Origin of the sequence: Brevibacillus ruminantium (assembly GCF_023746555.1) — a bacterium.
Classification (GTDB): domain Bacteria; phylum Bacillota; class Bacilli; order Brevibacillales; family Brevibacillaceae; genus Brevibacillus; species Brevibacillus ruminantium.
The window spans coordinates 2717819-2833161 of sequence record NZ_CP098755.1 but is presented as its reverse complement, the minus strand read 5'-3'; the positions used below and the strand labels follow the sequence as shown (position 1 = coordinate 2833161).

At 47.1% G+C, this 115343-nt stretch carries 100 protein-coding genes, 6 pseudogenes and 1 riboswitch (2 of these 107 running past the window's edge); of the genes and pseudogenes, 69 read left to right on the top strand and 37 right to left on the bottom strand.

Features of this window, described 5'->3' with window-relative positions; genetic code table 11:
* The 7 genes from NDK47_RS13945 to NDK47_RS13915 form a co-directional block, all read left to right on the top strand.
* Positions 1 to 115: the 3' end of a hypothetical protein gene (locus tag NDK47_RS13945; RefSeq protein ID WP_251870374.1), read on the top strand. The gene continues 416 nt to the left of window position 1, outside the view; only the last 115 of its 531 coding nucleotides appear in the window; its start codon lies off the left edge, out of view; the stop codon is at positions 113 to 115.
* A gap of 15 nt (positions 116 to 130) precedes the next feature.
* A complete protein-coding gene (locus NDK47_RS13940; RefSeq protein ID WP_251870373.1) occupies positions 131 to 2293 on the top strand; it encodes an ATP-binding cassette domain-containing protein in 2163 nt (720 codons plus the stop codon).
* Between the two features lie 13 nt (positions 2294 to 2306).
* Positions 2307 to 2870, top strand: a complete 564-nt coding sequence (locus tag NDK47_RS13935) for a GNAT family N-acetyltransferase (RefSeq protein WP_251870372.1) — start codon at positions 2307 to 2309, stop codon at positions 2868 to 2870.
* Between the two features lie 266 nt (positions 2871 to 3136).
* Positions 3137 to 3499: a DUF3307 domain-containing protein gene (locus NDK47_RS13930; protein ID WP_251870371.1), complete on the top strand. Its 363-nt coding sequence runs from the start codon at positions 3137 to 3139 to the stop codon at positions 3497 to 3499.
* A gap of 43 nt (positions 3500 to 3542) precedes the next feature.
* Positions 3543 to 5354 (top strand): CHASE2 domain-containing protein, encoded by a 1812-nt coding sequence (locus NDK47_RS13925; protein ID WP_251870370.1) that lies wholly within the window; start codon positions 3543 to 3545, stop codon positions 5352 to 5354.
* A gap of 24 nt (positions 5355 to 5378) precedes the next feature.
* Positions 5379 to 8420, top strand: a complete 3042-nt coding sequence (locus NDK47_RS13920) for an Ig-like domain-containing protein (protein WP_251870369.1) — start codon at positions 5379 to 5381, stop codon at positions 8418 to 8420.
* A gap of 35 nt (positions 8421 to 8455) precedes the next feature.
* Complete coding sequence (locus NDK47_RS13915; RefSeq protein ID WP_251870368.1) at positions 8456 to 9667, top strand: NHL domain-containing protein; 1212 nt, start codon at positions 8456 to 8458, stop codon at positions 9665 to 9667.
* A 115-nt stretch (positions 9668 to 9782) separates the two neighbouring features.
* On the opposite strand, the gene NDK47_RS13910 is transcribed toward NDK47_RS13915, so the two are convergent.
* Both NDK47_RS13910 and NDK47_RS13905 read right to left on the bottom strand, forming a co-directional pair.
* A complete protein-coding gene (locus NDK47_RS13910) occupies positions 9783 to 10337 on the bottom strand; it encodes a cysteine hydrolase family protein (RefSeq protein WP_251870367.1) in 555 nt (184 codons plus the stop codon).
* A 73-nt stretch (positions 10338 to 10410) separates the two neighbouring features.
* Entirely contained in the window at positions 10411 to 10728 is a 318-nt protein-coding gene (locus tag NDK47_RS13905; RefSeq protein WP_251870366.1) for a hypothetical protein, read from the bottom strand.
* 227 nt (positions 10729 to 10955) lie between these two features.
* Here NDK47_RS13905 and NDK47_RS13900 point away from each other — a divergent pair, with 227 nt between their 5' ends.
* The 7 genes from NDK47_RS13900 to NDK47_RS13870 all read left to right on the top strand — a co-directional run bounded on the left by NDK47_RS13900 (position 10956) and on the right by NDK47_RS13870 (position 20779).
* The gene (locus tag NDK47_RS13900; protein WP_251870365.1) at positions 10956 to 11759 is read left to right on the top strand and encodes a helix-turn-helix domain-containing protein; all 804 of its coding nucleotides are present in this window, start codon (positions 10956 to 10958) and stop codon (positions 11757 to 11759) included.
* 78 nt (positions 11760 to 11837) lie between these two features.
* Complete coding sequence (locus NDK47_RS13895; protein ID WP_251870364.1) at positions 11838 to 13328, top strand: MDR family MFS transporter; 1491 nt, start codon at positions 11838 to 11840, stop codon at positions 13326 to 13328.
* Between the two features lie 276 nt (positions 13329 to 13604).
* Positions 13605 to 13835 carry a heterocycloanthracin/sonorensin family bacteriocin gene (locus tag NDK47_RS27835; protein ID WP_407653295.1) on the top strand — a complete coding sequence of 77 codons (231 nt, stop codon included), beginning with the start codon at positions 13605 to 13607 and terminating at the stop codon, positions 13833 to 13835.
* A gap of 178 nt (positions 13836 to 14013) precedes the next feature.
* Positions 14014 to 15984 carry a putative thiazole-containing bacteriocin maturation protein gene (locus NDK47_RS13885; protein ID WP_251870362.1) on the top strand — a complete coding sequence of 657 codons (1971 nt, stop codon included), beginning with the start codon at positions 14014 to 14016 and terminating at the stop codon, positions 15982 to 15984.
* Positions 15981 to 17924 carry a TOMM precursor leader peptide-binding protein gene (locus NDK47_RS13880; RefSeq protein WP_251870361.1) on the top strand — a complete coding sequence of 648 codons (1944 nt, stop codon included), beginning with the start codon at positions 15981 to 15983 and terminating at the stop codon, positions 17922 to 17924. Before NDK47_RS13885 ends, NDK47_RS13880 begins: the two co-directional genes overlap by 4 nt.
* 22 nt (positions 17925 to 17946) lie before the next feature.
* Positions 17947 to 19608, top strand: a complete 1662-nt coding sequence (locus tag NDK47_RS13875; protein ID WP_251875892.1) for a SagB family peptide dehydrogenase — start codon at positions 17947 to 17949, stop codon at positions 19606 to 19608.
* A 517-nt stretch (positions 19609 to 20125) separates the two neighbouring features.
* On the top strand, positions 20126 to 20779 hold the full coding sequence (locus tag NDK47_RS13870; RefSeq protein WP_251875890.1) for a YczE/YyaS/YitT family protein: 654 nt from the start codon (positions 20126 to 20128) through the stop codon (positions 20777 to 20779).
* A 53-nt stretch (positions 20780 to 20832) separates the two neighbouring features.
* Here NDK47_RS13870 and NDK47_RS13865 read toward each other — a convergent pair whose 3' ends face one another.
* On the bottom strand, positions 20833 to 21183 hold the full coding sequence (locus NDK47_RS13865; protein WP_251875888.1) for a DUF1904 family protein: 351 nt from the start codon (positions 21181 to 21183) through the stop codon (positions 20833 to 20835).
* 161 nt (positions 21184 to 21344) lie between these two features.
* Positions 21345 to 21956 (bottom strand): TetR/AcrR family transcriptional regulator, encoded by a 612-nt coding sequence (locus NDK47_RS13860; RefSeq protein WP_251875886.1) that lies wholly within the window; start codon positions 21954 to 21956, stop codon positions 21345 to 21347.
* A 301-nt stretch (positions 21957 to 22257) separates the two neighbouring features.
* Between NDK47_RS13860 and NDK47_RS13855 the strand changes: the two genes are divergently transcribed.
* From NDK47_RS13855 to NDK47_RS13840, 4 genes and pseudogenes are all read left to right on the top strand, one after another.
* Entirely contained in the window at positions 22258 to 23007 is a 750-nt protein-coding gene (locus NDK47_RS13855) for a glucose 1-dehydrogenase (protein ID WP_251875884.1), read from the top strand.
* Positions 23008 to 23409: 402 nt separating this feature from the next.
* A complete protein-coding gene (locus NDK47_RS13850; RefSeq protein WP_251875882.1) occupies positions 23410 to 24870 on the top strand; it encodes a pyridoxal phosphate-dependent decarboxylase family protein in 1461 nt (486 codons plus the stop codon).
* A gap of 307 nt (positions 24871 to 25177) precedes the next feature.
* Positions 25178 to 25575, top strand: a pseudogene (tnpA, locus tag NDK47_RS13845) (IS200/IS605 family transposase).
* 4 nt (positions 25576 to 25579) lie between these two features.
* Positions 25580 to 26635, top strand: coding sequence for an RNA-guided endonuclease InsQ/TnpB family protein (locus tag NDK47_RS13840; RefSeq protein WP_251875880.1), 1056 nt, complete (start codon positions 25580 to 25582; stop codon positions 26633 to 26635).
* 146 nt (positions 26636 to 26781) lie between these two features.
* Here NDK47_RS13840 and NDK47_RS13835 read toward each other — a convergent pair whose 3' ends face one another.
* Complete coding sequence (locus tag NDK47_RS13835; RefSeq protein ID WP_251875878.1) at positions 26782 to 27168, bottom strand: hypothetical protein; 387 nt, start codon at positions 27166 to 27168, stop codon at positions 26782 to 26784.
* A 675-nt stretch (positions 27169 to 27843) separates the two neighbouring features.
* Between NDK47_RS13835 and NDK47_RS13830 the strand changes: the two genes are divergently transcribed.
* The 27 genes and pseudogenes from NDK47_RS13830 (at position 27844) to NDK47_RS13705 (ending at position 55611) form a co-directional block, all read left to right on the top strand.
* Positions 27844 to 28701, top strand: coding sequence for a MurR/RpiR family transcriptional regulator (locus tag NDK47_RS13830; RefSeq protein ID WP_251875876.1), 858 nt, complete (start codon positions 27844 to 27846; stop codon positions 28699 to 28701).
* A gap of 55 nt (positions 28702 to 28756) precedes the next feature.
* On the top strand, positions 28757 to 29644 hold the full coding sequence (locus tag NDK47_RS13825) for a serine hydrolase (RefSeq protein WP_251875875.1): 888 nt from the start codon (positions 28757 to 28759) through the stop codon (positions 29642 to 29644).
* Between the two features lie 216 nt (positions 29645 to 29860).
* Positions 29861 to 30490 (top strand): hypothetical protein, encoded by a 630-nt coding sequence (locus NDK47_RS13820; RefSeq protein ID WP_251875873.1) that lies wholly within the window; start codon positions 29861 to 29863, stop codon positions 30488 to 30490.
* A gap of 375 nt (positions 30491 to 30865) precedes the next feature.
* Positions 30866 to 31195 (top strand): ArsR/SmtB family transcription factor, encoded by a 330-nt coding sequence (locus NDK47_RS13815; RefSeq protein WP_251875871.1) that lies wholly within the window; start codon positions 30866 to 30868, stop codon positions 31193 to 31195.
* Entirely contained in the window at positions 31192 to 31614 is a 423-nt protein-coding gene (locus tag NDK47_RS13810) for an SRPBCC family protein (protein ID WP_251875869.1), read from the top strand. Before NDK47_RS13815 ends, NDK47_RS13810 begins: the two co-directional genes overlap by 4 nt.
* 158 nt (positions 31615 to 31772) lie before the next feature.
* Positions 31773 to 32537 carry an ANT(4')-I family aminoglycoside nucleotidyltransferase gene (locus NDK47_RS13805; protein WP_251875867.1) on the top strand — a complete coding sequence of 255 codons (765 nt, stop codon included), beginning with the start codon at positions 31773 to 31775 and terminating at the stop codon, positions 32535 to 32537.
* Positions 32538 to 32859: 322 nt separating this feature from the next.
* Positions 32860 to 34281, top strand: coding sequence for a PQQ-dependent sugar dehydrogenase (locus NDK47_RS13800; protein WP_251875865.1), 1422 nt, complete (start codon positions 32860 to 32862; stop codon positions 34279 to 34281).
* Between the two features lie 277 nt (positions 34282 to 34558).
* On the top strand, positions 34559 to 35890 hold the full coding sequence (locus NDK47_RS13795) for a catalase (RefSeq protein WP_251875863.1): 1332 nt from the start codon (positions 34559 to 34561) through the stop codon (positions 35888 to 35890).
* 343 nt (positions 35891 to 36233) lie between these two features.
* Positions 36234 to 36917: a response regulator transcription factor gene (locus NDK47_RS13790; protein WP_251875861.1), complete on the top strand. Its 684-nt coding sequence runs from the start codon at positions 36234 to 36236 to the stop codon at positions 36915 to 36917.
* Between the two features lies 1 nt (position 36918).
* Positions 36919 to 37920 carry a sensor histidine kinase gene (locus tag NDK47_RS13785; protein WP_251876153.1) on the top strand — a complete coding sequence of 334 codons (1002 nt, stop codon included), beginning with the start codon at positions 36919 to 36921 and terminating at the stop codon, positions 37918 to 37920.
* A gap of 96 nt (positions 37921 to 38016) precedes the next feature.
* The gene (locus tag NDK47_RS13780; protein ID WP_251875860.1) at positions 38017 to 38700 is read left to right on the top strand and encodes an ABC transporter ATP-binding protein; all 684 of its coding nucleotides are present in this window, start codon (positions 38017 to 38019) and stop codon (positions 38698 to 38700) included.
* Positions 38697 to 41273 carry an ABC transporter permease gene (locus NDK47_RS13775; protein ID WP_251875850.1) on the top strand — a complete coding sequence of 859 codons (2577 nt, stop codon included), beginning with the start codon at positions 38697 to 38699 and terminating at the stop codon, positions 41271 to 41273. The genes NDK47_RS13780 and NDK47_RS13775 overlap by 4 nt, the downstream gene beginning before the upstream one ends.
* Positions 41274 to 41827: 554 nt before the next feature.
* Positions 41828 to 42451 (top strand): glycerol-3-phosphate 1-O-acyltransferase PlsY, encoded by a 624-nt coding sequence (gene plsY / locus NDK47_RS13770; RefSeq protein ID WP_251875848.1) that lies wholly within the window; start codon positions 41828 to 41830, stop codon positions 42449 to 42451.
* Positions 42452 to 42756: 305 nt separating this feature from the next.
* Positions 42757 to 42867 (top strand): annotated as a pseudogene (locus tag NDK47_RS27830) (hypothetical protein); the annotation flags it as partial.
* Positions 42868 to 42993: 126 nt separating this feature from the next.
* Positions 42994 to 43437, top strand: coding sequence for an SRPBCC family protein (locus tag NDK47_RS13765; RefSeq protein ID WP_251875846.1), 444 nt, complete (start codon positions 42994 to 42996; stop codon positions 43435 to 43437).
* 587 nt (positions 43438 to 44024) lie between these two features.
* On the top strand, positions 44025 to 44234 hold the full coding sequence (locus tag NDK47_RS13760) for a hypothetical protein (protein WP_251876423.1): 210 nt from the start codon (positions 44025 to 44027) through the stop codon (positions 44232 to 44234).
* Entirely contained in the window at positions 44219 to 44842 is a 624-nt protein-coding gene (locus NDK47_RS13755; RefSeq protein WP_251875845.1) for an NAD(P)/FAD-dependent oxidoreductase, read from the top strand. Before NDK47_RS13760 ends, NDK47_RS13755 begins: the two co-directional genes overlap by 16 nt.
* 20 nt (positions 44843 to 44862) lie before the next feature.
* Positions 44863 to 46344 carry a M48 family metallopeptidase gene (locus tag NDK47_RS13750; RefSeq protein WP_251875843.1) on the top strand — a complete coding sequence of 494 codons (1482 nt, stop codon included), beginning with the start codon at positions 44863 to 44865 and terminating at the stop codon, positions 46342 to 46344.
* 439 nt (positions 46345 to 46783) lie between these two features.
* Positions 46784 to 47173: pseudogene (locus tag NDK47_RS13745) on the top strand (DMT family transporter); the annotation flags it as partial.
* 241 nt (positions 47174 to 47414) lie between these two features.
* Positions 47415 to 47981 (top strand): SLOG family protein, encoded by a 567-nt coding sequence (locus tag NDK47_RS13740; protein WP_251875841.1) that lies wholly within the window; start codon positions 47415 to 47417, stop codon positions 47979 to 47981.
* A gap of 283 nt (positions 47982 to 48264) precedes the next feature.
* Positions 48265 to 48720: pseudogene (locus NDK47_RS13735) on the top strand (transposase); the annotation flags it as partial.
* Positions 48721 to 49221: 501 nt separating this feature from the next.
* Positions 49222 to 49809, top strand: a complete 588-nt coding sequence (locus tag NDK47_RS13730) for a helix-turn-helix domain-containing protein (protein WP_251875839.1) — start codon at positions 49222 to 49224, stop codon at positions 49807 to 49809.
* 601 nt (positions 49810 to 50410) lie between these two features.
* Positions 50411 to 51334 (top strand): hypothetical protein, encoded by a 924-nt coding sequence (locus tag NDK47_RS13725; protein WP_251875837.1) that lies wholly within the window; start codon positions 50411 to 50413, stop codon positions 51332 to 51334.
* 338 nt (positions 51335 to 51672) lie between these two features.
* Positions 51673 to 52173 carry an RNA polymerase sigma factor SigV gene (locus NDK47_RS13720; RefSeq protein ID WP_251875835.1) on the top strand — a complete coding sequence of 167 codons (501 nt, stop codon included), beginning with the start codon at positions 51673 to 51675 and terminating at the stop codon, positions 52171 to 52173.
* 1 nt (position 52174) lies between these two features.
* Complete coding sequence (locus NDK47_RS13715; protein WP_251875833.1) at positions 52175 to 53035, top strand: anti-sigma-V factor RsiV; 861 nt, start codon at positions 52175 to 52177, stop codon at positions 53033 to 53035.
* 463 nt (positions 53036 to 53498) lie between these two features.
* The gene (locus tag NDK47_RS13710) at positions 53499 to 55373 is read left to right on the top strand and encodes an acyltransferase family protein (RefSeq protein WP_251875823.1); all 1875 of its coding nucleotides are present in this window, start codon (positions 53499 to 53501) and stop codon (positions 55371 to 55373) included.
* Positions 55339 to 55611: a DUF3238 domain-containing protein gene (locus NDK47_RS13705; RefSeq protein ID WP_251875821.1), complete on the top strand. Its 273-nt coding sequence runs from the start codon at positions 55339 to 55341 to the stop codon at positions 55609 to 55611. The genes NDK47_RS13710 and NDK47_RS13705 overlap by 35 nt, the downstream gene beginning before the upstream one ends.
* Before the next feature lie 478 nt (positions 55612 to 56089).
* Here NDK47_RS13705 and NDK47_RS27825 read toward each other — a convergent pair whose 3' ends face one another.
* Positions 56090 to 56221 (bottom strand): IS3 family transposase, encoded by a 132-nt coding sequence (locus NDK47_RS27825; protein ID WP_407653439.1) that lies wholly within the window; start codon positions 56219 to 56221, stop codon positions 56090 to 56092.
* Positions 56205 to 56675, bottom strand: a complete 471-nt coding sequence (locus NDK47_RS13700) for a hypothetical protein (protein ID WP_251875819.1) — start codon at positions 56673 to 56675, stop codon at positions 56205 to 56207. The genes NDK47_RS27825 and NDK47_RS13700 overlap by 17 nt, the downstream gene beginning before the upstream one ends.
* Before the next feature lie 733 nt (positions 56676 to 57408).
* On the opposite strand from NDK47_RS13700, the gene NDK47_RS13695 reads away from it, so the two are divergent.
* The 8 genes from NDK47_RS13695 (at position 57409) to NDK47_RS27710 (ending at position 66252) form a co-directional block, all read left to right on the top strand.
* Positions 57409 to 58371 (top strand): ABC transporter ATP-binding protein, encoded by a 963-nt coding sequence (locus NDK47_RS13695; RefSeq protein WP_251875817.1) that lies wholly within the window; start codon positions 57409 to 57411, stop codon positions 58369 to 58371.
* A 23-nt stretch (positions 58372 to 58394) separates the two neighbouring features.
* Positions 58395 to 59351 carry an ABC transporter ATP-binding protein gene (locus NDK47_RS13690; RefSeq protein WP_251875815.1) on the top strand — a complete coding sequence of 319 codons (957 nt, stop codon included), beginning with the start codon at positions 58395 to 58397 and terminating at the stop codon, positions 59349 to 59351.
* 24 nt (positions 59352 to 59375) lie between these two features.
* Positions 59376 to 61043, top strand: a complete 1668-nt coding sequence (locus NDK47_RS13685; protein WP_251875813.1) for a peptide-binding protein — start codon at positions 59376 to 59378, stop codon at positions 61041 to 61043.
* An 18-nt stretch (positions 61044 to 61061) separates the two neighbouring features.
* Positions 61062 to 62036 carry an ABC transporter permease gene (locus tag NDK47_RS13680; RefSeq protein WP_251875811.1) on the top strand — a complete coding sequence of 325 codons (975 nt, stop codon included), beginning with the start codon at positions 61062 to 61064 and terminating at the stop codon, positions 62034 to 62036.
* 9 nt (positions 62037 to 62045) lie between these two features.
* Entirely contained in the window at positions 62046 to 62924 is an 879-nt protein-coding gene (gene opp4C, locus NDK47_RS13675) for an oligopeptide ABC transporter permease (protein WP_251875809.1), read from the top strand.
* Between the two features lie 57 nt (positions 62925 to 62981).
* Entirely contained in the window at positions 62982 to 64781 is a 1800-nt protein-coding gene (pepF, locus tag NDK47_RS13670; RefSeq protein WP_251876151.1) for an oligoendopeptidase F, read from the top strand.
* Positions 64782 to 64988: 207 nt separating this feature from the next.
* Positions 64989 to 65693 (top strand): M20/M25/M40 family metallo-hydrolase, encoded by a 705-nt coding sequence (locus NDK47_RS27715; protein WP_322112098.1) that lies wholly within the window; start codon positions 64989 to 64991, stop codon positions 65691 to 65693.
* The gene (locus tag NDK47_RS27710; RefSeq protein WP_322112097.1) at positions 65686 to 66252 is read left to right on the top strand and encodes a peptidase dimerization domain-containing protein; all 567 of its coding nucleotides are present in this window, start codon (positions 65686 to 65688) and stop codon (positions 66250 to 66252) included. The genes NDK47_RS27715 and NDK47_RS27710 overlap by 8 nt, the downstream gene beginning before the upstream one ends.
* A 565-nt stretch (positions 66253 to 66817) precedes the next feature.
* On the opposite strand, the gene NDK47_RS13660 is transcribed toward NDK47_RS27710, so the two are convergent.
* Complete coding sequence (locus tag NDK47_RS13660) at positions 66818 to 68611, bottom strand: S9 family peptidase (protein ID WP_251875807.1); 1794 nt, start codon at positions 68609 to 68611, stop codon at positions 66818 to 66820.
* Between the two features lie 725 nt (positions 68612 to 69336).
* Here NDK47_RS13660 and iadA point away from each other — a divergent pair.
* The 5 genes and pseudogenes from iadA to NDK47_RS13635 form a co-directional block, all read left to right on the top strand.
* Entirely contained in the window at positions 69337 to 70503 is a 1167-nt protein-coding gene (gene iadA / locus NDK47_RS13655; RefSeq protein WP_251875805.1) for a beta-aspartyl-peptidase, read from the top strand.
* Between the two features lie 99 nt (positions 70504 to 70602).
* The gene (locus tag NDK47_RS13650; RefSeq protein WP_251875803.1) at positions 70603 to 72693 is read left to right on the top strand and encodes a sigma 54-interacting transcriptional regulator; all 2091 of its coding nucleotides are present in this window, start codon (positions 70603 to 70605) and stop codon (positions 72691 to 72693) included.
* Between the two features lie 268 nt (positions 72694 to 72961).
* Positions 72962 to 73843: a succinylglutamate desuccinylase/aspartoacylase family protein gene (locus NDK47_RS13645; RefSeq protein WP_251875801.1), complete on the top strand. Its 882-nt coding sequence runs from the start codon at positions 72962 to 72964 to the stop codon at positions 73841 to 73843.
* A gap of 589 nt (positions 73844 to 74432) precedes the next feature.
* Positions 74433 to 74765, top strand: a complete 333-nt coding sequence (locus NDK47_RS13640) for a Ger(x)C family spore germination C-terminal domain-containing protein (RefSeq protein WP_251875800.1) — start codon at positions 74433 to 74435, stop codon at positions 74763 to 74765.
* Between the two features lie 835 nt (positions 74766 to 75600).
* Positions 75601 to 75908, top strand: a pseudogene (locus tag NDK47_RS13635) (cation-transporting P-type ATPase); the annotation flags it as partial.
* A 117-nt stretch (positions 75909 to 76025) separates the two neighbouring features.
* On the opposite strand, the gene NDK47_RS13630 reads toward NDK47_RS13635, so the two are convergent.
* The 5 genes from NDK47_RS13630 to NDK47_RS13610 form a co-directional block, all read right to left on the bottom strand.
* On the bottom strand, positions 76026 to 76940 hold the full coding sequence (locus NDK47_RS13630; RefSeq protein WP_251875798.1) for a tyrosine-type recombinase/integrase: 915 nt from the start codon (positions 76938 to 76940) through the stop codon (positions 76026 to 76028).
* A gap of 312 nt (positions 76941 to 77252) precedes the next feature.
* Complete coding sequence (locus NDK47_RS13625) at positions 77253 to 77567, bottom strand: DMT family transporter (RefSeq protein ID WP_251875796.1); 315 nt, start codon at positions 77565 to 77567, stop codon at positions 77253 to 77255.
* Positions 77567 to 77914, bottom strand: coding sequence for a DMT family transporter (locus tag NDK47_RS13620; protein ID WP_251875794.1), 348 nt, complete (start codon positions 77912 to 77914; stop codon positions 77567 to 77569). Before NDK47_RS13620 ends, NDK47_RS13625 begins: the two co-directional genes overlap by 1 nt.
* Complete coding sequence (locus NDK47_RS13615) at positions 77895 to 78677, bottom strand: MerR family transcriptional regulator (protein WP_251875781.1); 783 nt, start codon at positions 78675 to 78677, stop codon at positions 77895 to 77897. The genes NDK47_RS13620 and NDK47_RS13615 overlap by 20 nt, the downstream gene beginning before the upstream one ends.
* Before the next feature lie 217 nt (positions 78678 to 78894).
* Positions 78895 to 81144, bottom strand: coding sequence for an ATP-binding cassette domain-containing protein (locus tag NDK47_RS13610; RefSeq protein ID WP_251875779.1), 2250 nt, complete (start codon positions 81142 to 81144; stop codon positions 78895 to 78897).
* Positions 81145 to 81512: 368 nt separating this feature from the next.
* On the opposite strand from NDK47_RS13610, the gene NDK47_RS13605 reads away from it, so the two are divergent.
* Positions 81513 to 82208 carry a phosphatase PAP2 family protein gene (locus NDK47_RS13605; protein WP_251875777.1) on the top strand — a complete coding sequence of 232 codons (696 nt, stop codon included), beginning with the start codon at positions 81513 to 81515 and terminating at the stop codon, positions 82206 to 82208.
* 43 nt (positions 82209 to 82251) lie between these two features.
* Here NDK47_RS13605 and deoD read toward each other — a convergent pair whose 3' ends face one another.
* On the bottom strand, positions 82252 to 82959 hold the full coding sequence (gene deoD / locus NDK47_RS13600) for a purine-nucleoside phosphorylase (protein ID WP_251875775.1): 708 nt from the start codon (positions 82957 to 82959) through the stop codon (positions 82252 to 82254).
* Positions 82960 to 83630: 671 nt separating this feature from the next.
* Here deoD and NDK47_RS13595 point away from each other — a divergent pair.
* Positions 83631 to 83912, top strand: a complete 282-nt coding sequence (locus tag NDK47_RS13595) for a glycosyltransferase (protein ID WP_251875773.1) — start codon at positions 83631 to 83633, stop codon at positions 83910 to 83912.
* A gap of 3 nt (positions 83913 to 83915) precedes the next feature.
* Positions 83916 to 84362: a hypothetical protein gene (locus NDK47_RS13590; protein ID WP_251875771.1), complete on the top strand. Its 447-nt coding sequence runs from the start codon at positions 83916 to 83918 to the stop codon at positions 84360 to 84362.
* Positions 84363 to 84697: 335 nt separating this feature from the next.
* On the opposite strand, the gene NDK47_RS13585 is transcribed toward NDK47_RS13590, so the two are convergent.
* From NDK47_RS13585 to NDK47_RS13565, 5 genes are all read right to left on the bottom strand, one after another.
* Positions 84698 to 85936: a D-alanyl-D-alanine carboxypeptidase family protein gene (locus tag NDK47_RS13585; protein ID WP_251875769.1), complete on the bottom strand. Its 1239-nt coding sequence runs from the start codon at positions 85934 to 85936 to the stop codon at positions 84698 to 84700.
* Positions 85937 to 85994: 58 nt separating this feature from the next.
* Entirely contained in the window at positions 85995 to 86810 is an 816-nt protein-coding gene (locus NDK47_RS13580; protein ID WP_251875767.1) for a GTP pyrophosphokinase, read from the bottom strand.
* An 18-nt stretch (positions 86811 to 86828) separates the two neighbouring features.
* Positions 86829 to 87701 (bottom strand): M23 family metallopeptidase, encoded by an 873-nt coding sequence (locus NDK47_RS13575; protein WP_251875765.1) that lies wholly within the window; start codon positions 87699 to 87701, stop codon positions 86829 to 86831.
* Positions 87702 to 87783: 82 nt separating this feature from the next.
* The gene (locus NDK47_RS13570) at positions 87784 to 88050 is read right to left on the bottom strand and encodes a hypothetical protein (RefSeq protein ID WP_251875763.1); all 267 of its coding nucleotides are present in this window, start codon (positions 88048 to 88050) and stop codon (positions 87784 to 87786) included.
* A gap of 252 nt (positions 88051 to 88302) precedes the next feature.
* A complete protein-coding gene (locus NDK47_RS13565) occupies positions 88303 to 88509 on the bottom strand; it encodes an alpha/beta-type small acid-soluble spore protein (RefSeq protein WP_251875753.1) in 207 nt (68 codons plus the stop codon).
* Positions 88510 to 88796: 287 nt separating this feature from the next.
* On the opposite strand from NDK47_RS13565, the gene NDK47_RS13560 reads away from it, so the two are divergent.
* Positions 88797 to 89636 (top strand): 5'-3' exonuclease, encoded by an 840-nt coding sequence (locus NDK47_RS13560; protein WP_407653438.1) that lies wholly within the window; start codon positions 88797 to 88799, stop codon positions 89634 to 89636.
* A gap of 17 nt (positions 89637 to 89653) precedes the next feature.
* Positions 89654 to 90349 carry a YdeI/OmpD-associated family protein gene (locus NDK47_RS13555; RefSeq protein WP_251875749.1) on the top strand — a complete coding sequence of 232 codons (696 nt, stop codon included), beginning with the start codon at positions 89654 to 89656 and terminating at the stop codon, positions 90347 to 90349.
* Between the two features lie 217 nt (positions 90350 to 90566).
* Here the strand turns inward: NDK47_RS13555 and NDK47_RS13550 are convergent, their stop codons facing one another.
* Positions 90567 to 92291: a vWA domain-containing protein gene (locus NDK47_RS13550; protein WP_251875747.1), complete on the bottom strand. Its 1725-nt coding sequence runs from the start codon at positions 92289 to 92291 to the stop codon at positions 90567 to 90569.
* Between the two features lie 17 nt (positions 92292 to 92308).
* Positions 92309 to 93610 (bottom strand): AAA family ATPase, encoded by a 1302-nt coding sequence (locus NDK47_RS13545; RefSeq protein ID WP_251875745.1) that lies wholly within the window; start codon positions 93608 to 93610, stop codon positions 92309 to 92311.
* Between the two features lie 233 nt (positions 93611 to 93843).
* Between NDK47_RS13545 and NDK47_RS13540 the strand changes: the two genes are divergently transcribed.
* The gene (locus NDK47_RS13540) at positions 93844 to 93990 is read left to right on the top strand and encodes a hypothetical protein (RefSeq protein WP_251875743.1); all 147 of its coding nucleotides are present in this window, start codon (positions 93844 to 93846) and stop codon (positions 93988 to 93990) included.
* Between the two features lie 89 nt (positions 93991 to 94079).
* Positions 94080 to 95480, top strand: a complete 1401-nt coding sequence (locus NDK47_RS13535; protein ID WP_251875741.1) for a hypothetical protein — start codon at positions 94080 to 94082, stop codon at positions 95478 to 95480.
* A 535-nt stretch (positions 95481 to 96015) separates the two neighbouring features.
* On the opposite strand, the pseudogene NDK47_RS13530 reads toward NDK47_RS13535, so the two are convergent.
* The 3 genes and pseudogenes from NDK47_RS13530 to NDK47_RS13520 form a co-directional block, all read right to left on the bottom strand.
* A pseudogene (locus NDK47_RS13530) lies at positions 96016 to 97492 on the bottom strand (protein adenylyltransferase SelO).
* A gap of 154 nt (positions 97493 to 97646) precedes the next feature.
* A complete protein-coding gene (locus tag NDK47_RS13525; protein WP_251875739.1) occupies positions 97647 to 98888 on the bottom strand; it encodes a benzoate/H(+) symporter BenE family transporter in 1242 nt (413 codons plus the stop codon).
* Positions 98889 to 98936: 48 nt separating this feature from the next.
* Entirely contained in the window at positions 98937 to 99494 is a 558-nt protein-coding gene (locus NDK47_RS13520) for a helix-turn-helix domain-containing protein (protein ID WP_251875737.1), read from the bottom strand.
* Between the two features lie 199 nt (positions 99495 to 99693).
* Between NDK47_RS13520 and NDK47_RS13515 the strand changes: the two genes are divergently transcribed.
* Positions 99694 to 101031: an FAD-binding oxidoreductase gene (locus NDK47_RS13515; RefSeq protein WP_251875735.1), complete on the top strand. Its 1338-nt coding sequence runs from the start codon at positions 99694 to 99696 to the stop codon at positions 101029 to 101031.
* 111 nt (positions 101032 to 101142) lie between these two features.
* On the opposite strand, the gene NDK47_RS13510 is transcribed toward NDK47_RS13515, so the two are convergent.
* From NDK47_RS13510 to NDK47_RS13480, 7 genes are all read right to left on the bottom strand, one after another.
* Positions 101143 to 102075 (bottom strand): aminoglycoside phosphotransferase family protein, encoded by a 933-nt coding sequence (locus NDK47_RS13510; RefSeq protein ID WP_251875733.1) that lies wholly within the window; start codon positions 102073 to 102075, stop codon positions 101143 to 101145.
* Positions 102076 to 102225: 150 nt separating this feature from the next.
* A complete protein-coding gene (locus tag NDK47_RS13505; RefSeq protein WP_251875724.1) occupies positions 102226 to 102429 on the bottom strand; it encodes a cold-shock protein in 204 nt (67 codons plus the stop codon).
* Between the two features lie 360 nt (positions 102430 to 102789).
* Complete coding sequence (locus tag NDK47_RS13500) at positions 102790 to 104334, bottom strand: AbgT family transporter (protein WP_251875722.1); 1545 nt, start codon at positions 104332 to 104334, stop codon at positions 102790 to 102792.
* A 29-nt stretch (positions 104335 to 104363) separates the two neighbouring features.
* Positions 104364 to 105014, bottom strand: a complete 651-nt coding sequence (locus NDK47_RS13495) for a helix-turn-helix transcriptional regulator (RefSeq protein WP_251875720.1) — start codon at positions 105012 to 105014, stop codon at positions 104364 to 104366.
* A gap of 83 nt (positions 105015 to 105097) precedes the next feature.
* Positions 105098 to 106288 carry a metal-dependent hydrolase family protein gene (locus NDK47_RS13490; protein ID WP_251875718.1) on the bottom strand — a complete coding sequence of 397 codons (1191 nt, stop codon included), beginning with the start codon at positions 106286 to 106288 and terminating at the stop codon, positions 105098 to 105100.
* 24 nt (positions 106289 to 106312) lie between these two features.
* On the bottom strand, positions 106313 to 107275 hold the full coding sequence (ilvA, locus tag NDK47_RS13485) for a threonine ammonia-lyase (protein WP_251875716.1): 963 nt from the start codon (positions 107273 to 107275) through the stop codon (positions 106313 to 106315).
* A 6-nt stretch (positions 107276 to 107281) separates the two neighbouring features.
* Positions 107282 to 107755 carry a RidA family protein gene (locus NDK47_RS13480; RefSeq protein WP_251875714.1) on the bottom strand — a complete coding sequence of 158 codons (474 nt, stop codon included), beginning with the start codon at positions 107753 to 107755 and terminating at the stop codon, positions 107282 to 107284.
* A gap of 131 nt (positions 107756 to 107886) precedes the next feature.
* On the opposite strand from NDK47_RS13480, the gene NDK47_RS13475 reads away from it, so the two are divergent.
* Complete coding sequence (locus tag NDK47_RS13475; RefSeq protein WP_251875712.1) at positions 107887 to 108612, top strand: alanyl-tRNA editing protein; 726 nt, start codon at positions 107887 to 107889, stop codon at positions 108610 to 108612.
* A gap of 63 nt (positions 108613 to 108675) precedes the next feature.
* A riboswitch (cyclic di-AMP (ydaO/yuaA leader) is annotated at positions 108676 to 108832 on the top strand.
* Between the two features lie 7 nt (positions 108833 to 108839).
* Entirely contained in the window at positions 108840 to 109649 is an 810-nt protein-coding gene (locus tag NDK47_RS13470; RefSeq protein WP_251875710.1) for a CAP domain-containing protein, read from the top strand.
* Between the two features lie 144 nt (positions 109650 to 109793).
* Here NDK47_RS13470 and NDK47_RS13465 read toward each other — a convergent pair whose 3' ends face one another.
* The 4 genes from NDK47_RS13465 to def all read right to left on the bottom strand — a co-directional run bounded on the left by NDK47_RS13465 (position 109794) and on the right by def (position 112244).
* Entirely contained in the window at positions 109794 to 110321 is a 528-nt protein-coding gene (locus tag NDK47_RS13465) for a DedA family protein (protein ID WP_251875708.1), read from the bottom strand.
* Between the two features lie 102 nt (positions 110322 to 110423).
* A complete protein-coding gene (locus tag NDK47_RS13460; protein ID WP_251875706.1) occupies positions 110424 to 110570 on the bottom strand; it encodes a hypothetical protein in 147 nt (48 codons plus the stop codon).
* Positions 110571 to 110650: 80 nt separating this feature from the next.
* On the bottom strand, positions 110651 to 111667 hold the full coding sequence (locus tag NDK47_RS13455) for a homoserine dehydrogenase (RefSeq protein ID WP_251875704.1): 1017 nt from the start codon (positions 111665 to 111667) through the stop codon (positions 110651 to 110653).
* Positions 111668 to 111719: 52 nt separating this feature from the next.
* Complete coding sequence (gene def / locus NDK47_RS13450; protein WP_251875702.1) at positions 111720 to 112244, bottom strand: peptide deformylase; 525 nt, start codon at positions 112242 to 112244, stop codon at positions 111720 to 111722.
* 165 nt (positions 112245 to 112409) lie between these two features.
* Between def and NDK47_RS13445 the strand changes: the two genes are divergently transcribed.
* The gene (locus NDK47_RS13445; protein WP_251875700.1) at positions 112410 to 113705 is read left to right on the top strand and encodes an aminotransferase class I/II-fold pyridoxal phosphate-dependent enzyme; all 1296 of its coding nucleotides are present in this window, start codon (positions 112410 to 112412) and stop codon (positions 113703 to 113705) included.
* Between the two features lie 92 nt (positions 113706 to 113797).
* Here the strand turns inward: NDK47_RS13445 and NDK47_RS13440 are convergent, their stop codons facing one another.
* Together NDK47_RS13440 and NDK47_RS13435 are read right to left on the bottom strand one after the other, a co-directional pair.
* Positions 113798 to 114706 carry a DMT family transporter gene (locus tag NDK47_RS13440; protein ID WP_251875698.1) on the bottom strand — a complete coding sequence of 303 codons (909 nt, stop codon included), beginning with the start codon at positions 114704 to 114706 and terminating at the stop codon, positions 113798 to 113800.
* 154 nt (positions 114707 to 114860) lie between these two features.
* Positions 114861 to 115343, bottom strand: partial view of an acyltransferase gene (locus NDK47_RS13435; RefSeq protein ID WP_251875696.1) — the final stretch only. 699 nt of this gene lie beyond the right edge of the window; 483 of the gene's 1182 nt are visible here — the last part of the coding sequence; the start codon falls outside the window, past its right edge; it ends in the stop codon at positions 114861 to 114863.

Here is a 115343-nt window from a genome sequence, read left to right as displayed (position 1 = left end):
GCGTGTTGCTTCTGTCCAAATGGAATTCGGCACACTGGATGAATACAGGGCCTCCTTTGAAGCATGGCAAGCCTATGCAGCCAAGTTTCCTGTTGAAAAGTATTTTGACTTGTAAAAGGGAGACCTTCTAATGTTGACTCTCTTGAAAAATCTGCTGGGCTACATACGTCCCTACAAATGGCTCACGGTCGTTTTTTTCACAGCACTCTGCTTTGATTTAGCCTTTGTCTCTCTTGCGCCCCTCAGCTTTAAATTTATCATCGACAAAGCCATTGAGCCGGGAGACTCTGCATTTTTCTTTTCATTTATACGAACATTTGCAATCATTGGTCTCTTCTGTATGAGTATGGGAGTTGTGAGTGATTACGCCCTGGCGAAATTAAACGCGAACGTGCAGACTGAATTGCGCAGACGATTATTTGATCAACTCCAACACCTGCCGATCGGTTTTTTTCAAAAAGCCCGGTCAGGGGATCTCGTCTCTTATTTTTCAGTGGATTTGCCTGCAATAGAAACCGCCATGGTGGTCATCCTGACCACGGGGATTCAATCGTTCACGGTGGTGATTCTCAGCACCATTGTTTTGTTTTCACTGGAATGGAGTATGGCCCTCCTCATTCTGGCAGGTGCTGCCTTCGTCTTTTGTGGACCTTATTTGCTAGGTCGACGTGCTCAGGCAGTGAACGCAGCCTATATCGAACGGCTGTCATTGATCACCAGTGATGTCCATGAAAATATGCGTGCCCAAAAAGTGATCAAAGGCTTTCATCTGCAACAAGCGATGATCGAAAAGTTCAATAAAAGATTGCAATCCTTTTCCCTCAGCTTTTACAACAAGCAGCTCATTAACACAAAGCTCGAACGCCTTCCGATGATCAGCCTCCTGTTGGTGAATTTTTCGATCATGGGAGTTGGATCGTATCTCGCACTGCAAGGCTACATTACTTTGGGCGCACTCGTTGCATTTTTCACGATGTATATGTCGATGGGTAACTCTGTATTTGGACTGACCTTTACCATTCCCGCACTGACTGAGGCACGTGTCAGTATGGAACGAATCGAGCAACTGCTGAAACTGCCTCGAGAATCATTCGGTACGACAGTGGATCGAGTCCGTTTACAGCGCGGGATGCTGGACATCCACGTAGAGCAGGTGACCTTCGGCTATGAACCGGACAAGCCGGTACTCAAACAAATCAATCTGCGCATTCCAGCGGGCACGACCGCAGCGTTCGTCGGGTCAAGCGGTTCTGGAAAAAGTACGATGCTGCAGTTGTTGCTTGGTTTCTATGATCCACAAACAGGGGATATCTGTTTGAATGGCACGCGGATGCAGGATCTTGATCGCAGCTCATTCCGAGAGCAAATCGGGATTGTGTTCCAAGAAAATTTCCTGTTCCGGGGAAGTATCCTGGAGAACATCCGTATAAGTCGACCGGATGCTTCCAGAGAGGAGATCATGCTCGCCGCTCAAAAGGCTGAGATTCATGACTATATCTGCTCCCTTCCCGAAGGCTATGACACAGAGGTGGTAGACGACGGACACAACTTCTCTGGCGGTCAGCGCCAGCGCCTTGCCATTGCCAGGGCCATTTTGCGGGACCCGCCCCTTTTACTACTGGATGAGGCGACCTCTGCACTTGACCCGATCGCAGAAGCTGCGATCAACCGGACCTTCCAAGCGTTATCGGATGACCGCACCGTCATCACCGTAACCCATCGGCTTGCTTCCATCACAGGCTCTGATCAGATCTTTGTTTTTGATCAAGGAGAACTGGTTGACAGCGGCACACATCTGGAGTTGCTCCAAAAGGGTGGCTACTATCAACAGCTTTGGGAGAAGCAGAGCGGGCTTATTGTCTCCCAAGATGGGCTGGAAGCAGAGGTAGACGAAGAGCGCTTGTCCAGACTTCCCTTCTTTCGCGGCATTGATCCCAAGGTGCTGTCCGAGATGACGAGCCTTTTCGACTCGGAAAGCTGCCTCCCTGGTCAATCTGTAATCCGGGAGGGGGAGTCAGGGGAGAAGTTTTATCTCATCGCACGCGGGAGAGTTGAGATAACCAAAGCTGCTTCGGCCCCACAAGAGGGCATCATTTCTCTGGCGATGTTGGAGGATGGCGACTATTTTGGCGAAATTGCTTTACTGGAGAACGTACCACGGACAGCAACCGTGACAGCGATCACTCCCTGCGTCTTTTTAACGCTGAAGCGAAAAGCTCTGTATCACATCTTGTCCCGATACCCGGAAATTGACGAACAGGTCTGGCAAACAATCATGCAGAGACGTAACTAAGAGAGGGATTCCGATGCATGCCACATTTAGAAGCTGTCAAAGCGATGAAGATTACGCGAAATTTGCCAACTACTTTATCCGGAACCGAAAGGATTTCCACCATCAGTTCTCCCTGTCTGACACGTTGGAGCATATCCTGATGACTTCCCCTGACTCACAAATCATCCTCATCGAGGACCGTGAGCAAAAGGTAATCGGCTGGGCCCATTACGAATACACGACAAACGACGATGAAATAGAGGCCGCTCATGAAACCGTCTTCGTACACTCCGTCATTCTGGACAAGGAATACCGAAGCAGTTGGACCTTCATCAAAGGATTTCGATACATGGTCAATCAGATCGCCGAGCAGAACCGACACATTGGGCAATTTCAATTTTCCGCGTTGGAGAGCAACGTGTACTTGAATCGGCTTTATGCCAAATTTGCAGAGAGGACCGGAGCTTTAGAAGGGGAGTACGGAAGAGAATTCATCTATTCAACTGACTTCGCCCGACTTTACAGCTATTTGAACGGTATGGAAGAACGGACACGTTTGGGGAAAGGGGGTGACAAACATGTTTCCACGTCCAGTTAATGTAAAGGAAGTAGTAAAGGGCAGCGGTTTCGGACGTTTTGCCAACCTGCTGAGCAAGCTGGAGCAAAAAAGAGTAGCAGCAGCTGCAACCAAATAAAGCTGCTGGAGGAAAAGAAACAAGCTGCCTGGCTTTTTACGGATGGCAGCTTGTTTCCGTTCCCCGAATCAAAGCCCATGGAAAGTAGGGCATCACCCTATGAACAGGGAGCATGATCTGGAAAGAAAGCAGACGCTGGAAAACGACAAAACAAGGGAGAAACGAGACAGTGAACCAGCTTAGCTCATTTGATGTGTTGCTGATTGCTCATTTGATTGGTGACTATTTGCTGCAAACAGAATGGATGGCGAAGTACAAGGCCGAACGTTGGTGGCCACTTTTAGCCCATTGTTTTGTGTATACACTGGTTGTTGGACTTATTTCTTTTCTTTGGCTTCCCACAGCGCTGTCATGGTGGGCAATCCTTCTGATTTTTGTCTCGCATGTCCTTATGGATCGCCGCGGATTTGTCTTCTTCTGGTACCGGCGCGTGATGCGGGTCACAGATGACCGCAACAAGTGGCTGATGATTATGGTCGATCAGACCTTTCATTTGATCATTTTGGCGATTGCTGTGGGGATGTCCGGTTAAACCAGATGAGCTCAGTTAACTGGAAAAGAGAAAGGACACGACAATGAAAAAACAGATACAAAGGTTTCTGGTAATCGGGAACATTCTGGTCTTGCTTGTTTGCCTCACTGTTTTTATGACCAGTTCTTTGCATGTGCTGAGCCGTGCTCTCTACGATTATGATCAGCGAACCACCATGAAGCATGAGCCTCATGAGGATATCATTGTGATCGAAATTGACCAGGAGTCACTCGATCTGCTTGGAACCTTTCCGTGGCCGCGAGATCTTTACATACCTTTGCTGGAGCAAATCTCCGGTGCCAAGGTGATCGCTTTCGATATTATGTTTACGACCAAAAGCGAGGACCCGTCGGTGGACAAAGACTTTGCCGATGCCTTGGCCAAGCTGGACAATGTGATCATCCCGTCCTTTGCCGAGATGGAGAGTTTCTTTCGCAAAGAGACCCGTGTGAAAAAGGATGAATGGCTAAAAGGGCAGGCGTTGTATCGCTCGATCCCAGAAATCTCTTCGGTGAGCAAAACCGCACATATTAATGCCGCCCTGGACGAAGACGGAGCTATCAGACGAACGTGGCTTATGCTGGATACCCCCGAGGGTCCCATCCCTTCACTCGCCTATAAAATCGCAGAGATGCATGGCGCAGAGGTCAGTCACTACCTGACTGACAATCCCCAAGCGGAGTTGTCGATCAAATTCAATCAGACGACGAAGGATTTTATGAGCATCCCATTTTACATGGTGGTCAGCGGCGAGGTGCCGCCTGAAACCTTTCAAGATCGGATCGTGCTGATCGGCATGGCTGCGGCGGGGAGCGATGCACATCCTACACCCGTTGACTCCAATATGTACCTGGTCTATGCCCACGCCAATATCGTGGACCAATTGCTGCGGAACGAAAACATCTCCTTTGGCTCTGATCTGCTGGTCATTTGTTTAATCATCGCCGCGCTGTCATGCTCACTCTGGTTTACGTGGCGACTGCGACCCATCATCGGGGTTTTGCTTGTCTCTTTCAGCTCAGCGCTTATGTGGAGCGGTCAGTGGTATCTGTTTGCGAAACATTCTTTTTACCTGGATGTTATGTACCCACTGGCTGCACTATGGCTAGGCTACTTGTTGAATCTAGCTACGAAGACGTATTTTGAAACCAAACAAAAGCATTTTATTACCAGGCAATTTGGCCGCTACCTCTCGCCAGAGCTGGTGAAGGAAATCGCCAACAGCGATGTCGAGCTGCCGTTGGGAGGCGTAAACAGAGAGATATCCATCCTGTTCTTGGATATTCGGGGCTTTACGCCTTTGTCAGAAAAGCTGGCTCCCGAAGAAATTGTTGATTTTCTCAATCGGATGTTTGACATGATTACCATCAAAGTACTGGCCAATAAAGGGACGATCGACAAATTTATCGGCGATGCCGCTATGGTCCTCTTTAATGCGCCGCTCGATGTTCCCCATCATGAGTACCGGGCTGTGAAGACCGCCTTTGACATCCAGCAAGGCATGCAAGACGTACAAGCCTTCATCCGGGAGAAACACGATGTAGAGGTGAGTATCGGAATCGGCATCAATACGGGTCAAGTCGTAGTGGGAAATATCGGCTCCTACCTGCGGGTTGATTACACAGCGATTGGCGATGCGGTCAATACGGCAGCGCGTATCGAGTCCGTATCAGCAGCAAACCAGATTCTGGTCTCCGAGGAAACCTATTTGCGAACCAAAGAGTATTTCCGTTTTAAGGAGATTGGTGAAAAGAAAGTGAAAGGAAAGAGCAGCGCGATCCGACTGTATGAGGTGCTCGATTGGATCGTTGCTCCAACTGATCGGAAGAATAGCGGAAAAGCAGAGAAAATCTAGCAAAGTGAGGTGAGTCATTGAACGATGAACATTCACATGGTTCGAGTTGTCACAAAATGGAGAACAACCCTGTCCATACTCATCATGGTCATTCTGCTGTTTTCTGGAATGGTTCCCATCACACATGCCGAAACGGCTCGTGTCGGCAAGGTTGAAAAGGTTACGGGTACCGTCATGGTAAAAAAGGCGGGTGGCACCAAAGCTTACAAAGCTTTCAAAAGCATGAGTCTGAACAAAGGGGATCAAATTACAACCGAGGCGGACTCCAGTATCGTTCTGACCATCGTGGATCACCAGGACGAAGTGACGGTAGGAGAAAATTCCGAAGTCTATCTGTCCGAGCTTCAGGAGGCAGTAGGGGGCAAACAAACGAATTTGCAGGTTTCTGCCGGAAATGTCTTTATCAAAGCAAAAACATTAACCAAACAGGCAGATGAATTTTCGGTCCAGACTCCCACTGCCGTCATGGGTGTGCGCGGCACTCAATTTTTCGTGTTCGTGGACGGACCGAGCGGTGAAAGCAAGGTAATCGTTGCCTCAGGAGTAGTTTCAGCCAAAAATGGTTTTGAACAGAAACCAATGCTCGTCCACCCGATGATGCAAGGAACCTTTTGGGGCGCTGAGCATGGGCTTCCACCGGCATCCGCTACCTCGGTAGTTCAGTCGGAAGATTTCGCCAACATGCTGACTCCCGAGATCGTGGAATCGCTGATCCGTCACAAGGCACAGATGGATCAGGAGCATGATGTCTGGATCCAGCAGTTGCGTGAGCAGATGAGGCAGGGTGCCGCCAGCGAAGCCGTAAGTCAGCTTCACCTGAACAGTCAAAATGATCTGAATCACTACGAACAAAACATGAGATCCCTCATGAATGTACTGCTCCAAAGTGCCCGTGAGCGACAGCTTTTGGAGGAAGACCAGCTTCGCCGACTCATCGAACAAGCAAACCCTGCCTTGGATCGAAAAATGTCTTTGCAGCCGGTCCCGCCATTTGTCTGGAATGAAGAGCAGCTCCAGGAACGCACACGCTTGTTGGACATGGAGAAACAGTATCAGCTAAAGCGGGTGGAAGAAGAGAATAAGCGTAAAGCTCTCATTCCGCAGGAGTTGTGGCAGAGGATCGAGGAACAGAAAGAAAAGCAGGAAACAGGTAAGAATCGCCCCACGGACTCTGCTTCGGTTGGGTCGGGTGGAACAGGTGGTTCCGGAAGTTCCGGTGGATCATCCAAGCCTTCCAGACCGTCCGAATCTTCGAAGCCTCCGGCGGATTCCAAAGATAATGATAAGAAGGAAGAAAAAGTGGAGAAGCGGGAGATCATCTCGATTCCGGACCTGGCAGAGCGATTAGAGGTTGACCAGGCGTACTCCTTGCCAAAAACGGTTACGGCTGTATTGAAAAATGGCTACCAGACAAAAGTGCAGGTTCGCTGGGATCAGCGACAGCCGGATACGAGCAAAACTGGAATCTTCCGAATTACCGGCAAGGTTGACGATTATGAAGGCGAGGTCATCTTACATCTGGAGGTATATGCTCCCTTTAATAAACCGGTCAGACTGAACCATCCTTCGATTCACTTTGACAAGGGCTTTGCCCTTCAAGTAGGAACTGCCTCGCTGCCGCCTGACGCGTCGGTGACCGTGAAGGAATTGCAGCCTGGCTTTGAGCCTGCCAGCGGATTGACGGCTGCAGGTTTGATCCTGCAAATCGACTTTCAGGGAACAAAACATAATCAATCATTTACTCTGTCTTATCCGATTGAGAGTCAACAAGAACAAGATCAGCCTGCCATCTTCAGACAGCGAAGCGCCGAAGAATGGGCCTATATTCCCACGGATATGAAAAAGGGATATGCTACAGCGACTGTACAAGAATCCTCTATATACGGTGTATTCTACGCAGCTCAAGTTCCAGCCGTCAGCGCTTCACCGGATGGAGGTCTGATTGATCCGAATACTAGTATCACCTTGGAAACATCACTGGCTGGAGCGGACATTTCCTATAATCAAGGGGGAGAATTCGTCCGGTATGACGCCAATGCTCGCCCTGTAGTCACCGGCGGGGGAACGATCGAAGCGTATGCAAGCAAACCCAACTTCCGAGACGGTGTTCTTTCGACATGGACATTCAGCACGGCCGAGGCCGAGGTCGTTGACAGCAAGCATATCATGCTTACTTTTTCAGATGCCATCGAAAGTACTGATGGTGGGGGAATACCGAAGATCACTTTGGGCAATGGAAAATCGTATACCCTTGGTATATGGCCGGAGGATGCGTCCTCATCTGCTTTGGTGATTGCGGACATGGCTCACTCCAGTTCCAACCGCATTTTGTTGACGCTCTTGCATGATACCGATACGCAGCTTCAAGATTCCTATGTCGTGAAGTTTTATCATCAGCATGGAGAAGGAAATGGGAATGCGAATTACGCGGCAAAAACGAATTCGTTTTTACTCGGAATCCTGCCGCCGCCACCACCACCGCCACCACCACCACCACCGCCGCCTCCACCTCCACCACCTCCACCGGAATTGGAGAAGATTGTGATCGAACAGGGGGAGACAACGACATTTGGCGCTTATATAACGTGGCCAGGCATTGAAGACGCAGCTGCTTATGAAATCTACCTGGATGGAGAGCGTGAAGCCATCATCGAATGGAACGACGAACTGCTTGATTTCTGGTTTGGATCTCTTGAGGCAGATACGACCTATAATGTCGTGATAAAAGCGTTCAATGCTGATGGGAAACTGATTGCACAGGGTAAAACGACGATTACGACGATGGGATTGGATCCCATCCTTGTCTATATCGACGAAACAACAGACTTTTCCATAAGCATTCACTGGGAGTACGAATCCCTGCTACCTCAAGGGCATTATCGCATCTATTTGAATGGGGAGTATAAGAAATCCGTATCCGCTGATGAGCCCATGACGTTCACATTCACTGATCTCGAGCCAGGCCGGGACTACCAGATTCTTGTGGAAGGATGGGCGGGAGGCGGCGCTGATTTCCCACAAGCATCCGGTGAAAAATCAGCGGCGACCACTGCCCCGTTAACATGATCACGGGAAGAAATCGAGTAGCGGAGTTGATTGTAGTGAATCGAAAAGGGAAAATACGGAAACAAAAATGGCTCGGCTTTCTACTGCTCATGGCCACGTTGCTTGCGGGGAATCAGGTAGCCGCTGCAGAAGCGACACCTGCTGTAAACTCCGCAAGCCAGCCGGTGCAAACTGCGGCTGTTCAAACGACAGCGGGAACCGGCGCTACCGGAGATGCAAATGGATCAGCGCTGTCCGCCATTTTTCGCAAACCTGGCGGGATCACGCAGCTCCCAGATGGCACGCTAGCTGTAGCTGATACCGAAAATCATCTGATCCGGAAGCTAGCAGCAGGTTTCGTATCCACCTATGCAGGCATCACCGTCACTCGTGATGAAAAGGGGTATCCGGGAGGCATGCTGCTGGACGGCTCTCGGGACCGTTCCCTTTTTCAACGGCCACAAGGCATCGCGGCAGATGCGCACGGAAATCTGTATGTCGCCGACAGTGGAAACCACGCAATCCGAAAAATAACGACAACAGGAGTTGAAACGATTGCGGGGACCGGTGTGCCCAGACATCGCGACGGCTCCGGCAGTGATGCGCAATTTTACGCGCCCAGCGCCTTGGCCATCGCCAAAGACGGCACCATTTACGTCACGGATACGCTGAACCATGCGATTCGTAAAATAGCCCCAAACGGAAAGGTAAGCACCTTAAACAAGCTGTCAGATCGAAAGGCCGTCTTAACCGAAGGCTATACAGAGTTTGCCGGAGACTTCAGGGACGGTAAATTATCCGAGGCAAAGTTCAATGAGCCGTCCGGCATCGCCATCGATGCAAAAGGGAATCTTTTTGTCAGTGATACGGGCAATCAGCGCATTCGGTATATCAATTTGGCGACGGAAACCGTGTCAACCGTGGCAGGCAGTCCGGCCCTTTCCTACCAGCCAAACAGCCTTTATGCAGACGGAGGGTATAAAGATGGGGCAGCCAGTATCGCGCAATTCCATTTTCCAAAAGGAATAGCGGTTACGGAAGATGGGGGGCTTGTCATTGCAGACAGCATGAACCATGTGATTCGCTACCTGCATGGTGATAGCGTATCGACAATCGCTGGAACAAGTGATCGGCATGAAGCCAGTCATCTTCGATTGCCCGTGGACGTGGCTGTGGATGCAAGCGGGACAGTTTGGATCGTTGATTCTTTTGCCAATCAAATTCGGCAGTTTACAGTAGCCACAGGTAGCAGCTTCATTCAAAAGTAACGGGAAAAGTCACTAAACAATCTTCAATAGCCAAAAATAGCGACGCAAAAATCTCCACAAAATCGTATTGGAAAAGCCTGAGGTGCAAGCAGCACGCATCAGGCTTTTTCCTTTGTTATGCATTCTTGACAATCTGAATGCCCATCTGGTTTTTGAAGTGGGTAAGCGCCCAGTCATGACCGGTCTGGTTGAAGCTGGCTACGGCATCTTCATGGATGACTACTCGGTATCCAAGGTACCAAGCGGAGATAGCCGTGTGCAATACACAGATATCGGTGCATACGCCAACAAGATGAATCTCACGGATTCCCCTGGCATTGAGCTGCAGTGCAAGATCGGTTCCCTCAAAGGAGCTGTATCGCGTTTTATCCATAAAGGTGATCGACGCTTCATGATCTTCATAAATTTGCTGAAGCGCACCGTACAGCTGCCGGCCCCAGGTTCCAATGATATTGTGCGGAGGATAAAGGGCTGTTTCCGGATGAAACGGATCATTTTCTCTATGCGCATCGACGGCCATGACGACGAAGTCACCGTTTTGGAGAAAGGAATTTGTCAACGCGACGATCTGCTTTTCAATGTTTTGACCAGGTTCTCCGCAAGTAAGGGCGCCGTCCGACGCTACGAAATCGTTGGTATAATCAATGACGATCAGCGCTTTTTTCTCCATGATGAAACCTCCCTTTTTTTTGAGTTTAGTTTAGGTGTGTTTCTGGTGTGTATTGCTGGTGTACTCCTCAGGTTTAATCGTATTTATCCTCGTCGATTCTGTATTCACCGGCCACGATTAGCTCTGCTTCAGTTTCAAAATTTAATAAGAGGGGGGCAGGCATTTGTTCCGCGATCTCGGCAATCAAAGGCAGCTCCATGAAAGCCTCCACTGTACGCGGACGATCCTCCAAATCTTCTGACCACTCACGAATCGCTTCCATCATCGAGTAAAATGAAGCTTCAAAGGTATCCGCCGTGGATTCCGCATCGTCGATATCGGCACGAGTCATGGCAGCCCATCGCTCCAGGGTGTCTGCCAAAGCCTTCCTCACTTTTTCATTCCCTGTCATAAAACCCTCCTCAGAGATAACCCTCGTATTCGTTAGCTTTATTGTACCAGAACTGATCAGATAAGAGCTGATAGATCGGTACGTACTTCTTCGTAAAATTCTATTTTTTGACCGAATATTGTGATGAAATGATTCCCCAACTACGATTCATGTGATAAAATATACGCGAACAATTGTTCTGTTATATACATTGTATTTCCCCGATTTCCGCGAAGGATGGTGAAGAAATGGTAGCAAACCGTTACACAGAAATAGAAGAGGTGATTGCATATATCCACCGGCATATTGATGAACCGCTTCCACTTTCTCGATTGGCCCGCTATGTCTCATACAGCCCCTACCATTTCACGCGTCTTTTTAAGCAAACAACCGGTTTATCACCGCTGTACTATATTTCCTCTCTCCGCTTGCAAAAAGCAAAAGATTTATTGCTGCAAACGAATTTGAGTATCCGGGATATCGGTTTGGAGATTGGACAACAGAGCCTCGGCACTTTTACTTCACGATTCACTGAAAGGGTAGGCGTAACGCCGTCCCAGTTTCGAAACTCAGCCCTGGAAGCGGACGACCATCTACGATCGTTGCAGAAGCTTAGCGATTGGCGCTCGTCTCATTTTACTACCATCTTCTCTTCCAACAATCGAATTGAAGGAACGGTTTATGCAGCATTACCATTTGAAGGGGTAATCTTGATTGGTTTGTTTGCAAAGCCGATTCCCGAAGGAATTCCATTATACGGGACGCTGCTTCCGTCTACTGGTTATTTTTGTTTTCCTGATGTCAAACCTGGCACCTATTACCTCATGGCGACCTCGGTTTCATGGGGGATGCAGGCGAAGGATATTCTGCTTCCTCATACCACGCTGCGAACCCGATCGAGGGAACCGATCATTGTCAAACACGGTGCCTTTGTCCCGTACCAGGAAGTCATGCTGTACCCTCCCCGTGCCGATGATCCACCCATTCTTATTTCGCTGCCGCTGCTGATGAATAACTTCCTTAGCCGCATGCTGCAAAATAGCAATCGATAAGAAACCTCCATTCAACAGTCATGATAGGATAGGAACGTTCGAAACCCGCATAAGGGTGAATGGAGGGAGAGAAACAGAGTGGAACAAACATCATCAAAGAGTAACGGTGGGACATTTGGGAGCAGAAGCAACTTTATCGTCGTGATGGTTATGATTCTCGGTGTATTCGTTGCCATTTTGAATGAAACGCTTCTCAATGTGGCTTTGTCCAAAATCATGGATGACATCGGGATTTCCCCAAGCACCGCACAATGGTTGGCGACTGGCTATCTGCTGGTGATCGGCGTACTGATCCCTGTCACGGCTTTTTTGATTCAAAGGTTCACGACGCGAAGTCTGTTTCTTTCAGCCATGGGTTTGTTTACGGCAGGAACCTTTATTGCGGCGATTGCTCCCGGGTTTTCCATCCTGTTGATTGGTAGAGTCCTTCAAGCGGCAGGAACGGGATTGCTTTTTCCCTTACTGACCAACGTTGTTTTTTCCATTGTTTCCATTGAAAAAAGAGGCTCTGCCATGGGAACGATTGGCATTGTCATTACCTTTGCTCCCGCAATTGGACCCACACTCTCAGGCATCATTGTGGAACATTTCAGTTGGCGGGTTCTCTTTCTCAGTGTTCTCCCGATCGCGCTGTTTGTCATTCTGTTTGCCTTTTGGAAGCTGAAGAATGTGACAGAGACAACCAAGCCAAAGATTGATGGATTATCGCTTGTGCTCTCAACCTTGGGATTTGGGGGAATCGTATACGGTTTCAGCAGTGCTGGAGAAGGGCATGGGGGATGGACGAGCACAGAAGTGCTACTGCCCATCGTTATTGGCATCTTGTCTTTAGGACTGTTTACCTGGAGACAACTGACGATGACGGAGCCGTTCCTTGATCTGCGCGTGTTTGCTTACCGGATTTTCCGCATCTCGACTCTGATTATGATGATTGTTATGATGGCGATGTTTTCTGCCATGATGTTGCTGCCGATTTTCCTCCAGAACGCGCTTGGGTATAGTCCGCTTCAGGCAGGTCTGGTCATGTTGCCAGGCGGTATTGTCATGGGAATCATGTCTCCGATCACCGGACGATTGTTTGACCGGTTTGGCGCCAAATGGCTTGCCGTTATCGGACTGGCACTGATCGGACATACGCTGTGGCAATTTGCCTTTATCACGTTGTCTACCTCATACAGTGCGATCATGATCTTGAATACGTTGTTAATGCTGGGGATATCGATGCTCATGATGCCGGTCATGACCAACGCGCTGAACGAGCTTCCGCCTCCATCCTACCCACATGGCACCGCCATTATCGGCACGCTTCAACAAGTAGCAGGCGCTGTTGGAACAGCACTGCTGGTAACGGTCATGTCAAATATCTCCAAAGGGTATCTGGAGGATTTGCCTGGGGCTGCAGAAGATTCTACACATCAAATTTTCGCCATGATTGCGGGGATGAAAAGTGCGTTTCTACTCGCATTTGGTCTCGTCGTCATTGCTTGGGCCACTTCATTCTTTCTGAAAGCGGCCATGCCACCGAAGGGAGAACTGAAAAGGAAGCAAGCCTCAGCACACGAATGGTGACTTCTGTTCCATTTGCCCGATCTCGTCAAATTCTAAATTCAAAACCCTATCCCGTTCGAGAAAGAAGTGGTCGCTTTTTGCCACTTCTTTTTGTGTTGTGATTCTTGTTCCAGCCCCCCAAAAAAAATAGGCACCTTGAGGAAGAACCATCTATGGTGGGTCCGACATAAATTTACAGTATATGTTGATGGGGTATGCTTGTCGGTTGGAAAGCAATCCTGTCCAGCTATAATTTCTTGTATGTGCGCCAATAAAAGCAGGAGGTGAAAAGAAAACATGGATGATTTCAAAAAAGACCTGCGGAGGTTGAAGGCTGACAAGTTTAAAAGTGGAGAAGTAACGCCCTGGAACAATGAGCAACGCAAAGACGGTATGCTCGTGCAAGGTAGATGGGGGCGCTGCAACTGCTCCTGCCGTTGTTCTTGCCGTTGTTCCTGCAGCTGTTCCTGCAGCTGTTCTTGCAGTTGTTTTTGCACCTGCTTCTGCACTTGCTTTTTCTGTATCTAAGCTCCGGGTTATTTCTACATTCTTTCGGACAAAGAGACTGCCCCTTCACAGTCCAGCTATCGGGCTTGAAGGGGCTTTTTTACCAAAATATCGGCATGAGGGACAAATAGACGTACATATGATTACGGTGACAATGAGGGGCAGCTATTTGGGATGGCACCCAGTAAGGAGGAGTGACATGACAAGCATGGATCCTTCTATGCGTTTAAAAGTAAAAAGAGACACGTTTTTTCTACCTGATCCAAATGGCAGTGTGTATTTTCGGAATCATGTAGGCTCATTCCGCATGGAAGGCACGATGATCGATCAATGGATAGAAAAACTGCTGCCGCTATTCAACGGGGAGCATACATTGGCCGAGCTGACAGACGGACTGCCCGATGAATACCGGGATCAGGTGTACGACATCGCCGAAACCTTGCATCATAATGGGTTCGTTCGGGATGTTAGTCAAGATCATCCGCATCAGTTGCCGGACAAAATTCTTAGCAAATTTGCTTCACAAATTGAATTTTTGAACGAAATGTCTGATTCAGGCGCATACCGTTTTCAGAACTATCGTCAAACAGGAGTGCTGGCCGTCGGTTCTGGTCCTCTGTTTGTTTCCCTGGTATCGGCGATGCTCGAATCGGGCTTGTCGAAGCTTCACTTGCTGATTACCGATGCAATGCCGACCAATCGACAAAGGCTGGAAGAACTGGCAGCCCACGCCCGCATGGCAGATCCTGAAATCATGATGGAAGAGGTGGTCCTGCCAAAGGAAGGCGTGCGTACTTGGAGGGAAGCAGTAAAGCCTTTTGATTTCATTTTGTATGTATCACAGACAGGCGAGATTGAGGAGTTAAGAGAGCTCCATGCTGTCTGCAGGGAAGAGGGCAAAGCACTTTTGCCCGCCATCATCTGGGAACAGACAGGACTGGCAGGGCCGCTTGTGCATCCAGAGTCTGAAGGATGCTGGGAGTCGGCGTGGCGGCGAGTGCACAAGACAGCTCTTGAAAAAGACCCTCAGCTCCATGCGTATTCCTCTACGGCGGGAGCCATGTTGACCAATGTCATTGTGTTTGAACTGTTTAAAACAGTGACAGAAGCCACTCCCTCCGAATTGAAGAACAAGATTTTCCTGCTCGATCTGGAGACAGTGGATGGAACTTGGCATTCTTTCCTGCCGCATCCGCTCGTGAATGAAGCTCCCAGCCTGGCTTGGATCGAAGACGTAGACGACTACATCAAACGGGAGTCAGGCGGTGAAGAGCAAAGTGAAATCATCGATTATTTCACTACATTAACCTCCAGCGAAACGGGGATTTTCCATGTTTGGGAGGAAGGAGATTGGAAACAGCTCCCCTTGGCACAATGCCGCATTCAAGTGGTTAACCCGCTATCGGAGGGGCCAGCGGAACTGTTGCCGGAAATGATCTGTGCAGGACTGACCCATGGGGAGGCACGGAAAGAGGCAGGTCTGGCCGGAGTAGAAGCCTATGTGACGCAATTCATCCGCAGCTTTAGCTTTGTCCCTTTGACCAGCCCTAATCAGGCTGGCGGGGATCGCTTTGTGGAACCGCAGGAGTTTGTCGGGATCGGAGCAGGAGAAACAGGAGCAGAAAGCGTATGCCGCGGGTTGCAAAGCTATTTGACAGAAGAACTGCGCAAACAGCTACAGGAACGACCCCCTGCAGTTTCTACGCTCCAGCTATGCACCGTAGAAGATAAACGTTGCCAGTATTATTTGCAGGCTCTGACTACCATGCTCGGTGAGCCCGTCATCGGCCTGGGAACCGATGTCTGCGGTTTTCCTGTGATCTGGGTGGGTACGCTAGGAAGCTGGTATGGCAGTATTGGTTTGCAGGTCACGCTTGCGCTGCGGAATGCTCTGCAGGCGGCGCTGCATGAGGCTCAAAACCAGGCAGAGTTCCCCCCAAGGCTCGCGTGGAAGGTATCTGCTGTCCAGCTGGTTGAACAGGAGCCGCAAGACTTGGTGATACCAGCTTGCGAGGAGACGGCACTTCCTGAGGTTCTTGAGCAGGCACGCCAGGTACTGAAACAGAATCGGAGACAGCTTTCCCTTCTAGATCTGGCGCTGGAGCCATTTTTACAAGAGGACCTGGCAGGAGTGGTTGGCGTGGTGGTGAGAGAGGAGGAATCCCCGTGAGCGCGGTCTTTTTGGTGATTGGAGAAGGACTGCTGGCTGATCTGGTATGCAAAGAACTGCATGGGCAATTTCAGATTGTTCGGCAACCGGATGTAAAAACAAACGTATCCCATGCCGTGGATTTGGCTCTGGTGCTCCATGATGCCTGGAACCCCGCTGTTCATCAGGAGGCGGAAGAGGTGTTTCAACCTGCCGGGATTCCTTGGCTGCGTGGATTCGTGTCATTTGGAGAAGGGGTAGTGGGGCCTTTAGTTCGTCCTGGTATTCCCGGTTGTTCCCGGTGCGCGGACCTTAGAAAGCTGATGGCGTCAAATGACCGCAAAGAGTTGTCAGAGCTTTACATGATACTGCGCGAACAAGGGGGACCATCCCAGGACGCATGGGCATCTCACAACGGACTTTTGCATGTGGCGTATCTGGTCGCAGCCGAAGCGCAGCGAATCGTGACCGGTGCGGAGGTCTGCTTGGAATCAAATGTGTTTTTGATCAACCTGAAAACGCTACAAAGCTCACGTCATTTTATTCTTCCTGACCCTGCATGCGCCTTCTGCGGTCATGTACCCGATGATTCGGCTTTGGCGGCCCGGATCACGCTTCAGCCGCGTCCCAAGATCAGTGCCGACAGTTACCGCTGCCGTTCGATGGATGAATTGAAAAACGTGTTGAAAAAGGACTATCTGGATTACCGGACAGGCTTTTTGAATGGAAAATTGCGAGACCTCGTATCCCCCTTTGCCGATGTTAGTGTGAATCTGCCCTTATTTTCGGGAGACGAGTCTACAGCCGGACGGACACATTCCTACGAAGTCAGCGAATGCACCGCCATATTGGAGGGCTTGGAGCGGTATTGCGGCCTCACTCCACGCAGCAAGCGAACCGTGGTCCACGACAGCTATCGCAAACTGGCAGATCACGCACTAAATCCGCTGACGGTAGGGGTGCACACGCAGGAACAATACGAAAAACCCGGCTTTCCTTTCCAAAGATTTGATCCCGACAGACCGATGAATTGGGTATGGGGTTATTCCTTTTTGCAAGAGCGCCCCCTGTTGGTTCCCCAAATGATCGCTTATTACAACCTGGGTGACGGTGAGGGGATCGTCTTTGAAACCTCGAACGGCTGCGCGTTGGGTGGAAGCTTGGAAGAAGCGATTTTTTATGGAATCTTGGAAGTAGTGGAGCGTGACTCGTTCCTGATGACCTGGTATGCAAATATGCGTCTGCCGCGTCTAGATCCCGCTTCCGCCAATGATCAAGAATTGAACTTAATGCTCGAACGAATACGGGCCGTGGCGGATTTTGATGTCTATCTGTTTAACGCGACGATGGAAAACGGAATTCCCAGCATCTGGACCTTGGCGAAAAGCAGGAGACAGGAAGGCATGAACCTGATCTGTGCAGGCGGCGCTCATCCAGATCCCGTACGGGCGGTAAAGAGCTCTTTGCACGAGGTAGCGACCATGATGCTGACGCTGAATGAAAAATTTGAGACAAACCGGGAAAAGTATGTCAGTATGCTGGGCAATCCGTCTCTGCTGCAAAAGATGGAGGATCATTCCATGGTGTACGCCTTGCCGGAAGCGGAGGAACGTCTGCATTTTCTGCTGGATGAAAATCGTCCGCTACAGACATTCGAAGAGGCATTCCAGAAGAGGGCGAAGCATGAAGACTTGACCGATGATTTACAGGACATTCTCCAGTCGTTTCGCAGGCTAAATATGGATGTGATTGTCGTGGACCAGACTACACCTGAAATTCTGCGAAATGGACTGCATTGTGTGAAAGTGCTGATTCCGGGAACGCTGCCGATGACATTTGGCCATCACTTTACCCGCTTGACGGGGCTGGACCGGGTATTGCGAGTACCAGCAGAATTGGGCTATGTCAAAAGGCCGCTCACACCCGAAGAGCTAAATCCCTATCCGCATCCGTTTCCATAAGCTGTTTCCGGGAGGAAGAAGGATGAGTCTGGACGCCTTTTTATACGACTTGCATTTTGACACCGACAAAGCCAAACCAGTGGACTTTGAGGTGGATTGGGAAGACGCTCCGCATCCCTACAAGCTCTACCGCCGTTTGCCAGCCATTCCGCTATGTCCGGAGGTCCCACTCACACTTGAAGGGCGAACCTCCCCGACCAAGCCTGACCTGCGGGAATTTGGTCATTTTCTCTGGTATGTATGCGGCCTCACCCAATTGAGCCAGACGTACCTGGAAGACGAAGTTGCGGAGGAGCATTGGTTCGGACCACTGCAGTCGTGTCGGCGGTTTATCCCCTCTGGCGGTGCCATGTATCCTTATGAGTTATACGTATATCTAAAAATGGAGGATGCTCCGTCCGGTATTTACCATTATGATGTGGCTCATCACCGTTTGGTACGGCTGCGAAGTGGCAACTTCGACTCCTATTTGGCACGTGCACTGGGCGATCGCTGTGACATTTCTGCCTGTTTTGGAGCGGCTTTTGTATCCAGTATGTATTGGAAAAATTTTTACAAATACAATAATTTTGCTTATCGCCTGCAGGGATTGGATACGGGTGTGATGATTGGGCAATTGCTGGAAGCAGCGAAACGCTTTGGCTTTGAAGCCGGAGTGCGCTTCCAGTTTTTGGACCGGGCTGTCAACCATTTGCTGGGACTGTCTGAACAAGAAGAGAGTGTCTATGCGGTCATTCCGCTGTCGCTATCACCGATAAGCGAATGGTTCACCAAACCAAGCAGAGGCGGAAGCGGCGGGAGCATATCTGCCACAGAATTATGCCGGGAGCTGACAGCCGTTCAGCATGAGCATTACGTTCGCTCGCAGCGGGTGTTGCCGTTTCCGATGCTGATCAAGATGAACGAAGCTTCCATGATGGAGTCGATGGATACACAGGATACACGGGATACAACGCATACATTTGACTCACTGGACACGAAGAACTCAGCTGAAATTTCCGGTGTCATTCAGAACCGGATCGGTTCAAACCGAAATTGGCATGACGAAGGAGCAACCATCACACTTCCTCGAGGACAACGGCCACCCGTGGATCTGGCGGTGGCCAGCCAAAAGCGATTTTCACCAGAGAGGGATTTCGTTTTGGAGAAGGTGGGCCTAGAGCAACTCGCCGCACTACTGCATGAAGCGACAGCGTCCTTCCGCTACACCAATGATCTGGATGGAGAAGAGGAGGAGTCTGCTCGTGTTTCTCTGTACGGCTGTTTTTATCAGGTGGAGGGGGTTCCAGATGGAGCATACCGATATGACAGCACTGCGCATGCACTCCGGCAGTTGCGCCCCGGCGATCATCGGCTCTGGCTACAGGAAGGAATGGCCTTGGACAACGTAAATCTGTTTCAGGTACCGCTTTGTTTCCATGTGGGCGGGGATCGAGATCATCTCAAGACGGTTCTGGGATACAGAGGGTACCGCATTCAACAGATGGAAGCTGGGATGCTCGTTCAGCGTTTATTGCTGGCAGCTTCAGCCAGCGGGATGGGCGGCCACCCGCTCCTTGGATTTGATGTGAGCTCTTGTGACGAGCTGTATCAAATAGCTTCCCAAGGAAAAACCTGTCTGATCCAGATTCCAACTGGTCCCTATCGCCATCGCCCCAAGCTGGAGGGCAGCTTGCGTGGATAGGGGGGAGTAGAGGCAGACACGATGTGCCATAGCGAAAGCTTCTTCATGTATCTATGCCTCTATCACATGCCCGCAAAAGAGGGCGTGTGGTAGAGGATATTTTCATTTATCACCCTTCCCCTCATGGGTATTCCAGACACTTGGCGGTTTTTCAAGGCTTAATAAGGCAAAAACATCATATGAGTGGTAAAAATAGATCATTCATAAACAGTTTCTCTATTTCAAACTCTTTGATAAGATGTTTTGTTATAGGGGTACTTAACTGTGAAGATGTTGATGCTTTGACATATCTTTCAATTGATACAAACATGACGCCATTTCCCCCTTGATGGTGGTTCATGAAAAAAACGAACGATTCAATCGGCAGGAGAGAAGGTGAGCGCTGTGAACATGCAGGGATTGCTGGTTGACGATTTTGGAGAGCGGGCAATATTCGCCCAGTCACCCCCATCTGTGTCCTGAGAAGGGCAACAGAAATAGGGGGTAGGCAGTTACCCCCAAAAGGGGGATCAAAGGTATGGGAAGGAAGTTCCTGCTTCATCCGCTTACGATTCGATACGGCGTTTTTATGCTGGGTTTAGCCGTTATGTCTTTTGGGATCGGAATGATGGTTGAAGCTAATTTAGGCGTTGCTCCGTGGGACACCCTGCATATTGGATTACAGAAAACGTTTGGACTGACCATCGGTATGTGGTCACAAATCGTGGGGGCTATCATTATCCTCGCCTCTTATGTAATCGGCAGGATCAAGCCAACCGTGGGCATGTTTTTGAACATGTTTTTCTTTGGGCTGTTCCTCGATCTATTCATGTGGCTGAACTGGATTCCCTCCGGTGAGACTGAAATAGAACGAATCGTCTTGTTCAGTGCCGGTCTGCTGATCTATACGTTCGGTACGGGAATGTATATCTCGCCGCGATTAGGGGCGGGACCGCGTGACAGCTTCATGCTGGCTTTGCATGAACGGCTGGGATGGGGCATCGGCAAAGTAAGGATTGGGATTGAGTGCGCGGTGATGTTGGTTGGCTTTTTGCTCGGAGGTCCGGTTTCGGTGGGAACACTGGTGACGGCACTGACAGTAGGGCCGTTGATCAAACAGTTTATCCCGATGTGGGAGCGAATGATGGCAAAACCTTTTGGAAAAACAGCAGAGGCACAGTTGATTAAGTAGACTTCAGCAAAACCACCACCTGAGCATGTCAGCGTGGTGGTTTTGCCGTTTCGTTAGAAACTCCACTCACTTACTTGATTATTTTCAGGGATTTCATTCAATGGTTTGCCTTCTTTATAGTACAGAGAAGGGGATAGTATGACAAAAAAGATATGAGGATGATAGCCATATTCACTTAATTTTTTATAGATCATGGAAGCGAGTGCGTCATGTTTTTTTTGTTCTCTTGGAAACATCATAATCTCCACGGATAATGGAGAGTTTGTTACTTGCTCAACATGAAGAAGTTCTATTTTTACAATCTCCCTCGGGATGCTGATGAGGTTGGAAAATTCTTCTATAATAAATGGAGATACGTCCTCGATCACACTTTTTTCAAAGCCTTTAAACCTCAAAAATGGCATGGTAATTTCCCCTTTTCAAAACATGCTTTCATTATACAACTATTTAATACGCTTTAAAAATTACCGAATAATTTCATAAATCAACCCTTTACCAGAACAAATGAAAAAAGAGACGAAACCTCGTTGAGTCAGCGAGGTTTCATTGTCTCTACACCCATCTGTCAATGCACAAACGGGTCATGAATGTACGGTCCTTTGATGGCAAGGCGCATCAATTGGGTAGCCATATATTTCGGTGTGTACGGCATGTCCTTTTCCAACCACCACACAATCACCCCGAGAAATGCTGCAGCGTAGTATCTCACAGCGATTTCCCTTGGCACAGTAAGCAGTTGGTCATCCGGCTGCATTTCGTTTATTCCGCCCGAAATAAAAGTGATGAGAACTTCCATCATACGAGAAGTGAAGTGCGGCATGTTTTTTTCCGTTAAAAAAACCTTGTACAATTTCGCATTTAGCGAGATTTGTTCAAACAGATGTATAAAATTTTGATGTGGTTGATCGCTTTGAAAATTAAAATCAGATTTCCCACCAAAAGACGCTGTAATACTCTCCTTTAAGTCCTGCAGGATTTCATCGGAGCTTTGGCAGAGCAGGTCGAGCTTGTCGCGATAATGCAGGTAAAACGTGGCTCGATTAAGAGTTGCCCGGTTCGTAATATCTTGAACGGTAATCTTCTCATATCCTTGCTCATGAATTAATTCGACAAGCGCGTCTCGTAACAATTGACGCGATCTAAGCACACGGGGGTCCACTTTTTGTTTTTTCGACATTTTGCTGCTCCTTGTATTACTTTTTTCCTTTTTACAACATTACATAATGATTTGTCGAGTAAGCGACGTATCAATGGTTTATGTTCATTGCTCTTATTATACCGCTTGTTATAATGAAATTAACAACACTGTGTTGATAAAACAACAATATGTTTATTTCAATACGATATCGTAATGGTAAGCGCTTACCATTCTTAGAGTGGAAACTCGCCGTACCTCAAAATCGCAAAGTGGCGGTGGTTTCTGTTTGGAAATGCTGATCGTAACGAAAGAATATTTATTTGGAAAGGATGAGGAAATCATGGGTCGTTTGAATGGAAAAGTGGCTATTATCACTGGAGCGGCAATGGGAATGGGTGCGGCCGAAGCAAAACTTTTTGCGCAGGAAGGAGCAAAGGTTATTGCAACAGATATTCAGGTACAAGCACTGAACCAAGTCGTACAGGATATTAAAGAAAATGGCGGCGATGCCTTTGCGATGAAGCATAACGTAACGTCTGAAGAAGAATGGAAAGCTGTAATTGCGGAAGCGGTCAATCGCTACGGTAAAGTTGATGTCCTGGTAAACAACGCAGGTGTCGCTTCGCCAAAAACCATCGCAAATATGGACATGAATGAATGGAATAAGATCATGGACATTAACCTAAATGGCTGCGTGATCGGGATGAAATATGTCATTCCTGAGATGCAAAAAGCAGGCGGAGGCTCGATCATCAACATCTCCTCGATCGGCGGCATTGTCGGCATGGCCGGTACAAGCCCGTATACGGCTGCCAAAGGCGCACTGCGCGTGCTGTCCAAATCGGCTGCTGTTGAGTACGGAAAAGATAAAATTCGCGTCAATTCTTTGCACCCCGGTATCGTGGTAACGCCAATGACAGCACCATCAATGGAGGAGGGAGCGATCCCTTACTATAAAACGTACACCCAGCTTCCTTACTTCGGCGAACCTGAAGATATCGCATATGGCGCGATTTTCCTCGCATCTGATGAATCGCGTTTTATGACAGGCGCTGAATTAGTAATCGATGGCGGATGGACTGCGCTTTAAATGCATGAAAAGAAACAGCTTCCATGCTTTATTGGGGAAGCTGTTTTCACTTTTTGTCTAAAGCTTATCCGAACCTTACAGGAAAAACCGTCACGTTACGGGGGGAGTCCCCGCTCATGACGGTTTTTCTTTTTAGTGGGTAGTACCAGCGTCGGTGAACCAGAGGCAAACATATGAATTACATTGGACTCGTCCGAAATAGCCTTCTTTTCACGCACTCTTTATGGTGGATTGTTTGTTTCGACTACCGTCACTGGCGGCACCGCCAAAGCCGCACGAGTGGAAAGAGATTGTTTCGTAATATTGCGGTTTCATTCGAAAATGCGTACACCCGAGTTCTGCGATTGTATAATGTGAATCAGCAATGGAATTTCACAAGATGAAGGGGGATGCATTTTCCACATGATGAAGCATCATTCAATTTTTAATCTTGATACGGATGAACGCATGGACATTGGAACCTATCTGTTGGAAGAAATCAATGACTATATGACGCAAATACGCGGGGAGCGTGTCTCACCTGAACTTAGTGTGGATTCGGTTGCAGAACACGCACGTAGATTATCTTTTGAGCATCCCGTCAGCGTGCGTGAGGCGATTGATCATATCCTGGAGGGATTAAGGCAATACCAGGTGCATACGCCACACCCGCGATATTTCGGCCTGTATAATCCGCGGCCCAACTTCATGGGAATTATGGCGGACACGATTACTGCAGCATTCAATCCGCAGCTTGCAGCCTGGAGCCATGCGCCTGTAGCGGTCGAAATGGAGAACTATGTATTGAAAGAGATAGCTGCAAAATTCGGTTATTCAGTAGAGGCAGCAGATGGAACATTTACAACGGGGGGAGCGGAAGCAAATCTGACGGCCGTACTGACCGCACTCGTTCATTGTTTTCCATCTTATGCCAAAGAGGGGCTGAGGTCGCTCCCCACGCAGCCCGTTATGTATGCCTCTGCTGAGAGCCACCATTCCCTGGTAAAGGCAGCGCGTTCCTGCGGACTGGGTACAGATTCCCTTCGTATTATTACGACGGGCTCTGAAATGCAAATGGATGTTCACGCGCTTCATCATCAAATTCAAGTGGATCGCGCTGCTGGATACACTCCTTTTCTCATCATTTCGACGGGGGGAACGACCGGTGCCGGAGCGATTGATCCCATTAACGAAATGGCAAATCTGGCTGAACGTGAGCAACTGTGGCTGCATGTGGATGCAGCGTACGGTGGAGCCTCCGTGTTTGCACCTGAACTGCGGGATCTACTTCGTGGTATTGACCGAGCTGACTCCATTACCTTCGACGCGCATAAGTGGATGTCTGTCCCGATGGGAGCGGGAATTTATATCACACGGCATAAGGACATCTTACATAAAACATTCAGCATCACGGCAGATTATATGCCGAAAGAAGGGGCTGATCTGGATGTTATTGATCCGTTCACCCATTCCATTCAATGGTCGCGAAGGTTTATCGGTTTGAAAGTATATGTATCGCTTGTGACAGCTGGTTGGGAAGGCTATCGCAGCATGGTGCAGCACCAAACAGAGATGGGCAATCGGTTGCGCCGGGAGCTTGCTTGCTCTAACTGGAAGGTTGTCAATGATACCGTATTGCCTGTCGTATGCTTTACGGATTCCCATATTCAATCAAAGAGCCAATCGAATTTCGCATCATTTATATGTCAAGAGATTTTACGTTCAGGGCAGGCATGGATTTCCGTATACGAAATAAACAAGGCTCCAGTGCTGCGGGCTTGTATAACGAACTACGATACAACAGAGGAAGATATTATGGTATTGATGCAGCTGCTGAATGGAGCAAGAGCAAAATATTTGGAAGAGACATCCGAACGGTCTTAGCTGAATCTAAAGCCAAGGAAGACATCATACCATCAATGTGCTGACCCATTGTCAGGACTTGCACCATAAACCCATTCCTTTCTGTTCTGACGATGGAAGGGTACATGTAAAAAAGCAATGGATCATGCGCTGTTGAGGTTACAGTAATTGCCGACTGAAAGTCCACGGTTTTAATCGTGGGATGAAAGACGGCTTTGCCTGAACATCCCCTCATGGAATGGGCAGGGCAAACACATAGCACATGTGCGAGTACTTTTCTTTTTTATTCATCGTTGTAGTTTGTTATTTATACTAATACAATGATTATATGGAACAAGAATATAGACGTACAGCTACTACAGTATCTCTCATCAACTATCATTTTGTTTTCTGCCCTCGTTATCGAAGAAAAGTATGAGTGAAGCAGGTGGAAATTCGATTCAAGGAACTACTTGAAAAAATATGTCAAGAGAATGGCTGGCATATTGTAGCAATGGAAGTTATGCCAGATCATGTCCATCTGTTCCTGAACGGTCTTCCCACCGATTCTCCATCAGACATTATGGCAAAAGTGAAAGGGGTGACCTCTCGAATATTGAGGCAGGAGTTCAAGCATCTTGCTCATTTGCCGAGTCTGTGGACACGCTTTTTTTCGTAAGTACAGCAGGAAACGTATCAAGCGAAACAGTAAAGCGTTATGTGGAAGAACAAAAGAAAAGGGGGTGAACATATGCAAGCTTTAACCGTTAAAATTCGCATATTTCCTGATCAACCAGATATTCTTCGTCATGTAGGAAAGGAATATATTCGTGTAGTCAATCAGCTAACAGAACAAGCGGAACAACTTGGTGTGTTTCCAAAAACAACCACTAAAAATGTAGCAACCATTCTACCAGCAGCCGTCTGTAATCAAGCTATACGTGATGCCAAGAGTGTATACCGAAAAATCAAGAAGTTGGGTACTCGCCCTATTCTGAAAAAACCTGTCTATTTCGTCAACAATCAAAACTACACGGTATCCGAAAATATAGTTGCTTTCCCTATCGTTGTAGAGGGAAAGACGAAGAAAACAGCGTGTCGTGCTACGATGACGAGCCGAGATAGGGAACTGTTAAGCAAAGGAAAATCTGGATTGATGCGTATCATTGAAAAGTCAGGGAAATGGTACGCTCAAATTTCGGTAGGAGTGCCTACAAGCGTAACAAACAACGAAAACATCATGGGTATTGATCTTGGTTTGAAAGTTCCTGCTGTTGCTGTCACTTCTACAGGTAAAACCCGATTCTTTGGAAACGGCAGACAGAACAAGTACATACGAAGAAAGTACCAACAACGTAGACGTAAATTAGGGAAACTCAAAAAGTTGTCTGCCGTTCGCAAGCTAGGCAACAAAGAACAACGATGGATGAAAGATCAAAACCATAAGATCAGCCGACAGATTGTCAATACAGCCATTCAGGAAGGCGTGTCGGTCATGAAGCTGGAACGATTAGAGAATATTCGCAAGACGGCAAGAACAAGCCGTAAAAACGCAAAGAATCTGCACAGTTGGACTTTCTATCAGCTTCAGCAGTTCATCTCCTACAAAGCAAATTTAGTTGGCATAAAGGTTGTGGAGGTCAATCCTGCCTACACTTCTCAATGCTGTCCTGCCTGTGGTGAGAAGAACAAAGCGAGAGACAGAAGGTACAAGTGTTCATGCGGATTCAAAGCTCATCGCGATCGGGTTGGAGCCATCAATATCATGCGTCAACCTGTGACAGATGGTAACAGTCTGTCAGCCTAAGATGCTATAGGCACTGTCTTAGGACGGGCTGATGAGACAGCCCTGAACCTGGGGGAACTACGGATAGCAGAAATGCACTTCCGACTACCACCCAAGAATCCCACTGGTACTGAAGGTGTCAGCTTGCTCCTTTAGGGGTGGGAGTCTCAAAATTCGCATGATTCATTGCTTTTGTTGCCTTCTGATTTGCTACGCTCTTCAAGGAATGCTTGCCTGGCTTCCTTCACCAGCGCAATGATCATCACGATAACGAGAAGGTAAACAATATCGAAAAACCAGATCAGTGGCATTGGATTACTGAGCATAGCAGCCAACATGGGTGACATTAACCCGCCCATAATTCCTGCCATTACGCCTTCGATGGAAGCCATTAGGGAGACAAATTTCCCTGTTAGATATCCAGCTATCATGCCAATTAGGATGGCAGCGATTGTCGAAATAGTCAGACCACTGGCCAGATAAGTGTCTATATTCATTCCCAAGGAGACACTCGACATCGCCCCAATCGACATGGCAATAATCATACCGTCCATACAAGACAGATCGTTTCGATTCTTGTAGACGTATAGGATGGCACCTATCGTTAACAAACAGAGAAAAAGTATGTTTAGTAAGAGCATATTCCCCTCCTTGGTAAGGGATTTCTTTTATGCCGAGTACATTTTCTAGCTCCTACGTCTGCTACACCCGCATTTGCAATCACTACTGCATCTACCCCGACAAAGACATCTGAGCGCCACTGTAACCACCTCCTGTAAGCAGAATATGTTTTTGATCAAGAAAGTTGTTTTATTTGGGTTTGGGATCATAACTATTTTTGGACAATGCTGCTCCGGTAGGAACAGAGCTGCGGGTAACCGTGGAAACGAACGGGTTTACCGAAGTAGCGTTGATTTCTGTAAAAAAGTAACAATCCGGTTACCAAAGAAGCTGTCGTCACAGACATGTGTCGACAGCTTTGTTTTTGATGTCGCGGGAATACAAATGAAAACGCGAGTGGCGCTATCTGGTTCCACAAGAAATAGGGCAATCTTTAGACTAAGGCGAACTAATTTCTTTTCGTATCTCCATGAGTATCCGGACTTCGTTAAACAAAAATCATACCCTTGATCTTTTCGCTTCCTGTAATTAGAATAACAGAAAGAAGCTTTGCTTCAAAATGAGTTAATATAAGAATTAAAACTTCTTATAGGGGCGATAGTCGAAAAATGGTTACGATACGCGAAAAAATCCGAACACAGTATGCTCAGTTAACCAAGCAACAAAAAAAGGTAGCAGAACATCTTCTAGAAAACCCAGAACTGTTTGTAAATCAGACTGCATCGAGTGTAGGGGAACGAATCGGTGTTAGTGAGACAACTGTTATACGGTTTTGCTACGCAATGGGGTATAGCGGTTTCAGCCAATTGCAAAGAGAAGTATTTGCCGAGCAGCTACGGAATGAAAAAAATGCATTTACACATCATCAGGAAACAGAGGAACGATTTAAAAATAAGCAGCACTTTTTTAGTGAAGTGGTAAAAGAAAATTTGAGACGAATCGAGGGGATGCTTGGACTTATTTCTGAAACTTCCTTTGAAAAGGTTTTGCGCAAAATTAGTAAATCGAAGAAAGTCCTATCAGTAGGCTTGCGGTCATCGTATGCACCTGCACATTGGCTGGCATTCAGCTTACGCATGCTCTGTGAAGATGCACAGGTGTATAACCCAAATACGGATGATATTGTCCAACTCTCTTCAAAAATGGATAAACAATGGGTACTGATCGCTTTTTCGTTTAAAAGATACAGCAAAGAAACCCTGGATATTGTAAGGATAGCTAAAAATAGGGGAGTTTATATTATTGCAATTACTGATGATGTTCTAGCACCTGTCAGCCAACATGCTGATATTGTGCTGCAGGTTCCCTGTACGGATTCCTCTACACTCGATGTCACTCCGCCACTTTTTGTGTTGCTACATGCAATTGTTGCTGGTATGTCAGTGATTGATTCAGAGCAAGTCAGGCAAAGAATATTGGAATATGAACATCATTTCGAGAGTTACAGAACGATAATGGAAGAATAAATTTCTGGATGAAAGCTGCCTAGCCAAATAACCTAACAGAGAGGATAAGTTAGAGATGAACTTGCAATATAAAATCGAAGAACTAGTTGGACAAACAACATCAACATTCGGGATTGTCATCAAGCATCTAGAGACAAATGAAGAGGTAAAGATTAATGAAGGGCATCTCTTTCAAATGGCAAGCTGTTATAAAGTACCGATTCTCGCGACTTTGTTTCGCGATGTGGAAGCGGGAAAAATCGATTTACATTCAAGAGTCCGTCTTTCATTGGCAGATCGTGTACCGGGCTCAGGCGTATTAAAAGAATTCGATCCCGGATCTGAGGTTTCGGTGAAAGATTTGGCAACCCTGATGATTATTGTTAGCGATAATGTTGGAACGGACAAAATACTTGAGATGGTAGGCGTGAATCACACTGACCAATATATGAAGAGTATCGGATTACAAAATACCTATGTGAATCTGACATGCTGGCAGTTATTAAGTTTGGTGGTAAACCTAGACCCCGATTTGCATAGCTGCGAACAGTATGAAGAAGTGTCGCTTCGTCTGTTCCAGGCAAAGCATGACAAAAGAAGCATTGTGTTTACCAAGAGTATCGAGAATAATGTGTCAACGCCAGCTGATATGGCATTATTGTTAGAGAAAATAGCCAGGAAAGAGTTGATTTCAGAGAGAGCGTGTGAGCAGATGATGGACATTATGAAAAGACAGCAGTTGCGAGATCGGATTCCAAATATGTTGCCTGCCGGAACCCCAGTGGCTTGTAAATCAGGTTCAGTCGGTGGTGTTCATAATGATATTGGCATCATTTATTTACCTGAAGAAAAAGGTACCGTCATTGTTTCGGCTTTCTCTGAAAAAAACAACTCACAAATAGAGGCTGCGCAAATGATCGCGAAGGTTGCGAAATCCGCGTACGACTATTTTGTTACCAAGTAACAAGACAAAGAAGGCGTCTGTAAGGAGCAATGAGTTCCCAAAAATCTTTTGAATCAATTGCTGATTTACAGCGAATGAAAGTTCGAAGTGTGAAACCACTCGTATTTTTTCAATAACAATAAAATTACCCTAAAATGTAACTTTTTGACTTCCTCCTCCGTCTATCAATTGCACCTTTATGTAAAGGTAAATTTACCGAAAGGATCGCAGAAGCCTATGAACCGTATTTGGTTGTTTATGTTCATGTTGATAGGGATGTTTGTGATACCGGCCACAGTTTATGCAGGTGGAGAGATGGTGATGAAGATCCGATCTGGTGACCAGGACGCGCTCATCATCGGAAAAGTAAGTGAATATAAAGATGGGAAATACTCAGTGCATGTAGAAGAAGTACTGATGGGCGAAATGACTGAGACTGATATTACAGTAAATCATCCAAATGCTGTCGATCCGACTGAGCCGTCAGCAGGTGACTACGGATTGTTTTCGTTGGTTAAGGAAGGAACAGATTACGCAATCAAAAACGGTGCGTATACGGTAGACAAAACGGACTACAAAACGCTGAAGGTAGCGTATGCTAATGAGTCCTACGGCGCTTTGGGACATATTCAAAGGTTTATCAATAGCGGGGAGTTTATTGAAGCAGATAAACAAGCGAAGGAGAAGAAAAAGCAGAAGGAGACGGAACAAGCAGCATTTGCTTCTCATTCGATCCCGTCCATTGAGGATAATCGTATCACCTATGCAGTAGACAATCGTATCTTGTATGCAGCTTGTATTGCAGGCGTTCTAGTACTCGGAGGCCTTTTATACACTGCACGGAGAGTAGGATGGAGAAATACATGAGAACTATGCTATGCTTGTACAACCACATCGATTGGTTTGATTAAAAACTGTTCGTAAGAAGACCCGGAGCGAAGTCTGGGTCTTTTTTCGTTGGGCAGTAACAGCGAAGCTAACATCCACCCGCAAAACAACAAACCTCCGCATATTCCTGCTGGCGTAGAAGAAAAATATAGTGATCGGAGTACAGCCTTATATCCTGCCACTAAAATTGCAGGTCTTTTGAAAGTCTATTCAAAGCTATCATGGCCAGCTCCTTCGTATTACGTTTCGGCGATTCCAAGACGAAAGGCCAAAGTGTATTGACGCGACACCAAATGGTGTCCTATAATGAAAGTGTCACCAAATGGTGTCTAATTAATTTGGGAGAGGGTGGCAGTGAGCAAGAACAACCAGTTGCGGGATGTGTTTGACGCGATTGCAGATCCAACTAGGCGCCGACTGATTCGTCTGTTAGCAGAGACGGAGGAGTTACCGCTTCATGAGCTAACGGCACAGTTTCAAATGGGTCGTACAGCGGTATCCAAGCATTTGACTATCCTTAAAGAGGCCGGATTGGTACTTGACCGGAAAGTCGGCAGAGAAACGCGATTTAGGTTAAACGCCTCTCCACTCAGAGAAATTCAAGATTGGGTGGCTTTTTACAACAAGTTCTGGAGTACGAATCTGTTGCGCTTGAACCAACTATTAGAGGAGGAAAAAGAATGAGTTTAACATTAACCTTGGATTTTCAGTACACGACATCGATCGAGAAGCTTTGGTCCGCGCTAACCGATTCAAACAAGCTTGCCAAGTGGGTGGTCAACATCCACAGCGGTGAGGCGATGGAAAATGATTTTAAGCCCGAGGTAGGACACCGTTTTCAGTTTCGCACCCAGCCGACCGAATGGTGGAATGGAATTATTGACGGCGAAGTGCTTATCGTGGACGCACCAAACCGTTTGTCCTATACTTGGGCCAGCGGAGGGGAGAAGCACACGGTCACCTGGACTCTGCAGGATTTAGGGGACGGAAAGGTTAACCTTCATCTCGAACAAACCGGATTTTCAAATGTTCAAGGACTCGAAGGCGCTAAATTTGGCTGGGGGAAATGGTGCGGTGAGCTTGAAAAGGTGTTGGAACAATAAACGCATTCGGTTCAAAATTGGCGTGTAATATAGAATATGGGCGGTGATCTTATGCATTTCCAAAAAATTCCCCGTTAATCCCGTGGTCCTCCATTCATGTGTTTGTGTCAGCTCAACCCCAATTTAACAATCATATAAAAGGAGATGCACACAAAAACATGAATGGACCTGTAAAAATTTCCAAAAGCGATCGATTTCAAACCTGCCAAGAAATTGCTGCGAGATTACATGAGGTATACAAAAATAAAATTCTGGCCATCGGGGTTTATGGATCGGTTTCCCGGGGAACGGACGGCCCTTTTTCGGATATTGAGATGTTTTGTGTACTTGAGGATTCCAATAAAGACGTAGAATTTAGTTATGAATGGTCTGCGGGACCTTGGAAATCTGAAGTGAATGTGCTTAGCGCAAGCGTCCTTCTTAAAATAGCTGCTACCGTTGAAGACGATTGGTCTCTGACGCATGGCCCATATTTTTCCCCGCTCGTTCTGTTTGATTCTAAGGGCTTTTTTTCAACGTTGAAAAAGACTGCAGAATCCCCAACAAGAGAAGATTTCACGCGGTCAATTAACCGGATACTTGTGGGCGAAATGTACGAATTCATTGGGAAGCTCAGAAATATTAGCCTAAACGGCCCTCAAACCTACCTGCCTTATTTAGCCATGCAATTTGCCCATTATGGTGCCATGTTGATCGGGTTACACCATCGGAAACTTTATTCGACTGGGGCCATGGTTTTACCCGAAGCTTTGGAACTGCCAAACCGTCCGTCAGGTTTCGATCAAGTTGCCGGAATGGTGATGTCTGGAGATTTGGCAGACCCGTCGAAAATAGTTTCGGCCTGCGAAGATTTCTGGAGCGGCCTCGAAACTTGGGCAAATGAGAATCATTACGTAATTTATTCAGAAAGAATTCCTTTTTGATGGATGAAAAACTTTTAAGCCTTTAGTAAGCAGGTCACAGATTGTCAAGAAAGCCCCGATAATAAGCGGGGCTTTCATTCATTTAAACTATGGAAATTACTTGCAATAGCTTTCGTTTCCGTACAAATCAAAGTGGTTTATTGGATTTTCGAAAGGAGATCGAGATTTAAAAATAAATCACGTTGTCGCGTTTTTGGTTTTTGATTAAAAGTCGGATAGAAGCGATGGGTATAGATCAGTTCAAGGATGTGACTGGTACTAAGGGCACGTTTCTCATCATATTCTCAAATAAGGATACAAGAGGAGGGAGTGCGAAAGTGAATTGAGAAAAGTTAAAGTTCGCTTACAGCCCATCGTAAGTAAGATAAATATGCCCACTGTATTGAAAACAGCTGTACTTCCGGGTGATTCAATTGAATGTTTATTTGTTGCAACCCAGGTAGGAGAGATCTTTTACATACGAGACGGAGTGATCAGGACTTTTTTAGATATTAGTCCGCGAATCATAAAACTCGGTGTCTCTAGTGGTGGATATGATGAACGGGGGTTGGTGGGGCTAGCGTTTCATCCCCATTTTTATTATAACGGTCTTTTCTATCTTCATTTTTCAGTAGCGGGAACACAAGGTCCAGGTGCCCTTCCGGGTGCTTTTGAATCCTTTAAGCCTAATCCGTGTGATCCGAGAACCTTAAACCTAAAGTGGATAAATAGAGAAATGAATTACGATCATATTGATACAGTTGAAGAATGGATTCTACAGTCGAATGGTCAACTTCAAAAACGACGGACATTGCTTAACATAAGAAGACCATTTTTAAATCATAATGGTGTCAATAGCTTAAACTTTTCACCTGAAACAGGAAAACTTGTTTTAACAACCGGAGATGGCGGATCAGGCTACGATCCATTTCATTTAAGTCAGGATGATATGGAAATCGCCGGAAAAATTATTGAAATTGATGTAGGTAAGAATGCATTTTATAATCCACCTGTAGTCACACGTTTTGATGAACTTCCCGCACCTATTCAGGAGACGCTTACGGTTATTGCCAAAGGAGTTCGCAATATTCCAGGCATTTCATATCAAAGGTTCCGGAACCAGTACATCAAATATGTGGGGATTGTCGGACAGGATTTGGTAGAGTCGATTTTTTCATTCGTTCACTATAAACCAATACCGGTTACCCAGCTTGTTCAAGCTTCTATAATGAATTCTGAAGCTGACCAAGAGGGATTCATTAACTTTGGCTGGCGAGGGTGGGAAGGTGCTTTTCCTACTTCGATGATGAAGGGCTGTACTGCAAATCCATCTTTGGATGAGAAAATCATTACTTATTACGATGAAGCAGTAAAAACTTCTGTAAAGCGTCTTCTGCCTTTAACGAGTTATTTTCATAAAGATCCAAGGCCCGATAAATTTGGCGGAACTGCACTTACAGGAGTCCAGCCCTATAAGGGGAATGAAATCCCCGATTTAACGGGAAGCGTTGTGTTTACCGATCTTGCCAGGGATAATGGATCTCAACCGCCAGTTAGAGGGGTTTTAGCTTATACCAGAGTACAAACAGAATGTAAACTAAGTGATTTTAGTGTAATTGAAACCGATTATAATTTTGGATCTCGATCAGCTTATTATGTTAGTTTGGGAACGAATCTGGACCAAACCAGACTATATTTAGGGGTTTATGGATCGATGAAGGTGGCTGATTTTAACCAAGGTACCGTTTTTGAAATTGTACCGTAATGTATTACGATAAATTTTTGCTTACTCATCCTCATTCGTCACTTACCATGATGTTAGCACGAGGCTTACTGCATGAGCAGCACGAAGGATCATTCAATTAACGGGGTCGTGATCGTTCAATAAAACAGCGGCAGTCCAGGACTTTGTTTCATTGTCCGAGGCGACCGCTGTTTTGATTTTGGGGGCATATCCGTGCAGAGGCATAATTGCCTTGAAGCTTCGCATAAACAATAGTGTATCTGAGGAAATTGGACTCGAATGCATGGGAGGTAGGAGAATGGAAGAAAACAATGGACGGTTTCAATCTCATTCGCAGACCGTCGGTGAAAGGGGTCCCGTACTGGAGCAGGACAATATTTTGCACGAGACATTGGAGACGTTTGTACATACTAAAATTATCGAAAGGCCCGTGCACGTAAAAGGCTACGGCGCTTTCGGGTACTTTCAGACCGTGCACTCCATGGCGCCTTACACAAAGCTTTGTTTTTTACAAACACCTGGTCAGGAGGTCCCGGTCACGGTGAGGTTTTCCCTTGCCGTAAGCAATAAAGGCACCCCGGATACGTCGAGAAACGTACGAGGATTTTCCACCAAATTTTACACGGAACAGGGTGTTTTTGATCTGCTCTGCAACCATATCCCCGTATTTCTCGTCCGTGACGCCATTCGGTTTCCGGAATCCATCAAAGCCTTCTTGCCCTCTCCCGTCAACAACCTGATGGATCCCGAACGGTTCTGGAGCTTCGTCGCCAGAGCGCCGGAATCTACTCATTTTCTAGTCCGGCTCTACTCGGACGCCGGCACGGTAAAAAGCTTTCGCCACATTCCCGGTTACGGTGTGAACACCTACGTCTGGAGAAACGCCCAGGGAGTCCGCCGCTATGTAAAATACCACTGGCTTCCATTTGACGGCGTGCAGGTTATTGACCGTCACGAAGCGGCCAGGTTGGCCAGTGAGAATCCGGATTATGCAGGCAAAGACTTATACGATACGTTAGCTAGTGGAAGGACCGTTGAGTATGGACTTTATATACAGCTGATGAACCCCGAAGACGAGGCCCTCCTCCCCTTCGATCCGCTGGACGATACCAAGGTGTGGGACAGACGTCAATATCCGTTGCTGCCGGTTGGCCGATTAGTTTTGAACCGCAACACAAGCAACTTTATGGAACAAGTAGAGAAAATCGCTTTTTCACCGTCCAATCTGCTGGAAGGAGCCGAGTTGTCGGACGATAAAATGCTGCAGGGACGGGCTAATATATACTGGGATTCACAGCGCAGGCGTCTCGGGCCGGATTTCCGCAAGATTCCGGTCAACCATCAGGAAGATTGGTCGCCCGCATCACTTGTGACGAGTGGTGAAGGTAGATATGTGGAGGGTCATCTCGTACGGTCCGACTTATCCAAACCAGATGATTTTTCACAAGCTGGGGAATACTATCACTCGCTTTCTTCGGTGCAGCAAGAGCATTTGGTGGATAATCTTGTTAGCGATCTGGTCGGGATATCCGATGAGACGACTCGTGTTGTATTGCGTTATTTGTATGATGCGTCGACGGAGTTGGGGGAAAGGGTTGCCAGGGGGATTGAGGTGCGGGGGGAAGGATGATTGCAGTGAACAGTGCTCATTATTTTGTTAAGTAATCAGGAAAACGGATACGTACGTCTACGACGATCATTTTCCGTTGTTTAATGGGAAAGATCGTCTTATTTTTTGGGGGAATTGTTTGGTGAAACAACGTTGAACTAGCGGAGATTGATAGCGAAATGTATACTTATGCTTAGTACTTATTCTTGTTTGATAAACGTAGATGTAAAATGGCTTCGCAGGATGATTTCTTCATCTGTGGAGCCAATTTTCTGTTCTTCAGTTGTTGTAGCCGGAGCTGCTCTTTTGCTAATCATCGTCTTTTTTAAATCATTTAAAAAAATCAAATTAGGATGATGTTCCAATGAACATTTTACTTGTAGAAGATGATAAAACAATAGCGTCTGGACTCGAATATTCCCTACAGCAAGACCAGTTTTCCACCGTTCTGTGTCATGACGTCGCATCTGCGAAAAAGGTTATCGCCGAGCAGTTGGACCAGTTCGCTTTATGTCTGTTCGATTTATCACTGCCGGATGGAAGCGGGTATGAATTGTGCAGGATGGTGAAGGCGCAAAGCGACATACCCGTTATTTTCCTGACTGCCGTTGATGATGAAGTCAATGTTGTGATGGGACTGGATATGGGAGCGGACGACTATATTACAAAGCCTTTTCGAATTCGCGAGCTGCTCTCACGGATTAAATCGGTTTTGCGCAGATATCATAAGCAGCCGCAGGCCAAGGTCGTCATCGAAATCGCCCCGATCCGCATCCATACACTGGAAGGAAAAGTATTCAAGCATGGAATTGAAATTCCATTGACAGCTTTGGAGTACCGCTTATTGCTGATCTTAGCCAACCATCCCGGACAGATTCTCTCGAGAAATCAGCTTTTGGAACAAATTTGGGATGTGGCAGGGGACTTCGTCAACGACAATACGTTAACCGTTTATATGAAAAGGCTGAGGGAAAAACTGGAGGATGATCCGAAAGCTCCGACTATCATTAAAACCGTACGCGGTTTAGGGTATAAGGTCGGTGAGTAGTATGCTGCGTAATCGCGAGATCCGCCTCGTATTCTTGGTGATGTGTACGATCAGTCTGGTTATGCTTGTAGTCGCGAATTTGTTTTCACTTGCTGCCGTCGTCCTCGTTCTACTCACTTCTCTTTTACTCATTGGATGCTGCCTCCTCTTTACGAGATTGAGATATCAGGAGATTGAAAAGCTAGCTGGCTATGTACGGCGAATTAGCGGTGGCGATTATACCCTTGACGTCCGTGATAATCGTGAAGGGGAACTCAGTATTTTGAAAAATACGATATATAAAGTAACGGTCATGCTATCGGAGCAAAGCGCCCTTTTGCATAAAGACAAGATCCATTTGACAGACGCGATTTCGGACATTTCCCATCAGCTAAAAGCGCCGCTAACCTCGATGATGGTCATGGCCGATTTAGTAGACGACACCAAACTGCCGGAAGTGAAAAGAAGGGAATTTACGCGCAATATTCGCATCCAGCTCGAACGGCTGGATTGGCTGGTTTCATCATTATTAAAGCTTTCCAAAATTGATGCAGACGCCGTACTGTTCAAGAAGGATCAAGTCATGGTGGCCACGCTCGTTGAAAAAGTGCTGCAGCCCGTTCTCATTCCAATCGACATCAAAGAGCAAACGGTATCGATAACAGGAGAAGACAGCGTCTCGTTTCAAGGTGATCTGAGTTGGACGACGGAAGCGATCATCAATATTATAAAAAACGCTGTGGAGCATACCCCGGCTGGTGGAACCATCGCGATTTCCTTTTCAGAAAACCCATTATTTACAGAGTTGATGATCACAGATAACGGGAAGGGCATTTCCAAAGAAGAGCTCCCTTTTATTTTCAAGCGTTTTTATAAAGGAAAGAGTGCGGGCGAGGGCAGCAGCGGTATTGGTCTCTCGTTGGCTCACAGCATCATCACGAAGCAGAATGGAGTTATAGATGTTCAGAGTGATGTTCAAAAGGGAACTGAGTTTCGGATTCGCTTTTACAAGCAAGTCTTCTAACCGGAGCTAAGTGACGAGATTGTCACTTTCCAGTCACTGCAGTGTCACTTCAGGCAGATATACTACATCCATCAGCAATCGTATGGAGGTTTCGGTATGGAAATTCTGAAGATCGAACATCTGTCTAAAGTGTTTGGAAAAGGTGACACCGCAGTAAAAGCGCTCGATGACGTATCTTTCTCAGTGAACAAAGGGGAATTCGTGGCCATCGTCGGTCCGTCCGGTTCGGGAAAATCAACTCTATTACATTTGCTAGGCGGTGTAGATCGACCAACAAGCGGAAAAGTGTTTGTGGATCGTACGGATATGTACAGCCTGAATGAAACGCAGCTGGCGATTTTCAGGCGGAGACAAATCGGCTTGATTTATCAGTTTTACAACCTTATTCCGATTTTAACGGTGGAAGAAAACATGCAGCTGCCGCTTTTGCTCGATGAGCACCAGGTGGATCAGAAGCAGTTTGAGGATCTTGTAAAGACGTTGAATTTACAAAATCGCTTACATCATCTGCCCAACCAGCTTTCCGGAGGACAACAGCAGCGGGTCTCGATAGGAAGAGCGTTGATGAATCAGCCTGCTATTATCCTAGCAGATGAGCCAACAGGTAATTTGGACAGCAAAAACAGCAGCGAGATCATTGACTTGTTGAAAATGTTCAACAAGACCTTTCATCAGACGTTGATTATGATTACCCATGATGAGCGAATTGCTTTGCAGGCCGATCGAATTATCGCGATCGAGGATGGAAGGATTGCGAGAGACGAGGTCATTCGTCCATGAATATCATCAATAAACTAACGCTCAAACATTTAATGAAAAATAAGAAACAGACGCTTGTGACCATCATTGGAGTCATTATTTCAGTAGCTATGGTAACCGCTGTTATCACGCTTGGCTCGTCTTTTTTGGTGCTGATGCAAAAGGAAACGATAAAAGACTATGGAGACTGGCATGTCCTTTACAGGGACGTAAACAAAGAGCAGCTCGAAGCGATCAAGCAAGATACCGAAACCAAACAATTCATGACTTCAAAGGAACGCGGCTATGCCTGGTTGCCAGGAAGTCAAAATTTCAATAAGCCCTATTTATTTATGAAAGCGTATAATGCCCAAGGCTTCACAAACTTCCCGATAGAATTGAGCAAAGGGCGATTTCCAGAGCGAGCGGATGAGATTGTTCTCTCGGAAGCGATCGCCACGAACGCAAAAGTCGCTTATCGAATAGGCGATCACTTAACCCTTGAGGTTGGACAGCGCTATAATCAAACTGACCCAAGCGATACGGATCTGACGCAAAATGACCAATTGCGATCTAGCGCTGGTGAAAGCGTGGAAACCTTGATTCATACAACAACCGAGACGTATACCGTTGTCGGGTTTATCAAACGTCCTACGTGGGAGCAGACGTGGGCGCCGGGGTATACGGCCCTTACGTATGTAGATGAGCATATGTTGGACGCAACAAACAAGACTGTTGACGTAAGCGTTGTCGTGAAGAACATCGATAGCACGGTATTTGATCATGCCAATGACTTGGCAGAGAAAAACAACATCAGCTCGTTTAAAACGAATGATTCGCTCTTGCGTTATTATGGTGTGATGGGTGGAGGATTGGGCAAAACCTACAATTCATTATTCCTCATCGTTGTGCTCGTGATTGTCGTTGGCTCCATCTCTTTAATCTACAATGCCTTTGCGATTTCCGTCTCGGAGCGGTCACGTTATTTAGGGATGCTCTCAAGTGTTGGGGCAACGAGAAGGCAGAAGAGAAATTCGGTATTTTTTGAGGGGGCGGTGATTGGCGGCATTAGCATTCCCTTGGGCGTCATCTGCGGCATGCTTGGAATCGGCATTACGTTTCGCTTCATAAACCCGATCCTCGAGGATGCGCTGGGTGTCACTGAAAAACTGACGTTGGTCGTCACACCTTTATCGATTGCACTCGCTTGTCTGGTCTCGATTATCACGATCTTCATTTCTACGTATGTTCCCGCTCAAAGGGCCTCAAAAATTTCCGCAATCGATGCCATTCGGCAAACCGCGGATATTAAGCTCACAAGTAAAGCACTGAAAACCTCCAAGCTGGTCAAACGGTTATTCGGCGTGGAAGCGGAGATCGGCTTAAAAAATTTGAAAAGAAACAAACGAAGATATTACGCCACTGTTTTTTCCCTTGTCATTAGCGTTGTGCTGTTTCTGGCCGTGTCCTTTTTCACTTCCAACCTGCAGAAATCACTTGAGCTTTCACAAAAAGGCTATAACTATGATATTGCCATATACACAATCGGCAGGGGGGCAACGCTAGAAGATGAACAATCGGTAAAAACGATCACATCGTTGGAAAATGTCACTGAATTTAATCTGATGAAACAAATGAATGGCGCCTACATGTGGCTTGCTGAAGAGGTTGTTCCAGAAAATATAAAGCCGCACTTGTACCAGGAACGTAACTTGTACAAATACAATATACGTGTAAATAGCATGAAAGAAGACAAGCTGAAAGTGTATGCCAAACAGGTTGGGGTAGAGTATGCGAAGCTGACGAATCTGGATCATCCGACCGCCATATTGATTGATACCATGACATTCCTCGATGAAAAAGGTAAATTTATCGAGACGAAAGTCAATGGGAAAGTCGGAGAAATGCTGGATCTCGTATCCGAGGATGATAAGCAACAAGTGGTCAACAAGGTAGAGCTGGCAGCAGTCACTGACAATTTCCCAATGGGAATTGTACAAACCGATAGCATCCTTCAAGTGAATCTTGTCGTTTCCGAGCCTGTCTTTGACCAGCTCATGAAAAAAAGCGTCTTCGTTAGCTCTTATTCAGGACTCTACCTGAAAAGCAATGAGCCTTTGAAAACACAACAGGATATTGAGGAAATGCAAAAGGATGTAACTGTCATGAACCTGTTTCAAGAAAGACAGCGCTCTGAACGAAAGATATTGTTTATGTCTGTCTTTGTTTATGGCTTCGTGGCTTTAATTACGGCGGTTTCCATAACGAATATATTCAACACGATTTCGACGAGCGTGGCACTTCGTAAACGGGAATTTGCGATGCTGAGGTCGGTTGGAATGACGCCGAAAAGCTTTCATAAAATGATCAACTACGAAAGCATTTTTTATGGAATCAAGTCGCTCGCTTACGGTCTCCCAATCAGTGCCGTAATTATGGTGTTGATCTACCGCTCCTTCATGTATAGTTTTTCGTATGAATTCGTATTGCCTTGGGCAAGCATTATGTATGTGATTGCTGCTGTATTTGTAATCGTAAGCTTGTCCATGTATTACGCGAGCATAAAAGTGAAGAAAGCAAACATCATTGATGCTTTGAAACAGGAGAATCTATGAGTCTCCACAAAAATGAGCATTTCCATCCAGCAGGGGGGGAATTGCTCATTTTTTACTTCTGTGGTTCAGCGAGTCTACTTCTTTCGCTGCAAAGGATAGGAGAATCTCTCTTTCAGGTGAACATCTAATCATTACTGAGCTTCTAATGATCGGGAGTTATATTTAAACGTTTGGCTTTATGAGATCCCGCGAAAATCGCCCTGCAAACTTGAGAGATCAGCTTAAAATATAGTGATATGATATAATGAAGCCAGAAGATGAAATTATATGGAAACTATCAAATGTAAGAATTGTGGAGGCGAACACATCAAAAAAAATGGCAAAGTGCGGGGGAAAACAGCGTTATATATGTTAAGAGTGTGAAATGTATTACATAGTTGGCGATGAAAGAAGCAATGAAAAAGTAAAGGTTCACATAACATGTTTGGCAAGATTTTTGGCCGTCGTCGTACGTTGATATACCGGTGGGTAAAGGAGGCAGGTTTGGCGACGGATGGAACCAGTATTGATGGACAAATAAATGAAAATTAGAATAATTCCAAGGGAGAAGAGTGATGATTGATATTTTAAAGCTTTTTGCCGCCTTAGCTTTGGGCTACGTTTTAGGCAGCCTTAATACAGCCGTGATTGTAGGGAAAATATACGGCAGGGACATAAGAAGCCATGGAAGCAAAAGCGCCGGGCTTACCAATACTCTGAGGGTACTTGGGAAATCTGCTGCGGTGTTTGTTCTTGCGGGAGATATATTAAAAGGGATTATTGCCTGTATGATAGGCTTGTTCCTTGGCGTTTACTTTTATTCGGGAGAGGCTAAGGATTGCGTAAGCCTTTTAGCGGCAGGCGCAGGAGCGGTTATCGGGCATAACTGGCCGGTATATTTTGGGTTTAAAGGGGGCAAGGGAGCACTTACAGCTGTGGCTGTGCTGTTTATGGCTGACTGGGTTATGGCCCTTTTATGCCTTGGTTTTTTTGTGATAATAGTAGCTTTAACCCGTTATGTTTCTTTAGGCACAATATGTGCTACAACACTTTTCGCGGCTATATCATTTGTTCCTGTTTTTGGGAATACTTTATACTTTTATATCTTTGCGTGTCTAATGGCGTTTATGGTTATTTTCAGGCATAAGGAAAATATTAAAAGGCTACTTTCAGGAACAGAAAATAAACTTATTTTTTGATTTTTTTTTCGACGTTGAGCGTGTCGGTGGGGGCCATGGTGGTTTTATACCTTGGGACGACGACTTGGACGTATGGATGGTCATCTGATTTCTATTGACCATCTTTTTCTTTTTCATCCTCTCCATAATTCCTACATATGGTTGCTCTATACTTACAGCACAAGAAGAAACAGACCTTCGACCGTAATCGTTCCCATCCATTGTGGACTGTAGAAATTTGGGACGGTCAATGGAATTCCGTGATTTTTGCGTTATTATTAGCCTTGAAGAATAAGCGCTTACCTTAGGGTTCATTTTTATATTAATTGGTTGCGAAGAACACACTCAGCCTTATTTTCGCTGCGCTCGCCGATCCGACGCGGCGTAAAATCCTTCCCAGGCTGTCACAGAAAGCCTCGACCGTCGGGGAGGGCGCCGAACTCTTCGAGATAAGCACACCCGCAATCTCCCAGCATCTCAAAGTGCTGGAGCGAGTGGAACCAGCGTTTCGATGCGCTGGAAGAACATCTCAAAACCATGACCCCAAAGGAGGAACAATGAACATGTCCACATCCGCACCGGAATTCACCATCACTCGTACCCTGAATGCCCGCCGCGAGCTCGTGTGGCGGGCCTGGACAGAGGAGAAGGAACTCGCCGCCTGGTTGCCTTCGACACCCCTGGAGTCCATCTCCTTCGACGTCCGCGAAGGCGGACACTACCGCTACACGATGGTGAACTCGGGGACCGGCGAGGAGTATCACACCGGAGGTGTGTTTCTCGACGTCGTACCTTTCGAACGACTCGTCTTCACCTGGGGCCACCCCAACGATCCCAACTCTCCTGTCGTGACATTAACCCTCGCTGCACATGGCGATGGCGACCGCACCGAGATGATCTTCCACCTACGCGGATTCGCCGGTCACCCTGGCGATAAGTACATGTACGACGGCTGGTCAGGTATGCTCGACAATCTGACGATGCACCTGCGCGAACAGAAGCAGTAAAGGCGAGCAACAACGATTTTGACCAGAGTTTCAAGCTGCACCACTATTACACAAGACGAACGGTAAATCCGTTGAAGAGGAACAATCCCAAGTTACCACGATAGTTCTATCAACTGGCGGCAGCCTAAGACTTTATTTTCAAAGGTCTTAAGCTCCGCTTTTTTACATCGATCAGTTATTTTCATAATCGGACGGAGCCATCATGATTTTCCTTGAAATTTCGGATTTCTTGATTTTTTGGTAAGGGAACGTTTGCGTCCAGACATTACAAGGAAAAAGCTGTGTGATCGAACGAATTCGGGAGAGTACACGGAAGTGTTAATTGAACTGATGATAAGTATATCGAAATTGATGAAAGGAAGTAGCTGCTGCTGTTGAACATTTTTGTTTTTCAAATAGGGTACATGGGTATAGTAAAGTTGTTGTTGACCAAATATACATTGTGGGGGTATATTGAGGCTGTAAAGCATACCGAAACGCATCTCAATTTGCTCAGCATTGTGTAAATTCCATTGAAGGTGCCCTAAAACTGATCGGAGTTGAAGGAAAAGTAGATCTTACTACCAACACCGTAGAAGTGACATTTGATGAAGATAAAATTTGGACGGATGCAATCAAAGAAGCTCGGCATTCCTATCGCTGCAATTGGTTTATTAGCCCCTTGGGTAGCAGGGGCAGCAATGGCATTAAGTTCGGTATCTGTTGTGCTCAATGCTCTTCGATTACAGCGCGCAAAAATACAAAAAATGGCCATGAAAATGAGGAGAGGAGAAATCGAGCTATGGGTGAGAAAATGAAAATTGCCGTTACCTCTGCCATACAAGTAGGAGGAAGTCTTTTTACACCGGAGCAACTTGCTACAATGGCAACGATAATTGGAGAAGATGCCGTAATTGAGATGACGCCCTTTAAGCAACTCTATTTAGAAATTCCACTTGAACGGCGTGAAGTTATTGTGGAAGAACTGCAGCGATCTGGTCTAGAGGTGTACCCTGCGGGCTTCGTCACAAAGAGTTTGATTGTTTGCAACTTTTGCAAAGGAGCCGAAGAAGCAGGTCTTGAGACCGCAAAAGAAATAAATAATGCGATTGCTGGAATTGAAACTCCCACACCAGTCAAAGTGGGGTATGCAGGCTGTGCACTTGGAACAAGTGAGCCATTGTTAAAGGATATTGGTGTTGTTAAAATGCGAGATTCGTTTGATATTTATGTTGGAGGAGAAGCCAAGGGTCTCAAGGCTAGTCTTGCGAAACTTCTTGTATCTGGGTTATCCGAAGACCAAGTAGTGCCTGTCATTACAAAACTCATTACCTTTTATAAGACAAGTGCGAAAGGGAAGGAAAAATTCAGTAAGTTTATTGAGAGAATTACATTAGACCAATTAAAAAAATTATTTGAAATTTAACTATCGAACCAGTTATCATAATGACTCAAGTTAGTCTAAAGCTTTATTTTCTTAGTCTACAACTAAATTTTCAAAGTTTCCCAACAAACCCTAAATACCTTATTCCAATTGCCAGGTGGATGATATCCGGAAAAAATGCCCAATCAAACCCAAATTATTTCCAAACTGTCTTATCAGGAACAGTTACTCGTGGTAAAATGCTGTCAGACAGCGCCTTGTGGACGAAACAGGCGCAGAGGGGGAATGATTCAGTGAAGCCTTGTCCTTCTTGTGGAGCACAAATCGAGGCAAACGAAGGATATCCGTTTTGGTGTGAACACTGTGACTGGAATCTAACCGTCCCATCGAAAGAACGCCAAGGTAAGGCTTGGGAGCGCCTTGAGAGGAAAATGCGTGATACATACGGTCAATCCTTGTTCAAAGAGCTACAGAATCGCACCGAGCTCGTAACCAAACAGGGGGTGAGCGAGAGAGTAGCATCCGCGTACTCACTAGTCATTATCGGATGTTCCGTAACAGGTTTTCTCTTTTCTTTGTATGGACTTTTCGCCTGGTATCGCAGCCCCTTTATTTTCATAAGCTGTCTGCTAATCCTCCTGTTCGCATGGTTGTCGCGGCCTCGACCCCATCCGTTTCCGAAAATGGCCATTCTTTTGAATGCTGATGAACACCCAGCCACCATGAAGATATTTGAAACCGTGGCCCAAAAGATGGGGGTCGGAAAAGGAATACAGTTCGCGCTCTCTCCTTACTACGAGGCGTATACCACTGAATATGGATGGCGCAGAGGGAGGGTAGTTGTCATCGGTTATCCACTATTGTTTGCGTGCACACCGGGAGAATTAACCGCACTGCTTGCCCATGAGCTGGCTCATTGCCGTAACAATGACATTAGGCGGAGCGCTCTGGTATCACATGCACAGCGTATTCTCCTGAATTGGTGCGACTTGCTTGACCCAATCCAAGACGAGGATGATGAATACCATTTTTCATTCATCGCCACGTTCAGCAGAGGGATCATGCGGCTACTATTTTGGATTCCCTATCATTTGCTGGCTGTTCTCATTCATCTTTATTGGAATCAGAGTCAACGAGCTGAATATGAGGCGGATCGTATGGCGGTTCAGCTTGCAGGCAGTCAGCATCTCATTTCCCTGTTGCAGATCATACACATGAACGATGTGGTGGAGCCACTGATCGCGAGACATTCCTTGCAGAAGCAAAGTATGACACTGGGTCAGCACTTGCATGAGACTTTTTCAAAGCTACCTGGAAAGGAAAAAATGCGCATAGTGCGCATCCTGGAAAGAAGTCAACAAAGCATGGACACGACACACCCTGCGACTCATATGCGTATCGCCATGCTGCTGCATAAAGATGCTCCTTCTGCTTATCAGATATCGGATTGGGAATACAACCAGATATGCCAGGAAATGACCGACCACCTACAGGAAAAAATGGAGCATCGAATCATAGATAACTATCGCGCCAAGCTCGCTTAATTGTCTTTCTTCACTCGTTGGGACAGGACTAACTCGTGCAAACAGCGTTTTCATGCAAAACCGGGCAATCAACGACCACGTCCCATGAGGTACAAGGGTGAAATGCTGAAGAAGGTCACCACGATAACGCCACTAAGAGCCAATGTCTATGCGTTTAATTTGGCGGACGTAAGGCTTCAATATTATTATTTCTGTCCTAATTGATTCTCCTTATGGTTGTCATGTGATTTGTTGGTTGTTCGGGTGTAAAACGCTGAACGGACGAAAAGGTCTTGCCTGGGAGCTCTTCTCTCTCAAGTGAGGCCTTTTCTTTTATAAAAGAATTAGGAAGATGCCCTCCATATTTACTATAGCACCCCCTCCATTGTGTACTAAAAGAACAGGACAAGGACCGGGAGCACCTCATCATTAGTGTCCTCGGTTATATACTGTTGGCAGCACGCGCAAGGTGTTTTTCTATGGATTACTATTAATGATACCTGCGTTATTTTTGCTGGACTTTTCCTTCGACTTTGCGTGGTTCACTAGCATCCCTAATTTATTTAATCTATTATTTCTAGGCTTTTCGGCTTCTGCATTATGCTTTGTAAGTTGGAACTGGGCTGTGGGGGTTTTAGGAGCTGTAAAAACCAGTTTGTATATTTATACTGTACCCGTGATTACACTCGTGGCTTCTTCGCTTATTTTGCAAGAGAAAATTACATCGATGGCGATGGTAGGCACCGCGCTTACCTTGGTGGGGCTGTTTATTTCAGATGGACCAAAACTTAATTTGAAAGGAAAGCTCTACAGACAGGCTGATCCAAATCCAAAGAACCAAAAATCTTAGGCGAAAATATGGAAAAGGGCTTTCGTCAGGAAAACCGGAAATCACAAGATATCTTTCTTGCGAGCATTATAGAGCACCGTGAGTAGTGGAAAGAGAAACGAATCATCCGATTTATCCTGAGGCATTCAAATTTGTGATAATATAAGAAAAAATGAGACGAAACACTAATGAATACACAGCGACAGCGAGTGAAAAGAAATCTATTTTCTGCTATAGCTCCTTTTAAGTTAGAGGTGACAACATGTTAAAACGTTTATTTGTTTCAGGATACAAGGCTCACGAGCTTGGCATTTTCAATGAAAAAAATCCGGGCTTAGCGATTATTAAGAAAGCACTGAAGCGGGAACTCGTAAGATTCCTTGAGGAAGAATTGGAATGGGTCATCATATCAGGTCAACTTGGGGTAGAAATGTGGGCAGCCGAAACAGTTCTGGAATTAAAAAAGGAGTATCCACAACTAAAACTGGCGGTAATAACTCCATTTTTGAATCAAGAGGAAAAGTGGAAAGAAGAGACCCAGGATTACTACCGTAATATTGTGATGCAAGCCGACTATATCAATAGTGTCTATCAAACACCTTACCAGGGAGTTTGGCAGCTTGGAGAGAATCACAAATTCTTGCTATCCAATTCAGATGGTATCTTGTTAGTTTACGATGAAGAAAACGAAGGCTCCCCGAAATTTTTAAATAAGCTAGCCGCAAAAAAAGCGGATATTGGCGATTATCAGTTGTTTCGAATTAACGCATATGACTTACAAACCATAGCAGAGGAACAGCAGCAAGAATTATACAATGACTACTTCTAATCCAACAGCGACAAACCTAGGATATTTAGTCCCAATTCTCCTCTCCTAAATGTGAAGTAAGTGGAGAAAGACTTATGATGGAATGGACAGAAGGTGGAGTAGCACAAGTGCTAAAATTGATTTATGTTGAACAAAAGTGTAGGGGAGTGTAGATGAACAACAATATGAAGAAGGTAAGTATTAATATTTCAATTTCATTCGAGTCTGTAAAATATTTTGTGTAAACTCTCAACCTCTAAACAACAATTAGGAATAGAAAGGTTGGGAGATTTTTAGGATGTCAAAAGAAATGCTGGAAGTTGAAATCGAGTCCTCTCTTGGATACGCCAAGCATGATAAGAAAACAAGCGGACAACCAACAGCCGCAATAGGTATAGCAAGAAAACCGTCCGTTCTGAGTACGGGGATGTTGAAATCAATCCAATGTTACAGGGATCGAAGATCAAATTCTTGCCCTCTATGCCAAAGGTGTATCCACAAGCAATATCCAAGACCATCTGCAGCAGCTCTATGGCATCGAAGTCTCACCAACGCCCATATCGAATGTAACGAGAATAAGATTATACCGATGATCAAAGAGTGGCAAAATCGCCCCTTGCAAGCGGTTTATGCTGTTGTTTTCCTTGACGCCATTCACTTTAAACAGGACGGAGCTATCGTCAATAAAGCCGCCTATATGGGCATTGGTATTGACCTTGACGTTCATAAAGATGTGCTTGTCTGGATTGGGGAGAATGAATAGATGAATAGGCAAAATTCTGGCTGCATGTTGTAAATAGTAAAATTACGGAACTGTCAACCTACATCAATAGTAACCTTGCTGGAGAAGCTTTACGCGACGACTCCATAGCTTCTAATGCCCTACCTATAAAACTTAAGTATGAGGATATACCTTGGTTCAGTTGAATCAATCTTTTGATAGGCAGCTAACAGTACAAGCAATTAAGTTATACTCGAATGATGATCGCAGAAATAGCAATGTCAAAGGAACTATTGTGAACCTGCCTGTGTAAGTTGATTTCATTAATAAAGCTCTCCTTTACGGGGAGCATTATTAATGCTTCCCACACTTAACAAATGGTATACTGAGTGATATAAACCTAAATAATACGCGAAGCTGTAATACACGACGAAAACTGCTGAACAGGCGGATGGGCATGGTTGTCTGCAGAGGTTTGCGGTCTGTTACCTAGCCTTGTAAAAATAATTTTGGTAACCTAATTAGGAGGAAATAAATGTAATGAATGACATACATCAGTTCGAACTCCCGATCGGTGTCATCGGAGAGAGAATTCGGTCAAAAAGAAAAGAATCGAATTTGACCGTGGACGAGGTTGCAGAGAAAATTGGGTTAAGCCAGAGTATGGTTTCTCAACTGGAAAGAGGAAAAGCCAAGCCTTCCCTTGATACTTTGTGGAAATTAAGCATCATTTTCGATGTATCTCTCTCCTATTTTTTTGACGGAATCAAAAAAAACTCCGTTTTCCTCTCCAGACGGGAGGAGCAAGAGATTCTCACAATGAGACATCCGAATGTTAAATATCGAGTACTTGCTCCACTCACAGGTACAAAGCTTGAGTTTTTTGAAATTACTGTTAGCCCTGATCGCGGAGAAGAAGTCCCGCTGCTGCCCCACCAAGGAGAAGAAGGTGGCATTGTTTTGCAAGGTGAAATGGAGGTCTCAATCGGCGATGAAAAATACGTACTGAAGCAAGGCGACAGTATTTATTTTGATAGCACCAAGCCACATGCATTTCGTAATCCCGGAAAAGATCCCGCAGTTGCCATATGGACAGGAACGCCGTGGGGTCCGATAGATGAAAGTTGATGTGCGATATAGCAGAACATGATGAAAAGTGGGTATATACCCCTCGTGGTGATGAGGAGAGTCTGTCTGAAAGGATAGGCTTACCGTTGTCGCCAGGAGGGTTTTTTGTTGTCGTGAACCAAATGTACAACTAGTCAGAAGTGTACTTGTACGGTAAGAATCGCTCAAAATAATGGATAGACAGAATTGACGGAATAGAATAAATATAAATACCGGCAATAAAAAAGTAGTGATATTAATTTTTATCTTGAAATACGCAATACAATTGTTATTATATTAAATATAGTTAATTTTCCGAAGAACTCATACCTCTCACCTCAATTCGTTGCTTCATAGCTTTACATCAATTTCCGGAGCCGGGGAAGCTCATTTCTAAACCATATTGCTCTCCTTGGTTGAGAGCAATCAGCTTTCCCCGGTGACTTTTGATGCCTGCCACACGAATATGCCGTTTGTTAAGCAGTATCCACGAGAATGATCCAAGTACAATACTGATGATTTTAGGGCAGTCTGATGAGTTTATAGAACTAAACAAACTTTTTAAGTAGCTTGCACGTCTTCCATATGTAAGGCAATAACACGATAAATGGAGGTTTCGGAAATGAAAAATCAACACGTAAAGAAAATTTCTGTTTTGGTACTGGCGGGTTTCATTTGTGCAGTAGGAGTCGGGAAAACCCAAGTTACTTCAGCAGAACAAATAGCTTCAACCCCCAAACTAGAGATTGGTAAAAAATTTATCGCACCCGAACTTAAACTAAAGGAAAATACTTATGTACTGGATTACAAAATATCCGATGTTACCGGTGATTCTGTTGATGACAAAGTCATATTGGTAGGTACAAAAGAAATGATTGATGGAAAACTGGATGCGTATGCCAGCGATTTATCCATCGTAGTGCAAGATGGAAAAACCAATGGGTACGTAAAATATGACTGGCTGACCAAAGGGACAGATGGAACATGGTATGGGGAGTTTGGGAGAGAACCAAACTTGATTATTGGTGACTATACGGGCAACAAAGTGAACGATATTATTGTAACAGCACCTCAAGGAGGAAATGGCGGATACGTGGATCATCTTGTCGTAGCTTGGGAAAAAAATAGACTCAAAGCAGTTTTTGCGGATAACCAGGAAGTATACACCAATCCGCAGGCAAACTTCAGCTTTAAACCGCCCGTTTCTTGGAACGGACATTATAAGGTGAGCCAATATGCGGGCGCAGATGCAGATAAAATTCTGCCATCTGCCAAGCATGTCATGAAGTTCGAGTATACGACAAAGGATGGAAAAGATGCTGAAACGCTGCTGATGCTCTCTGTATTTGCCAAAAACGATTGGACTCGCCTTGCCAGTGAACAGGGGACGCCTGTGGGGAGCGAAATTACGGAAGCTAACGGTATGGTGTATGTGGCTACGACGCCACAGTCCAATCCGTTTGATCTCCAGTCGGAAGACGGCAAGCTGTTTGATCAACTATATGGTGATTTGAACGTAACAAAATCTTTCGCGCTGCTAAAATAGGATTCTTATAGAAAGCTGGCCGTTATGTAAAGTGGAATTGTAGAATGCCTGTATCGCTCAGCTTTTTGAGTGAAACACTTTACAACACTGCCGTCAATCGTTATCTGGAAAGGGATCTGCGCAATCCACTAATTTATAAAATAGTAAGAAACTCGATATCCTAATGGGGCATCGAGTTTTTTATTGCATTCATCTTCTCTTTGCGCAAAAAATTCTCGTTCCGTCGGAGGAATCACTTTTTTTACCATACGGGTGAAAACAAACTTTTTGGATAGCTCACACGTCTTTCATATGTAAGGCAAGCAATGATACGCGCGTATCAAGGAGAGAATTTTATTATGGATAGGAAGGTAGAAAAATTACTTACTCGTTTTATTGCAGAAAACAAGGAGAATGTGTATCGATTAGCTTTTAGTTATGTAAAGAATGCAGAAAATGCACTGGATATTGTTCAGGACTCTATTCATAAGGCTTTGTCATCTTCCGCAACCTTAGAATCTGAAGGGGCGATGAAAAGCTGGTTTTACAGGATCGTGGTGAATACATCGCTCGATTTCCTGAGAAAACAAAAGAGGATTCAACTTGTAGATGACAAGACGTTGGAGTTACACGGCCCTACAAGCGAAGACGCTTATCCTGACATTGACCTGGAGAAGGCTTTGGAAGAATTGCCGCATGCCTTTCGGACAGTTGTCGTACTTAGATATTTTGAGGATTTAAAAATTGAAGAAATCGCGGAAGTCATGAACGAAAACACCAATACCATAAAAACACGGTTGTATCAAGCACTCCGCAAACTCCGAATTAAAATGAGCAATGAAATTTTGGAGGTAAAGTAAGATGAGCGAACAGCTGGAACAATTGAAACGAAAATATAAGAATACGCCTATCCCCAATGAATTGGATTTTGTTGTGAAGAAAGCGCTCAAGCAAAAAAAGAAAAGACATGTGATCATGATAAAGAGGTTTACAGGGGTCGGGGCTGCGGCGGTTATTCTATTGATAACAGGGATTAATACGAGTCCTGCCTTTGCAAAAACCTTATCGGATGTGCCGTTGGTCGGTTCGTTTGTTAAGGTGCTCACTTTTACAGAATTTAAAGTAGATGATGAGACGGCCAAAACCGAAATAAAAGTACCTGCCATTACGAATATGGAAAATAAAACATTAGAAGCTACTCTAAACAACAAATACCTGGAAGAAAGCAAAAAACTTTACAATGATTTCATGGTGGAAATGGAAGAATTAAAGAATAATGGCGGGGGGCATGTAGGTGTAAAAAGCGGTTATGATGTCAAAACCGACAATGAGCAGATCCTTGCGATTGGCAGATATGTTGTAAGTACGGTTAATGGTTACTCCCAATATACTTATGACACGATCGACAAGAAAAATCAACTTTTGATTACCTTGCCGAGTTTATTTAAAGATGACAGCTATATCAACCTGATCAGCGAAAATATTAAGGAACAGATGAAACAGCAGATGCAGGCAGACTCCGACAAGACCTATTGGGTAGAAGGTCCAATGAGTTTTGAAACCATCGCCAAAGATCAAGGCTTTTATATTAATAATGAAGGAAAATTAGTCATTTGCTTTGATAAATACGAAGCCGCTCCAGGGTATATGGGCCCGGTGGAATTCATCATACCGACCGATGTGATTGCCGATGCATTAGTAAGCAGGGAATACATCAAATAAAAATAAAAATTGACACGGAACCTCCAGTGGGCATGATGTCCTCGCAAGAGCTTTTTATGCTCCGGCGATCAGCCGATCATGCCCATTCCTCTGTGTAAAACCGCATTACTGAAAGTTACACCAAGTAGAACAATTATCATTTTCCGCATAGTGTCTTTGTTCGTAACCATTTCCGTAATTCAAACACGTCTATAGAAGGGCGGGCTGAGGGCACCGTATGAAGTCCAGTGTACACGATCGGTCCGATCTACATGTATCGGGTTCGTTGTACATGTATTCTATTAGTTACACGTCAGCTTAGATGGAAACCTAATTATTGTAATGGAAAGGACAGAAATACAGATGCATGGCTTGAAACGAATGAAGCAGAACAACAGGAGACGACTCGCAGCGGCGAACCGCATGACAAACGAACGATTCCCACTCGCAACAAACGCTGATAGAGATGGGGAGGTCGGACAGTATGCCTAAGCCGCTGAACAGCAATGGCCACTACATGCCTGGCCTGGACGGACTGAGAGCGCTTGCCGTGTTTGCCGTCATTATCTATCACCTCAATGTCAACTGGGCGCCAGGGGGATTGCTAGGAGTCGGCGTGTTTTTCGTATTGTCCGGGTACCTTATCACGGACATCCTCCTTGCCCAATGGAAAAGGAACGGACGACTGGATTGGAAGGATTTTTGGGTAAGACGGATGCGGCGCCTAATGCCTGCGATGCTCGTCATGGTTTCGGTTGTCATGGCATGGATCGCGCTATTTGATCGTTCCCAACTGTCGGCGCTGCGTGGGGATGTGCTGTCGGCGTTGCTGTACGTCAATAACTGGTGGCGTATCTTTCATGAGGTTTCGTACTTCTCGAGTTTCGGTCCGCCCTCCCCTTTCGGCCACTTCTGGTCGCTCGCAGTGGAGGAGCAATTCTACCTGATCTGGCCGCTGCTTCTCGTTATCGGACTTCGCTTCGCGCCGCAGCGATGGCGGCTTCTCGGGATGACTCTCGCACTCGCGTTAGTATCAGCGCTAATTATGGCGCTGCTTTACGAGCCGGGCACAGATCCGAGCCGAGTTTACTACGGTACAGATACGAGAGCATTCGCCTTGCTCATCGGAGCCGCACTCGCTATGATTTGGCCGAGCCGCAAGCTCTCCGTAAAGGCTGCACCACAAGCGCGCCTGATTCTTGATAGCATTGGAGTGGCCGGCCTAGTGACAATTGTGGTCATGATATGGCTGACCGATCAGTACGACAGTTTTCTTTACCAAGGCGGATTTGTACTTTTGTCCATCTCCTCGGCCTTAGTCGTGGCGGTGCTCGCCCATCCCGTAAGCCGGCTGGGCAAAGCATTGGGCTGGAAACCGCTGCGGTGGCTTGGTGTTCGTTCTTACGGCATTTATCTTTGGCATTATCCGTTGATCGTACTGACTAGTCCGACGGTAAACACCGACGGAACCAGTATTGTGCGCAGCATATTGCAGGTAGGAGCCAGTGTTGTACTCGCCGCGTTATCGTGGCGGTTTATCGAGGAGCCAATTCGCAACGGCGGTTTAGGGAAAGCATGGAAGCAGATGCGTGCTCAGAAAAAGCAGAGGGAGCGGGTACAGATCAGCCGTAAAATCGCTTCGGTATGCAAGCTGCTCGTATTGTTGATGTCTTTGGTCAGCATAACCAGCTGTGCATCCGGCCCGACGGCTGGCTCGGTTCCGCACGACACAGGTGACCTTCAAACGGACGGGACAGCTTCGCCGTACCCCGATCAAAACGGTGCTGCCCGGCCCGACGCCGAACGTCCGGGACTTGACGGCACGAAGCAGCCAGAGGGGGTATCGGAGCCAAACAACTCGAAAGAATCCGTTGAGACACCTAAGCCGGATACGGGGCAAGGAGTGACTGCAATCGGTGACTCAGTTATGCTCGACATTGCCCCTTATCTACAAGACCTTCTTCCAGGCATCACGATCGACGGCAAAGTCGGCCGACAGATGTCTCAAGCTAAGGAAGTAATTGATCAGCTCAAGTCGAAGGGCCGGCTAGGCGACGTTGTCATCATCGAGCTCGGGACGAATGGTACGTTCTCGGAAAAGACACTCGTTACGCTGCTGCATTCGCTCGAAAACGTTCAGCAAATTGTGCTTGTAAACACCCGCGTGCCGCGTCCGTGGGAACGTGATGTCAATTCGACCTTGGAAGAGGCGGTGAAACAGTTCTCCAACGTGACGCTCGTTGATTGGTACTCAGCTAGCGCAGGCAAAGATTCATATTTCACACAGGACGGGGTCCATCTTATTGAGGAAGGTGCAAAGGCATATGCTTCGCTGGTGGCGGAAGCGATCAAGCCGTAACAAAGCGCGAATGCCGGAAGCGATTCGGTGGTTACCAGTTGTTAAATACGAGCAGGAAATCTCGGTAGATTTTATCAAAAGGCAGTTGGTAGCATTCGCTAATACAGGAAAAACAGGGCTTAAAGTGACGCGACCGGACAGTAAACCTCAATACAAAGAAGGAAAAGCATCGGCAGAAGGAATTGTTGTAGAGAATGAGTCGTGGAGTGAAAACGAGGAGTCATTTGGTGAATTTTAGTTAATTCATTCGTATAACTTCCACGAAACAGGCGATATGGAATATCACTCCCAAAAAACTGTTTAGTTAACATACTAAATCATGTGAAATCTTTAAGTAGATAGTAGGTAATTCCGGTTTAACCCCTCAAATTTTGAGTTATTCTCCCTTATTCTCGCCGTGCCGTATATTTTGCTTCTTCTTCAACTCTTTTGGAAGTCTCGGACTGGAGAAGTCTAGCGTCAAGAAGTTCACTTGAACCCAGACTTCTCCAGTCCTGCTAACCATTAGGTAGAAAAAAGGCTTACTGTGCCCTATCATGGCCATGTTATACTTTGACGACGAATTGTTTCACACGTTGCTGTGGCAAAGCCTTACCGAATATATTTTACGTCCATCTCCCACAATTGATTCGGAGCGGCAATTTCTCGGTTGTTTGTAAGCTTTCGCGGATGCTGCCTCTTCTTTTTTCGTTGTGGTTGCAGGAGTCCTTCTTCTTTCAGCAGTCGGTACATTGCAAGCCTTTTTCCCTCATGATCCGTTGCACTCGTTTATGATTCACTTGCATCTCTCGGCGTAAAAGCGCTGTGATTTTTCGGTATCCATAGCGAAATTTATGTACGAGGCACAACTCCCGAATACGTGTGACGATTGGTTTCGCAATCTGTTGTGTATTCCTTTGATTTTTCCACCGATAGTAGGTAGACCGAGCTATGCCTAGCCATTGACATGCTAACTGTACAGAGACCTCTCCCTTTATGGAATCCATCCTTCTGGTGACACCTCCTTTCCCACTCCTTGTACTTTTTTAAGACATCCAATTGTTGCTTTAAGAAGCGATTTTCCTGTTTCAACCTTTCAACTTCAGATGTAAACTCTGGTCCTTTCCCAAACGTGTACTGTTTGCCTACGGGTTGTTCAAAGCGATGAGTTTCGCCGTTTCTATACCAACGTAACCATGTTTCTACCTGCGTTTTGTTCTTGCTACAAAGGTGATCCATTACTTCTCTCACTGATACACCCGCCAACCTCATTTCAACAGCCTTTAACTTAATTTCCGCAGGATAACTTACTCTCGTTGCCACAGAAAAAACACCTCCAAGTTGTCCCCATATCTTACGACATGGTGTGCATTCTCTTGAAGGTGTTTTGATTCGTCTTACCTTATGGGGTTAGTCCGAAACGAAACGGTTTCTTTACTTTTTAGGGACTTTTTAGACAGCCCCTACGCTAATTATTAAATACTCGACAGGTCAAGGAAAACGTCTGTGACCAAAGAAGTAACTTATCCTACATCTGTGGATCTTTCGGGTCTTCCTAGCTTACGTTAACTCGCTACTATTTCCTCTCAAAATAAGCTTTTGCTTGTTCAGCTCGCAGTCGCCAGAAAAGTAACTTTTCATTAAGTTGAAGCCACTGTTCATATTAAACTCTACCAGAATGTTCAAGAGTAAGTACTTTCAACCAATTCCGTTACTCAGCCGCATTAAGCGTTGCTGCACTTTAGAAACATCTCGATTAGAGTCAATTTTATTGTATAGAAGAGGGGACGTTATCCTATTAACTGAATAATCGGCGCCGGTCAGTCTGAAGGAAATGATTGACACGACAACACCGCAGGGACGCTTTATGTTGACTGTCTTTTGGGTACCCTGAAAGAAATTAATCTGCTTCAATAATGGAAATAGGGTACCGCAAACAAGTTGAGTTGCTGGAAAAGTCTTGAAAGTTAGACGATTTAGACGAATGGTTTCATTGGCACAAATATTGCAAACTTAGTAGAATCAAATTTCATGTTAAAAAGCGAAGGTGAGCCACATGTCTGAAGCGATTTTAGAAGTGAAAGAGTTGAAAACGGTCATTAAAGACAAGCAGACACAAAAAGTGATCATCGACCTCATCAGCTTTGAGATCGGTCCAAAGGAAGTTGTGGCGCTGGTCGGAGAATCGGGCTGCGGCAAGAGTATGACATCACTGTCGATTATGCAACTGCTTCCTGGCATGGGCGCAATTGAGGGAGGGGAAATCCGGTTTCGTGGTCGCAATCTGGTCGGAATCAGTGACCGCGACATGGCGCAAGTCCGTGGGCGGCAAATCTCCATGATTTTTCAGGAGCCAATGACTTCGCTTAATCCGGTGCTCACGATCGGGCTCCAGCTGACCGAAGCGATCCGTCGTCATTTGCGTGTACCGCAATCGGAGGCGGTAGTGATCGCAGATAATTGGCTGCGGCGAGTCGGTTTTCCAGAACCAGCGCGCATTCGAAAAGAGTTTCCACACCGGCTCTCCGGCGGGATGCGGCAGCGGATCATGCTGGCAATGGCGATGTGTTGCAAGCCGGAACTGCTGATTGCTGACGAGCCAACGACCGCTCTGGATGTGACTATCCAAGCGCAGGTGCTCGATCTGATCCGGGAGCTTTTGAAGGATTCGGACATGTCGGTACTGTTTATTACGCATGATCTTGGGGTCGTAGCCGAAATGGCGAACCGGGTGATTGTCATGTATGCCGGTCAAATCGTAGAAACGGCGGATGTCCGCACTTTGTTTACTTCGCACCGGCATCCATATACGAAGGGGTTGTTGAAATCGACGCCGCGGATGCATGGAGCGATCGAGAAGCTGACGCCTATTCCGGGAACGGTTCCGCCGGCGGGAACCTACGCGCAGGGTTGCCGGTTTGCGGATCGTTGTCCGCTAGCCGAGGAAATATGCCGCAAAAAAACGCCGGAGCTGAGGGAAATAAGTCCGGGCCACCAAGTCCGGTGCGCGCTTGTGTAGAAAAAGCAAAGGAGGATACGGGGTTGATAACGCCACTGCTAGAAGTAAATGGACTAAAGAAATATTTTCCGATAAGTAAAGGCGGGAGAAAAGGATCCGTCAAGGCGGTTGACGACGTGAGCCTGAACGTGTACGAAGGGGAAACGCTTGGCATCGTTGGAGAGTCGGGCTGCGGCAAATCTACGGTAGGGCGGCTCATCTTGCGGCTTCTTGACCCGACTGCCGGGACCATCCGTTTTAATGGACTCGAAATCGGGGCGATGAGCCAGCGCCAGCTTAGGAAGTACCGGAAAGACTTGCAATGCGTGTTCCAGGACCCGTTCGCTTCGCTAAACCCACGTATGTCGGTGGGAGAAGCGATTGCCGAGCCGATGATTGTGCAGGAGGGTAAAAGCCGGACTGAGGCGTTGCAGCGGGCGGAGGAACTGCTGGAGAAGGTCGGCTTAAACAGGCGGGTGCAGCGGCTATATCCTCACGAATTTTCAGGCGGACAACGGCAGCGTATTGCGATCGCACGGGCAATTTCATTGCGACCGAAGTTGCTCGTGGCGGATGAGGCGGTATCCGCATTGGACGTATCTATCCAAGCGCAAATTGTTAATTTACTTGGGGAGCTGCAACAGGAGTCGCATATGTCCTACGTGTTCATTTCGCACAACCTAAGCGTGGTGCGTCATATCTCCGACCGGGTGGCGGTCATGTATTTGGGCCGGATTGTAGAGACGGCGGAGAAAGAGGCGTTGTTCGGGGAGCCCAAGCACCCATATACGCGTGCGTTACTGTCGTCGGTGCCGGAGCCAGATGTGAATTTTCGACGGGAGCGTATCGTGTTGAGGGGGGAAGTGCCGAATGCTGCTGACCCGCCACCGGGATGTCCGTTTCATCCGCGTTGCCCGCATGCTGAGAGCCGTTGCGCGATCGAAACGCCCGCTTTTCGGGAAGTCGGGCCGGGGCATTACGCCTCGTGCCACTTAATATAAGAAATGATGAGGGGGAGAATGAATATGCCTAAAAAAACGTTCCAAAGATTAGGTTCAGCCTTTTTTTCCATTTTGATGGGCACCGCAGTTGTCTTGTCCGCGTGTTCCGGAGGGACGACGGAAACAACCAGCGGCCCGGTTTCTCAAGATTCGTCGTCAACCCTAGACGCCACTTCCAATAAGGAAAAAATAGACGGGGGTGAAATCATCACTTACGACACATTCGAGCATGAGGGCTGGATCAAGTTGTATACACGCAATCTTGCCTCTAGTAACATCCAGGAGCTTGTGTTTAACGGTCTGTACCGGTTGACCGACAAGCAAGATATCGAGCCGGACTTGGCGGATGGATTGCCGGTGCCGTCTCCTGACTTTAAAGAGCTGACAGTTAAAATGCGCAAGGATATCAAGTTTTCCGACGGCCATCCGTTGACGGCGGATGATGTCGTGTTCAGCTACAACATTCCAATTAATGATGACTACGTGGGTTCGCGCAAAAGTACATTTGACAAGCTGGAAAAGATCGAGAAGGTTGACGACTCGACGGTCAGGTTTATATTTACCGAACCTTACATCGGTTACAACGGAATGCTAACCCACCAAATTTTGCCGCAGCATGTGCTCAAGGACGTACCGGTGAAGGAATTAACCAAATCGGCGTTTTTCAAAGACAAGCCGATCGGCTCCGGTCCTTACAAACTGGTGGAGTGGAGGCAGGGCCAGTATCTAACGTTCACGCGCAACGAAACATATTTCAAGAGCATACCGTCGATCGAGAAGATCACGATTAAAATCATTCCAGATTCAAACGTAGCGATGGCGCAGTTGCAAACCGGAGAAATCAACCTCAGCAGCGTCAGTGGGGAAAACGTTGAGGTAATCAAAGAATATGCGGAGAAATCAGGTAAAATCAAGCTACAAGAAGGGATTCCCACCACCTCCTATACTTACATTGGTTGGAATACCACTAACCCGTTGTTCAAGGATAAACTGGTTCGTCAGGCGCTCACGACCGCAATCGACCGGCAAACGATCATCGATAGTGTCCTCGAAGGCCAGGGCGTGCTCATTCACAGCCAAACGCCACCACCATTTTGGAACTATACCGAGGACGTGCCGAAATTCCCTTACGATGAAGAGAAGGCGAAGCAGATGCTGGCCGAAGCCGGCTGGAAGCCAGGCAGTGACGGCATCCTTGTCAAGGATGGCAAGCGGTTCGCCTTTGAAATGCTCGTCAGCCAGGGTAGTAAGGCGCGCCAGAAAATCGCCACAGTCGTCCAGCAAGAGCTGAGGAAGGTCGGTATCGAGATGACGCCGCGTGTCATGGAAAGCTCGGCTTATGCGCAAAACGTGCATGACAAAAAATTCGAGGCGGTTATCAACGGTTGGAATCGCAATGGCGATTCAAATCCGAAAGGAACCTGGGACACTGCGTCTATCGAAGGGGGCAGCAATTACATCTCGTACAGCAACCCCGATGTCGATCGCTTGATCGAAGAAGATTCAAAGACGCTGGACATTAACAAACGTAAAGAGCTGCTCGCCAAAATCGACGCGCTCATCGCAGAGGACCAAGGGTATACGTTCCTGTATGCAAGTACCTCTTCGATGGCGTACCCGATCAACCTCGAAGGGTACAGTACGAAATGGTCCGGTCTGAAGCGAATTGAGGACTGGTACTTTACAAAATGATGAAAGGGGTGGCAACTGATGGCTAACTATGCGCTGCGACGTTTTCTGAATGCCATCCCAATTTTGCTGGGGATTACAGTCATATCTTTTTTGATCATCAATATGGCTCCGGGCAACCCGCTGTCAGGCATGATGGAGGGTTCAGATTCGATCATGTCGACGGTCGATCAGGAAAGTTTGTTGAAAGAGTATGGGCTCGACCAACCGCTGCATGTTCAATACTGGAAATGGCTCAGCGGCATGGTACGAGGCGATTTCGGCACTTCGTTCATTAAACACGAGCCGGTTAGGGATTTAATCCTAAACCGGCTGCCATATACGCTAATGCTGACTGTGACGTCGTTTCTCGTCGCGATCTTGATAGCGGTTCCACTCGGCGTCCTGTGCGCGGTGAAAGCCCATTCGCGGTTCGATCAAATCGTCTCAGCTCTGTCGTTTGTCGGGGTTTCGATACCCGTTTTCTGGTTTGGACTGATGCTTATCATGCTTTTTTCCGTCAAGTTAGGGTGGTTGCCTTCGGGAGGACTGATGACGATCAATGCGCCGTTCAGCATGTCGGACCGCATCATTCATCTTGTTATGCCGGTATGTGCGATGGCGTCGCACGAAATCGCGTCATGGCTAAGGTATGTGCGTTCCAGCATGCTGGAGGTGATCGGTCAGGATTACGTACGGACGGCGAAAGCGAAGGGGCTCCTGAAAGGACGGGTGCTCATGTTGCACGCTTTGCGCAACGCGCTTATCCCGCTGGTTACTTTGTTAGGTTTGTCACTACCGTCGTTTTTCGCAGGGGCACTGATCACGGAGTCGATCTTTAGTATTCCAGGTATGGGGCGACTGTTTATCGATGCGGCTTTTCAGCGGGATTACCCAGTCATCTTCGGTATTACGACGATCGGCGCTTTCTTGCATGTGTTCGGAAATTTGCTGGCTGATCTTGTGTACGCGGTACTGGATCCGCGGGTCAGCTTCAGCCAAAAGGCAAAGGGGTGAGAATAGCCAATGGAAGTGGTTGTAACGAATAGTAACAGTATACCGGGCGCGGACGTTCCGAAAAACCGGGCATGGGAAAGGTTCAAACGAAATCGGTTGGCACTGATCAGTTTGTTTGTCATCGGCGGGCTGATCTTGCTGGCGCTGCTGGCACCTCTGATCGCGCCGTACGATCCTGCGGAGCAAAATTTGATTGACAAGCTGAAGCCCCCGAGCAAGGAGCATTGGTTCGGAACGGACGAACTGGGGCGAGACCTGCTTAGCCGGGTGCTCTATGGAGCGCGGGTTTCGCTTTCGGTCGGCATTTTTGCGGTTGTGTTCAATGTGGTAATCGGCATTGTCATCGGCTCAACGGCGGGGTATTACGGCGGCAAAATCGATGGGATATTGATGAGGTTTACGGATATCATGCTTTCCTTTCCGACGAAGTTCGTGCTCATCGCTGTCGTCACAATTTTGAAGCCGAGCTTGATTAATATTATCATCGTGCTGGTGGCATTCGGCTGGATGGGGAAGGCGCGGCTGTTACGTGGACAAATCTTGTCAGTAAAGAACCGGGAATTCGTGGACGCGGCGCGAACGATTGGAATGTCGGATTTCCGCATCATTTTCCGGCACATTTTGCCCAACTCGCTGGCGCCGGTCATCGTCTCGGCAACCTTGCAGGTAGGGGGAATGATATTGACCGAGTCAACTCTAAGCTTTCTCGGACTTGGGATTCAACCGCCGATGGCGAGCTGGGGTAATCTATTGCAATCGGCTCAAAACTTGACGATCATGGCGAAGGCCCCGTGGTACCCGTTCATTCCGGGCTTTATGATTTGTTTGACGATAATGTGTTTTAACTTTATCGGTGACGGACTGCGTACAGCATTCGATTCGCGCTGATTTGCGCTGATGTAGTTTCCGTAAAAAAACAACGATTAAAGAGGAGGCCAAACGATGATAAAGGAAAGAAAGACACGTGATCAAGTGCCTACGGAGCAAACTTGGAATCTTGAAGATTTGTTTTCCAGTGTGGAAACGTGGGAGGCGGAGCTGCTACATATCCAGGAGCTGGCGCGCTCCTTGCAAAAGTACAAAGGCCGTCTTCATGAAGGCGGGGATGTGCTGCTGGCTTGTCTAGAGACAGAAGAAGAAATCCGTGTGCGAATGGGACTGGCAGCAACATATGCGCGCTTACGGCTGTCCGAGGATGAGGCGAGTCCAATGAATCAGGCAAATTCGTCGCGTGCGGGCGACGTGCAGGCGGAAGTCGGCGCGGCGCTGACGTTTATTTTGTCCGAGATCCTCGCTTTGCCGGACGGGACAGTTGAAAATTTTATACGGGAGACGCCAGCTCTGGAGTCGTTCCGCAAAAGTTTGGCAGATTTGCTGGAGACGAAGCCGCATAGTCTTTCCTCCGAGACGGAGACTGTTCTCGCTTCTTTAGGAGAAGTGCTTGGCGCCCCACACACGATTTATCAGCGAAGCAAGCTTGCAGATATGTCGTTTTCTCAGGTACAGGACGGTAATGGGGCAACGAGACCCGTTTCGTTCTCACTTTATGAAACGAACTATGCATCTTCTACGGATACAATACTGCGCCGCGCTGCTTTTAGGTCTTTCACAATTACACTGGACTCGTACAAAAATACGATTGCCGCTGTCTATGCCACGGAAGTGAAACGGCAAACGGTCACGTCGCGCCTGCGCGGCTACGAATCGGTGACGCATATGCTGCTTCATTTGCAGCAGGTGACGATGGAGATGTACCTGAACATAGTGGATATTATTAGAACGGAACTGGCCCCACACATGCGGCGGTTTGTGCGGCTGAAGCAAAGGGTGCTCGGTCTGGAGCGAATGATGTTCAGCGATTTAAAGGCACCGCTCGACCCCGACTTCATTCCGCAGATTTCGTTTGAAGAGGCCGGTCGCATGGTAGTGGAATCTCTGAAGGTGCTCGGTCCTGAATATACGTCAATTATGGAGCGTGCTCTGTCGGATAGATGGGTCGATTACGCGGACAATGTTGGAAAATCGACCGGCGCTTTTTGTTCGACACCGTATGGCGGCCATTCCTATATATTGATCACCTGGTCGGGTAGTATGCGCGGCGCGTTTACGTTGGCGCACGAGCTTGGCCACGCAGGGCATTTGATGCTCGCAGGGCGCAACCAGCGTTTCACCGATTTCAGGCCTACACTGTACTGTATTGAGGCGCCCTCGACAATGAATGAGCTCCTATTGGCGCAACACATCGTCGAGCAGTCCGCCGACCAGCGTCTCAAACGGTGGGTTCTATTACAATTGATGGGTACGTATTACCACAACTTCGTCACACACCTGCTCGAAGCTGATATGCAAAGAAGGGTTTACGCTGCGGCCGAAGCAGGTGAGCCGCTGACTGCAAGCAAGCTTTGTGAGTTGAAGGGGCTCTTACTTTCCGAGTTTTGGGGCGATACGGTGGAACTGGATAAGGGGGCCAACCTTACCTGGATGCGCCAGCCGCATTACTATAGAGGGCTATACCCGTATACGTACGCTGCTGGCTTGACTGTTTCAACGGCGGTCGCTTCGCTCATCCGCGAGGAAGGGCAGCCGGCGGTAGACCGCTGGCTTAGCATGTTGAAGGCGGGAGGCACGCTGCGACCCCTTGAACTGATGAAGCTTGCCGGCGTCGATATGTCCAACCCTCAACCGATTCGAAGTGCGATCGCTTATGTCGGTTCTTTGGTGGATGAATTGGAGCAGTTATTCTAGTTTTCTTTGATAAAATAAGCAGGAAAGCATGCGTCGCCCCCTCTTCTATGGATTAGGCAATTTTGTGCAATTCGAGTTAGAACCTCATCTTAGATTCCAATCGTACGTGATGACAAAATTAGGTCCTACCGAAGCGGCTATGTTCGAGCAGGACAAAAGCAAGTAACATGAATCCAGATGACTCAAACGACCAAGGAGAGTGTTTAAATGGCAACTGAAGAAACAGAGGTGAACAGTATAGCGGCATTTACGATCTCGGACGATGTAAAGGCTCGGTTTAAAACGCTGATGGCCAACACAAACGTGAAGTCGGCACTCGAATTTATTAAATCGGACAATGAGCGCACGTTGGGCGATCAAATTGAAATTACCGAAATTCCGGCCCCTCCCTTTAAGGAAGAAGTTCGCGCGAATTATTACAAAAAACGGCTGAAAGAGCTAAAATTAGCGGATGTGATGATGGATTCCGAAGGGAGTGTGTTCGGGGTCCGACGAGGAACTGGGAACGGACCGACGCTCTTTATCTCTGCTCATTTGGACACAGTTTTTCCGGAAGGAACCGATACGAAGGTAAGAAAAGAGGATGGCAAGTACATCGGACCGGGAATTGCCGACGACGGTAGAGGACTGGCTGCATTGCTTTCACTTGTCCGCACGTTCGAAATTGTTGGGTTGCAAACCCGGGGAAATATTATTTTTGGCGCTGTTGTCGGTGAGGAAGGGTTAGGAGATTTACGCGGAGTGAAGGCGATGTTCAGAAACCACCAAAATATTGACGGCTACATATCGATCGAGCCGGGCAGGCCGACACGCACGATCTATTTGGCAACGGGATCGCTCAGATACAACGCGGTGTATAAAGGTCCAGGCGGCCACAGCTACGGCGCCTTTGGCCATCCGAGCCATGGGTAGAGCGATTGCGAAAATCGCCGATCTGCAAACGCCGATAAATCCGAAGACGACCTTTACCGTCGGTACGGTCTGCGGCGGCACATCGGTAAATACGATTGCAGCTGATGCGCAAATACTGATCGATGTGCGCTCAAATTCTCCCGAAGAATTGCAAATTTTGGGGGAAAAAGTGACCGCCACTCTGTACGAAGCGGCTAAGGAAGAAGGCGCACGCTGGGGAAGCGAGGCGATCGAGGTCCATATTGACGTTGTTGGACATCGCCCGGCCGGCTACCAACCTGCGGACGCGCTTATCGTACAGGCCTCGCTCGCCTCGGCTGCGGCGCTCGGCTTTGTGCCCCAGCTCTCCCAAGCGAGCAGTACCGACGCCAATGTGCCGATCAGCCTTGGAATCCCTGCAGTCACTTTAGGAGGCGGCGGATCGAACGGGGGAGCGCACACTCTAAACGAATGGTTCGATCCGACGGATGCCTATTATGGGGTGCAAAGGATATTTTTGACGACACTGGCGCTGGTCGGAATGGACAACGTTGTTGAGCCTCTGCTGTCAAAAAGATAAGCTTATCCTGGATAGTGAACTACTCTCCACTTAGGCTAACGCCTAGAAGTGGGAGCTTCTCAAATCCACGACGAAAGTAACCTTTCGTCTCCTCGAGCGTTACTTCGGGTAGTCCCTACCCTAGATGTCCGACGTTTCGGAGTTCTTTTGTTACCTTGGATATTTTACGCATGGAAGGATAAGCTTGGTTTTCGCATTTTGTTTCTCCATGCAACCCCATATATCCAGTTATCAAAGAACATCATAAGTAGATTTTACCAAAGTGTCGGACAACTGAACAGGCAAAAGCCTGTCCTTGTCCAAAGTCGATTCATCCCCCACTTACAACCAAACGCTGTAAGGTTTTAGAAGTGGGAGACTTCTCGACCTATAAGTTAAAAGGAGAGATCGGCCGGCTCTGAATATATCCGCAGTCTGAAGTATCGTAGGAGGTCTCAAAATCAAGAATCCCGCTTCACTATCAAAAGTGAGGCGGGATTCTTTTCCGTTGATTGTTGCGTTTCAGGCATTTAGGGAGACTTTTTTGGGACAGCCCCTAGTTATTCGTCATGTGTTTAAGATGGGTTCAAGAACTTAAATGGTGCCGGAAAAAAGACGCGATGGCTTCATTCATTCGAATGTGGTTTTCGATTTTCTCTGTTTTATGGCCTTCGTCTTCAAACACGATCAGTTCAACCTGCTGGCCTCGCGCCTTCATATCTGCATACATTTGCTCGGCTTCGCTTACCGGAACACGGGTATCGTTTTTGCCGTGGAAAATAAGCAGTGGCGCTTGAATTTTATGGGACAAGTTTAGCGGGGCAATTTCCTCGAAGAAGTCGCTATCTTCCGCCAGTGTTCCGTATTCGACTTCTCTTAATTTTCTCCGCCAAGGCCCGGTGTTTTCTAGAAAAGTCCGAAAATGCGATATACCGACGATATCCACCCCGGCTGCCCACAAGTGTGGGTAGTGTGTTAATGCGGCCAGCACCATAAATCCGCCGTAGCTTCTGCCGATAATGCCGATTTTACCGCTGTCGATGGAGCCGATCCGGCCGATTTCTTTTGCTAGAGCTGCGAGATCGGCCACTGCATCCATTCGCTTCCGGCCGTTGTCCAAATCCATATAATGCTTGCCGTAGCCTTTGCTCCCCCGCACGTTCGGAACGAAAACGGAAAAGCCTTGTCCGTACAAGTACTGAATGACAGAGTTGAAATCGTACCTGGACTGCGATTCAGGGCCGCCGTGAACGTAGACGACCGCCGGTGAGTTGGCCCTTTCCTGTCTGTAAAAAAAATAAGGAACATCCAGTCCGTCGAACGAGACGAAGGTGCTCAACTCCGGCTCCCGCCAGGATGGGCCACCACCTTCTTGCTCGCTGAAATAAGTGAGTCTCTCCAGCGAGCGGGTGCATACGTCGTAGCGAAATATTTCCCCTGGAATGACGGGACTTTTCAGCCCAAAAACGATCCGGTTGTCGTCGAACCAGGAAATGGAGTCGATGACGCCGCGCGGAATCTCCTTAAGCGGCTCGGACTTTCCGCTCGCTACATTGTACAGGTATAGCACGGAGATTCCACCTTCGTTCACTGTATAAGCGATCCGAGTTTCATCCAAAGACAGCTTTGCTTCTTCGATGTCCCATTTTGGAAAATGAACGAGTTTGATCGGCTCCCCATGCAAAGTAAACCGATATAAAGCCATCGTATCCTCGGCTGCGTCGCTTACCATATAGCCGAAATCTCCGGCTTTTGTCATCTGTATGCTCTCGTAGCGGCCCAATTGTTCAAAGCCGATTCTCGTCGTACCGCCCGTATCCAAATCGAGCACGTGCAAAGCCTGCAAATTGTTTCCCTGCAAGCATCGGACTAGAAGTCTCCTGCCGTCGGGCAGCCACAGGTCCGGAGTGGTGCGTCCGTCAAACCGGTATACAACGTCCGTTTGCCCGGTGTCCACATCCTGCACAAATACATCGAAAAAAGCGGCAGTTCTGCGATTGCTCGACCATGTTATTTTGGTTCCGCATGGAGACCAGCCTCCAAGGTGGTGGAAATGCTCAGGGGAAACCATCAATTCCCGCACTTTTCGCGTCTCATTATTGATCAGATAAAGTTGCTGCTTTTCGTTCCCTTTCCAGTCCATACCGAGAATCGTCTTGTCACCTGCCGGGGAATGACTGACCTTCATGACTGAATCTGGCATGACGACATACTGCTTGCAACTTGATTCGTTGTCATTTTTATACCATAGCTGCGGGAGACCGCTTTTTTTCGAAATAAACGTAATTTGCCCCCGGTGAGGCACAATTTTCGGGCTGTAAGCCGAACCTACGCTTAAATAAGCCTGAAATGAATGAACAGCGTCCGTTTGTCTACTCAATTGATATCGCTCCTTCAAGGCATTTTTTTAAAGCAGGACTATATTAAAAGTATTACACCTCTCATGCTATGCAATTTTTGTTCCAATTGCGGGCGTTTGATCGGAAGACGGTGAACAAAGGAAAGCGGCTAAAAGTAGCGGCGATTTTACTGTAAAAGGGGACTCTATTTATTGCTATCTTTGAATTAACTATAGCCTATTCATCATAAATATCCTCGCTGTCAGTTTACAGAATGAGAGTGTAAATAAAAGGTTGGACGAAGCCAGTCTTTGTTTGGGGAGCTGCTGTGATAGGAGTAGTCACCAATAAAACCCGGAATTGGGAAATAGGTTCCCTGAAAATATTGCTGTTTTACAGATCCAGGTAACGGCATTAATATTGTGCGGAAAATATCCCCAAATCATCGTCTGACTCGTTATCAAATGGTTTTGATCAATAGGGGACTCACTGTTATTTGAAGAGACGATGCTTATCTCCCTTTTTATGCAATATTGGTATGAAATTTGCTGTATAAAAGGCTCGACAATGATTTACATATCGAATGAAGGGTAAAACAATTAACCGAGAGTATTCCGTAAAGCCATCACCGTCAAGGAAGGTAGCAAGGAGGGAGGTAGAAAATGAAGTGCGAGATCTTTAACAGCAAGCCATTGGGCTCATTGACAATGTGATGGAGAAGTTGAACGAACAATAATAAACTTACAGAATAAAGGGGGACTAAGGTATGGTTACATTAATAAAAAATGGTACCGTATATTCGCCGGAGTACATGGGAGAACAGGATATCCTGATTATCGGTAACAAAATCGCCGAAGTGAAAAAAGAGATTGGAAGCTGTAGCATTTTTTCGGCTATTGAAGTTATCGATGCGACTGGAAAACTGGTGGTTCCAGGGTTTATCGATCAGCACGTTCATCTCATTGGTGGAGGAGGGGAAACTGGTTTCAACAGTCGTACTCCAGAACTCGCGTTATCGAAAATTATCGAAGCAGGGGTTACCACTGTTGTAGGACTATTGGGAACTGACGGATTTGCAAGACATATAGAATCGTTATATGCAAAATCAAAAGGGTTAGAAAAAGAAGGACTTACTACATTTATGCATACAGGTTCGTATACGATTCCAAGCACGACAATTACCGGCAGTGTCGATCGAGATATTTTATTTATCGATAAAGTGATAGGGGTCAAGGTTGCCATTTCTGACCATCGTTCTTCGCATTGCACTGGAGAAGAGCTCACTAGATTGGCCTCCCAGGCAAGAGTTGCAGGGATGTTAAGCGATAAACCAGGTATGGTGCATGTTCATATAGGACGAGGAAAAGATCAGTTAAACATGATTTTAGACATTGTTGAAAATACAAACATACCTATTACGCAATTTGTTCCTACCCATGTGACTAGAACAAGAGAGCTTTTCGAACAAGCGAAGCAATTTGTTAGGTTGGGTGGGCGAATCGATATAACGACGTATTCCGAATTTACTTCCACGAATGATCTAAAGCCTAGCAAAGCTGTGATGGAGTGCATCAAGGAAGGGTTGCCAATCGAATCAATTACGGTCAGCTCCGATGGAAACGGGAGCATTCCTAAATACGACAGTACAGGTAAAATTGTCGGCATGGGTGTTGGGAACTTAAATGCCTCGCACTTGTTCCTGAAAAACCTGGTACAGGAAGAGGGAGCAGATCTTAGTGTAGCCTTGAAATTTCTGACGGTAAATGTAGCCAAGGTTTTAGATATTTTTCCTGAGAAGGGGAAGCTCCAAGCTGGAAGCGACGGTGATCTGTTAATCCTGAACAAAGAATTGAACATCGATACGGTATATGCCATGGGGAAAAAAATGATGGAACATGGAGAAGTAATGGTCAAGGGTACCTTTGAAGATTAATACATCAGAAAGAGGCCAATTTGGGGAATAACGAATTTTTTGAAGAAAAGGGTGCAACGTGTACCCTTTTCTTTATATATTCGAAAAGAGGAGCTCAGTATGGAAAAGAAAACAGTCATCTTTATCTCGAAACTTGAGCAATCGCTCGAACTATTCATTAATCAAGGCCATGAACTAGGGGTATCAGAAGATTTTCATCTTGAGGGGCGCACAGTAAATCAGCTTGCCTATAATCCCATAAGTGAAGATTCCCTGGTTGTTCTTTCTAGTAAGTTTATTCTTCCGACAATCGAAGCGTATTTGCCTCAAAAGCAGAAGTATATTATAGCTAAACGAACGGTTAACTACAAGAACATACGTAACATGTTGGATATACCACGTGGAATAAAGGTGCTGCTTGTAAGCGACCTGCAAAAAAGGGCTAATGAAACGGTCTCCCTCTTGAAATCTTCAGGAATTGACCTTGACTTTTATCCCTATTACCCGGGCGGAACGTATTCGGAAGACATTCAAATTGCTATCACACCCGGTGAATCAAAGTTCGTCCCGCCTTCTATCCAAAAAGTTATTGACATTGGCTCACGAGTGATTGACTTATCAACATGGATTGAAATATACGCCCATTTTAAGCATGAGGGACGTGACTCTCGAAAATTGACAGCACGCTATCTTCAATCAATCGTCTATATAACTGAACAACTTAGAGATGAAGTTCAAAAAGCCAATCTTCTTCGCAAACATCTGGAGACCATCGTTGATCGAATTGAAGATGCTGTGTTAGCTATTGATGACGAAGATGTCATTCGCCTTACGAATCATAAGGCTCTACAACTCTTGCATCTGCAGGGCAAAGATCTATTAAATCATAGGACAGCAAACAGCATTCCTTCCCATTTTTATCAAATCATTCATGAAGTACCTTATGAAAAGGAAGAAATTGTGCATTGGGATAACCAGACTTACTTTTTTCGAAAGACACACATTATCATAGAAGGAAAAAACATGGGCTATTTGATCTTGTTTCGTAAAGCTTCAGAAATTAACAAGTTAGAGCATGATTATCGAAGAAAAATGTTGAATAAAGGACTCATTGCCAAATATACGTTTAACGATCTTTCGGGTATAAGCACTTCTTTCCAAAAGGTAACCGACATTGCTAAAAAAATTGCACGAAGCAATTCTACAGTTCTTTTGCTAGGAGAGACCGGAACGGGTAAAGAATTGTTAGCCCAAGCGATTCACAACGGTTCTCCACGTCAAAGTGGTCCCTTTGTAGGTGCGAATTTTGCCGCGATTTCTGAGACTTTATTAGAAAGTGAACTTTTCGGATATGAAGAAGGAGCATTTACGGGCGCAAAAAAGGGCGGACACATCGGACTGTTTGAACAGGCTCATAATGGTACAATTTTCTTGGATGAAATTGGAGATGTCTCTCATTCCATTCAGAACCGATTACTGCGAGTACTCCAGGAAAGAGAAATCATGAAGGTAGGGGGAAATCACGTCATTCCGATCGACATCCGCGTTATTGCAGCGACAAACAAAGATTTGGAATGCATGATTGAGGAGGGGAGTTTTCGAGCAGACCTGTATTATCGACTGAATATCCTGCCGATTTTTATTCCCCCTTTACGTGATCGCAAGGAAGATGTTTACTTGCTCACCAACGTCTTTATCAAAAAAATTTGCAACCGCTTGCAACGACCATCTTTTGTCTTTTCCGAAGAAGCGAGGAAGGAGATGGAACTATATCATTGGCCCGGGAATATCAGAGAACTGGAAAATATCATCGAATATTTGGCTCATGTCGTTGACAAGGTGGTCTATCCACAAGATCTCTTGTTCAAACGCAGCAAAAGAATCGTGGAAGAATCAGGTGAAACAAGGACACTCATTTTTGAAGCAATCAAGCAATCTTATGAGAGAAAAGGTTTTCTGGAAGAGATCAGGGTTATCTTGCAGATTATTCATAATGCTAAGATTACAGTAGGCAGAAATTACATTATCCGCTCCTTACAAGGGGAGGGCTGGAACATTACGGAAGAACAGCTTCGCTATCGTATGAAGCTGTTAAACCAAGACCAATTAATAAAAGTCAGCCGTGGGAGAAAAGGCAGCTCCCTTTCCGATAAGGGGGTCGAGTTTCTATCTTACTTAATGGATAAGGATCGAGCTCTCGTCGAAACGTAATTCCATTCTTCTATCATCTAATCACAAAATCATATCAGTAAATTTTATGCCAACGATTATCTAATCGGAATATACGGCGATCCTGAGATGAGATGAATCATGTGTGTAGAAAATGACGCCCCTATTTATCTGTAACGGGTGAATCAGTGTCCCCTGCAACAACCAGAGAGGACTAGGAAGCGATTAAATATAGACACATGGCATTGGTATGGAAAATGCAATCATCAATATTGTCGTAACACAATTCATTTCTAGGAGGGAGTAATCTATGAACATTCGCGAGGTTATTTTTGAACCGACAAGTGTCACTAGTTTTTCAATCCACGAATTCGGGGACGGTCAGGGGCCAAGCATCGCCATTACGGCTGGGGTACATGGCGATGAACAGACAGCTATTCATACCGCCAACTTATTAATCAAGCTGCTTGGAAGTCAAAAGGTATCTGGGCGGATTAAGGTAATTCCGATTTGTAACCCTGCCTCTTATCGCAGTCGGACCCGCTGTTCTCCCTTTGATCATCTGGACATGAATCGTTTTTTTCCAGGCAATGCTGAGGGCAGTCCTACCATGCAATTGGCTGATCGGTTATGGAAGGAGACTCGTGATGTAGAGTTCCTCGTCGATATTCACTGCTGTGGCGTTGATGGGTCCACCTATACGCTTGCTCTCTATGAGCAGTATCCTGAGATGAAGGAACTGGCTGAGGCGTTAGGAATTCCGGTTGTCATTCAGTCTGGCGGCCAGGCAGGACAGTTGTTTGTAGAATCCTGCCATACGGGACAAAAGGCATTGATCATTGAACTGCCGGGCGGACAACCAGGCGGGGTGATCAATGCTAAGGCTGCAGAAGAATGCTGTGAGGCATTGAACAGGTACTTAATCCGACTAGGCGTTCTTGAGGGAGAATTACATCAATCACAAGTCACCTTTTATGGAAGGATAAACACGCTATTGGCTCCTCATCCAGGACTGTTTTTGCCTCTTGCAACAGCAGGCGCTCGTTGCGACAAAGGCCATTTGCTTGGCACATTCGAAGGTCATCCTGTCATTGCTCCTTTTTCCGGTGTGATTACAAACCTCAGCCAAGCCCGCTATTGCTTTGCTGGCGAGCGCATGGCAGGCGTGGCACCATTTGAGAAGGATCTATAGAGGTCTGCCTTTGAAGCAGAACAGCTACCTAGATCATTTATAAACGATAGTTCAAAGTTATACTTTGTTTCAAAAGGAATCCGATGCGATAATAGAGCCACAGCAAATCATTGTTGATTGTTATCACAGATAGCAGGTACATCCTGGACTCATGGTTTATTCTATGGCGGGATGGCTAACTGGTATCATAGATGCTTAGTCACTAGTCCAACATAAAATGGGTTGTACAAGCTTGGCACAGGCTATTTTGGTATGGTTTTGGGAATTTTAGGGGCAATCGCCCCTGACCCGAATCAATATAGAAATGTGTTTTCCTTACGCTACTTCCTTCAAACGGGAAGCAGGAGCAGGCGGCGTATTTGAAGTTGATGAGGCCACGTTTAAAGTCGAACAGCCCCCCATATGATTTGAGTTGACCAGAAACAGCTTGGGTGAAAGACAGCACAAGACAGGAGTGGAAGGGGCAACCCTGTTGCAGCGCTTCGCCCCCTAGGCGAAAATCACCAAAAAAGTAATTGCCGGAAAGGCTCAACAATACTTCTACCAATACTTAACCTTTAATGTAGAAAAATCAAGGCGAAAGATGAAAGTGTTGGTTCAGCCGAACGGTCAAATTACAGTTAAGCTGGCACTGAAATGGACAGTGAATGTCATTGAATTTTCTAGAGATCGCTTGCGTGATAAAAAATTGGTTGCCCGATTAAACCGGCATCTATCCAAAGAAATGGCTGATTTGGCACAAAAAACGCTGCGAAAAATGCAAGAAGCCCGCTTCGACGGATTAGGTATCGGCAGGCAACTCATGGTGTTCCATCCAGATACTTGGGAGAAGCAGAAGGAAGACTGGGGGAGCAACTATCAAAAAGTACGTTTTGCTCCTGAGATTCGGCTAGAAATTACGAGGGAAGGGATTATAAACTAACCTGGCAACAGATCACTTGCCCTGACGAATCGGGTCCATACAAATCTTCCGTTCACAATGGAGTACGCACCGTTATGGCGTTCTCCTTCTTTTTGTCATTTTTTGTACATCCGATGTTCACATTGGATCTCTATATTGTTCATGAAGCACTGGCCGTATGGAATGGGGAAGAGAGTGGGAACAGAGGAGGAGGTGAAGGTGAAGTGACTGACGAAGCTATCATTAAAAAAACCTGCCATGATCATCATGATATCATTACTCGTCGCATTTGGCGGAATATTTTCGATTACAGTGATCAACATTGAAAGTGAACCTCAGGCGAAATTAGGGATGCTAAGCGTATACCCAACCAGCGTTGCGGTTGGTTCGCCGGTTACGATCACCGCTTCCGGCGGGACCATCAATCTCAAGCTTCTTTTACAGATGGGAACGAGCGGTACATTCCGACAAGCTGGGCATCGACGGATGGCGCTACGGGTTCGCTCTACAATAAGGGGTAATTCAATTCCAGCGTAGATGTCACCAAGGGCAAAGTATATGGGTAAAAATGTAAGAACCCTCTGTGTCTGGAGAGTTCTTTTTATTTCTGTTCGTTGAACTATCGTTTCCCGTTTGTTCAAGATTCACAGAAAAGTTTAAATTCTGCCGTCAAGGATTCGATGCGTAACACCATTGGTACGCCCAGTATGGAAGTTATCTTTAATGTGAAAATCCCGAACGGTGTACTTGGTGTGCCTGAATGGAGAAGAAGGTGCAAGACGCGGTGAAGAAGATGAAAAATCTGCGTTCATTAAAGAAACGGGTTCGATAGTTCAAAAATAACAGCGGCCAGTTTGCCATCTTAGGGGCAGTAGTCATTGTTGAAAGGGGGAGAGGGGTCGACGGGAGTCATCCTGTTGGACATTAATGAGGTCTTAGAGCGCTACTCGATCGAAAAATTGTGCCAATCCATTCGCTCGTTGATGGACTTTGCTCCGAAAGAAGCGTTGATTCGGCAAGGAAGAGGAGGCAGATAAATGACATCCAAGTTGGTGACATCATGAAGGACAAAAATTGGCAATGGATAGGGTTGTGGTAAAAGGAGCGTCCATCACAAACCTCAACCAAGCGGCGATTTTAGGAGAATCGATACCTGAGACAAAGAAATGTAAATAGTTTCTTCGTTTCAGTTCATGAAATAGCAATTTTATGAACTGAAATTAAAAATGAAAAACCTCCACTCTATTTGTATAACACAATCTAGAGGAGAGGTTTTTTCCTTTACAAGTCAACTCTCAGAGATTCAATTGCTTGTTTCTTTTGTTCGAGGTCTACATGGGTGTAGATAGACGTAGTTGCTAAGCTTTCGTGGCCAAGAAGTTCCTGTAACGTACGGATATCCACTTTGGAAGCAGCATCCTGGGAACGTAGCAGCAACGTCGCAAACGTATGTCGCAGATGATGCAGCGTAAAACGATGTGGTGGTAAACCTGCATGCGCAAGGGTTAATTTAAAGATACGATGTAGTCCCCGCGGGTCTAATATTTCGCCAAGATAATTCGTAAAAACCGGTTCTTTTGGGTGCAACCGATAAGGTTCCACCTGCTCACGATACCTCTGGATCAATGGTAGCACCATCGGATGGAGAGGGAGGACTCGTTCCTTGTTACCTTTCCCGTAGATCCTTACAGTATTCCATTCCAGATCAATTTGTTCCCAAGTCAAATCAACTAATTCTTGTCGGCGCATGCCGGTTGTCGCTAATAGCTTGAACATGACATGGTTACGTAACGCAAACTTTCGTTGGTCAGATTCGAGAAATCGAAAAAGCTGTTGTAACTCGATTAACTTCATATAAACTGACAGTTTTTTATCTGTTTTCGGTGCTTGAATGCCCACCATAAACTCATAGGTGATCCAATTTTCCTTTGCACAAAAGCGACAAAAGGATTTTAAGCAAGAAATACGCCTTTGCAGCGTTCTTGGCCTTGTCTGATGCTCAATGACCTGGTCTTGTACGAAACGCCGAAACGTCGAATTATACACGTGCTGCAGCTCAGTTATTCCGTGAACTTTCTGTAAGAATGCCTCAAATACGTGTAAATCGTACGCGTAGCTGCGAATCGTGTTGACGGATACATTCCGCTCAACCTGCATGTAACTCAAAAATTCATCAATCGCTCGTCTAACCTGCAAAATGGATCGTCCTCCTAAAAAATCGACGCAACCGACATTTATGGACCGTCCATGAAACATCTTTGAACGGGTCCGTAACTTATACGGATGTACCTTATGATTATCAGGAACTTTTGTCGACCAGATTCCTGATAATGTCGATCATCGGAACCAAGACCTTTGAGTTATTGGTACGCTTTGTGTTTTCGTTAGTTTACATAATATATATTATCGGACTCAGCGAAATTATCAGTAAGCATACCATATCGCCCACAACGTTTCCGCTGATTCATTTAACATCGTACCAAGAAAAATACCCCCAGGGATTGGGGGTTAGCTGACTATCTTTAATCCAACTACAGAGAAAATAATTCCAAGTATGCAGCCGATCCGAATCCAACTCTTCGACTCTTTGAAAAATATCATTCCGACCACGGCAGCCCCGACGGTTCCAATTCCTGTCCAAACCGCATAAGCTGTTGCCAGCGGTATCGTTTCCATTGCTCGGACAAGCAATTGGAAGCTTGAGATGAATCCGGCAATAAGAATGATGTTATTGAACCAATTGTTATTTCGGGCGACGAGTTTAATCCCAATGACCCCGACAACTTCCAATAGCCCCGCCGCAATAAGCAACATCCAACTCACTACGATTCACCGCCTTTACTCGATAATTTCAAACCGATGATAAATGCTAACAGCGTTAGTATAAGTACAATTCTCAAAACGCTAACGCCGCCAGACAGCACGATTTCCACAACCGTAGTTCCCAAAGTCCCCATCCCTGCAAAAACGGCGTATGCCGTACCAACCGGCAGCACTTTGGTAGCCTTTATGATCAAATCGAAACTTACTATTAAGGAGACAAGAACGACAATGCTAGGAATGGCCTCGTATTTAAACCCGCTTGCCCATACAATTTCCAATAGTCCTCCTAAGAGCACATAGGCCCATGCTCTCGACTCGCTTATACGCTTATCTTTTTTTTCTGCCATCGTCGTCTTCCTCCTGTGCGTGTCGCAAGTACCAATCGACAATCCGATCGATGTAATCCATGACATCTGCATCCAATCCATACACCTTTGTTTCCTTGCCTTTTTCGGGACGAATCATTGACCAATACTTGTCAATAAGCTCCTCATCTTGCTGAAACCATTCCATCGAAAGGTTTATAATTTGCGCAGCGAGATGCTGCGAAATGTCTGAGGACAGAGGTTCGTGCATATGCTCCTTGACCTTCCGGATCAACTTCGCCCACTCCATGCTCCGGGGATCGTTCTTGTCCAATTTCGGCAAGCTTTTAATTATATCGATTTCCTGCTCAGTGAAGTGCTTGGCCAGGAACTTTTCCCTTGTATCGGGTGAAGAGCGCATAGTCTTAATGAACAGAAAGATATCCTCAGATTCAACCTGTCCCTTCATCTCAAACGCATGCCGCGCAGTCTGGAGCAACATTTCCATCTCGTTTAGACGTTTCTTTTTTTCTGCGATTGTCGCGAGCTCAAAATCCAAATAAGTTTCCCATCGGTGCTCCTGCGAATCTTTCTCTGTAAACAATAATTCCTTGATGGACGCGAGAGAAAAACCCAGCTCCTTTAGTGCCGTAATATGACGAAGCAAACCAACCTCCTCATTCGAATAGTACCGATAGCCCGAATCAGCTACCTTTGCAGGCTTCAACAGCCCGATTTCGTCATAAAATCTCAATGTTCGAATGGATATATTCGTCTTCTTGGATAGTTGTCCAATGCTGTACATGAGACTTACTCCTCCTCTCAAGAATTAGTATAAGTCTCCAGTTTACGTGAGAGTCAAGCATTGACGATCCACCATTTACTCGCTTCACATTGTATTACTTTAGCGGTTTACCAATGTAAGCTACATCCCTTGCCCATTGAAAAGGCAGCCGTTCGTTCTGGCTGCCTACCGAAATCTACCTTTCCGTCAATAATGATATCCTCAAAAGGGTGAACAATCACCTGCTCAAATACTTGCTTGTAAGTGAATGTTTCGCACTCAAAAGCTGTTTCGGAGTGCCTTCGAATATGACATTACCGCCATTGCTGCCGCCTTCGGGACCCATATCTATGATCCAATCAGCGTTTCTGATGACATCTAGGTTATGTTCGATCACAATGACAGTATTTCCGGCATCTACAAGACGATTCATGATAGCTAGCAAATGGGTGATATCTGACATGTGCAGGCCGGTGGTTGGCTCGTCCATGACGTAAATGCTTCCCTTTTTATGCAGTTCGCTAGCCAGCTTAATGCGTTGGCACTCACCGCCCGAAAGTGTGCTGAGCGGCTGGCCGAGTTTCAAATAATCCAGACCCACGTCACTCATGGCCTGCAGCTTGCGAACAACTTCTTTGAGATCAAAGAATGAGAGAGCTTGTTCAACGGTCATCTCCAGAACATCGGCGATCGATTTACCGCCCAATTTGTAGGCCAGCACCTCTTCTTTGAAACGTTTGCCACCGCAAACCTCGCAGGTTGTTTTCACGTTGTCCAAAAATGCCACATCGGTATAAACAACACCAAGGCCTTGGCAGTTTTCACAGGCACCCTTGGAGTTAAAGCTGAACAAACCGGGGCTCACTTTGTTGGCCGATGCAAAAGCCTTGCGCACGTCGTCCATGATACCCGTGTAGGTGGCCGGATTTGACCGAGTAGAGGTACCGACAGCGCTCTGGTCGATCACGATTGCATCGGGATGCTTTTGCAAAAACACCTCGTTGATCAATGTGCTTTTTCCGGAACCGGCAACGCCTGTCACTACCGTTAATACACCCGTTGGAATATCGACGCTAACATTGTTCAAGTTGTGTAGATTGGCGTCAACGATGGATAGTTTGCCCTTGGCAGGACGAAAATGATCCTTAATTGGCATCGAGTGTTTCATATGCTTGCCCGTCAGAGTATCGGACTGCAGAAGGCCGGAAAAGCTGCCTTCGTAAACAATGGTACCGCCGCGGCTGCCGGCAAAAGGTCCGACATCAACGATATGATCGGCTACTTCAATCACATCGGGGTCGTGTTCGACGACAATGACAGTATTGCCTTTATCGCGCAGTTTTTGCAGCAATTCATTAAGCCGGTGCACATCGCGGGGATGCAAACCAACGCTTGGCTCATCAAAAATGTATACCACATCCACGAGACTGCCGCTGAGATGTTTGACCATTTTGACACGCTGTGATTCTCCACCGGATAAAGTGTCGGTTTCGCGGTCAAGGCTGAGATATTCCAGGCCAATATCAACCAGGCGCTGCAGCCTTTCCGTTAAAGCTTTAACCATAGGTGCCGCTATCGGATCTTTTATTTCCTTGATGACCTCAATCAGCCGACCTACCTCCATGGAAGATAGTTCGGCAATATTGTTGCCGTTTATTTTACAGCTGAGAGCGGCCTGGCTGAGGCGAGCTCCGCGGCAAAGGAGACATGGACCATCGGTTATAAACGGCTCCACCCTTTTCTGGGTGCGTTCCGACATCGTTTTGACATCTCGCTTGATGTACTTGTTGGTAAACTTCTCGATGCAGCCTTCCACCGTAATATTCACTGTCTTCCCTCCGAACTGTGTTTCCACTTTCCTTGCCTTGGCGTACAGCAGTTGCTCAAGCTCCTCATCCGAAAAATCGCTCAGCTTCTTGTCGAGATCGTAGGACCCGGACTGCACGATCATCGTCCAATCGAAGCTGTTCACCGCAAAGTCCGGCAGCATAATTGCCCCTTCATGGAGCGACCTTGACATATCCAGCGCCTTGCTCATGTCTACGCACCGACTTCGACCAATCCCGTTGCACTCGGGACACATGCCTTGCGGATCGTTAAACGAAAACATATGCGGTTGTCCAACATAGGGCTGACCTACGCGGGAGAAGAGAAGACGGAGAATGGGAGCGATATCGGTAATCGTGCCTACGGTCGAATGAGCGCCGCCACCCAAGCGTTTTTGGTCGACGATAACCGCCATGCTAAGATTTTCGATCGCATCTGCATCCGGTTGCGGAAAGCGCGGCAGAAAGTTGCGGACGAACATACTGAAGTTTTCGTTCAGTAGACGCTGCGATTCGGCGGCAATGGTATCAAAAACGATCGACGATTTGCCGGAACCGGAAACGCCTGTAAAAATGGTGATTTTGCGCTTGGGAATACGCAATGATACATCTTTCAGGTTATTTTCCCGGGCGCCGCGGATTTCTATATACTCCTGGGACATAGTATCTTCCTTTCCACGTATTTTTGATCCTTATCCGATGAAGCGCCGTATGAGGGCAGTTTCGATGTTTTTAAATTTAATTCAATTATAGCATGTCACCAAAAGTAATGATTTCTTATCAATTGCTCAATTACCAAGGGACTACGGTTCATTTACCACCTTCTTAGAAAAGCCCCGATTCTGATCATTATAGGAACTTTTCGGAGCAAAGATCGCGTCGTCCCTTTCCCCCAAACGTTTAAGGAAATGCTGGCAATGCACGACGATTCAACGTAAAAGAATCGGGCGGTTCACCTACCATCCGACTAAATATCATCAAAAAGAGGATAATAACCCTCAGTACAAAATGAACAGGATGACCGTCAGCCATGAAGAACCAGCACGATACCCCGCCTCCCCCAACCAAACGATATATTCTCATTTCTGTTCTCCTCTTGGCTTTATTTCTTCTTTCCTTTTTCATCTTTGCCCAAAATCTGAGTCAAAACAGGCTATTCGCGTTTGATGATGCCATCACGATTGGGGTTCAGTCACTGATAAGTCCGCGTCTGACGATCTTTATGAAAATATGCACCTTCCTGGGATCGCCGCTATTTCTGATCCTGCTGCTGCTCATTTCAGCAATTGCGATGTTCATCTGGAAAAAACGCTGGGAGGCTTTTTTTCTGATTATTGGACTTGCGGGTGGAGCTGTGTTTAATTCAGTGCTCAAATGGATCTTTCATCGTCAGCGTCCCACTTTGAATCGGTTGATTGAAGAGAGTGGTTACAGTTTTCCCAGTGGTCATTCGATGAATTCGATCGTTCTCTATGGCATGCTCGCTTTGCTTTGCCATTTGTTTTTGCGGCAGTTTTGGCCAAAATTTTGGATCGTCGCCGGCACTCTCGTCCTCGTTCTCTTGATCGGAATCAGTCGGATTTACCTCGGTGTCCATTACCCGAGCGATGTCCTTGCAGGCTTTGCGGCGGGCGCCTCCTGGTTGATCATTTGCCTGATTGCCTTGCGACTTATTTTGGAATGGCGCCGCAGACGTTATCCGGCTGACCAAAAAGGCCCTGAATAAAAAAATCAACCCACAACGCGAAACGCTGTGGGTTGCCTTCGTTTTACTTTTGGGTTGCAGCATCGAGGGCTACTTCGATCATGGTGTTAAATGTAGTTTGGCGCTCATCCGCCGAAGTTGCCTCTCCCGTCATGATATGATCGCTGACTGTCAGAATAGACAGTGCTTTGCGTTTAAATTTGGCAGCAAGTGTGTAGAGAGCTGTGGTTTCCATCTCGACTGCCAGTACCTGATAGCTTGCCAGTTTTTTGTACAGATCCAGACTTTCTTGATAGAAGGTATCGCTAGTAAAGACGTTTCCTACTTTCACGGACAAATCGCGGCTTACTGCTGTTTGATAAGCCTTATGTAAAAGCTCAAAGTCTGCTGTTGGGGCAAAATCAATCTGGTCAAAACGCAGACGGTTGATCTGAGAATCAGTAGAAGAGGTCATGGCTATAATGACATCACGTACTTTGATATCTTCTTGGATCGCCCCACAGGTTCCGACGCGGATCAATTTCTGTACGCCATACTGCTCCATCAACTCGTGAATATAAATAGAGATCGAAGGTACACCCATTCCGGTTCCCTGAACAGAAACGCGTTGTCCCTTATAAGTCCCCGTAAAACCAAGCATATTGCGGACATGATTGTAGCAGACTGCGTTTTCAAGGAAATTCTCTGCTATGTATTGGGCTCTAAGAGGGTCACCCGGCAGCAAGATAGTTTCTGCGATCTCGTTTGGTTTTGCTCCAATATGGAAGCTCATGACATCGGCCCCTTTTCTTCCTTTAATATTCTTACTCGATTATCGTACTATAAATAGCCAAAAAAGCAAAATCAAAAAGACAGTCTGAGTACCCAACCGCGCTTCTGCAAACAGTTGGATGCCAGGCCTTTTACTCGTGTTTCCATGAGCGTGATCTCATCATCTTCGGCAGACAGTTTTCGAACCAGCGCAAGGGGGCGGTTCCGCTTAAAAGTCATCCGTCACTTTGAAGTACCCTGTATCATTCAGCCGTCCTATTTCTCGTTCATCTATGTCTGTCAAGTACCTTTTACCCGAACGAAGCAATTCTATTTTGTCGTATCCACGTCTATACCAATTACCGACACTGTTTTGATGCAAATAGCATGGTAAGAGGTAACCCGACATATCCTAACTCGATGATGGCTATGACAGGTGCATCTTTATCATTGCTTATGGTCAACGGGGTTCCCTTCTTTTTAACAATTTAACAATGTTACGTTATGTGAACAACCCTTCACCCGATATGGTCGCTTCAACTATTTTTTACAAGACTAGGGATGATATCTCGTAAAAAATAGTTGAACATCCTCTTCCCCTTTTGCTTGGTTTGACATATATCGTAGTGAGCAGTAATTGATGATTCTAAAGTGGTCCACTTCTTAGGGGACCGAAGCGACGTTCCTCAGCTCATGAAGCGAAGTCATGTCCTCGTTCTTCCTTCCGTTCAGGACAACCACCCATTCTCTATCATGAAAACCCAGGTCACAGGAAAGATTGTCGTTGCCTCAAACGCAGGCGGCATACCAGAAATGGTACCCCATAACCAAACAGGATTTATTATTCCTGCTCGAAACAGTGATGAACTTGCCTGCCGGTTGAATTATATTTTTTCCAATCCCGATGTCCCCTCCAACATTGAAGGAGAAGACCATGAGAAAAACCGATTATTTCTAGGAAAGGTAGAGGATTAATCGATGGCAATCAGAAAACTGAAAACGAAGCCAAGAACAGTGTCGAAGAATGTCCGTCCCAAAACAAAGAAGCGTCGCTCTTCATTAGCTAAGAAACATGCGGATCCAAATCAATCGAATCCATCGGTGACAACACCAGCAATCGTGCAGGAGCCTGCAGTAATCACACCGAATTCTGGATCGCAGCCAATTGATATCAATACGCCTGCACCATTGTCAGAAGAAATACATTCTCAAAGCAACGGCACGCAGCGATTTGAAAATATTTTTACTATGAATCAAGAGCATGTATTTGATCCCGGTCTGTGGCGGATAGTGATTGAGAAAGTTCCTGAAAATGATCAAATTCCCGATCCTGCCTTCACAAGCAGTTTGGCAAATGCACAGAGTGAAATCGTACAGCCTTCTGAGGATGAAAGTGATGATACACAGAAACCCGACTCACTATGATATCCACAAAAAAACCGTTGTCCCGAAAACCAGACAACGGTTTTTATTTTGCAGTTAGATATCCGCAGGAAGTCTGAAATGACAACTCTTCCCTGCTTTGCTCCTTGGTTTTCGCGTGTTCACGCTAATAGCCCCTCTCCCTCTGCGCCAATTCGTCGTCGCTGACGGTGCGCAAATACAGGAAACCGGGAATATTCATCAACTGGTGTTTTCGATCCAAATTCGTAAAACCGGCTCGGCAAGGACGAACACCTGGGTCGCAACAAGAAAAGCCGTCCCGATGTTGAAGCCGGGACGGCTTTTTTGATGTTTCAAAACTGCTCGAAACGGTAGGTCTATGACCAGTTGGCACGGCGCGGAATCTGACGCAAGCGCTGACGCCGCCGCTTTCGAGCCCGCGCGACAATGTACACCACCAAAAAGATATTGAGCCCTAACCAGGTAAACAGAATCCCGTACCGAGAACCGTTGGACATGGCGGGTTGTGTCTCCTCCTCGGCTGAAGAAGCCGCCGCAACGCGAGGCTCTTCCTTCCTTTTGAGGGCATAGGTGCGCGATAGTTTATCCGCCCGTACAATAAGCTGCCCATTCATTGCCACTTCCGTCTCAGGATTTGTGCCAATCGGGACAGTGGCATAGAGGTCCTGATCAGCCGTAAAGGTAACCGATTCTCCTTTTTCCTGATTTGCATTGGGCACTGTTCGCGTGAAGGTTTGTCCGGCACTGGCAATTTGTTTGGTTTCGAAATGGGCAAAAGCGTAATCCAGCATCGCCGTAACATCCTTGTAGGTGAAATTACTGGAGCCTGCTTTCATGGTGACTGCAATAAATTCGGAATCTCCCCGTTTGGCAGACCCAACCAGGGTATTGCGAGCCTGATCCGTGAACCCATTTTTGATACCAGTCGCTCCTTCGTAGTTGCGAAGCAGCTTGTTGTGATTCACCACGACCGTTTTCCATTCCAATCCATCCCAAGGCAGTCTCTCAGTGGCGACCATCTCACGAAACTTGGGATTTTGCATCGCGTATTGGGCAATTTTCGCCATATCGGAGGCTGTCGTGTAATGCTCTGGATCATGCAGGCCGTGGGCATTGGTAAAATGGGTTTCGGTAACGCCGACCTTTTCAGCGAGGTACGCGTTGAGCTGATCCGCGAAATGTTCGACTGTCCCGCCCAAATGTTCAGCAATCGCGGTCGCTGCATCATTCCCTGAATTCATCAACAACCCATATTCCAGTTTTTCCAACGTCACTTGCTCACCTTCAGCAAGGTACACACGCGTTCCCTCTTCCCAGCGAGCCCGCTTGGAAACGGTTACGATATCATTTGGATTTCCATTTTCAATCGCATAAATTCCCGTTGCGATTTTGGTAATACTTGCAGGAAAGAGCTTTTCATGAGGATTTTTTTCAAACAACACCTGACCCGTCTTGGCGTCAATGAGGATAGCAGATTCCCCGTTAATCTGATCCGTTGTCAAAACAGCAGTGCCGTCTTGCGCCGCTGCCGGCTTGACAATGGAAGTGGAAAAGAGGCAAGCCACAGCGAGCAAGCTGATAAGTAATGTACGCATGCTAGTTTGTTTCCTTTCCTTACGATTCGGCCTTGTTGTCACTCACATCACACTGGTGCTAACGGAGACGTTTTCCAAGCAAATCATAGATCATTTTGAACTTAGGATTATCCTGAAAAGCCTGTTCAAAACCGCTGACATGTTCGCGATAGAGCGCCGCAGCAGATTCCAAATCTTGTTTCACATATAAAGAAAAGATTTCTTCCAGCTTTTCTTCCAATGTCAAATCTACTACCTGCGGTGCCAAAATTTCCTGCCGCAGATTGTTCATCAGCACATCCAATTGATGCGTGATCAAAGAAGCCTCGTACAACTGGTCCAGAACATTTTGCGGAATGTTTCCGGCGTATTTGTACCGAAGTTCGTGTTCATTGGTTGCCCAAAAATTCATGCCGAGTGTCCGTATTTGAATTTCACAAAACAACTGGATCTTTTCACTGCCATGATAAACCGTATAAGAGGCAATCATGTGAATACTGCGATAACCAGAGTCTTTCGGAGAAGCGATGTAGTCCTTGACATCGTGAATGACAATATCTTCCCGCTCCTGCAGCAGTTGCTTGACCTCAAGCACATCATCTACATAGCGGCAAACGACTCGCAATCCCGCAATATCGGTGACCTCGCGTGCTACATCCTCCTGCCAGTTGCTGCTGGTAAAGTCAATCCCTTTTTCCTGCGCCTTTTTTATAAGGCTGTCCACTTTTTTTACACGACCAACCACAAACTCAATAGGAGAATATCTTCCCCGCTTCAAAAACCCGTATTTGATTCCCTTCAGCTTCAGCTTCATTTCATCAACAGCTTGTTCATACGGTGCCAAAAAATGAACAAGGTTGTTCAAAACCCGAGTGGGTACTTGTGTTGTCTTCATGATTAAACTACCTCCATGTCACTCCCAGAGGAAAGGCGATGCTTCTAGGAATGGCTGCGGATTGACATACGTATTGCCGATTAGCATGCCAAAATGCAAGTGGGGTCCAGTCGAGAAGCCTGTCGAGCCAATCTGACCGATTTGCTGCCCAGCTTTCACTTCATCACCTGTTTTCACCTGTATTTTAGACATATGTGCATAGATCGAAAATACCTGGAGGCCGTGGTCGATGATCACCGTATTGCCAGTCAGATACAAAGAGTCTGCAAGTACCACACGACCGTTGTTGGTGGCCACGATCGGCGTACCCGTTTTGTTGGCGATATCTATGGCTGCATGTCGATTGGCCGGTACTCCGTTCACCACTCGTTGATATCCATAGGGGGTTGTAATGCGGCCTTCTGCTGGCCACAAAAATTTGTCTGTAAAATACGCGGTCTCCGCCGATTTGGAGCGGGCAGCGTTAATCTTTTTCTGATCGGCGTCAATTCTCGCCGTATCCTGCCTCATGCTATTGAGCTGTTGGGATACGGTAAGCCGGTCTACTTTAAACTCTTTTGGTAAAATCGTCAAGGTAGCTGAATGTTTTTGATCCTGGGTTTGTATGGTATGGGTTCCTGTTTTGGCGTTAAAGGGAACCGGAATAAACCGGACATACTCTCCCGCTGAGGGCTGTAGCCGGTACATATGGTCAAAAAGGGATACAGTGGCAGAGTGGTTGCTTTTCACGAGCACCACATCGCCTGGATTGGACTTTGTAGGTGTTACCGCAAGATACGGCTGTTCGAAAGCATCCTGGGCTACTTGTTTGATCTCTTTTCCCATGGAGCTTGTCCCTGTAGAAAACAGCAGTGCGGCAACCAGCATCAGACCGGAAAGCTGCTGAATCATCGCGCATTCCCTCCCATTTTCCAGTATAACAAATCAAAGAGAGAATGGAAAAAGAAAAAGAAGGCTAAAATCCTTCAGCCTTCTACAACTCCGTCTGTTTTTTGCTATAATCCGACATCATTTCCATAATCGATTGCACGTTTGACAGCATTTCACCTGCTCGCCTTGTTTTTTCTGTAATGTTGTCAAAATCAATTCTGCCCTTTTTTCGATCTTTCCATTTCTTGAACAAATCATCGGCAACCGCTGGGTTCGAACGAACCGATGCGACACGGGTCGGATCCTGCTTAAGCCAGGACTCAAACTCAGGATTATCTTTAAACAATCGTTTTAATTCTTTCTTTTTCATGGTCAACCGCCCCTCCTCTCCATCACTGAGGTTGGATACCAGAATGATTACATTACACCATATGAATGTCCGCCAATGAGGATTGTGTGTTTGCACATTCATCGTGAGAAAAGGGCTGCTGTGTAGACGGCGACATAAGAAAACCTTTTTGATGCCTGTGATCCGGGAGCAATCGCGCTTTACGATACAGTCAGAAAGACCCCTTCTTGAGGGGTCTCTCACATTCAGATATGAACTTGTAGCTGCACGGAATTAACCGCGGCCTGCCAGTTGTTGTTCAGCAAAGCTTACCAGACGTTTCGTGATCTCTCCACCCACAGATCCGTTTTGACGGGAGGTGGTGTCAGCGCCCAGATTTACACCAAATTCTGCAGCGATTTCGTACTTCAGTTGATCCAGGGCCATGTTTGCTTGAGGAACTAACAAATTGTTGCTGTTGCCAGAGTTGTTGTTCGCCATGTGTGATTCCTCCTATCACTTTTTTCTCCCGGGACGGAATTGAACCGTCAGCTTTCCTGCTCCTCCCAATGAGACCGAGAGACGATGAGAAAAGAGTGATTTTCGTGCTTGTGGTAGTATCATCCCTCGATCCGAATCGTTGCATGCGCGCTTTCCCGATGTAAAATCTGACAGACGAGCCAAAGGCAGTCGACCCGCTTTGTGATATAATGGGACGAACGATTTTTTTTGGATGAGAGGAGTCTGTCGTTGTGTCCGAGCCGCAAAAAATATTGCTCATTGATGGTATGAGTTTTCTCTTCCGCGCGTTTTACGCTTCTGCCTGGACGGGGGGTTACCGCCAAACCTCACAAGGGGTATATACGAATGCTGTCTACGGTTTTACCAAGATGATGCTGGATTACGTGGATCTGATTCGCCCTACCCATCTGGCTGTCGGGTGGGATGTGGCCGCGAGGGAAACGCTCGTTCGCAGTCAATGGTACGATGGCTATAAATCGAATCGAAATGCACCACCGGAAGAGTTGATCCCGCAATTCGATCTCGTCAAAGAGGTGACAGCGGCATTTTCTGTCCCGAATATAGGATGCCCCGGGTATGAGGGGGATGATGTGCTGGGAACCCTAAGTACGATGCTGGGACAAAATGGCCATCAAGTCGTCATTGCAACTGGCGATTATGACAGTCTTCAGTTGGTCTCAGATCAGGTGAGTGTGAAAATCCTGAAAAACGGAGGCAAGCATGAGCACTATACGCCAGCAAGCCTGCTCGCTTTGCGTGGAATTACTCCTGATCAGGTGGTCGATGTGAAAGCCTTGATGGGAGACGCTTCCGACTGTATTCCCGGCTGCCCGGGCATTGGCGAAAAAACAGCACACAAATTGATTTCTGAGCATCAAAGTCTGGACAACCTCTACAGCCGGCTGGAGGCATGTACACCAAAGCTGAAGGAAAAACTGGAGCAAAACCGTGATCAGGTCTATTTGAGCAAAAAATTAGCCACGATTATCTGTGATGTGCCGATTCACTATCAAGAAGAAGAGGCCCGCTGGGAATATGACAGCAAACAGGTTCATGATAAGTTGGAAGAGCTGGAATTTGGTCGCACTCTTCTCAACCGCCTGTAGGGAGTGATGGAATAGCCATGACAGAATTAGCAAAAAAGCTTCGAATCAAAGAAGGTCATAAACTTCTCGTATTAAATCCACCCGAGGATTATCGAACAGGTTTACCGGCACTTCCAGAAGAAGCCACCCAAGAAATTGTACTTACACCAAATCAGGAAATGCTGGACAAGCTGAGCGGCGTAGCAGATTGTCTGCTTTTATTTGTCCATGGCATGGCCGAGCTACAGGCATGGGCAGCTTTTGCCGTCTCAACTCTTGCTTCGGAAGGCATGTTCTGGATCGCCTACCCGAAGCAAAGCTCCAAAATCAATACGGATCTGAATCGAGACAAAGGCTGGGAAGCGATTACCCAAGCCGGTTTTGAAGGTGTCGCCATGGTGTCTATCGATTCGACTTGGTCTGGTGTGCGCTTCCGTCCGGCTGGACTGGTCAAGTCGACCCGAACAGCACGCACGGAGAAGAAGGCTGCTTCTCCATCCGGGGAAACCAAACCTGCAGCAGACCGTGTCGTAATCGTACCGGATGATCTGCAAGCTGCTCTGGTCCAATCACCTCAAGCCCAGACCTTTTTTGAGGGGCTTTCCTATACAAATCGCAAAGAATACGTCCGATGGGTTACCGATGCCAAACGGGAGGAAACAAGGCTCAGCCGTATCCAAAAGACTGTCGAGAGGCTGGAGAGCCACTTGAAAAATCCCTGGGTAAAAAGCTAAGATAAATCACTAGGCAAAGGCTTGGCAGTATTCCGGCTAATAGCGATTTCGCCACAGCCGATTTACTCTCCAATTTTGCAGATACAAGAAAAGACCAGCCCGGTTTATATACGACAGCCCGGCTGGCCTTTTCGTTATGGCATCTCTTTGTTATGACTTTTACATGGTACGACCTGGTAATATTTTCTTTTTGTTATGTAGTCTTTTAGGTCGCACTTCATTTGTCACGAGAGGCAGCAAAGACATCCAGCAAGAGGTCCGTTTGCGTCTCTCCCCGGCTCTCCCAGGTCGTAGCAAATCTGACCCGATGGGATACCCCCAGGATGTCATATGTCTGCGCCAAATGTTGGCGGGCGGACCCGACGATCAGCGTGTGCAAATGCAGCTTCTTTTTTTGCCCCAGTCCAGCGAGCGTGTCCCGAACGTAGGGAGATAGTCCGCCGATCCCATCTGTGACCATGACCAGATCGGCACTTTGAAAGTGACGATTTTCTCCGATGATTTCGATCGCCCTTTTCATCGGGGCATCAAAATGAGTCCCGCCGCCATAAGCCATCTGAGCCAAAGCGTAAAAACCGGGCCAATCGGGTCTCCGATGATACAGCGCCTTTTCGCTCAACTCACCTTTTGCCCCAAACAACAGCAGCAGAAAGTCGCGTTTTTCCAGCAAGCTGATAGCGGCAAACGTCATGACGAAGATTTGAGCCAGCCTCAGCTTGCTGCCCTTCATGGAATGCGAAGTGTCCAGCATACAGATAACCGGACCTTTTGGCAGTTCCTCCGGCCACCCCGCCGTATCGTAGGTCATCAGCTTTTTCTCCAGCCACTTCAGCAAAAAATAGGCTTCATAATCCGGATCAGCAAGGAGCACCGCTTCGCTTGGAAGCATATGCGCGATCTCTCCAGATTGCCGGAGATCATCGTATTCTTCGGGCAGTCGGCGCGTACGCTTTTCTTTGCGTTTGATGCGAAAATGATGGACGTTCCGCCCCACTTCTTCCACAAATGACAGCAGATCAGGATGGCGCTTCAGCTTTTCCACCCATTTGAGGTACTGTTCCCATGTCTGCCTGCGCAATTTGCCAAGCTCGCTGCCCCAGCGCCGGTTCGCAAAGCGCTGGCTTGCAGTCAACAGTTCCTGGATGAACCGCGTATCTCCTTCTTCTTCCGCCAGTGTTTCCCTGAGCGAGTGATCCAGCCACTGGCCCAGCTCTTGTTCAAATTGCTCAATGGCTTCCCGCTCCTGTCGGGACAGGCGCTGGTGCTGCTTTTCGCGCCCCGCCAGTTCTTCCTCCAGCTTTTTCACTTTTTGCTGAAGTTTTGTACGCTTGGTAAACTGGGTGCGCATCTCTTCCCGCATTTCCTCGATACGACTCTTCAAGGAACGAATTTCCGCTTCCACGAGCGGGCGGGAATCAGCCGCCTCCTGTTTATCTTCGACCAGCTGCTTTCCCTGCTGCAAGGTATAACCCATCAGTTGCAATTGCGTAATCTGTTTTTCCGTCATGAATTCAGATAGCCTCGCCTGTTCACTGCCCTCTTTGCCTTGTTCACTTTGCAGTCCGGCTACGAGCGGTGTCAATTGCTGTTCACGCTCACGCCGCTTTACTTCGTCGGCAAAGCTCTCCGTCAACCACATCAGCGCTTTGATCGCCGTCTTGAAGGAAGCACCCTCTTGTCCAATCGTCCGCGGGTGAATACTCTGGTAAAAGTACTGTTTTCTCAGGGCTTGTACTATCCAGCGGTGAAAAGGTGTCGCATCCTTTGTCTGGTCTACCTCCGGTGATTGCAAAAAGAAGGACAAAAAGAAGTCAGCCAGCAGCTCGCGGGAAAACCAGGGTGCCTGTTTTTTTGCTTCCTCCATCCACTCTCTTGCCGTACGAGAAGAGTAGCAGAGACCATCGAAGACGTAACGATCCACTCGGCTCGCACGTATAATCATGATGTTCGCCAGCCTCCCTACAGGGTGTAATCATACTCGGCACCCGCGATCTCCCTGTCGAAGACCGTGCGATACACGCCTTGCAGCATCTGTAAAATCCGTTCTCCTTCCACTCGCAGGTGAACGTATTTCAACGCAAATTTATCCAGCTCAAAGATCAGTCGGTTTTTTTCAAAGACGTATTGCCTCATGTTTTGCTCACGCTTCTGGGCTTCTACTAAACGATTGCGGAGCTCTCGACCAGCTTCCTCCAGCTCCAGTCGGCACTCTTCAAGCAAATCGCGGTATTGCTCCGCTTTTTCTTTCCCCAGCTTGTGACCAATTTCCTTTTTAAACTGGAAGGCATGCAGATCCGCCTCTTTTTCCATCCAGCGCTGGGCAATTTGGTGAAACCTGCGCAGAGGCAATTCGGTCTCCAGTTCGATTTTTACCTGCTCGGTAAAACGCTGTTCAAACAACTCACGCAGAACGGGCAAATCCTCGGGAACATCCCATAGCATGTGAGGGGTGTAAACGGTGTCCCAAATGGATACGTGATCGCGGCCATTGATGACCGCAGATGTTTTCCAGACCTGGACGATTTTCTTCCATCTTCGGTCAGAGATCCGGAACTCTTTTTCCTCAAGATCCTTTTTCAAGCTGTATAAAAAATAGATCAGCCCCTCAGAAATGGACACGTCTTGTGCAGCCGCCTGTACATCCTGCACATCGTACAAGGAAAACACGACCGGAATCTCCTTTGTAGGCAAGTTAAACATTTTTTCGTAGCTGGATGCGTGCTGCAAATAACCGACTTCATATCGAATCAAGAAGCGGTCGTACAACGCTGACAATTGCTCATCCTCATCCGGCAATTCATTGGATGCAGCAACGAGAAACTGCAGAGGTACAGCTTCTTTTTCTTTTCCGTTAAAATAGATGCGCTCATGCAAAATCGAGAGTAAGGAATTGAGAATGGCGCTGTTTGCCTTGAAAATTTCATCCAGAAAAGCAAACTGGGCAGAGGGCAGATAGCCTGCTGTTTTCCGCACATATTGATCCTGCTTCAGTTGTTGCAGGGAAACCGGTCCGAATATCTCATCCGGTGTCGTAAAACGGGTCAGCAAATAGTCAAACCAATGCTCCGTTCCAAACAGCTGCGAGATGGAGCGGGCAAGCTGAGATTTTGCAGTCCCCGGAGGACCCACCAGGAGGGCATTTTCGCCACTCATCATTCCCAGCAGCAGCAGTCGGATCAGTTCGCTTCTCTCCAGAAACCGACGCTCCAGTATTTCGATGGCTTGGTCCAATTTTTGTTGCAACTGAGCTACTTTTTGCATGGTTGATGGCGCTTCATCGGCGCCTCTCCCTCCTTTATAGCACTGCCAAAGACGACTTTGTTTCCATTACTATCCTCGCATATTCAGCTTTGCATTTCCAGTTTTCAACTGTTCCCCTATAAAAAATGCCTTGAATGTGGATGTACCAAAATTCCCAATCACCTACCAGAGGGGTATGACAGGTAACCAAACTGGGATAAAATGGATATCAAGAAGATTTGGGAGGAAAGACCATGCCCCGCGTACAATTGACGGAAGAAGAGTATGAGAAGCTGATGGACCGGATTTACCGTATCCTGAACCGTACAGAGGAGCTGGATCACGTCACCCACCACTGGATGTGGGAAGTCTGGCGGACACTCCACTACAACCGGACCTAATCGCTTAAATCCGCTCTCACCCATGCCTGTTTCCCTGCATAATCTGACAGCAGAAGGATTCTCCTGAAGCAATTGAGGAGGGAATCGGCATGGGTGTTGAGTTAGGCTGGATTCACGGCGTGTATGTGCTGTTTGTTCTCGGTATCATTGCGACGATGATATTGAGACGAGATACGAGTTTATTGTGTATGATCGGAATCGGCGTATTGGGATGGACGGCGACCAGTTCGATGGCCTCGGCAGTTGGCGGACTATTCGGAAGCTTTATTTTTGCCATCACTGAATTATTGCCGACGATTCTGGTCATCTCCATTATTGTGGCGATGAGTCAGGTATTGAGCGAAACCGGCATCAATGAAACGATGATCAAGCCCGTTTCTTCCCTGATCCAAACGCCTGCCCTCGCTTTCTGGGGAATTGGGGTGGTCATGATGATGATCTCCTGGTTCTTCTGGCCCTCCCCAGCCGTAGCTTTGATCGGGGCAGTTCTCCTTCCAGCGGCAATCCGCGTTGGTTTGCCCGCCATTGGGGTTGCTGTGGCGATGAACCTGTTTGGACATGGCATTGCCTTATCTGGTGATTTCATTATCCAGGGGGCACCCACGCTGACAGCAAAAGCTGCCGGACTTCCGGTTTCGGATGTCATTTCGGCCAGCGTTCCCCTGGTTATCGTAATGGGACTGGTCACCACCCTCACGGCTTTCTGGTACTTGAAAAAGGATATGAAAAGCGGTCTGATCAGTGCAAAGGGCGACTTGTCTGACATTTTTCACAGCGCCTCCTCTGATTCTGCTGACAAACTGCTTCAAGCTGGAATGCGAAAGTGGCTGGCCGCTGCAGTGATTCTGCTCTTTCTACTGGACGTCTGTGCGATGTTTTTCTTGGATTTGAAAGGCGGAGATGCGACAGCATTGATCGGCGGTACAGCCCTGCTCATTTTGGTAGGGATCACGCTGCTCGCTCATAAAGACGCGGGATTGGAGAAGGTGACCAGTCACTTGGTTGAAGGCTTTCAATTCGGTTTCAAAGTATTTGGACCGGTCATTCCGATTGCCGCCTTCTTTTACATGGGAGACAGCGGTTTTGTGCAGGTCTACGGTGAAATGCTGCCGGCTGGCTCCCACGGTATTGTCAACGACCTAGGGGTAGCATTGGCGCATGCGATACCGCTGAGTAAAGAAATCGCCGCGCTCGCCCTTACTTCCATTGGCGTCATCACCGGCCTGGACGGTTCTGGTTTTTCTGGAATCACCTTGGTTGGCTCTCTCGCCAAGCTTTTCGCCACTGCCCTGGGGACGGGAGCCGATACCTTGACTGCACTGGGACAGATCGCAGCTATTTGGGTTGGAGGCGGAACCATCATTCCCTGGGCACTGATCCCCGCTGCAGCCATCTGCCGTGTCGATCCTTTTGAACTGGCAAGACGAAACCTGTACCCTGTGGTCATCGGGCTGCTGGTTACGACGATTGTGGCGATGTTTTTGATCTAAGAATTCTGTTCTTCTACAAATTTGTGGCATGTCCAGATGAATTGCCTCTTTGAATGCATGCATCCCTCAACAACATGTTCGAAATGAGCGTTTGTTGACGTCTACCTTTCAGACTAAAAAACGAGCCCTAGCACTTATCCTAGAGGCTCGTTTCGCATTTTAGAAAATATGCGGTTTTCAAGTATTGAGTACAACAATAACACCATACCGATCACCAGATACCATCCTTTTCCCTCATAAGAGATCATAAGAATAAGCTCCCACCAATTTGAAGGACCGGAATTGGGACAGCCATGACAATACGGATAAGCAAAAATAAAAGGTAATATCCCAATAAACGTAACGATTGACCCTGTAATGAGCAAGAAAACGGAAAGGATTCTCATAAACGCACCTCCCTCTTTTTCATTTTATCATGGAGGCTGAAAATTTTTACTCTTATTTGCCTCTGTCACGACTATATTGACTCGTATTGCTTCAAAAAGCCCCCGCCAGAACACACTTTCTGGTGGGGGTAAGCGATCGTATTGATATATCAGGTACCGCAGAAGGTCTGGTAAGGACAGTCAGATGGCTCAGGCGGCGCAGCGTATTCTACCTGTGCGGGAGAATATGCGTAAGGGTTCGCTAACACGTCGAGCAGCCGTCTCATCACGCTGTAATCTCCGCCGTTCACTGCGCTTTCCAGTGCCTCTTCCACCCGGTGATTTCGCGGAATGATCGCCGGATTGCTATTCCGCATCAACTCCTGGACGGCGGCTTTTGATTCCGGCTGCCTGCCTAATCGCTCTTGCCACTGCTTGTGCCACTCGGTAAATTCCGGAGTACCGAACAGTACCGTATCCTCCGGTGTATCGAGAGTGAACGCACGGAAGGTATTGGTGTAGTCCGCATGAGTATCTTTCATCATTTTCAGGAGATCTTCGATCAGGGTTTGATCCTGTTGCTCTTCGTTAAACAACCCCAGTTTTGCTCTCATGCCCGCAAGCCAGTGAGCGTGGTATAACCTTCCGAAACTAGACAGAGTGTCCTCGGCCAGCTTGATCGCCTGCTCCTGATCATCGTGCAAAAGCGGAAGAAGGGCTTCAGCAAATCGCGCGAGATTCCATCCGGCTATATAAGGCTGATTGCCATAGGCATAACGGCCTTGCACGTCAATCGAACTGAATACCGTCGCCGGGTCATAGGTATCCATGAAGGCGCAGGGACCATAATCTATCGTTTCTCCACTAATCGCCATATTGTCGGTATTCATCACTCCGTGAATAAAGCCAACCAGTTGCCATTTGGCAATCAGCGCAGCCTGACGCTTGATCACTTCGCCCAGAAGAGAAAGATATCGATGTTCATCCGCTTCGATATCGGGATAATGACGCGTGATTGTATAGTCGGCCAGGGCTCGGAGATCATCGGCGGTGCCCCACTGCGCCGCGTATTGAAAAGTGCCAACGCGCAGATGACTGGCAGCGATCCTCGTTAAAATGGCACCAGGCAGATAGGTTTCACGGATGACCGGCTCACCTGTTGACACCACTGCAAGACTGCGGGTGGTCGGAATCCCCAGGGCATACATCGCTTCGCTGATCACGTATTCGCGCAGCATGGGACCCAGCGCCGCTCGGCCATCCCCCCCCGCGGGAGTAGGGAGTTCTGCCCGAGCCTTTGAGCTGGATATCAAACCGTTCTCCTCGAGACGTTATATGTTCACCAAGCAACAATGCCCGACCGTCCCCCAACATGGTAAAATGCCCGAATTGATGGCCAGCGTAGGCTTGAGCAAGAGGCGAAGCTCCTTCCGGTACACGGTTTCCGGCAAACACTTCTATGCTGTCTTTGCTTTGCATCGACTGTACGTTTAGCCCCAATGCTGTTGCCAAACGCTCGTTGAAGATGATCAGCTCCGGTGAGCGTACGGGAGTCGGGTTAAGTCTGGTAAAAAAAGTGTTTGGCAGACGTGCGTAACTATTGTCGAAGTTCCACCCTGTTTCGTTTTTTTCTTTTTGCGTTGTCATTCTATCTCCTATTCGTTCTTTTGTATTTTTAGATTCCTGATCGTTCTCTTTCAAACAGCATGAGTAAGGGTATATCTGATTTGTCATAACCATTTCGATCCTGGACTAGGTAACTCCTCTTAGTGTTTACGCCTGCCAGCCGATTATGCCGTAACTATGGGGTCCCCTGACTCGCTTTTGCCACTCCCTTTTGCCTTTGAAACGAAGCGGTGAAAATATAATGGGCGCACACACCTGCTATCAGGCCCCAAAAAGCGGAGCCAATCCCGGCGATTGTAATGCCGGAAGCTGTGACCAAAAACGTCAGTAAAGCGCTCTCCTTATGCTGCGTATCCATCGCTTGCGTAAGACTCGCACTGATCGAAGAAAATAAGGCGAGACCGCCAATCACCAGGATCAATTCCTTGGGAAACGCACCGAAAAATGAAGCGATGGTAGCTCCTCCCAAACCGTACAACAGGTAGAGAATCCCGGCTGCCATACCGGCCACATATCTTTTGTCGGGGTTCTTGTGTGATTCTTCACTCGTACAGATCGCCGCAGTTATCGCAGCGAGATTAATCCCATGTGCGCCAAAGGGGGCGAGGATCAAGGATGTAAATCCGGTGGCGGTAATCAGCGGACTAGCCGGCGTTTTGTAACCATATGAACGAAGAACGCCGATTCCCGTTGCATTTTGCGCTGTCATGGTGACAATGCAGAGTGGGATGGCGAGGCCGATCAATGCATCGAGTGAAAAGCTCGGTGTCGTCCAAACCGGCGTTACCATCGTCATCTGGACACTCGATAAATCAAGTCGGTTCATGATGATCGCTCCTCCAATCCCGACCAGCAGCGTAGCAATTACAGCATAGCGTGGCAATAAGCGTTTGGTCGCCAGATAAGTGAGGATCATCGGGATGACCAAGACGGGCAATGCTTGTAGCGAAAGAAACACATCAAATCCGAATTTTAGCAATACTCCGGCTAGCATCGCCGCCGTTATGGAACCTGGTATCTTGTCCATCACTCTGGAAAATAGTCCGGTTACGCCAAGCAACGTGATCAGCAGGGCTGAAACGATAAACGCACCGATGGCATCCGAGTATGCATACTGGGACCAACTCGAAACAAGCAGGACTGCGCCCGGCGTAGACCAAGCGGTAATAACCGGAACGCGATACCATGCGCTCAATCCCAAAGTGGTAATGCCGCTTCCAAGTGAAATCGCCCAGATCCAAGAGGAAAGCTGCTCATCCGTTAGACCGGCCAGCTTGGCAGCCTGAAAAATGATGAGCAGCGGTCCTGCGTAACCGACCATCGTTGATACGAGGGCTGCCACAAGGGAGGAAACGGAACTATCCTGCACAAGCTGCTTACGAAATTGATCGATACGAGAAAATTCTTTTGCCAACATGGGGTACTTTCCTTTCTAAGGGCAATGGACCGCTTGATTTCATGCTCATTACGACTCGGGGTAATGCATGACAACCTGCAGAGTAACATCTTTGTCTTCGTCATTTCTGTATTGATGTGTCACGTTACCTGCAAAGTGTATCGTATCGCCGGCAAACAGCGTATGCTCTTCGTCCCGAATGTTGATGGTAAATTTCCCTGAGGTAACGGTTATGTATTCCTGGACGCCTTCATTATGAGGAGCCGAAATATAGTTCCCTTTGGGCTTGATGACGATGGTGAAAATCTCGATTTGGGTTTGCGGGTTGAATGGAAATCCTACATATACTTGAACGTTCCCATTGTCCTCAGTGATATCTGGTATTTCCTTTCGTCTTGTAATGGAGATCTCAGATTCGTCTACTTTTATCAGCGATGAAAAGGAAAGGTTAAGACCGGTGGCGATTTTCCAAACCGTTGTTACTGTAGGCTGTGTATCCCCTCGTTCAATCTGATGCAACATCCCTTTGCTGACACCTGTTAATTCAGCCACTTTATCCAGACTTAACTGTCTCTGCTTTCTTACTCGTTGCAGATTTTGGCCGATTCTGATGTGGATCGCACTCAATCAGCGTCCTCCTTTTGTTCATTATATTATACATATGTAATAATATACGATACTTCATTCCGACAGGCTACACTTTTTTGGAAAATCAGACCGCTTCACTCACATTTGCTCTATTTGAATGGATCATGGAATAGTTTAGGTGTAACAACACATCGTTTTGTTTTCACTGTGAGAACGGTTTTGAATGGAGGTGTTTTTCTTGCCAAGTTTGATGGGATTAACCGGACGTGTGATCGTGGAGGGAGAATCAGGGTATGAGGAAGCAAGGCTCGATTTTAACGCCCGCTTTTCTAAATATCCAAAAGCAATTGTCTACTGTATGAATGAGCAGGATGTCGTCAATGCGGTTAGATGGGCACGTAAACATGAGATGCCATTTCGTGTGCGTGGTGGCGGGCATAGCTACGAGGCGTTTTCTCTTGTTGACGGCGGTCTTGTCATCGATATCAGCATGCTGCAGCACCTACATATTGATAAAGAAGCAGGCACGGCATACGTTGGTGCGGGGTTTCGAGTACTCCCCCTCTACGAAGCCTTGTGGAAACAAGGACGCACCATCCCAAGCGGAACCTGCGGGACAACCGGAGTGTCCGGGTTGACGCTAGGCGGAGGATTCGGTTATCTTTCCCGACATTTCGGCATGACCTGTGACAATCTGCTCGCGATCGACATGGTAGACTGGCGGGGCAGGATGATTCGCGCCAATGAAAAGGAACACAGCGATTTGCTATGGGCTTGCCGCGGTGCTGGCGACGGAAGCTTCGGCGTGGTTACTGCCTTTACCTTTCGCGTGAATCCAATCGGTGATGTAGCGCATTATTCCATGGCGTGGGATTTTTCCGATCTTCATAAAGTAGTACGTTTTTGGCAAGAATGGGCTCCCCATGTCGATGACCGCTTAACCCCAACCCTCCTGTTACCTGCAAAAAACCACGGCGATATCCGATCACGCGGTGTATTCGTCGGCTTGGAAAAGGAACTTCGTCAACTGATCCGGCCTTTGCAGCAAGCGGTACCGCCAAAGACCATTTCGATCCGCTCTGCTTCCTGGATCACTGTGGCGCGCATGTTCGCCGGAACCGCGACCAGCCGAACCAAGTTTAAAAATTCATCTGCCTACGTTTACGAGCCCTTATCAAACGAAGCTCTTTCTATATTTACCCATCATTTATCCGAGACCCCCGGCACCGGAAATCTGGTCTTGTTCGATGCATATGGCGGTGCGATTGGCCGGATTCCTCCCGATGCGACTGCTTTTGTACATCGCAGAGCATTGTTCATGATCCAATACCTGTCCTATTGGGAACACGATCGGGATGAAGCAGCCAATATTCGCTGGATCGAACAATTTCGCACCTCCATGCTCCCCTTTACCCGTGGTGCATACCGCAACTATTGTGATCTGCTGATTCCTGATTGGCAGACCGCGTATTTTGGTGAAAATATCGACAGGTTGAAAACAGTCAAAAAAAAGTACGACCCGGAAAACGTCTTTCAGTTTGAACAGAGCATTCCACTACCGGAACAAAAAAGTTAGCAATCACTCATGGCAGACATACATTTGGAGAGAGAAAGACACCAACGCATTCGTTGGTGTCTCAGACTGACAGTCGTTGGTGCCTTCGTTTGATTGAACTCTTTCCTTCAGTTACTCTTTCAATCCGTTGGAATACCATACAGGTATGCAGCTTTCGAAATACTGATGATCCACGCAAAGGTTGTGCAGACGTTGACGCATCTCCTCTACTTTGTCGGGTGTCTCTTTGACAGACCAGACGATGGCGGAAAAAACGCTCATCGCGGCGTAGATGGCATACAAGGTCCAAAAATGCTCGGGAATCGGCTGATGAGCAAAGTAGCCGTCAATTTGCCCCTTTGCAAATGGGACACTGCATTCCTTACTGAACAGTGCCAATTTACTAAAGTCAAAGAGTGGATCTCCCCAATCGTACCGGTTGAAATCGATAATGCCTGCGTAAGCCCGCTCATTGACGATGATATTGCCCACATGAAAATCGTCGTGTTGAAACTGATTGGGTCGATCCTTTAGCACGTACTCGTTTTCTTCTATAAAACGGATGATTTGGCGATCGTTCTCCAGTTTGACCCCGCAGGTTTGATAAGCTGTCAGATAACGGTCATGCTTTTTCATGATATGGTCGTACCAGTCAGGTGTAGAGGGAGGTGCAGGGAGCTGATGAAGCCGCTCCAGGTCCCGGCCCGCCTCCCATCCGATCCGATACTGTTCTTGAGTGGTGTAGGTGGGGAGCGTTTTTCGCGCATCCTCTCCTTCGATATAACTGAGTAGATAATAGCAGAGTCCCAGCGCTTCTACCTTACCGAACTCCAGGGGGAGCGGGCTTTTTGCACCGTACGGTTTGATGGACCGCATGATGTGATACTCTGCGGATTTCCTTTCGTAATGCGCGATATCCGCGGTGCGCAGCAACAACTTTTGACCATTGTGATAGCGGACGAGATATTTATGATCTGAGGAAAAGCCCTCTGTTATACGGTGGATGTCCGTGGCACTGGCAAGGGAAGGGATCATGGCTTGCATAGCTTTACTTCTTTCATCCATCTATCTGAGCCTCCCGTCATTTCGGCTGATAAGAAACCATTTTACCATAAAGTAACAACGATGTCAGAGCGAATCGAACACATTCAAGGGCATGAGACAGGATGAAAAAAGCAACTGTCTATGATGACAGTTGCTTTTTGGTGAGGAGTCTTAGAGTTTTACGACGTTTTCCGCTTGCGGCCCACGATCGCCTTGGACAATCGTAAACTGGACGCGCTGTCCTTCCTCGAGGGTTTTGAAGCCCTCTCCCTGGATCGCGCTATAGTGGACGAAAACATCTTCTCCACCCTCTACTTGAATAAACCCGAAACCTTTTTCTGCATTAAACCATTTTACTGTGCCAATTGTTTCCATACAGGTAACCTACCTCCAACAGTTTTCCAACAGTATTATGTGCAAACCCAAAAACCTTCATGTAAAAATAAAAAACACATGTCAGTAAGGAAAATGAAGAAGATTTTCCCTCCTACAGGTGAATCCATCGCTTCATTTCTATATGTGTTGCACAAGGTTTCGTCTATGAGAATCCAAAACGACGAAAGCCCTACCTCTCTTCCATCCTTGCGGCTCCGATGACCGCGCCAGTGTGAATCAGAGTTCCAACTGTATTATTCAAGTACCTTTATTTTACTTGATCTGGAATGAAAAAGCAAATGCCGACAGCCAACCGGCGCTGAACCTGCCAGTTGGCTGCTTTTGAATGACTGGTGAAAGCTACTTGAAAATCGAATGTCCTGGGCCGAGTGGCAATCCAAACAGGTACCAGAGCGCAAACAAAACAATCCAAAAAAGTCCAAAAAGCAGGGAATAAGGCAGAAGGATCGAGATCAAGGTACCCATTTGCAGATTTTTCTGATATTTCTTTGCGAACGTTAACAAAATGGCGAAGTACGGGAGCATCGGCGTTATCGCGTTGGTGATCGAATCACCAATCCGATAGGCTGCCTGTGTCATCGCTGGGCTGTATCCAAGCAAAAGGAACATGGGAACGAAAACAGGGGCCAGGATTGCCCATTTTGCCGTAGCACTGGCAATCAACAAATTGATGATCGTCGCAAACACGATAAACATGATTAACAGGGGCAGACCGGTCAGCCCGATGTTTTGCAGAAATGCTGCTCCCTCGATCGCGATGATCGGTCCAAGATTGCTCCAGTTGAAGTAAGCAATCATCTGAGAAGCCACAAATGCAAGCACGATGTAGTATCCCATCCCCGACATCGTTTTCGTCAAGTGTTCGGCCACATCCCGATCCGAACGGATCACACCCGCACCGATGCCATAGGCGATAGCCGGGATGCCAAACAAGAAAAGCAGGATGGGAACAAGGGCTTTCATAAACGGTGATACGATCAGCGAATCGGTTTCAGGATCACGCAACAGCGATCCGCTTGGAAGGGTGACACTCAAAAGAATGAGTACACATACCAAAAGAGCAATGCCTGCCCAGCGTAATCCCTTCTTTTCCTCTGTGCTCACCTTGGCCTCTGGCTCCACGATTGTATCAGACTGAATATAGGTTCCCAATCTCGGCTCGACGATTTTGGTTGTCACCCAGACTGTCAACGGCACGAGCATGACAGTAGAGGCAGCCATAAAATAATAGTTCATCGCCGGACTGGACTGATAGCTGGGATCAATCATCTGTGCTCCTGTCTGGGTAAAGCTGGCCAATGTGACATCCAGTACCGAGACGACCAGGTTGGCACTGAAGCCACCTGCCACAGCTGCGTAGGCGGCCACCATCCCGGAGATGGGGTGACGGCCCAGCATCATAAAGATCATGGCCGCGATCGGCGGCATAACGATGAACGCTGCGTCAGCTGCTGCATGACCGAGCATGCTGACAAGTACGATGATCGGCAAGATCAAAAATTTTGGCGAAGCCAGAACGGTCCTCTTCATCGCGGCTCCGATCAGTCCTGTTGATTCAGCCAGACCGACCCCCAACATCACGGAAAGAACCAAACCAAGCGGCGGAAATGAGGTGAAGTTATTGACCATTTCGGTCAAGATGCGGATCACTCCATCCCCGCTCAACAGATTAATAGCGACAATCCGTTCCTGATTCGTGGGATTAATCGTCGACCACCCAAGTGCGGCCGCAATGCTGGACATAACAAGAATGGCTGCGATGATGATCAGGAAAAGCGTAACAACATCCGGCAGTTTGTTGCCCAACACTTCAACGCGATCCAGGAATCTCAAAAACCGGCCCTTCTTTTCGGCTTCTACCTGTGGTGAAAGAGGTGTGCTCATCCGATCTACCGCCTTTCATCAACGCTATTTTAGGTAGGCTGTTTCCCCTTCTTCTCTACATAATTGTAAATGGTATATTTTGACACATCCAGCAAATCCGCGACATGCTGGACGGCGCCTTTGATTAAAAACAACCCCATCTCGTCGAGCATGCCGATAAACGCGATTTTCTCCTCTTTCTGCATGAAGGGAATTGGTTTGCCCACTTTTCGGATGCATTCTTCAATGATTTGATCCATCAATTCAGTAATCGAGGGTGCAAACCGCTCTTCTGTTTTGTCATGCGGCTCCTGCTCAAACGACGCAAGCTGTCTCAAGGTGGCTTCCGCCATCATCAAATGCGTCACGTCCAGATTGATGCAGAGACAACCGATCACTTTATTTTCTTCATCCCTGATAAAGATGGTGCTTGACTTGATCACCTTGTCTTTAATGCCTTCGTGCTTGTAATTGAGAATGAAATCATGGCCTTGCTCCCCCTGGCGCAGCAGCTTTAGCCCCAGATTGGTGACAGGTCCCCCTGCCTCTCTGCCGCTGATATGACCGTTGTAGATCCGGACGATGGACGCCTCGGGGTTGGTCATATCATGCAAGGCGACCTCACAATGTTCGCCGAAGGTTCGAGCCAGGCCCTCCACAACCGGTAGATAGCTGGCCAAAATTGGATGTAACGCGTTCATCAGTGCGACCTCATTTCCCTGTCGTCGTAGTAACTGGATAAAAAACCGTCATTAATATGAAATGTCCACGAGGTATCCCTGTGTTACGGGTGGTGTGCACAAAGTAAACCACCTTTATACACCTGCCGAACCTGTTTCAAATGAAGCAGGTCTGAAAGCGGGTTCCCCTCGACCAGCAGCAGATCTGCCCACTTCCCGACCTCAATCGATCCGATCCGGTCATCCAGCTTCATAAAGGTAGCGGCGCTTAACGTAGCAGCATGGATGGCGTCAATGGCCGCCATGCCTTCCTCGTGCATCAGCTGTAGTTCGTCCGCGAGCAGCCCCGGTGTATTAAAGGGAGTGCCGGCATCTGTGCCCGCGGCCATCTTTACCCCGCTCCGCAGTGCGTCACGGAAGCTTTCCCGATGTCTCTGTACGAACGGCTCAGCTTTGCGGATAAAGTCTTCCGGTATCCCTGAATCGGGCGGCTGTCGCAGGATCAGGGTGGCCGCAATTAACGTGGGTACTAAATACGTTCCTCGCTCCAGCATCATCTGGATGGCTTCCTCGTCCAGGACGGAACCATGTTCGATGGTTGTGACACCAGCCCGGATCGCATTTTTTATCCCATCCAGACCGATGGCATGCGCTGCCGTCGTTTTTCCAGCGTGATCGGCTTCTTCACAGGCACATTTCATCTCCCATTCGCTCAGCTGCGCTGAACCGGGGTCCGTACCTGTCGTCAGGACTCCTCCCGTGGCCATCAGCTTCAGCAAATCAGCCCCGGCCTTCAGTTGGCGTCTCGCCGCTTTCCGTACTTCATCCGCGCCATCGGCCTCAATCGCCATCGGGTGACAATGACCGCCTGTCATGACGATCGGCTGTCCCGAGGCATAGACGCGCGGTCCCTCGATCAAACCACGTTCGACAGCTTGTCGATACACGATATCTACATTGTAACGTGTTCCTACATTTCGTACAGTCGTAATGCCAGCCGAAAGGAACTGCCGGCCCTGCGAACAGGCCAAAAAGGCTGTGTCGGCCTCCGAGTCTGCTTTGATCTGTTGGAAGGGATCAGGTGAAGCATTCATCCCCAGATGCACATGACTGTCAATCAACCCTGGCAAAAGCGTCATGCCGGTCCCATCAAACTCCCAATCAGCCGTTTCTGTACCGCTTGTGCCCTGGGAAATTTCGATGATCCCGCTTTCGTCGAACACGACCGTCCCGTTTTCGATCGCTTGACGATTCACAACATCAATGACCCTTACATTGAAAATTTTTCTTCTCACAACCGTCCACCCTCTCTGTTCGGGCTATGTGTATTTTTCAATCAGAGTCGCAAGCAAGCTCATATTTACATTTCCGCCTGTTACCAACACCACGACTTTCTCCCCGCTGATCTGGGTCCGGCGATGAATCATAGCAGCCAATGCCGCCGCTCCCGATGGCTCTACGACCAGTTTTGCCCGTTCTGCCAGACTGACGACCGTTTTCGCTATCTCTTCTTCCGAGACCAGCACCATCTCATCGACATATTTTCGAGTATGCGCAAATGTTAATTCCCCTGGCTTTTTTGCCATCAAGCCGTCCGCGATCGTGTCAACCTTCTCTACCTCAAACGGATAGCCATGCCGTAAGGATTCGTACATCGCCATCGCGCCCTCCGTGTTGACACCGATCACCCTGACAGCAGGCTTGACTTCTTTCAAGGCAGCGGCAACACCCGAGATCAGACCCCCTCCGCTGACGGGTACTACTACCGTATCGACTTCGGGCAGCTCGGCCACAATCTCCAGACCGATCGTCCCTTGGCCAGCGATGATCGGGATATCCTCGAAAGGATGAATCATAACCAGCCCTTCCGTCTGCTCAAGCTCTTTTGCCTTGTCATGCATGGTAATCGAAGTGCTTCCTCCGTCCACAATTTTGGCTCCGTAGTGGATAATGGCATTTCGCTTGCTGGGAACAGGATGCGTCGGCATAACGACCGTCGCCTGGATACCGAGAGATTGAGCTGCGTAGGCTGTGCCTGCCCCGTGATTCCCTGCGGAAAAGGCAACCACACCGCGCTTTTTCTCTTCGTCAGAGAGCATCGCGATTTTGTTGTACGCCCCTCTAATTTTGAACGATCCTGTTTTTTGCAAATTCTCCGGCTTCAGATAAACGGTATTGCCCGACCACTCGCTAAAAGTACGTGAGTATTGCAGCGGCGTGGGCAAAATAACGCCGGCAAGATTTGCCTGTGCTTGTCTGATCTGATCCAATGTGACAAACATCTGTGATCACTCCTCGTCTGCTTTCACTTCCGCGATTAATTCAATTTCTACAGGTAGGTTCATTGGCAAAACGGATGTCCCCAGTGCAGATCGTGCATGTTTGCCCTTTTCTCCAAAAATTTGTACCAGCAGATCGGATGCTCCGTTGATCACTTGCGGCTGCTCATAAAAATCATCTGCGCTGCTGACCAGTCCAAGCATTTTGACAATCCGCTCGACCCGGTCCAGACTCCCGATCTCTGCCTTGATCACACTAAGCAAGTGAAGAGCCGTAACCTGAGCAGCCTCGTAGCCCTGTTCGACAGAGAGATCTCGGCCGAGCCTGCCCGTATAAAGGGGTTGACCGTCCACAAAACACCCGGCACCTGAAGTAAAGATCAGATTTCCAGAGCGTACACAGGAAACATAATTGGCTAGAGGCGGTTGACTTGGCGGCAGGACAATATCCAACTCTTTGAGACGGTGTTCCACGGAAGACATGCAATCACTCTCCATTTGTCAGAAAATTTAGTATCTCGTCCTTATTCTTATACTATCATCTTACTGGCATGATATGATACAATTTTTTTGATATCAACAATTTTTTTTGAAGAATGATTGGAGAGCTGATGATGACTACGGAACAATATCTGAACGACAGCTATCTGACGATAGGCGAAGCCCAGATTCTTGAGATTGGGCAAAATCAGGTCATTTTGGATCAGACGATTTTTTACCCGACGGGCGGCGGACAAGAGCATGATCTTGGGGTCATGGTGCAAAACAACCGGGAGTATGAGGTCGTGAAGGTCAAAAGGGAGCAAGGCCGTATCGTTCACTATCTGTCGAGTACAGAAGGATTGCAAAAGGGTCCTGTCCATCTGCAAATTGATTGGGAAAGACGCTACGGACTGATGCGCCATCATTCACTGCTTCACGTATTGGCCGCTGTCGTACAACGCAAGTTCGGTGCACTCTGTACGGGAAACCAAATCTATCCCGATCGGGCGCGCATCGATTTCACCCAGCTCCGTGAGCTAAGCGAGGAAGAGACCGCCGAGATCGTAGCCGAGACGAATGAAGAAATCAACCGAAATCATCCCATCACAACCCGCTGGATTACACGTGAAGAAGCAGACCATGCCCCTTCTCTGATCAAAACTGTGGTCAATTTGCTCCCTCCCTCCGTGACCACTGTGAGACTGGTGGCAATCGGTGATATTGATGAGCAAGCTTGTGGCGGGACACATGTAAAGGAAACATCGGAAATCGGTCATTTTGCCATCACGAAAATAAAAAGCAAGGGGCAGGACAGCAGGCGGTTGGAGGTTGTCGCTATGCCGATCAGCGGCGGTTAAACCCCGACTTACCAGGATTTACAGGTTCACTTCTCTGGTCTTCCTTTGTTATCCTGATTAAGCCAAACAAACAAGCCGAAACTTCTCGCGGGAGAAGTGCGGGGGACTTTTTTCTGCAGAAAACCGTTTTTTCTGCATTGGGGTGAATCACGTAAAGTGAAGGGTTGTATCCTCAACCCAAACCCGACAACTAACCTCGTAGGCAAAAAAAAGGAGACGATGAGAACATGAAACCATTTGGCAAGTCGATCATCGCAATTGCTTTGGGATTGGCCGTTACTTCTATTTCTACTTCTGCTTTTGCTGCCACATGCCCGTTAAAATCCGGAGCGAATTCAGGCTCAGGCCAGTGGCTCTCAAATGTATTGAATTCCCAATCTTTCAAACAGTTTCAACAGTCTAACCCATGTCCGACGAATCAAGGATTGTCATTCAATCAAGTGTTGCCAATCAGCAAAGCAATGCCGAACAATCAGGCTACGCCTTGGAATTGCAATTATGCGGTTCCCAATTTCCAATGGATTATGAATCCTCAACAAATGCAACAACCGGTTCAAAATCAGGTACAGCAACCTGTTGAACAACCAGTTCAACAGCCAGTTCAACAGCCGGTTCAACAACAACCAGCACAACAGCAAGCACCAAAAGCGAGCCAACCTGCTCAAGCATCTTCCCAATTTGCTCGTCAGGTAGCAGATTTGGTTAACCAGGAGCGTGCAAAAGCTGGTCTGTCTCCGCTTACCTATGATGCTTCCCTGGAAAAGGTAGCATCGGCAAAAGCGGCTGACATGGATGAAAACCACTATTTTGACCACAACAGCCCGACCTATGGTTCTCCATTCGACATGATGAGCAAATTTGGTGTGAACTTCATGGCTGCAGGTGAAAACATCGCGATGGGCCAACGCAGCCCGGAAGAAGTCATGCAGCAATGGATGAACAGTGACGGTCACCGCAAAAACATTTTGAATCCGAATTTCACGAAAATCGGTGTAGGATATCAAAATGGATACTGGGTACAAGAATTCACTGGATGATCAATGAATCGAAGTAAAAAAACCGAGTTGCTCTTGGGAGTGACTCGGTTTTTCCTTTTTTCTTATCAACCCCTGCCCCGTTCCTTTAACTCCTTCAACCGCTTCATCATCCTTTCGGAAGGTTTGTTTCTTCTGAGAAAACGTTTATCCTCGGAAAAACTGATGTAACAGCGAATGGTATTTCATCCATGCAAACTCTATATATTTTCCAAATACAACAAAAACAGTGACCCAGAGAATCGAACCCGCTGTGTTATAGAGGGAGAAGGTCAAAAAAGACATACGGTTTACTCCAGCCAAATAAGAGGCGAGGACACGAATTCCTGCGAGAAATTTGGCAAACAGAACAATTGCGATTTGATATTTCTGAAATTTATGCTCTGCCTTCTCCAGTTTTTCAGGCGTTAATCGCACAAACCTTCCGTAGTCGAGCAGTAATTTTCGTCCAAACACGCGTCCCAGTAGATAGGCAAGCGAGCAACCAGCGATATTGCCAAGCGTGGCAAAGAGAAGCAGAGGAAGCAAAGAAAGCTCGCCTGTCACCCAAGCGATGCCTGAGACGATCAGAATGGTTTCCCCCGGAAAAGGGATACCGATCATTTCTAACAGCAAAATGAACGCAATCCCGATATATCCATAATGTTGGATCCAGTAATGTATATCCATATGCATGGGAAGTGACCATCCTTTTTTGGGAAGTCCTGTTGAACGCTGAAAAAGCCGGAAAACAACTTGATTCCGGCTTCCTTCAGTCTGCGATGTCTGAGAACCTCGTCAGCTCTCATAAGAACAGGTATCGCATGCCTGTTCTTCTTCCAGAAGAGGTACCTTCTTCTCGTGCATCTTTTGTTTGGTCGGGTATGCTCCCACTTGCTGCATTTCGACATTGACATCCTTGTCATTGTTTTGTTGCTTTTCCATGGGTAGCCTCCTCACGAGTACGACCTATGAATAGTATTCACTCGACACCCGAAGGTATACGCCCCTTCATCATGATTGAGTTACCTGGTTTGTTGCAACACATGCTCAAAATCCTTTAGAGCGGCAGATGCTGCAGCCACTGGGTCTGATTTGCCTCCGACGACCAACAACTCCCCCATCGTATCCGTTTCCACACGAACGGCTTTGGTTGTACCCAAGACCCGTGCAAAAGGATGGTCTGACTCCAGCAGCCGAAGTTCAACCGCCGCTTTAAGCACTTCACCCTCCTTTCGCAAGCTGCCCACCAGCTTGGGAACGAGGGATTCGGCTTTCCACTTCGCGATTTGCTCCTGAGTGATGGTCATGATCCCTTCACGTTTTACATCCGAAAGGCCAAGCTTGGCTTCAAAGGCCGCATTGGCGATGATCGTTAGCTTGCTCGCCGTGTCCCACCCTTCCAAATCAAACCGGGGATCGGGTTCGGCAATCCCCATCTGCTGTGCACGGGCAATTGCTGTTTCCATCGTGTTGCCTTCCTCCATCATTGCTCCCAGCACATAATTGGCGGTCCCTGTAAAAATCCCCTCCATGTAAGTGACGTCAGAGCCTGCCAAATTGTATTGAAGCAAGTCTACGGTTGGAAGTGCCGCGGCTGTCGCTCCGCTTACTTTCAAAAAGACTCCGTGTTCGCGAGCAAGTGCTGACAAAGTGGAATAATCTACTACCAACGCCCCTTTGGAAACCGCAATCACATGTCTTTTGGCGGCCAAAGCCGTCTTCATATAAGAGAGAGCAGCGCCACCTGTTTCCAGATCAGACGGACCTGTTTCGATCAGTACGTCATAAGTGCTGCCCTTCAGAAAATCAATTCCCGTGAATGTCATGTCCCCCATGCAATTCTCTTCCGAAAAAGCTTGGAGCAGCTCGGATGATACGCCCTCTGGATCGTAACATCCGGCTTTTGAGCGCATAACCGCCACAAGTCTCACGTCTGCATCGTATCGCTGGCGGTACCTTTCCTTTCGTTCTGTCAGTAATCGGGCGACCTGTTTCCCCACTGTTCCGAATCCAGAAATCACGAGATCCCATCTTTTCACAGTCTGTTCCCCTCCAGTTGCTGTTTATCTATGTCATTTTCTGCTGAACGGATTATCTCCTCACAGGGATCCGATGGGCAAGAATCGGATTCGCATCAGCAGCTCTAAGTTTTTTGCCGTTGCGATCATGATACAATTCTTCCACGTAGTCAATGTAGAGTATGCCGTGCAAATGATCAATTTCATGCTGCATGCAGCGGGCCAAAAAGCCTTCCGCTTCCAGTATCTGCTCGTTTCCCGTACGATCAAGCGTCCGTACTTTTACATACGTCGCCCGTTTTACCAGGCCGACCACCCCAGGTATGGACAGACATCCTTCCGTACCCATCTCTTCCCCTCTGCGCTCGACGATGACCGGATTGATCAGCTCGATCAAACCGGTACCACAATCCATGACTACAAGCTGCTTGGGTATTCCAATTTGAATGGCGGAAAGACCTGCCCTGCCTTTGGCGGCATAGATCGTTTCTGCCATGTCATTCAGCACTTTATAGACATTTTGAGTGATAGTCTTGATGGGCTTCGATTTTTCCCGAAGAATCGGGTCTCCCAGTTGCACAATGATCCGTTCTGCCATCTTTTATTCCTCCCCTGATCAGCTTCGTTGTGATTTCAACGTAACAAAGCCTTTTACATTCGTCAAACAGCTTTTGTGAACCCCTGTTTTTTCATCGACAAATCCACTTATATGCGCTATCGTAAATGGTAAACATGAACTTGATGGAGATAGAGGGAGGAAACCATGCATCCACTTGCATCGCAGTTGAACGAAACCATCCAACGCGAAAACCCGCATTTCTACGACATGATCTCTGATTTGGGAAAATTGATGTATTTCCCGAAAGAAGGTATCCTCAGCCAATCAGCTGAAGCGAAAGCGAAAGCAAACAAGTTTAATGCGACCATCGGCATCGCCATGGAAAACGGGCAGCCTATGCATTTGAAGGTCATTCAAGACAACTTGTCCGCTTATGCGCCCAAAGATTTGTACGAATACGCACCGCCTGCAGGTAAACCGGAGCTTCGCGCAGCCTGGCGAAAAAAAATGCTGGAGGAACACCCGTCCTTGGAGGATAAATCTTTCAGCAACCCGATTGTCACCAATGCCCTGACTCACGGGCTCAGCATTGTTTCCGATCTGTTCGCAGAACCTGGCGACGCCGTCATTATCCCGGATAAAAACTGGGAAAACTACGAGCTGACTTTCTCCGTTCGCCGTGGAGCGGAAATGGTATACTACCCGCTGTACAACGAAAATATGAAGTTTAATGCGGATGGCTTGCGCGAGGCGATTTTGGCGCAAAAAGAAAAAGGCAAAGCGATCGTCGTGCTCAACTTCCCCAACAACCCGACGGGCTACACGCCTGGTGCAGAAGAAGCACAGCGTATTATTGAAGCGCTGACTGCTGGTGCCGAAGCCGGTATCAATATCGTTGCGGTAACCGATGACGCTTATTTTAGCTTGTTCTTCGAAGATTCCCTCAAAGAATCCCTGTTCGGGGCACTTTGTAACCTACATCCGCGCATTCTGCCGGTAAAAGTGGATGGCGCGACCAAAGAAGAGTATGTATGGGGATTCCGGGTTGGATTCATCACCTATGGCGGCTCGAGTGATGCACTGCTTTCAGCGCTGGAACAAAAAACGCTCGGAATTATTCGCTCTACCATCTCCAGCGGTCCGCATCCTTCGCAAACCTTCATCCTGGAGGCGCTCAAATCTCCAACATTCCACCAGGAAAAGCAAGAAAAGTTCGAGATCATGAAACGCCGCGCCAACCGGGTCAAGGATTTGCTGGACAGCGGTAAGTTCGATGAGGTATGGGGCTATTATCCGTTCAACTCCGGATACTTTATGTGCCTGAAGCTGAAGCATGTAGATGCGGAAGCACTTCGCCTCCATTTGCTGGAGAAATACGGCGTCGGTACTATTGCCTTGGGCAAAACAGACTTGCGCATCGCGTTCTCCTGTATTGAAGAAGAAAATATCGAAGAGTTGTTCTCCCTGATCTACCAAGGGGCTCTTGATCTGCAAGCGTAGTCAATGAAAAAAGCGTTCTGGCTCTGTGCCAAAACGCTTTTTTTGATACATTCATTCTCCGTTTGCCCGCGTAAAACCAACCGCGATCCCCATCATCCGTTTTCCGCGTGATCGATAACCGGCTGCGCCATTCTGCTTCTGGTGCCCGCCACAATTGCTGCCAGCACAAACAGCATACCGACTCCATGAGCCCAGGTAAAATGTTCTCCCAAAAACAGAATGGAAACGAGTGCTGCACTGATCGGCATAAAACCGGTAAACAGACCGGCTGTGGAAGCAGCTACTTTGGCGACTCCCCGATACCAGAGTACAAAGGAAAGCACACTGGCAGTAACCGCGTAATAGATCATTAAAAGCCAGATTTTGAGCGGGACAGCTGAAAGATCCGTTTTTACAAAATCAGCAATGGCAAAAGGAAGAAACAGAACCAGGCTGATCGTATTGATAGCTGCTGTCATTTGAAAAGGGGTGATCCGGCCAGACAATCGCTTGGCAAAAATCGTAAACAGCGCTTCTGAGATCACCGCCAGGAAAACGAGAAGATTGCCAAACATGGCGGCCATCTCCAGATTTGCTCCCCCTCCGACGAAGGTAATCATGCTGATCCCGACCACGGAGAGAAGAATCGAAACCCATTGATGAGAGCGGATCTTTTCCCGCAACAGCAAATAGGAAAAAAGTGCGATGCAGGCTGGGACCGTACTGGTGATAATCCCGGCCGAAGTGGCTGTTGTCCACTGAACACCGTAAAGCATACAAATACTGAATAAAAATACACCAAAAAAGGATTGCCAGAACAACGTCTTACCCTCGCTCTTTTCCCATGAGCTTTTCCACTCTCCACGCATTGCCAGTAAAGGAAGAAGGATAAGGGAAGCGAGAATAAAACGGAATTCTGAAAACAAGAATACCGGCACATGCTCCACGATCTCTTTGCCGATAGAGATATTGATGCCAACAAACGCCATGGATAATGCCAACTGTAAATAAGCGGAGATCAACTCTTTTTTCCACTCCTTTTTTGTCGTTCAACCGGAATTACCTTCTGTTTTAGCGCAGTCTTTTTGTCTTAATGAATAAAGAAAAAACGACTTCCTACATCATGAGTTGTGGGAAGCCGTTCTACGCTCGTTTTGGTTTGTTTGTTGGCTTGTTTTATATCGCTTGCCTTTCCTTTTCCCTCGGGGATCGTACGGGCGAGCTTTTTGTCTTTTTCTCCGCTGCCCCCACCAGCCAGGACCCGAACGGTAATTTGGCGAGCAGATAGGACCCTAAAAAGGAGAGCAGGGAACAGAGGACAAAGGCAAGCAAACTCCCTCCCAGCCCATTGCTGGTCCACTCCCATTTATTCAACAGCTTCATGACATACGTCAGAACCAGTGCATGGATCAGGTACGCCCCGTACGAATAATGACCGAGAAGCGAAAGTGCTTTCTTCCAATGCGCTTTGGATGTGTTTACCCAAAGGACAAGCAGATAGAGAATCAGGAGCTGAATCACGGTATAGAAAAACATGGATGGCTTTAGTGTCGTCGCAACATTCAGATTGACTGGCAATCCTCCAGAATATTTTACCAGTTCATATCCGATATAGCCATACATAATGCCAAATGCTGTAAAAAGGGACAGCCAGCTCCT

Excerpts from the sequence above, each read along its gene's own strand:
- NDK47_RS13805 (WP_251875867.1), top strand. The coding sequence starts at position 31,773 with ATGAATGGACCTGTAAAAATTTCCAAAAGCGATCGATTTCAAACCTGC.
- NDK47_RS13560 (WP_407653438.1), top strand. The coding sequence starts at position 88,797 with ATGAGTTTTCTCTTCCGCGCGTTTTACGCTTCTGCCTGGACGGGGGGT.
- opp4C (WP_251875809.1), top strand. The coding sequence starts at position 62,046 with ATGGAAGTGGTTGTAACGAATAGTAACAGTATACCGGGCGCGGACGTT.
- NDK47_RS13750 (WP_251875843.1), top strand. The coding sequence starts at position 44,863 with ATGACTCAAGTTAGTCTAAAGCTTTATTTTCTTAGTCTACAACTAAAT.
- iadA (WP_251875805.1), top strand. The coding sequence starts at position 69,337 with ATGGTTACATTAATAAAAAATGGTACCGTATATTCGCCGGAGTACATG.
- def (WP_251875702.1), bottom strand. The coding sequence starts at position 112,244 with ATGGCAGAACGGATCATTGTGCAACTGGGAGACCCGATTCTTCGGGAA.
- NDK47_RS13575 (WP_251875765.1), bottom strand. The coding sequence starts at position 87,701 with ATGATTCAGCAGCTTTCCGGTCTGATGCTGGTTGCCGCACTGCTGTTT.
- NDK47_RS13885 (WP_251870362.1), top strand. The coding sequence starts at position 14,014 with ATGACAAGCATGGATCCTTCTATGCGTTTAAAAGTAAAAAGAGACACG.
- NDK47_RS13835 (WP_251875878.1), bottom strand. The coding sequence starts at position 27,168 with ATGGACGGTATGATTATTGCCATGTCGATTGGGGCGATGTCGAGTGTC.
- NDK47_RS13790 (WP_251875861.1), top strand. The coding sequence starts at position 36,234 with ATGAACATTTTACTTGTAGAAGATGATAAAACAATAGCGTCTGGACTC.
- NDK47_RS13605 (WP_251875777.1), top strand. The coding sequence starts at position 81,513 with ATGAAGAACCAGCACGATACCCCGCCTCCCCCAACCAAACGATATATT.
- NDK47_RS13855 (WP_251875884.1), top strand. The coding sequence starts at position 22,258 with ATGGGTCGTTTGAATGGAAAAGTGGCTATTATCACTGGAGCGGCAATG.
- NDK47_RS13685 (WP_251875813.1), top strand. The coding sequence starts at position 59,376 with ATGCCTAAAAAAACGTTCCAAAGATTAGGTTCAGCCTTTTTTTCCATT.
- NDK47_RS13830 (WP_251875876.1), top strand. The coding sequence starts at position 27,844 with ATGGTTACGATACGCGAAAAAATCCGAACACAGTATGCTCAGTTAACC.
- NDK47_RS13495 (WP_251875720.1), bottom strand. The coding sequence starts at position 105,014 with ATGAACGCGTTACATCCAATTTTGGCCAGCTATCTACCGGTTGTGGAG.
- NDK47_RS13610 (WP_251875779.1), bottom strand. The coding sequence starts at position 81,144 with ATGTCCCAGGAGTATATAGAAATCCGCGGCGCCCGGGAAAATAACCTG.
- deoD (WP_251875775.1), bottom strand. The coding sequence starts at position 82,959 with ATGAGCTTCCATATTGGAGCAAAACCAAACGAGATCGCAGAAACTATC.
- NDK47_RS13535 (WP_251875741.1), top strand. The coding sequence starts at position 94,080 with ATGGGTGTTGAGTTAGGCTGGATTCACGGCGTGTATGTGCTGTTTGTT.
- NDK47_RS13510 (WP_251875733.1), bottom strand. The coding sequence starts at position 102,075 with ATGGATGAAAGAAGTAAAGCTATGCAAGCCATGATCCCTTCCCTTGCC.
- NDK47_RS13730 (WP_251875839.1), top strand. The coding sequence starts at position 49,222 with ATGAATGACATACATCAGTTCGAACTCCCGATCGGTGTCATCGGAGAG.
- NDK47_RS13905 (WP_251870366.1), bottom strand. The coding sequence starts at position 10,728 with ATGACAGGGAATGAAAAAGTGAGGAAGGCTTTGGCAGACACCCTGGAG.
- NDK47_RS13765 (WP_251875846.1), top strand. The coding sequence starts at position 42,994 with ATGTCCACATCCGCACCGGAATTCACCATCACTCGTACCCTGAATGCC.
- NDK47_RS13865 (WP_251875888.1), bottom strand. The coding sequence starts at position 21,183 with ATGCCATTTTTGAGGTTTAAAGGCTTTGAAAAAAGTGTGATCGAGGAC.
- NDK47_RS13620 (WP_251875794.1), bottom strand. The coding sequence starts at position 77,914 with ATGGCAGAAAAAAAAGATAAGCGTATAAGCGAGTCGAGAGCATGGGCC.
- NDK47_RS13785 (WP_251876153.1), top strand. The coding sequence starts at position 36,919 with ATGCTGCGTAATCGCGAGATCCGCCTCGTATTCTTGGTGATGTGTACG.
- NDK47_RS13870 (WP_251875890.1), top strand. The coding sequence starts at position 20,126 with ATGGGAAGGAAGTTCCTGCTTCATCCGCTTACGATTCGATACGGCGTT.
- NDK47_RS13540 (WP_251875743.1), top strand. The coding sequence starts at position 93,844 with ATGCCCCGCGTACAATTGACGGAAGAAGAGTATGAGAAGCTGATGGAC.
- NDK47_RS13860 (WP_251875886.1), bottom strand. The coding sequence starts at position 21,956 with ATGTCGAAAAAACAAAAAGTGGACCCCCGTGTGCTTAGATCGCGTCAA.
- NDK47_RS13525 (WP_251875739.1), bottom strand. The coding sequence starts at position 98,888 with ATGTTGGCAAAAGAATTTTCTCGTATCGATCAATTTCGTAAGCAGCTT.
- NDK47_RS13475 (WP_251875712.1), top strand. The coding sequence starts at position 107,887 with ATGACTACGGAACAATATCTGAACGACAGCTATCTGACGATAGGCGAA.
- NDK47_RS27715 (WP_322112098.1), top strand. The coding sequence starts at position 64,989 with ATGGCAACTGAAGAAACAGAGGTGAACAGTATAGCGGCATTTACGATC.
- NDK47_RS13875 (WP_251875892.1), top strand. The coding sequence starts at position 17,947 with ATGAGTCTGGACGCCTTTTTATACGACTTGCATTTTGACACCGACAAA.
- NDK47_RS13595 (WP_251875773.1), top strand. The coding sequence starts at position 83,631 with ATGAAGCGAAGTCATGTCCTCGTTCTTCCTTCCGTTCAGGACAACCAC.
- NDK47_RS13755 (WP_251875845.1), top strand. The coding sequence starts at position 44,219 with ATGGGTGAGAAAATGAAAATTGCCGTTACCTCTGCCATACAAGTAGGA.
- NDK47_RS13725 (WP_251875837.1), top strand. The coding sequence starts at position 50,411 with ATGAAAAATCAACACGTAAAGAAAATTTCTGTTTTGGTACTGGCGGGT.
- NDK47_RS13480 (WP_251875714.1), bottom strand. The coding sequence starts at position 107,755 with ATGTCTTCCGTGGAACACCGTCTCAAAGAGTTGGATATTGTCCTGCCG.
- NDK47_RS13695 (WP_251875817.1), top strand. The coding sequence starts at position 57,409 with ATGTCTGAAGCGATTTTAGAAGTGAAAGAGTTGAAAACGGTCATTAAA.
- plsY (WP_251875848.1), top strand. The coding sequence starts at position 41,828 with ATGATTGATATTTTAAAGCTTTTTGCCGCCTTAGCTTTGGGCTACGTT.
- NDK47_RS13820 (WP_251875873.1), top strand. The coding sequence starts at position 29,861 with ATGAACCGTATTTGGTTGTTTATGTTCATGTTGATAGGGATGTTTGTG.
- ilvA (WP_251875716.1), bottom strand. The coding sequence starts at position 107,275 with ATGTTTGTCACATTGGATCAGATCAGACAAGCACAGGCAAATCTTGCC.
- NDK47_RS13680 (WP_251875811.1), top strand. The coding sequence starts at position 61,062 with ATGGCTAACTATGCGCTGCGACGTTTTCTGAATGCCATCCCAATTTTG.
- NDK47_RS13470 (WP_251875710.1), top strand. The coding sequence starts at position 108,840 with ATGAAACCATTTGGCAAGTCGATCATCGCAATTGCTTTGGGATTGGCC.
- NDK47_RS13590 (WP_251875771.1), top strand. The coding sequence starts at position 83,916 with ATGGCAATCAGAAAACTGAAAACGAAGCCAAGAACAGTGTCGAAGAAT.
- NDK47_RS13910 (WP_251870367.1), bottom strand. The coding sequence starts at position 10,337 with ATGGAGAAAAAAGCGCTGATCGTCATTGATTATACCAACGATTTCGTA.
- NDK47_RS13795 (WP_251875863.1), top strand. The coding sequence starts at position 34,559 with ATGGAAGAAAACAATGGACGGTTTCAATCTCATTCGCAGACCGTCGGT.
- NDK47_RS13465 (WP_251875708.1), bottom strand. The coding sequence starts at position 110,321 with ATGCATATGGATATACATTACTGGATCCAACATTATGGATATATCGGG.
- NDK47_RS13500 (WP_251875722.1), bottom strand. The coding sequence starts at position 104,334 with ATGAGCACACCTCTTTCACCACAGGTAGAAGCCGAAAAGAAGGGCCGG.
- NDK47_RS13925 (WP_251870370.1), top strand. The coding sequence starts at position 3,543 with ATGAAAAAACAGATACAAAGGTTTCTGGTAATCGGGAACATTCTGGTC.
- NDK47_RS13505 (WP_251875724.1), bottom strand. The coding sequence starts at position 102,429 with ATGGAAACAATTGGCACAGTAAAATGGTTTAATGCAGAAAAAGGTTTC.
- NDK47_RS13780 (WP_251875860.1), top strand. The coding sequence starts at position 38,017 with ATGGAAATTCTGAAGATCGAACATCTGTCTAAAGTGTTTGGAAAAGGT.
- NDK47_RS13710 (WP_251875823.1), top strand. The coding sequence starts at position 53,499 with ATGCCTAAGCCGCTGAACAGCAATGGCCACTACATGCCTGGCCTGGAC.
- NDK47_RS13550 (WP_251875747.1), bottom strand. The coding sequence starts at position 92,291 with ATGATTATACGTGCGAGCCGAGTGGATCGTTACGTCTTCGATGGTCTC.
- NDK47_RS13445 (WP_251875700.1), top strand. The coding sequence starts at position 112,410 with ATGCATCCACTTGCATCGCAGTTGAACGAAACCATCCAACGCGAAAAC.
- NDK47_RS13585 (WP_251875769.1), bottom strand. The coding sequence starts at position 85,936 with ATGCGTACATTACTTATCAGCTTGCTCGCTGTGGCTTGCCTCTTTTCC.
- NDK47_RS13545 (WP_251875745.1), bottom strand. The coding sequence starts at position 93,610 with ATGCAAAAAGTAGCTCAGTTGCAACAAAAATTGGACCAAGCCATCGAA.
- NDK47_RS27710 (WP_322112097.1), top strand. The coding sequence starts at position 65,686 with ATGGGTAGAGCGATTGCGAAAATCGCCGATCTGCAAACGCCGATAAAT.
- NDK47_RS13565 (WP_251875753.1), bottom strand. The coding sequence starts at position 88,509 with ATGGCGAACAACAACTCTGGCAACAGCAACAATTTGTTAGTTCCTCAA.
- NDK47_RS13920 (WP_251870369.1), top strand. The coding sequence starts at position 5,379 with ATGAACATTCACATGGTTCGAGTTGTCACAAAATGGAGAACAACCCTG.
- NDK47_RS13740 (WP_251875841.1), top strand. The coding sequence starts at position 47,415 with ATGTTAAAACGTTTATTTGTTTCAGGATACAAGGCTCACGAGCTTGGC.
- NDK47_RS13900 (WP_251870365.1), top strand. The coding sequence starts at position 10,956 with ATGGTAGCAAACCGTTACACAGAAATAGAAGAGGTGATTGCATATATC.
- NDK47_RS13850 (WP_251875882.1), top strand. The coding sequence starts at position 23,410 with ATGATGAAGCATCATTCAATTTTTAATCTTGATACGGATGAACGCATG.
- NDK47_RS13555 (WP_251875749.1), top strand. The coding sequence starts at position 89,654 with ATGACAGAATTAGCAAAAAAGCTTCGAATCAAAGAAGGTCATAAACTT.
- NDK47_RS13840 (WP_251875880.1), top strand. The coding sequence starts at position 25,580 with ATGCAAGCTTTAACCGTTAAAATTCGCATATTTCCTGATCAACCAGAT.
- NDK47_RS13720 (WP_251875835.1), top strand. The coding sequence starts at position 51,673 with ATGGATAGGAAGGTAGAAAAATTACTTACTCGTTTTATTGCAGAAAAC.
- NDK47_RS13705 (WP_251875821.1), top strand. The coding sequence starts at position 55,339 with ATGCTTCGCTGGTGGCGGAAGCGATCAAGCCGTAACAAAGCGCGAATG.
- NDK47_RS13615 (WP_251875781.1), bottom strand. The coding sequence starts at position 78,677 with ATGTACAGCATTGGACAACTATCCAAGAAGACGAATATATCCATTCGA.
- NDK47_RS13715 (WP_251875833.1), top strand. The coding sequence starts at position 52,175 with ATGAGCGAACAGCTGGAACAATTGAAACGAAAATATAAGAATACGCCT.
- NDK47_RS13810 (WP_251875869.1), top strand. The coding sequence starts at position 31,192 with ATGAGTTTAACATTAACCTTGGATTTTCAGTACACGACATCGATCGAG.
- NDK47_RS13940 (WP_251870373.1), top strand. The coding sequence starts at position 131 with ATGTTGACTCTCTTGAAAAATCTGCTGGGCTACATACGTCCCTACAAA.
- NDK47_RS13580 (WP_251875767.1), bottom strand. The coding sequence starts at position 86,810 with ATGAAGACAACACAAGTACCCACTCGGGTTTTGAACAACCTTGTTCAT.
- NDK47_RS13775 (WP_251875850.1), top strand. The coding sequence starts at position 38,697 with ATGAATATCATCAATAAACTAACGCTCAAACATTTAATGAAAAATAAG.
- NDK47_RS13650 (WP_251875803.1), top strand. The coding sequence starts at position 70,603 with ATGGAAAAGAAAACAGTCATCTTTATCTCGAAACTTGAGCAATCGCTC.
- NDK47_RS13760 (WP_251876423.1), top strand. The coding sequence starts at position 44,025 with ATGAAGATAAAATTTGGACGGATGCAATCAAAGAAGCTCGGCATTCCT.
- NDK47_RS27835 (WP_407653295.1), top strand. The coding sequence starts at position 13,605 with ATGGATGATTTCAAAAAAGACCTGCGGAGGTTGAAGGCTGACAAGTTT.
- NDK47_RS13645 (WP_251875801.1), top strand. The coding sequence starts at position 72,962 with ATGAACATTCGCGAGGTTATTTTTGAACCGACAAGTGTCACTAGTTTT.
- NDK47_RS13825 (WP_251875875.1), top strand. The coding sequence starts at position 28,757 with ATGAACTTGCAATATAAAATCGAAGAACTAGTTGGACAAACAACATCA.
- NDK47_RS13460 (WP_251875706.1), bottom strand. The coding sequence starts at position 110,570 with ATGGAAAAGCAACAAAACAATGACAAGGATGTCAATGTCGAAATGCAG.
- NDK47_RS13570 (WP_251875763.1), bottom strand. The coding sequence starts at position 88,050 with ATGAAAAAGAAAGAATTAAAACGATTGTTTAAAGATAATCCTGAGTTT.
- NDK47_RS13935 (WP_251870372.1), top strand. The coding sequence starts at position 2,307 with ATGCATGCCACATTTAGAAGCTGTCAAAGCGATGAAGATTACGCGAAA.